Consider the following 109190-nt stretch of genomic DNA (forward strand, 5'->3'; position numbering starts at 1 on the left):
CTCTGCTGCAGCGGCTGGGTCAGATCGACCTGGTGATTTCGCTCTCCTATGTCGGGTTTCTGGGCTCGATCGGTGCGCTGATGTTCATCGAGAGCGTCAATGCGATCCGCGTCCGCCGCAAGCTGGCGCGCGGCGGCCAGATGCCCCGCCGCGGCCGGCGCAAGCGCAACTGGATCGATACCCTGCCGCTCAAGACCCGCTTTCCGGTCTCGGGGCTGTATATGAGCGTCATCCCGCCGATCGTGATCGGTCTCCTGGTCGGCATACTGGTTGCCGTCATGGGCGTGGGCGGAGGCTTCGTGATGGTCCCGGCAATGATCTACATGCTGCGCATGCCGACCAATGTCGTGGTGGGAACGTCGCTGTTCCAGATTCTCTTCGTCACCGCCCTGACGACCTTCCTGCAGGCGGCACAGAACCAGACCGTGGACATCGTGCTGGCCTTTCTGCTGATCGTCGGCGGAGTCGTAGGCGCGCAGCTCGGCGCGCGTGCGGGCGCGAAGGTCAAGGCAGAGGAATTGCGCGCCGCGCTGGCCATCATCGTTCTGGCCGTGTGCCTGGCCCTGGCGTGGGGCCTGGTCGCGACCCCGAACGAATTCTACGAGATCATTGAAGCCGGGGGGCAGGCCACATGACCCGGTATCTGCGTCATCTGTTTGCGGCTGTGGTGCTGGCGGCGTGGGCCACATTTGCAGCGCACGGCGCGCCGCCTGAGGGAGATCCGCCCCCGGCCGATATCCTGGCGGCCCTGACCGAGGAAACGGTGCAGATCCGATCGAACTTCGCTGGCGCCGAGATCACGCTCTATGGCGCCGTGCGCGGCTTTGAGGAAGGCGACGACATCGCCATCGCCGTACGCGGGCCCGCGCGCGACGTTCGCGTGATGCAGAAAGTGCGCACGCTGGGCATATGGATTAACCGGGCACCGATCCGGTTCGAGAGCGTGCCTGGATATTACGCGGTCGCCGCGACGGCGCCGCTTTCTGAGTTCGCGAGCTTCTCTGCCCTGCGGCGCAACTCGCTCGGCACCGGTCACGTCTATCTGTCCGCGCCGGAAACCGAGAGCCTGGAAACCCGCTTCGGTGTCAGTGATGTGCGCGTATCGACGCTGGGAGCCGAGATCGTCGACTATCGCGAGGCCCTGGTGCGCATCAAGAACCGCGACGGGCTATACTACGAAGCGTCAGACGGGGTGGAGCTGATCGAGGGAGGCTTGTTCTCTGCCGAAGTCCGCCTCCCGCCGCGAACGCCTGTCGGGATATACCAGGCCGATGTCTACCTGTTCCGCGACGGAGAGCCGATTGCCTCGCGCCGTGTGGCGCTGCGGGTTGAGAAGGCCGGCATCGAACGTCTCATCTACGAGATGGCTCATAACTCCCCGCTCGCCTATGGTCTGGTGGCTGTCATCCTGGCCGTCGTCAGCGGATGGGGCGCAGCCGAGATTTTCCGACGCCGCTAGACAGGGGACGCTCATCATGTCCACGCTCAAAGACGCTCCCGCCTCCGCCATCATTCTCGGGTTTGGTGGACTTATCCCGTTCGTGGGCGGCGCCATCGCTCTGGCGCTCGGCGGACCGCTCGCCCTGCAGGCGGCCGTCGGGTTGCCGGTCTACGCGGCGGTCATCCTGTCCTTCCTGGCCGGGTCCCGTTGGGGCGGAGAGCTGGTCCTGCACGGCGACGACCCGCGTCCCGGTATCCTCATCCTTGCCATTGCATTGTCGCTTTCCGGCTGGCTGGCCGTGATCATCCAGGTCTGGAACGGTCCGAACCTGCCGTTCAATGGAGAGCTGGCTGGGTGGGTTCTCCTGATGGCGGGCTTTCTGGTTCAGTATCTCTGGGACCGAAGCGCGATCCGCGGTGCCACCTTCCCGGGATGGTATGATCCCCTGCGCCTTATCCTCACCGTGGGCGCGGTGCTCAGCCTGTTCGCGGCGGCGTGGATCCGGACCGGGTTCGCTTTCTAGGTCGAGTCTTCTTGCAGTATTTCTCGTGACAGGTGAATAATGTCCTCGGTTGCTACCGGGGGATATTCGATGAGCCTGCGTGCCGCTTGGGCCTGCGTTGGCCTGCTCGCTACGGCCTGCACGACGCCGCACTACGATTACCGGCCGGCGCAGGAGGCGTTCAGCCATCCCCCGCTGGGCGAGAGGGTGACGGTGGCTGTCGGCGAGCCCATGCTGGCCCAGGGCAATATCGTCCAGCTTGCGGGCATCGACTTGCCGGGGCGTGTCAGCATTTCCGGCTATACGCTGCATGGCGGCTTCTACCCGCAAACCGGTAGCGATGAGGAAGGGCGCACCTTCCACCGGTTTGGCGATGAGCCAGGCGACGGCGCGGCTGCAATCGGGGCGCTCACGAAGAATTTCATCGTCGACCCGGCCGCCTCCATCCGCGCTTCGCAAGACGGTCAGCTGTGTGTCGTCACGATCTTGAACGTGTCGGCCTGCCAGTATCCGCAGTTCAGCTATACCAGCCGGGCAATCGCCCATGAACGAGCCTTCCAGCAGACGCTGATCTATTCCGGGCGCAGCGGATCCGACATCCACATGGCCTATCGCGAGTTTGACGGCGACATCGCCCGGCCCGCGTTCGCCAATGCCGCCCGCTACGATCTGACCGCGTCGCGCGAGATCGGCTATCGCGGTGCGCTGATCGAGGTCATCGAGGCGGACAATCTCCAGATCACTTACAGAGTGATCCGCAATTTCAACACGCGCGAGGCCAGCCCGGGCATGCCGATCCGAACCGCGTCGGCCGATCGGCCCGGCTAGTCTGGCAGGCAGCGGCGGGCGGATACGCGCACCACCTTGCTTCGGCCCAGCACCCAGGCGTCGGGCGGTGTCGTGAAGCACGGCGCGTAAGCTGCATCGCGCAGGTTCAGCCCGCCCGTATAGGCGCCGAAGGCCGGCAGGATGAGCCGCGACCCGTCGCTGAGAAAGCAGCGCGCGCGCACTGATCCGGCACGGCCGCGCACCTTGGCACACGGATGGAGATGGCCCGCGACCTCGCCCGGCCGCTCGCCCGGCAACGGGTCATGGCGCAGGGTGAGAGCCCCGAGTGTCATCTGCCTCGTGACCTGCCCGCCGAAGCGCGGCGGCGGGGCCGGATCGTGATTGCCCTCGATCCAGACCCACGCGTCGACGCTGGCGACCAGGGCCGTCAGCACCTCCGCGTCCGAGGCGTGGATGCGTTGGCCGGCCTGGCTGTCATGGAAGCTGTCGCCCAGCGCGATCACCTGGCGGGGCCGGTAGCGGGCGATGGCGGCCGCGAGCCGGGACAGCGTGGCCCGTGTGTCATAGGGCGGCAGGAACACGCCCTTCGAGGCGAGCGCGGAGCCCTTCTCAAAATGCAGATCGGCTACCAGCAGGCTGGCGCTCTCCGGCTCGAACGCCACGCCGGAGAGGTCGGCGACGAGTTCCACGCCGTTCACGCTGATCCTTCCGGCCTGCGAGGCGCTCATGGCAAGCTCGTCCTCGCGGGAGGGATGAGCCGGTCTGGCGGGGCGGGCGGGGAAGAGCGCGAACGGGGACATGAGTGGAACAAAACGGGATTTCCTCCTCCCGGGCAAGGCCGGTCTTCAGGCCGGCGGCACGACGCGGTTCCGCCATTCAGCAGGCACGAGCGTTTCGGCGCTTCACCTCGGGGGCCTTGCGTGTCAGGACGACGCACATCGACGCCGGGACAAGTCCGGGGGCAACTGGCTAGAGTGCCCTCCGGTCCTTTGATGATTCGCCCTGCCAAGAAGAGGAGACGCCCATGTCCGGCGACCAGTCCCATTCCGGCCCGCCGCTCGGGTCGAAAGCCAATCCCTCCAAGTATGACTGCCTGCCCGACCTCGCCGGGGACGAGCCCTATTTCGTCATTCGCGCCCACGATCCGCTCAGCGATTCCCTGGTCGAACTGCACGCCTATATCGGCGCAGGTCAGTCGGGCGCGGCGCACAACAAGCTCGCCGAGATCATGGCGCTGACCAGTGCCCGGCCTCCGCGCCCCTCGGACAGCCCCAAATACCGGGAAACCTTCGCCATTTCCCAGTCCATGGAGCGCTGGCGCGAATCCAAGAACGGACTCTGATCCGGTCCGGAAAATTGCCCCGGGTGAGAATTTTCTCACCTAGGAGCGCCGCAACCGCCTCCTACTACCACGACTATCACGTCTGTGAGGCGCGCCCGGGTGTGAGCGATGAGTCGTGCAGGCAGCAATGTAAGTGTGAGGACGCCACCCGGTGAAAGATTTCACGGGGCCGATGTCCGTCCGGAAAGGTCGAGTCGGTCTGGAAAGAGCGGGCGGCCGGCCGGGCCTGTTTGAACTGACGCGCGCGGCGCCCGGGGAGGGGAGGCGGGTGCGTCTTTGCGGGCCCGGCCGGGCCCAGTCCGTATCGGTGCGGCGCAGGGGAACACCGCGTGCCACGCCGTTGGGGGGTGCGCCAGATTGGGGGGACGGCGCCGGTGTGACACCAGAGAAACGTACAACCCCCGGCTTCAGGTTCCCAGAAAAATCGTCGCCGCCAAAAAAATTTTAACTGGCGCAAAGAAGACAGCAGACAGCCCCTGGCCGCTCCGAAAGCGGCAACCAAGGACGAGCGCATGGCCTCATCCGGTCGTCAGTGCGGCCTGGCTCCAGTATTTCGGCAACTGCAACCTTGATGGACGGTGCGCGGTTGGCTGCTTGAAGTCCACGTCAAACCGGGCAGGCTGGCGCTTATGGAGGCCGGCCGGCCCAAGCCAAGAGAAAGTCCCTGTCCATGAGCGACGCTGTCCGCCTGAGCGATATCGCGGCCGATTACGACGCCATTCTCTGCGATGTCTGGGGTGTAATCCGGGACGGACGCAGCCTGGTCGATCCGGCCCTGGAGGCCCTGGCCCGGTTCAAGGCGGCAGGCGGACAGGTGGTGCTGGTCTCCAATTCCCCGCGCCGGTCGGGCTCGCTTTTGAATTTTCTGGATGAAATGGGCGGCTTCGGGCCGCAGCGTCCGCGCCCGTTCGACGATGCGGTGACGAGCGGGGATGCGACCCACGCCCTGCTGGCCGCACGCGCTCCCGGCCCCGCCTTCAAGCTGGGTCCCGACTGGGACGATGCGCTGTATGAGGGCACGGGCCTGGAATTTGCACCTCTGGAGGAGGCCGCCTTCATCTCGTGTACCGGCCTGTTCGACTACGAAACCGAGACGGTGGACGATTACACCGATCTGTTGCGCGAGGCGCAGCTTCGCCGCCTGCCCATGGTGTGCGCCAACCCGGACATTGTGGTTCAGGTGGGCGACCGCCTTCTGCCCTGCGCCGGCGCGCTTGCCGAGGCCTATGAGGCCATGGGCGGGGAAACCCATTTTGCCGGCAAGCCTCACCCGCCTATCTACGATCTCGCCTATCAGCGCCTGGCCGAGCTGAATGGCGGCCAGCCGGTCGACAAGACCCGGCTTCTGGCGATCGGCGACGGGCCGCAAACCGATATCTCCGGCGCGCAGCAGGAAGGCATCGACGCCTTCTTCATCGCCGGAGGGATACTCGGCGAGCGATTTTCAGGTGCGTTCGATCCGGCCGCAGCCGATAGCGTCCTGGCCGAGGACCAGGTCGCCGCGCGCTACAGTGCAGCGGCGCTGGTCTGGTAGCCAGGTCTGCGCGAAGCGAACCGCTAGACCAGCGCGCCCCGGGCGCGTGCAGCCGCCAGGCCGAGCGCATGGCGCGCGAGCGAGAAGCCGCCAGCCAGGGTGACCACGAGGCAGACCGCCTCCAGGCTGAAGAGCGTGGCGGCGGGCAGGCGGGCCATGGAGGCCAGCGACCAGATCAGGGCCGCGGCAACCGATTCCAGGGTGATGGCCACGAAGCCGGCACCGAAGACGGCGCAGGCGATGGCGTGAAGGCCGAGGCGCGAAGGGGAAGGCGCCGGGGCGGCCGCCGGGGAAGTTCCGGCGGCGATCGGGTCGATCATGTGTGTAACGTCCAGAAAATGAACACGCGCGCCCTCACGTCCCGGACCCGAGGCGTGCCGCACTGATATAGAATTGGCGCGTCTTTCACCCCTTGAAAAGAGGGGGTGTGTGCAAATTCTTCCGGCCGTCAAAAAACCCCGCGAAGCGTCAATCTTCGCGGGGCTTATCGGGTCTGATCGCGCTGTGAGGACGTAACGAGCCTAGTCGAACAGCGCGTCGATATCGTCCTGGCCGAGATCCATGATGTTATCGACTTCGTTCTGCTTCTTCTCCGGGCCGCCAATGGCCGGACCGTTCAGGTGAAGCTCGCGCTTGCGCTCGGCCTCGGTCTTTTCATCCTCGTCCGCGTCGGCGTCGTGCACGCCCATCGACTGGGCAAAGCGGGTAACGCGCTTTTCGACGTGCTTGAGCGAGGTGACGACCTTCGAGACCCGCTGACCGGCGAGATCCTGGAAGGAGCAGGCCTCGATGATGGTCATCATCGCGGCGTCGACGCGCTCCTTGTAGGCGGCCGGATCGGCCTCGGCATCCAGACCGAGGATGGTTTCAGCCTCGCTCATGATGGTTTCGGTCGCCTTTTCGGTATCGGTGACCACCGCTTCCAGCTCGGCCCCGGCGACAGGAATACGTTGTTCCTTGATGTCGTTCGGGCGCAGCTTGGAGATCTCCTCGCGGGTGCGGGAGATGTAGGTGGCGATATAGCTGAATTCCTGATGGATCGATCGGTCGAGCGATCCGAAGAATAGCTGCATCGTGCTGGTGAGCTGCTGGGCCAGTTCCAGGACATCCATGACCTGGGCGTCCTTGAAGTCACTGGCCTTTATCGACTGCAGCGACTCGCGCACTCGCGCGGCGACTTCTGCGGCGGGCATGAGACCCTCCTTATGAATTGCGGTCCGTCGAGGGATCGCTGGGCTTTAGAAGTCACCCAGTACGGCGGCCATCTTGGCCTTCAACGTGCCGGCATTGAACGGTTTCACGATGTAGTTGTTCACACCGGCCTTCTTCGCAGCGACCACGTTCTCCGTCTTGGATTCTGCGGTCACCATGATGAACGGCGTGTTCTTCGTGGAATCGTCACTGCGCACGCGCTGGAGAAGCTCGTAACCGGTCATCGGCTCCATGTTCCAGTCAGAGATGACCAGACCATATTTCTGCTTCTTCATTTTCTCGAACGCCTCGGTGCCGTCGGCAGCCTCGTCCACGTTCTCAAACCCGATCTGTTTCAGAAGATTCCGGATGATCCGGATCATCGTCTTGTAGTCATCAACTACCAGGATCGGCATCGACATTTCGACAGCCATACCCCAACCTCCGTCCTGTTTCACCAAGGTCCCGAGCCGTGGCCGATCCGGCGTTGCCCGTTCTCTGGGTGTGAAAGCTAGACAAGTGCGGTCAAAATTCGGTTAAACACGCTGCACGTGAAGAAAGGCAGGCGAATGAGCGAGAATCAGGGCTTCGGAATCAATGAGCTGGAGGTAGGCCAGTCCGCCGAGATCGAGCGGCAGGTCGACGATAACCTCATTGCAAAATTCGCCGAAGTGTCTGGCGACTTCAATCCGTTGCACATGGACGAGGCCTTCGCCGCGAAGACTCCGTTCCGTGGCCGGATCGCCCATGGTGCGCTGGTGGCGTCCTTCGTTTCGTGCGTGCTGGGCAATGAATTGCCCGGACCGGGCGCGATCTTCCAGAGCATGAAGATCCGATTCCAGAAGCCGGTCCGCCCTGGCGACACGGTCTATACCCGCGCCACGGTGGCCGGGATCGATATCCGCTCGCGTCTTGTGAAGATGGTTTGCGAATGCAGGGTCAATGGCGAAGTCGTGATGGAGGCCGATGCCGAAGTCATGGTGCGCAAGCGCCGCAAGTCCAGCGACGCGGACGCGTAAGCGTGACCGCCGCTCCCCTCTGCACACGACGTCTGCCATGACCCGCGCCGTTGAGGGCTATCGCGCGCTTGCGTCCTCCGACAAGGGCGGTGTCGCGGCGCTGGGCAATTTCGACGGTGTGCACCGCGGGCACCTCTCGGTGCTCGAGACGGCCGCGGACCTGGCCCGGTCGCTCGGCTGCGAGGTGGTGGCCGCAGTCTTCAAGCCCCATCCGCGGCGCTATTTCAAGCCGGATACCGACCCTTTCCGCCTGATGAGCGACGGCCAGCGTGTGCGTGCGCTGGGCAAGCACGGCGCGGTACGTGTTCATCACATTCCGTTCGGACCGGAGCTGGCGGCCATGACTCCGGACATGTTCGCACGCGACGTTCTGGCCGAGGGCCTCGGCCTGAAGGGCGTGGTCACCGGGGCTGATTTCCGGTTCGGCCATGACCGTGCCGGCGATGCGGCGATGCTGGGCGAGCTTGGCGAGCGCTACGGCTTCACGGCACGCACGGCAGACGAGATCGACGATGGCGGCGAGAAGATTTCCTCGACCGCCGTGCGCGAGGCCATCCAGGCCGGCGACGTGACGCGCGCCCGCTTGCTGATGGACCGGCCCTTCATCGTGGAGGGTGTGGTCCGCCGCGGCGATCAGCGCGGCCGTGTGCTGGGCTTTCCCACGGCCAATATCGCCTTCGAGGATTACGTGCGTCCGCTGCCCGGCGTCTATGCCGTGCGCGCGCGATTGCCCGGCGAGACGCAATGGCGCGCCGGTGTCGCCAATGCGGGTAAACGCCCGACGGTGGGGGGCACGGACGAGCGCCTGGAGGTCAATATCTTCGACTTCGAGGGCGATCTCTACGGGCTCGAGCTCGAAGTCGCGCTGGAAGCGTTCATCCGCGCGGAGAAGCGCTTTGACGGGCTCGATGCGCTGAAGGCGCAGATCGGCGCGGATTGCGAAACGGCTCGGCAGATATTGAACGGCTAGACCGCTGGCGCGGGATTGTGTTTTTGAAGAAGGGATGGCCATGAGCAAGATGTTTGGACGCCGCCGGGGCCGTGCGCGCCTGGCCGCAGCCGGGTTTTTCGTCGCCGGCCTGGTGCTGGCGCTCGACCAGTTCACCAAGCACATCATTCTGCGCGTCGTCGACCTGGATGCCGGAGGGCCGGGCAGTCAGATCCGCGTGCTCGATCCGGTGTTCAATCTGACCATGGTGTGGAATCGCGGGGTCAGCTTCGGCCTGCTGGCTGCCGACAGCCTGTGGCAGCGCCTTCTGCTCGCCGGGTTCTCGCTGCTGATCGCCGGTGTGCTGACGGCGTGGCTGACCAAGGCCGAGCGCTGGCTTCAGGCGGTCGCTTTCGGCCTGGTCATCGGCGGGGCGATCGGCAATGTGATCGACCGGCTCGTCTATGGGGCCGTGGCCGATTTCCTGGACTTTTCCGGCCTGTATTTTCCCTATGTCTTCAACGTGGCCGACGCCGGCATCTCGATCGGGGTCGCGCTTATCGTGCTGGACCTGCTGCTCGATAACGGACGGCCACAATCGCGCCCGCTCTGAAAAGCGCGGCAGAATGTCGTGAAGGCTGGTCTTCGAGGGCCCGGCTCTGTTAAACAGTCCCTATCGTTTTGACATTGACCCATGAGCGAGCCCGATTTCATGCGCACACGCCTCATCCTGACTGCTGTTGCAGCCCTTCTGGCGACCAGCGCCTGTTCCTCCGGCGTGCGTCAGGCGCTTGGTGCGGAAAAGGCGACCCCGGACGAGTTCCGCGTGGTCACGATCGCGCCGCTCTCGGTTCCGCCCGAGTATAATCTGCGTCCGCCGGAGCCGGGCGGCCTGCGTCCCGAAGACATTTATACCGACCAGCAGGCGCGCCGCGCCCTGTTCGGCGACATGGATGCCACCAACGCGTCGGACGCGGAAATCCTGCTGGCCGCCCGCGCCGGTGCGGGTAACGCGAACCCGAATGTGCGTGCGCTGATCGATGGCGAGACCGCGCAGGTGGTCCGCAAGGAAACCAGCTTTGCCGACCGGATCCTGTTCTGGCGCGACGGAGACGGGCAGGTCGTGGGCAACCAGGCGCGGCCCGAACCCATCGATCCGCAGGCCGAGCAGGAGCGCATCCTGAGCGCGACCGGTGGCGGCGATGTGGTCATCGGCCGGCCCGAAACGGTGCGCAGCAAGCTGCCCGGTCTCTAGGCGAGGCCTCACGGCGCTGAGCTTTTTGAACCCCGGCCGGCTGCGGCCGGGGTTTTCTATTCCGGTTTTACGGTGAGCGGGCATCTTGACCGACTCAGGCGCGCCCGCGACGCTTGCGCCATGCCCGCCATTCGCCGCCTCAGTCCGGAAACCATCAATCGCATTGCCGCCGGCGAGGTGGTGGAACGCCCTGCGTCCGCCATCAAGGAGCTGGTCGAGAACGCGATTGATGCCGGCGCGCGCCGCATCGATGTCAGCGTGGAAAGCGGGGGACTGACCCGGCTGATCGTGGAAGATGACGGGTCGGGCATGGATGCCGACATGCTGGCACTCGCGGTAGAGCGTCATGCCACGTCCAAGCTACCGGTGTCGGAGGCGGGCGACGATCTGCTGAATATCGAGACGATGGGATTTCGCGGCGAAGCGCTGCCCTCGATCGGTTCGGTCGCCCGGATGGAGATCTGCACCCAGAGCGCGGAAATCGGCGAGGCGTGGTCGCTGAGCGTGGAGGGCGGCCGGACAGGAGAGCCGCGTCCGGCCCCGCCGCTGGGACGGCGCGGAACACGGGTGGAGGTGCGCGATCTGTTCTACGCCACGCCGGCGCGGCTGAAATTTCTCAAATCGGAGCGCGCCGAGACGACGGCGATCAACGACATTCTCAAGCGCCTTGCCCTGTCGCGGGCCGATATCGGCTTCTTCCTGAACTCGGACGGACGCTCGAGGCTCTCGCTTCCGGCCGAGACCGCGTCCGATCCGGCGGCGGCGCGCCGCGCCCGCCTGTCGGGCCTGCTGGGCCGGGATTTCGGCGAGAACGCGCTGGCCATCGATCAGGAACGCGAGGGCGTGAGCGTATCGGGGTGGGCGAGCCTGCCCACCTATAATCGCGGCTCGAACCAGTTCCAGTTCCTGTTCGTCAATGGCCGCCCGGTGCGCGACAAGCTGCTGGTCGGGGCCGTGCGCGGCGCCTACCAGGATTTTCTGGCGCGCGACCGGCACCCGGTCGTGGCGCTTTATGTCGACCTGCCCACCGACGAAGTGGACGTCAATGTCCATCCGGCCAAGGCAGAGGTGCGGTTTCGCGATGCCGGCCTGGTGCGCGGTCTGATCGTCGGCGCTCTGCGCCATGCGCTGGCCGGGGCGGGCCATCGCGCCTCAACCACGGTGGCCGGCTATGCGCTGGGCAAGGTGCAGCCGCAATCTTCTCCATCCGCCGGACTGTGGAGCGGGTCGCGCAGCTGGGCGGGAGCGTCCGTCTCGCCGGGATACGAGCGCAGCCTGCAGCCGGATGGCGCAGGCGATGTGGCCTACCCGGTTCGTGAGGACCAGGCCTCCGGATTCGGCGTCTCGGCGCGGGTCGAACCCGATTATCTCGCCGAGCCTGCCGGCCCGTCCGCCACACCGGGTGAAGAGTTCGGTGGCGAGACCGGCCAGCCGGGAGCCGACTGGCCGCTCGGCGTGGCGCGCGCGCAGCTTCACGCGACCTATGTCGTGGCCCAGACCGCGGACGGGATCGTCATCGTCGATCAGCACGCCGCGCATGAGCGGCTGGTTTATGAGCGCATGAAAGCCCAGTTGCGCGCGAGCGGCGTGGCACGCCAGTCGCTTCTGGTTCCCGAGATCGTCGAACTGGACGAGACCGAGGCGCGCCGCGTGCTGGACCGGGCTGAGGAGCTGGCCGAGCTGGGCCTGGTGATCGAACCTTTCGGGGCGGGCGCCATTGCCGTGCGCGAAACGCCCGCCTTGCTCAAGCGTCTCGACGTGCAGGGCCTGATCCGCGATCTGGCCGACGAGCTGGCCGAATACGACGAAGCCCTCTCGCTGAAGGAGAAGCTGGAAGAGGTCGTCGGCACGATGGCCTGCCATGGCTCTGTGCGCGCGGGACGCCGCCTGTCGGGCGAGGAGATGAATGCGCTGCTGCGCGAGATGGAAGCGACGCCCCATTCCGGACAATGCAATCACGGACGGCCCACCTACGTAGAGTTGAAACTGGCCGATATCGAACGGCTCTTCGGGCGCAGATAGCAGTCAAGGGCCGTGAATCGCAGCGATAATCGGAAAGCTTCATGCTCGTTTAACAAGATTTCTGTTGAATGCCTTCAACCATTCGCTGCACGGGTTGGGGGATATATATGGCAGCCTCGTCAGACAGTGACTTGCCGCACAAGCTGATCCTGGCGATCGGCCTGTTTCTGGTGCTGGTGGCCGTCGCGGTCACGGCACAGCGCGTGTCATCCCTCGACGCCCGGGTCGCGCAGGCGGACAAATCACTGGAACACTTCGCCTATGCGAACGTGATGCTCGACGATCTGGGCCGCGAGCGTACCGAAGCGATCTACCTTACCGCGCTGAAGGACAGCGCGCCGGATGAATACGAGAGCCGGGTCGAATCGACCAACTCGATCATGTCGGTTCTCAGCACTGCGGTTGCCGATGAAGAGTGGCGGCGCTCGCTGAGCGACGTCGGCCGGGAAAGTCTCAACAGGACGCGTCCGGCCGTGCTTGCGCTCGGGCCGCTTCGCGAGGATGTGCGCCGCGGAACCGCGTCTCCCGAGGCTGTCGCCACACGCTATACCGCTGTGATCGATTCCATGATTGCCGAGATGGGCGTTCTGATCCACGACCGGCTTGGCGAGACCACGTTCGGTGAAGCGTTTGTTGCGCTCGCCACGCTGGATGATCGCATCGGTCTGGAAAACGCGCTGGGTCAGGTCGCATTTGCTCAAGGCTGGCTACCCGAGCCGCTGCGCGCGGAATTCGAACGGGCGATCGAGACGCAACAGGTTCAGCGCACGCAGTATCACGCGAACACGGATGCGGCGGCGGCGAGCGCGCTCAATCTCGCCTTTCATCGAACGGGCACGGCCTCGCTCACCGCCATGCGCGACGCCGTCTGGGGATCCGGTGAAGAAGGTGCAGTCCTGGAGCGCTCCGAGATGATTGCCTGGTCGGAGTCGATGAGAGCGCGCCACAACGACCTATCGATGCTGCGCAGCCTGCGCTTGCGCGAGGAGACCGAGCTGTTCGAGGCTGCCACACGGGCTCGGATGCGATCGGCTCTTCTGCAGGGTGTCATTGCCAGCGTTCTGGTTCTGGTCCTGATGTCCGGTGCGCTCCTGGTGCTCAGACGCCAGACGCGTGCTGGCACTGCCAGCGAATCCGGTGCGGATGGCGGCCCCGCCGCCCTGGTCTAGAGATCAGCAAGCCGCGCCGGACGCGCCTCAGGCCACGACTGCGCTGGGCCTGAGAAAGATCACTCGCGCGGCGCCGTACTCGCCTTCGTCCAGCCGGTCCCAGCCTTCGACCTGGGGATCTTCCTTCTCACCGACCTCGAAAACCGCCAGCGCGTCCGGCCCGACCCAGCGCCCGGCTGTCAGCTCGATCAGCGCCGCTTCGCCCAGTCCCTTGCCATAGGGCGGATCGAGGAAGACCAGGTCGAAGACCGGCCCGACGCCCGCCGGCTTCGTGCCCAGCGAGGTCGCATCGCGCCGGTGGATGCGCGTATTGCCGAACATGGACAGCGCTTCGGCATTTTCCCGGATGGCGCCGCGGGCTGCGGCGTCGGTTTCCACGAAGAGGCAGAACTCCGCGCCTCGGCTCATCGCCTCGAAGCCGAGCGCGCCGGACCCTGCAAACAGGTCGATGACACGGCGTCCCTCCAGGCCGGCTGACCAGGGGGCGTGAGCCAGCTTGTTGAAGATCGCCTCACGGGCCCGGTCGGAGGTCGGCCGCGTAGTCCGCCCCTTCGGCGCGGCGATCTGGCGTCCCTTATGGGCGCCGGCGACGATTCGCATTCGCCTTGCCTCCTGCCGGTTTTCCAGAGGATGAGTCCGGGCCGCGCTCCGGCGCACCCGGGCGCTTTCCACCCGGTTTGCGGCCGGGCCCGCTTCCACCACCCGGGCGCTGCGGGCGCGGTTTGGCCTTGGCGGTCCCGGTCTTGACCGGTCCGGTGACGTGGCCGGAGCCGGCCGGATAGCCGTCCGTGTCCAGCGGGTAGAGCTTGCCCAGCTGGTCGCGCAGAACCGAGAGTTTGACCTCCTCGGTCTCGCCCTTTGCCAGCGCGCCGAGCTGGAACGGTCCGTAGGCCACGCGCATCAGCCGGTTGACCTGCAGGCCCAGCGCGTTGAGCACCTTGCGCACCTCGCGGTTCTTGCCCTCGCGCAGGCCCACCGTGAGCCAGATATTCGCGCCCGTGCGCCGGTCCACGCTGGCCTCGATCGGACCATAGGTGACGCCCTCGACGGTGATGCCGTCTTTGAGCTTCTCAAGCTGGCTGTCCTTCACATCGCCATAGGCCCGCACCCGGTAGCGGCGGCTCCAGGCCGTTGCGGGCAGCTCCAGTATCCGCGCCAGCTCGCCATCGTTGGTGAGCAGCAGGAGGCCTTCCGAGTTCAGATCGAGACGCCCGATCGAGATCACCCGGCCCATCGATTTGGGCAGGTGTTCGAAGACCGTCTCGCGCCCTTCCGGATCCTTGTGCGTGGTCAACCGGCCTTCCGGCTTGTGGTGACGCCAGAGCCGTGTCTCCGGTTTCGCCCCGACCGGTTCGCCGTCCAGCGTGATGTCGTCGGCGGCGGTGACCTTGAAGGCCGGGGTGGTCAGCACCTTGCCGTTGACCGCGATGCGGCCCGCCTCGATCAGCTTTTCTGCCTCGCGTCTCGAGGCGATCCCGGCGTGAGCGAGATATTTGGCAATGCGTTCGCCGGTGGCTTTGGCGCCATCGTCTTGATCGGTCATGCTTGAGGTATTTCCGGTTCGCGGCTAAGCGCTCGGATCATGACCGAACGCGATGAGAGATATATGCGCCGGGCGCTGCAGCTGGCGCAAGCGGCAGGCGAAGCGGGCGAGGCGCCGATCGGCGCTTTGATCGTCGATCCTGCCAGCGGGCAGGTCGTGGCCGAGGGGGGTAATGCGCCGATTGCCGGTCACGACCCGACGGCCCATGCCGAGATCGTCGCCCTGCGCCGGGCCGGCCTGGCGCTCGGCAATTACCGCCTGACAGGGCTCGAACTCTACGTGACGCTTGAGCCATGCGCCATGTGTGCCGGTGCGATCAGTCATGCCCGCATCGGCCGGCTCGTCTATGGCGCCAGCGACAAGAAAGGCGGCGCGGTCGATCACGGCCCGCGCTTCTTTGACCAGCCCACCTGCCATTGGCGCCCCGACGTGTCGGGCGGCGTGCTGGCAGAGGACAGTGCGCACCTGCTCCGGGCCTTCTTCCGCGCGCGCCGCGCCAAACCCAATCCCAATCCCTGACACCCAGCCGAAGGCCGAGCCGGGGCCTGCGCCCGAAGTAACGCTAGGCCCAGCCGAGCCACATGAGGAAGCCACGCAGGGCGCCGAGCGGCGGCAGCAGGAGATCGAAGATCAGCCACAGCCACTTGACCATCATCGCGTCGCGCACGACGGCGGTGATCCAGCCAGCCAGTGCCACGATGCCGACGCATCCTCCGCCGAAACAGCCGCCCCTGTCGCGTATCTCGATTACCGCCATGCTGGCTCGTCCCTTGTTCTGATTGACCGGCCCTTTCCAATGTCAGGGATGGGGGAGGCCGGATCAAGGCGCGCCTGCGGGTTAATCGTCCCGCGACTGGCCGTCGAAGGCTTCGACCGACATGTAGACCTGGTCGAGCGCATCGAAGCGCATCGGGTCCGCGCCGTCACAGCTCCAGGACGGGGCGAAGGTGTCGGCCACCAGCCGCGCGGCTTCGTTGGCTTCGCTCATCGCGCTGGCATCCAGGAAGGCGATCTGGCAGGCCACGGCGTCGCTGCCGGGCGCCAGCGCGGTCACCACCAGCGTCTCCTGCTGCTCGGCCTCGCTCCCCTCCAGGCCGCCGGGGGTGAAGGCGATGGACCTGTGGATGGTCGCGACGGCCGTGCCCGCATGCAGGCGCCATTCCACCACGTCATGGAAATTGGAATAGGGCGCATTGGCCGGCACCCGCATGAAGTCCGAGCGCGGCCCGCCATCGAACGCATAGGCAATCGCCGAGCTGTGCTCGCTGCTCATGAGATAGAGCGAATACGTGTCATGGCCGGCGCAGGCGGTTTCCCAGACCGGCTCGTCGGGGTATTGATAGCTGGGGCAGTTCTCGATGCGCGTGTAGACGCTTTCAGCCTCCTGGGCGGCCGCCACCGGTGAGGCCAGGGCGAGACCGGCCAGGATTGCGCCCATGCACGGGCGTGCGTGAAAAATGCGTGCGGTCACTATGGATCCCCCCGGAAACTGTGCCGCGGGTCAGAGCGCGCGCGACATGCAATAGCTGAACGACTTGCCGCAGTAAGCGCCGAAAGGCTCGCACGGGTCAAATCCCAGCTTGGCATAAAGCGCGCGCGACGCGGCAAACCCCTCCGACCGGCCGGTCTCCAGACCGAGCCAGCTGACCCCGCGCCCGCGCGCCTCCTCGATCAGCGCCTCGATGAGCTTGCGTGCGATGCCCTTGCCGCGATGGGCGGCCAGCACATGCATCGACTTGATCTCCGCGCGGTCCGGGCTGAGCATCTTGAGCGCGATGCAGCCCAGCACCGCACCGTCCTCCTGCGCCGTCCAGAAGGTGATGTCGGGATGGGTGAGGCCGGAGGCATCGAGATAGTGGCAGGTATTGGCCGGAGACACATCGGACGTGTAGCGGCCATGGGCCTCGATCACGGCGGCGGCCTCGGGACGGGTGGGGTCGTCGATGGCGATACGCATCAGGGCTTCATGGCCGTCAGGCGCCGGTCGAGCCCGGCCCTGACATCCGGCCATTCCTCTTTGAGAACCGAATAATACACCGTGTCGCGCCGCTCTCCGGTCCAGGTTTTCATCTGCGAGCGCAGGACACCTTCGCGCACCGCGCCGAGTTTCTCCATCGCGCGCTGACTGCGTTCGTTGCGCCCGTGCGTCTTCAGCTCGACGCGCTCGGCACCCGCTTCGAAGGCGCGCTCCAGCATCAGGCGCTTGGCGGCGGGGTTGACGTGGGTGCCGCGAAACTCCGCGCCGTACCAGGTCCAGCCAATCTCGACGCGCTGGTGTTCGGGCACGATGGACAGGAAGGCGCTATGCCCGCCATAGCGCCCGGACAGCTTGTCGAACACGGCATAGGAGATCTGCCGGTCCAGCCGGGTCTCTGCGTGCATGGTGTAGAACCAGGGATCGAAATGAACGCCGTCCGCGCGCACGCTGGTCAGCGCCCAGAGCTCGGCCTCGTCGGCGAGCGGACGCAACGCTCCCCGGTGGCGGTCGCGCAACGGCTCCAGCCGGACGAAGTCGTTCTCCAGCAGTTTCTGCTCGCTCAAGTCCATCGCTTACCCTGCCAGCAATATCAGTCCGCGTATCACGTAAACCGCGCCGATAGCGGTCACCAGACGCTTCGTCCAGCGCCGGAAGTGCGTATCGCTCATCACGTCCAGCACCCTCGCGCCGGCCATCGTCCCCGCGACCGAGAGCGGGATGGCGGCCGCAAGGACCCAGACCGGAAGCCCCAGGCCCTGATCAAGAACCAGCGGCAGATAGTAGACGATCTTGACCAGATGGGCGGCCAGTTGCGTCGCGGCCTTGGTGGCGACGACGGCCCGCCGGTCGGCGTCGACATTCTGCGCGAAGACGTCCAGCAGCGGCCCCGCGACCCCGGCGATCACGTTGAGGCCGGTGACCAGAAACCCGCACAGGACCGCATGGACCGGGCACGTGAAATCGAGGTGCAGATGACGCCGGGGCAGCCAGACCAGCAGGGGCACCAGTCCCAGCACGATGAACAGCAGCGGGCGGGACAGGACGACCGACACACCCGCCAGCACCAGAGCCGCGGCGATCGCGCCGGCCGCGTACCAGACGATCGTGCGCCAGAGCAGATAGTCGCGCAGCAGAAAGGCGCGCCACCCGTTGGACACGCCCTGCAGGATGCCGTGCACGAACATGGCGCTCGCCACCGGCAGCAGGGCGGCCAGCACGCCCATCAGGATCAGCCCGCCGGCCATGCCGAACACGGCCGACAATGCTGCGGTCGCTAATACACTTACGAGAATCAGAAATGCGGTCATATGGCAGGTGGAATCAGCTTTCTCCCGTGCCATGATAGGCCAAACTCGAAAACGCCGCGTGTTGCGGTACGGCAAAAGCCACACGGGAGGAGATCGTTTCAATGAATTTTGAGTATTCCGATACCTGCAAGGATTATCTGAAGCGCCTTCGGGCCTTCATGGACGCCTATGTCTATCCGAACGAGAAGACCTATTCCGAGCAGCTGGCCGGGTTCGGCACCGACCGCTGGCAGGTCATCCCGATCATCGAGGAGCTCAAGGAACAGGCGAAGAAGGACGGTCTGTGGAACCTCTTCCTGCCTGAGTCGGAGAAGGGCGCGGGCCTGTCCAATGCCGACTATGCGCCGCTTGCCGAAGAGATGGGCCGGGTGCCCTGGGCGTCGGAAGTTTTCAACTGCTCCGCGCCGGACACCGGCAATATGGAAGTGCTGGCCCGCTACGGCACCAAGGCGCAGCAGGACGAGTGGATGACGCCGCTGCTGGAAGGCAAGATCCGCTCCGCCTTTCTGATGACCGAGCCGGCCGTGGCCTCGTCGGATGCCACCAATATCGAATGCTCGATCACGCGCGACGGCGACGAATATATCGTCAACGGCCGCAAATGGTGGAGCTCGGGCGCGGGCGATCCGCGCTGCAAGATCTACATCGTGATGGGTAAATCCGATCCCGATGCGCCGACGCACAGCCAGCAATCCATGATCCTGGTCCCCGCCGACGCCAAGGGCGTGACCATCGAACGTCACCTGCCGGTCTTTGGCTATGACGACGCCCCGCACGGCCACATGGAGGTCAAGCTGGACAATGTCCGCGTGCCGGCTGCCAACATCCTGCTGGGCGAGGGGCGCGGCTTCGAGATCGCGCAAGGCCGCCTCGGGCCGGGCCGGATCCACCACTGCATGCGTACGATCGGCGCGGCCGAACGCGCGCTGGAGCTGATGGTCAAGCGCCTGATGAGCCGGGAAGCCTTCGGCAAGCCGGTCATCAAGCACTCGGTCTGGGACCAGCGTATCGCGAGCGCCCGCATCGACATCGAGCAGTCGCGTCTTCTGACCCTGAAGGCGGCCTGGATGATGGACACGGTGGGCAACAAGCATGCCCGCGGCGAGATCGCCATGATCAAGGTGGCCGCGCCGAACATGGCGTTGCGCGTGATCGACGATGCGATCCAGGCCCATGGCGGCGGCGGCGTCAGTGCCGACTTCCCGCTGGCCTACTCCTATGCCGGCATCCGCACGCTGCGCCTGGCCGACGGGCCGGACGAGGTGCACGAGCGCACCATCGCCCGCCTTGAAGCCAAACGCTGGTTGAACGAGGGCTGATGGCCTGAGCGGCCTCTCTGGTGTCCTCCCCTGCTTTACGGGGGAGGTGCCCTCGAAGGGGGCGGAGGGGGCGAGATCGAGGGGCGCCCGCCCCCTCAGTCAGCTTCGCTGACAGCTCCCCCGCAAGCAGGGGAGCACACCAGCGTCTCGCTTCGGCGATTACTCAATACCCTCTGCGATGTCCTCCCCCGTTTACGGGGGAGGTGCCCCTCGAAGAGGGCGGAGGGGGCGAGATCGAAGAGCGCTGACAGCTCACGGACAAGCAGGCGAGTTCAGCCGGGTTTGATCCAGCCTTGCAGACAGTGCGTATAAGGTGAATGCCCCGCGAGGAAGGATGATCTCATGGCCGACTGGCCCATCACCTGGTCTATCGCCGCACTTGCCGCGCTTCTTGGCGGGGCAATGGGCTTGCTCAGCCTGATCCGGCCCCGTTGGGGCGCCGGCGTCGTTCGCCTGACCCCCGAAACCGAACGCCCCGGCGGCTGGGCGGAGTTTCGCGCCAGCTATGGCGGGGCGCTCTTCCTGCTGCACGGTGCGGTTCTGCTGACCCTGGCCATGAGCGGTCAGGCGGGCGAAGGATCGGTGATCGGGGCCAGCTTTGCCGCAGCCTGCTACTGGATCGGCATGGGCCTCGGACGCATCGTCTCGCTCGTGGCCGACGCCTCGAAGGGCACACGCACCGGCTACAACGTGTTCGGCACCGCCTTCGAACTCGCGGTCGGCATCGCCCTGCTGGCGCCCTTCCTCGGCCATCTCGGCCGCTGAAACCCGGGGCGGGGTTGCAGCCCTGTGATGTTCTCACCCTGTCCACTCTGGATTCCGGGTCTCGCCTTGCTCGCCCGGAATGACGAATACTCGATATATTTCAAACAAATCCAGCTTTCGTCATCCCGGACTTGATCCGGGATCCAGAGAGCGTGGAGCGGTGTTACTGGATGACGCGGCCACCTCCGCTCCCGGGTCCTGAATTTGGATAGGAACGCGTCATCCGACCCTTCGAGGCTCGCTGCGCTCGCACCTCAGGGTGAGGGGGATGATGACACCAGGGCATTGTTTTAAAGGATATATCCAGCCCCCTCCCTCATGCTGAGGTGCCCGGCTTTGCCGGGCCTCGAAGCATCGGATGGCGGGCTCGCACCGCTCGCACAGACCCGGGAGTTCGCGACAATCAAACCTTCTGCGCGATCTCCCACGCATACTCGGCCATCGGCTCGACCAGCGCCCCCAGATCCTTGGCGCGTTCGTTCGATGCATTGCCTTGCAGCGAGCGCGCATACACGCCCTGCGCAATGCCCGCGAGGCGGAAGATGTTGTAGGAAATATAGAAATCGAGCTTGGGGATCCCGTCGCGCCCGGTGCGTTCACAATAGGCTTTGACGTATTCGTCTTCTGTCGGAATCCCGTGGGATTTCAGATCGACGCCGAGGAAGCCGTTGCGGATATCCTTCGGGGTGCGCCACTGCATCAGCTGGTAGGTGAAATCGGCCAGCGGATCGCCGAGGGTCGAAAGCTCCCAGTCGAGCACCGCGATGACCTTCGGCTCGGTCGGGTGGAACATCATGTTGTCCAGACGGTAATCGCCGTGGACGATTGAGGTGCGCTCCTGCTCGGGCGCATGCTCGGGCAGCCACTCGATCAGCTTGTCCATTGCCGGGATGGGTCGCGTTTCAGCGGCCTTGTACTGCTTGGTCCAGCGCCCGATCTGGCGGTCGAAATAATTTCCCGGCTTGCCGTAATCGCCCAGGCCGATCGCCTCGTAGTCGATATTGTGCAACTGGGCGAGCGTCGCGTTCGACGCGTCGTAGAGCGCGGCGCGTTCGTCGGGCTCCATGCCGGGCAGGTACGGGTCCCAGAAGATCCGGCCCTTGACGAAGTCCATGACGTAGAAGGGCGTCCCGATGACGCTCTCGTCCTCGCACAGCCCGTGCATTTTCGGCACCGGGAAGCCAGTCTTTCCCAGAGCGCTCATCACGGTGAATTCGCGGTCCACCGCATGCGCGCTGGGCAGGAGCTTGCCGGGCGGCTTGCGTCGCAGGACATAGGACGCGGACGGTGTATCCAGCTTGTAGGTCGGGTTTGACTGACCGCCCTTGAACTGTGTGACGGTGAGCGGGCCGGCATAGTCGCCAACATGGGCCGTCATCCACGCGTCCAGTGCGGACTCGTCGAACTTCAGCGCGTCGGTAACGGTCTTCGTGCCGGAAAACTGTTCGTTCAGGTCAGTCATTCGTCCGTCTTCTCACCTTCATGAAATCCCGGCCAGGCGCGTAGCGCGCAGGGCCGGGACCTCATCGCTGTTTTCGTGCAGGACCCCGGCTCTTCGCCCGGATGATATCCGGGCCCGGCCGGCGTTTCGGCACGTCGAATTACTCGCTCACATACACCACGCCGTCCTTCATGACGAAGTCGACATCGGTCAGTTCGGAGATGTTCTCCGTCGGATCGCCGTCGACGGCCACGATGTCGGCGAGCTTGCCCGCTTCCAGCGTGCCGATCTGATCGTCCATCTGGATATGGCGCGAGGCGTTGACGGTGGCGGTCGTCAGCGCCTCCATCGGCGTCATGCCGGCGTTCACGTACAGCTCGAATTCGCGCGCATTGTCGCCGTGGGCAGAGACGCCGCTATCGGTGCCGAACGCGATCTGCACGCCGTTTTCATGGGCGCGGCGCGCCATTTCCAGCATTTGCGGCCCCACCTCGCGCGACTTGGCGCGCTGATTGTCCGTCATCCAGTCCGCGGTTTCGGCCTGATCGGCGACGAACTCGCCCGCCATCACGGTCGGGACCAGGTAGGCGTCGTTGTCCCGGAACAGGCGGATGGAATCCCGGTCGAGATAGGTGCCGTGCTCGATGGAATCCCCGCCCGCTTCCAGGAAGGCATTGATGCCGGTCACGCCGTGGGCATGCGCGGTGACGCGGCGGCCCATCAGGTGCGCGGCTTCCACGATGGCGTCCAGCTCGTCATTGAAGAATTGACGCTCCACGCCCGCGGCCGTGTCGGACAGCACGCCGCCGGTCGCGGTGATCTTGATCACGTCCGCGCCGCCGCGCACCAGTTCGCGCACCGCGCGCCGGCAATCGGACGGGCCGTTGCAGGCGGTTTCGGAGCTGAACATGTGCATTACGTCAAACGCGAAGCCGTTGATGTCGCCATGTCCGCCGGTCGGCGTGACGGAGGGGCCGGACACGCGCAGGCGCGGGCCGGGCACGTCGCCATCCTCGATCGCGTCGCGCAGGGCTGTGATCGCTTCGAAATTACCGCCGACATCCTGCGCCGTCGTGAAGCCGGCAAGGAGGGTCGTATGCGCGTTGGCCGCGCCGTTGAACGCCATGTCGGCGGGGTTCAGGATGAAGCCTTCGAACCGGCGCAGCGGGCCTTGCTGGGACAGCAGGTGAACGTGGCTGTCGATGAAGCCGGGCATCACCCAGTCGTCGGAAAGATCGATGATCTCCGCCCCGTCCGGGGTGACGAAACCGTCTTGGATGGACTCGATCCGGTTGCCGCGCACCAGGATGGAGGCGTTCTCGCGGACGCGTTCACCGGGCACGGCGATAAGGTGTCCGGCATGGATCACGGTGAGCGTGTCCCCGGCGGAGTCCTGGGCGAAGCTGCTCGCAGACAGCGCAAGACCGGCCGCGATCGCGGCACTGACGATTTTCATGGATGATCTCCCCTTAGAGTCCTGATTTTCAGGTTGGCGCTACTGTCGAACGCCCGGGGAGGAGATGTCAAACCGGCCGCTGCGTCAGGCGCTCTGGTTGAGCGCCATGGAGCCGATGCGCCCGCTTTGCTGGGCACCGGGCCCGTAGCCGGCTTCCTCGCGCTTCTGGCGCGCGGCCGCGTCGGCAATGGCCTTGACCACGCCTTCGGTGAGAACCTTCATCGCCTCGACCGCGGCGCCGTTGCGGCGCACCGCCGCCTCGAAGGTTTCCGTGGCACTGCGAAGTTCGTTCTTCAGCGCATCGCCGACGCCGGCCAGCCGGCTGTTATCCTTGGCCGCGAGCATCGTCTCGCGCCGGTAGATATTGGCCAGCTGCAGCTTTTCGGTCTGCATCGGGATGGCGTCCTGCGGCTTCTTCGCGTCGAAGCAGGCCGTTTCGGCATCGAGCAATTCGGTCAGACGCCGGGTCAGGCGCAGCAGCGCCTCGGCGCGTTCCAGCGGTGTGTTGGCAGCCAGTTCACTCATTGGTCTTCTCCAATATCCTGATAGCGCATCACTTCGCGGGCCAGATCGTCGGCAAGTCCGATGCCGCCGGCCTTGGCCATCACCTTGGCGTACTCCTCGTTGAGCATGCCTTTCCAGGCGCCCTGGCCGGCGCCGGAGAACATCGAGTCCTCCGTGCTCTCGCCCATCATGTGCTCGAGCATCTGGGCCAGGAAGACCGCTTCGAATTCCTCGCCGACCTGGCGGGCCTGTTCGGCCGTCTCGACCCGGTTGACGCGCGGTCCTTCCTGAGCCTGGCTCTGGAGAAGGGCGGCGTTGACCTGTCCGTTCAGCAAACCGTCCATGTTACAGCACCTCGATCTCGGCCTGCAGCGCGCCGGCCGCCTTGATGGTCTGAAGGATGGTGATCATGTCGCGCGGGCTGACGCCCAGCGCGTTGAGGCCGTCGACCAGCTCGCGCAGGGAGACTGTTTCCTCGATCAGGCCCAGCTGGCTCATGCCTTCGTCCACGGTGACTTCCGTGCGCGGCACGACGACGGCTTCGCCTTCGGGTGCGAAGGCGCCCGGCTGCACGACCTGCGGGGTCTCGGAGACGGTGATGGTCAGATTGCCCTGCGCGATGGCCACGGTGGACACCCGCACATTCTCGCCCATGACGATCGTGCCGGTGGCCTCGTCGATGACGACCCGGGCGCGCATGTCGGCCTGGACGCGCAGCTGTTCGATGTCGGAGATCATGCCGACGATGCCGGAGCCGTATTGCGCGGGCAGGGAGACCGTCACGATGGAGGGGTTCACGGCCTCGGCGACCCGGCCACCCAGAAAGGCATTGATGGCCTCGGCCATGCGCCGCGCCGTGGTGAAGTCGGGGTTGCGCAGCGCCAGGCGAATCGCCTGCGCCCCGCTCATGTCGAAACTCAGCTCGCGCTCGATCAGCGCGCCGTTGGCGATGCGTCCGGTAGTGGGCACGCCGCGCGTGATGGAGGCCGCGTCGCCTTCGGCGGCGAACCCGCCCACCGCGATCGAGCCTTGCGACACGGCGTAGACATTGCCGGCTGCGTCCATCAGCGGCGTGGCGACCAGCACCCCGCCCTGCAGGCTGTCGGAATCGCCAAGCGCGGAGACGGTCACGTCGATGCGCGTGCCCTGCATCGAGAAGGGCGGCAGCTCGGCGGTCACGATCACGGCGGCCACGTTGCCGGTCCGCAGATCGGCTTCGCGCACATTGACGTTGAAGCGTTCCAGCATGGAGTTGAGCGACTGGCGCGTGAAGGCGGTGTTGCGCAGCGTGTCGCCCGTGCCGTCGAGACCGACGACCAGGCCGTAACCGACCAGCTGGTTGTCCCGGACGCCCTCCACATCCGCGATATCCTTGATACGCGGGTTGGCGTGAGCTGCAGCCGTGGTGAGGACAGCAGCGACAAGAAGGGCGATAATCCGGATCATGGCAGGCGGTTCTCCGCGCGTGTTAATCAGCACATCGAACCGGATGCGAAAACCGTGCCAAGGTTAATGGAAGAAATGCTGATGGAAATCAATTGGATAGGTTTTCAGCGCCGGGGGCGAATCCTGCCGGGGCGGGTTTTGCCCGGAAAGAATTGCCGGGTCAGGCCGGGTGTTTAAATTCTTCTTAAGACTGATTAAGCAGGCTGCAGCACAATTAGCGGTGAGAGTGTCCACGCCATGAAAATCAACGGACCACGCCATCTTCAGGGCCCTGCGGGGGCCAAGCGCAAGTCGTCTTCGGGCGGCGACGGCTCCGGCTTTGCGCCGCAATCGGCCGGCGCCTCGTCGGGGGCAGGCTCGGCCGGCGCCCTGTCTGGAGCCAGCGCGATCAACTCGGTCGACGCCCTGCTGACGCTGCAGGCGGCCGGCGATTACCGCGAGGCGCGCAAGCGCGCGACCGAGCGGGCCTTCTCCCTGCTCGACGTTCTCGACGATCTGAAAATGGCGCTGCTGGACGGCGGGATCCCCCGTGCCAAGCTCTCCGCCCTCATGGAATTGCTCAAGAGCGAACGCGACGGCGTGGACGATCCCCGGCTGGAAGCGGCCCTGGATGAAGTCGAGCTTCGCGCCGCGGTCGAGCTCGCGAAATATCACGCTTAGGTGACAAAACGGTAAGGTGTGGAAAACACGGTATTTTCACACCAGTGTCATAGTGTAGTGCGCGCGGCTTGTGCCGATTGACTATCCAGGAACCGCTGATATTTTTCGCCCGCTCCAGACAGGGAGTGCCAAGGGAGGAGTATCCCAGGGATGAGCGTCACTGTCTCGCAAATCGAACTTCCCAAGAATTATCGTCCGAGCGAGGACGAGGAGTTCATGAACGAGCGCCAGAAGGAATATTTCCGGCGCAAGTTGATGGCCTGGCGCGACGAGATCATTCGCGAGAGCCGGTCCACCCTGTCCAATCTGCAAGAGGATATGGGCTCGCTGCCCGATCTTGCCGACCGGGCCTCCACTGAAAGCGACCGCGCGCTGGAACTGCGCGCCCGCGACCGCCAGCGCAAGCTGATCTCGAAGATCGAATCCGCACTGCGCCGGATCGAGACCGACGAGTACGGCTATTGCGAGGAAACCGGTGAGCCGATAGCGCTGGCCCGCCTGGAAGCGCGTCCGGTGGCAACCTTGTCCATCGAGGCGCAGGAGCGTCACGAGCGCTCCGAGCGTGTGCACCGCGACGACTAGTCAAAGCCATCTGCACAGACTGTCAAAAGCCCGGCCCGCGCCGGGCTTTTTTAATGCTCCGCCCCAACTCAGGCGCTGCGCGCCAGCGCAATGTCGGTGGTGTCGCGCAGGGTCAGCACGCGCCGCGTCCAGGTGATGGCATCGCGCCGGTTTGCAAATGCCCCGACCAGCAGGCCGCTCGCCTGCAGGGCCCGCGTCAGCATGATCGCATGGGGCTTGGAGGCGGACGAGTAGACGACGGCCGTGACCAGATTTCGGGGGAGGAGGTGGGCCAGGCGCCCGGTGACGTGATCGAACTGGACCTCGTTGTGAAGGAAATTGACCCGGCTGTAGTCGAGCACCAGCGCCCGCAATCCCCGGCGGACGAGGGCTTCGCGAACGCGCGGCACGCTGCGCCGGGTCGTGGCCGGTGACATTCGGCCCTTCAAACCCAGATACAGGATATCGCCGGGTGGCAGCACCCGGCCACTATAGCTGAAATCACTGTTCCCCACCGACGCGGCCTCTTTTTGTATCTGGAGACACCCTAGGCCGGCGCAGTTGGCATTTCGTTGAGAGACGCGGTTAAGAAAGTCTTTCTTCCAGAAATTCTTCGGCCTTCTCGAAGACCGGAAAGGCCCCGGCCGTGAAACCGGCCTGGTGGAGGCGTTTGGTCATCAGCAGGGCGTGCATCATGTTTTCGGGCGCAAAGACATAGGCGATCACGCAGCTCTTGGGCACGCGCGCGGAAAACAGGGTGACGATTTCGGCAAACTGCTCGGTCGTGTGATCGAGCGTGCATTGCGTGTAGTCCATGAGCAGGCCTGCGCGGTTCTCCCGCACCAGCCGGTCGCAGAGCTTCTCCGCATTCGCCCGGCTTTCCTTGTACCGATTGGTCCCGATCAGCTTCACGCAAAAGACGTTCAGCTCACCGAGTTCGGAGCGTTTCAGAACAAGATCGTCCAACTTGCTTATCTCCAGGACCCGCCATCGGCGCTACCGGCCCGTGCCGGGAGGGCAGAGCCGATGCGGCCGACTTTCGCCACGGATCAGAATGGCCAGAGAAGATTATAGAGTTCTTGACCGATCGGCGGACGCTGCATGTCGGAGATGTGGCCACGGCCGCCATAGGACACGCGCGCTTCGGCGATCTTGGTGTGGTCGATCGTGTTGTCCGGCTCGATGTCCTGGGGACGCACGATGCCGGAGATCAGCAATTCGCGCACCTCGTTGTTGATCCGCACTTCCTGGCGGCCCTGGACGATCATGTTTCCGTTCCACAAGACTTCGACGACGATGGCCGCCGCGGTCAACGAAATGGATTCAGACCGGTTCACGCTGCCCGACCCTTGCGTGGCGGTCGACGAACCGAAGCTGGCCAGGGAGGCGGGATCCACCGCGTCGTTGAAGAACTGGCCGAGCGCCGCCTCCCCGCCGAAGAAGCTCGTCAGGTTGGAATCGGTATCGTTGGTGCGCGACTGGTTGGTCTGGTTGGAGACCTGGGCGCGGTCGGAAATGTCGATGTTCACCGTCAGGATGTCGCCGACATTGGCCGCCCGCGGGTCGCCGAAGAAGCTGCGCGCATTGCCCCGCCACAGCGAGCCCGGATTGGCGTCCAGGCCGCGCGTCGCGGCGATGGAGCGAAGCTGGGCGACGTGTCGCGTCTGGGGATCCTGGGAGCCGTAGATCGCCGGATTGGGTGCGCCCATATTCATCGAGCCGATATTTTCCATCGGGCTCATCGGCGGGGCCTGGCCGACATAGGACAGGCGTTCGCCCGCGGCGCAGGCGGTCAGGGTGCTGGCGCTGAGCAGAAGCAGGGCCATCCGGGTAAGAGTGGGTCGCATCAGATGGGTCTCCTTAGGACGCGGCGCCGTAGCCGCCGACGCGGGCCAGGCCGGGGCCATGGGCGCGCGCCTCGACGGTGCGGTTCGATTGAAGATTGACAAAGCGGGCCATCTCGCCCTCGGCCGCTGACTCCATCGCCCGTGCGCGTGCGGTCAGGGTCAGCGTCCCGACCTGGTAGATGAGGTCGACGGTCTCGCCGCGTTCGATCGTGACGGGCGCGGACAGGTCGTAGGCGCGCAGCGCTTCGCCCGGGCGCAGACCACGGCGCGCTTCCTGGCCGACCAGCGTGTCGGCATCCAGGATCGCGTCGTTGCGCACGCGGTCGGCGGGCAGACGCAGCCACTCCACATCGCTGGCGGTGATGACCTCGCCGCGGGCAACCGGGCGAATGAGGACCGGTACATCGACCACGCTTTGCGCGCGGCCGGTCACCAGAACCGGCTCGCCGCCGGGGTAGGGCGCGATCTGGGCACGGAACAGGCCGGCGGCTGCATCGGTCTCGAAAGAGACCAGCTCCGGCGTGCCTTCGCTGTCGAGCGGGGCGTGCAGGGTGAGCTGGCGGTTCGACAGGCTGATCTGGTGGCTGCGGCCGGTATCGAAATACAGCGCCTCTTCCAGCATTTGCGTAATGGTGCTCGCCGGGACGCTGCGCGACTCGCGCAAGACGCTGACACGCTGCAGGTCGCCGGCATTGGCCCAGTCATAGCCCGCGCGCCAGGCTTCCCGGCGCAGATAGTCCGGATCCAGCGACACCGACTGGCCGGGCGCGCCGGCGCGCGCGACCTGCGTCTCGTCGTCCAGACCCTCGAACAGATCGCCGAGCGTGATGATGTGATCGTCGCTGGCCGGGTGTTCGCGCAGGATGACCGTTTGCGCGTCCGAGCCCAGTGCGGGCATCGCGCAGGCGGTCGAGATGAGCAGGGCGGCAAGAGTGCAACGTAGCATCGTTTCGATCCTCAGCGCAGGTTGGAGGAAGTGGCGAGCATCTCGTCGGCGGCCGAAATCACGCGCGCATTCATCTCGTAGGCGCGCTGGGCCTGGATCAGGGCGGTCACCTCGCCGACGGCGTCGACATTGGAGCTCTCGACAAAACCCTGGCGGATCAGACCGAAGCCCGGCTGGGTCGGGATGCCGATATTTGCCGCTCCGGAGGCGCCGGTTTCGATGTAGAGATTGTCGCCCGTGGCTTCGAGACCGGCCTCGTTGGGGAAGGTTGCCAGTTCGACCTGGCCGATGATCTGCGGCTGGGGATCGCCATCCAGCATGATGGAGATCTGGCCCTGGGCATTGATGTCGATCGAGCGGGCCTCGTCGGGAATGTTGATGCCCGGGGCGACCTGATAGCCCTCGGATGTCACCAGCAGGCCCTGGTCGTTCTTGGAAAAATTGCCCGCTCGCGTATAGGCGTCGCCGCCATTGGGCAACTGGACGCGAAAATAGCCATTTCCGTTGATCGCCATGTCCAGCGGGTTCTGTGTCTGGGTCAGGCTGCCCTGGTCGGTGATCCGGTAGACCGATCCGGTCTGGACGCCGAGGCCGACCTGAACGCCGGTCGGGACAATCGTGCCGGCGTCGGAGGACTGGGTGCCGACTTGTTGCAGGTTCTGATAGAGCAGGTCCTGGAACTCGGCCCGCTGACGTTTGAACGCCGTCGTGTTCATGTTCGCCAGATTGTGGGCGATCACCTCGACATTGAGCTGCTGGGCTTCCATGCCGGTGGCGGCTGTTGACAGAGCGCGCATGGGATTATCCTTCTAGCGAATTACGGACGGCCGAGACGCTCGACCGCTTTGCGGCTGAGTTCGTCGGTCTGATTGATCATGCGGGTCACGGACGAGTAGGTGCGCGAGACTTCCATCATCCGCGTGATCTCCATGATCGGGCGGACATTGGAGCTCTCGATGAAGCCCTGGCGGACCACGGCATCGAGCATGAGTTCGCGTTCGGAGTCTTCCGGCGCGGCGTAGCGATTGTCGCCGACCTTCTCCAGCTCGCCGATATTTTCGAAGCGGGTGACGCCAACCACGCCAAGCGCAACACCGCCCTGCGTGATTTCGCCATTGGCATGAATTTCAACCTCGCCGCCGTCCGGCAGGACGCGGACGGGCTGGCCGCCGGCATCGAGCAGGCGCGCGCCGTCGGAGGCGACGATCTCGCTGTCGCCGTTCAGGGTGAAGCGGCCTTCGCGGGTGAAGCGTTCGCCGGCGTCGGTCTCCAGCGTGAAGAAGCCATCGCCTTCGATGGCCATGTCCAGAGGGCGGCCCGTGCCTTCCAGCGCGCCTTGCGAGAAGTCGCGCCCGACGCCCCAGTCGTCGACGAAGTTGAGCCGGTTGGGCCCGTCGATGGAGCGTGCACGCGTCGTGTTCTCGGTTTCCAGAAGAACGCGTTCGGCCTTGAAGCCGGTGGTGGAGGCGTTGGCGATATTGTTCGCTGAAATGTCCATTGCCCGGCGCAAGGTTTGCTGGCGGGCAAGGCCGATCATCATCGCGTTATCCATGGCGCCTTCGTCCTTTCTGGCCGCTGTCGACACCGGAACCGCCATTTAAGCGGGTCACGGTTCACAGCTATCGCAAGCTGCGTGCCATGGTTAATTGTATGAAAAAACAATAACTTAAAAGTATGGCCGGAAATTTCCCCCGGCAGAAAGGCGCCCGGCACTGCACGGAGTGGGAAAAAACTGCCGACTTGGGCAACAGTCCAAACGGATCGTTAACCGGGTTTTGGCTTAATCCTTAACCAAAGGGCGCACAGCCCGGGCTTGCTGGAAGACGATCATGGCAGACGAAAACGAAGTCGAAGAGGTCGATGGCGAAGGCGCCGAGGGCGAAGAGGGCGGCAAGAAGAAGCCGGGCCTCATCAAGCTGGTCCTGTTCATCGGCCTGCCTGCGCTGATCCTTATCCTGGGCGGCGTTGCCGGCGCGCTCTTCTTCCTGGGCGGCGGCGAGGACGAGGCCCAGGTGGCCGAGGGCGAGCATGGGGAAGCCGGCGAGGGCGGCGCCCATGCCAGCGATGCCGAGCAGGCTCTGGCCGAGGCGCATGCCGAATACAAGACGACCTATCCCGATCCGATGGTGGTTTCCATCAATCACGGGACGGGATCGAGCAACCAGATGGTGATCGGTTTCACCTTCGTCTACGCCGAGGAGGCGACCGCCCAGCTTCTGGAGGCACGCCACGAGGAGATCGTGAGCAGCTACCAGGGCTTCCTGCGCGAGCTGCGCACCGAGGACCTTGTGGGATCGGGCGCGTTCTACCGGCTGCGGCTGGAGTTGCTGCGCCGGGTGAATCTCGAGATTGCTCCGGCACGCGTCGATGACGTGCTGATCGAGCAGCTCGTCGTGAACTAACGCTTGAACGCCACGCAGCAGGATACGCAGACCCATGAGTGACGATATCGATCAGGACGCGCTGGCCGCGGAATGGGAAGCGGCCGCCGCCGCCGACCAGCCTGACTTCGACGCCATGGGCGGCGATGAAGGCGACGATCTGGCCTCCGAATGGGAAGCCATGGTCGGCGGCGGTGACGAGCCCGGCCTCCCGCAAGGCGGTGGGGGCGGCGGCACCGAGCGCATCCTGAACCAGGAAGAAATCGACTCCCTTCTCGGCTTCTCGGTCTCAGATGACGACGAGGACCAGCGCTCGGGCATCCGCGCGATCATCAACTCCGCGCTGGTCTCCTACGAACGCCTGCCGATGCTGGAAATCGTCTTCGACCGCCTGGTGCGGCTGATGACGACGAGCCTGCGCAACTTCACGTCCGACAACGTGGAAGTGAGCCTGGACAACATCTCCTCGATCCGGTTCGGCGACTATCTCAACTCGATCCCGCTGCCGGCCATTCTGGCGGTGTTCCGCGCCAAGCAGCTGGACAATTACGGCCTGCTGACGGTCGACTCCAACCTGATCTACTCCATCGTGGACGTGCTTCTGGGCGGACGCCGGGGCACCTCGGCCATGCGCATCGAGGGCCGGCCCTACACCACGATCGAACGCACGCTCGTCCAGCGCATGATCGAAGTCATCCTGGCCGACGCCAAGCAGGCCTTCGCGCCGCTGACCGAGGTCGAGTTCGATCTCGACCGGATCGAGACCAATCCGCGTTTTGCCGCCATTGCGCGCCCGGCCAACGCCGCCATCCTGGTCAAGCTGCGCATCGACATGGAAGACCGCGGCGGCCGCATCGAGCTGATGCTGCCCTACGCGACGCTCGAACCGATCCGCAAGATGCTGCTCCAGCAATTCATGGGCGAGAAGTTCGGCCGCGACAATATCTGGGAAAGCCACCTGGCGACCGAGCTGTGGTCGACCAAGATGGAAGTCTCCGCCGTGCTCGACGAGCTGGAAAAGCCGCTCGGCGACGTGATGAACCTCAAGGTCGGCGACACTCTGCTGCTCGATACCCCGCCCGATGGCACGGTTGAATTGCGTTGCGGCGCGATTCCGCTCACCCACGGGCGCATGGGCCGGCTCAACCATAATGTCGGCATTCGTCTGGATTCCCCGCTCACCCCGGCCGCGCGCCGCCACCTGATGAGGTTCCAATGAGCCCGCTCGTCCTGATCTTTGAAGGTCTTGTCGCTGTCCTGATGCTCGGCGCGGGGGTCATGTGCTGGCGTGTCGACCAGCGCCTGAAATCGCTGCGCAACGGCCAGGACGGGCTGAAAGCCACGATCGGCGCGCTCAACGATGCGGTCGACCGCGCGCGTGCCAGCCTGGCCGCGCTCGACCGCGCCTCGCGCGAGCAGGGCGCCGACCTCAAGCAGCGTGTCGAGGAAGCCCGCCGCATGGCCGACGAGCTCTCCATCCTGACCAGCGCCGGGGAGTCCCGCGCCGAGCGCCTCGCCCAGGCCCCGCGCCGCCGCGAGATGAATGTGGAGCCCGGCCGGCCGGTGCGCCCGCGCGAGCCGCGCCAGGACGACAGGCCGGCCAGCGCCGAGCCGGCCTCCGGACGTCTGCTCGAAGCCCTGAAAACCCTGCGCTAGGAAATTCTGGTCATGTCGGCAATCCGCCCCCTCGCGCTGATCACCCTCCTGGTGGGGGCGCTGTTCGTTCTGAAAGCGCTGACCTTCGCCGATGGCGCGTCGGTCTTCTTTGAATCGCGTGCCGAAGCGCGTGAGGCGGCGCAGAACGAACCGGCCCAGCCCGCCGACCAACCCGCAGCCGAAGACGAGCCTGGCGAGCAGCACGATGAGGCGGCAGGCGCCGAAACGCCCGAGGCGGCCCCGTCCGGTCCGTCCCGTCCCATGCCGTCGGAAATCAGCGAGTACAGCTCGGCCAGCCGCGACCAGCTTCTCACCGCGCTGGCCGAACGCCGCCGCACCCTGGATGCGCGCGAGACGGAGCTGGATACGCGCGAAGGCCTGATCGAAGTGGCCGAACAGCGCGTGCAGTCGCGCATTGCCCGGATGGAAGAGTTGCAGGTCGAGTTGCAGACCCTGCTAGGTCAGCTCGACGAGGAGCGCCAGTCCGAGGTCAACGATCTGGTCGCCACCTACGCCAATCTCGAGCCCGACGCGGCGGCCATCATCCTGCGCCAGATGGACCAGACCGATCCCGATACCGTGCTGCTCGTGGCGCGCGAGCTGCAGACCAGCAATGCCCGCAAATTCGCCGCCATCGTCGGTGAGCTGGCCGACATGGATCCGGTGTTCGCCGCCAGCATGACGTCCCGCCTGCGTGCCCGCTCCATGCCGCCCGAGACGGTGGCTCAGCTGGAGGCCGAACTTGAAGCGGTCCAGAACTGATCTGCACACTCGCCTGGCGAGTGCCCTTCTTGCAGGGGTAGGCCTGACCGCGCTGGCCGCGGCCAGCGCCTTCGCGCAGGTGCCGGTCGGTTTCGAGGTGGAGACCGGGACGGGCGTCACGCGTCTGGAGCTGGCCTATCCCGAAAGCGAAGGCGGAGACCTCTCCGCCGAGGTCGAGATCGTGGCGGGCTCGGTCCTGATCGCGCGCCTGTCCGAACCGGCCAGCGGCGACGCGGAGAGCCTGGTCAATGCCGCGCCCGGCCTGATCGCGCGCGCGCGCCTCGACCCGGATGGGCAGGTCCTGCGGGTCGCCTTGAACCGCTCGGTGACACCGCGCGTCTCGGTCTCCCACAATCTTATCGCCATCGATCTGATGGAGCCCGGCGCCACGCCCCTGGCCGATATCGTCTCGTCCTACGAAGCCGAGCGCCGGCGCGCCGAGGCCGAGCGCGCGCGCCAGGCCGCCGCCGCTGCCGCGGCCGCCGCGGCGCCGCCGCCACCGACCCCGCTGACGATCGAATGGGGCCAGGCCAGCGAATATACCCGCATCGAATTTGTCTGGGAGGACGAGGTCTCCTACACGCTGGAGACCGAGGGAGGCCGCGCGCAACTGAGCTTCTCGAGGCCTGGCGAGACCGATCTGGGCGGACTGCTCGGCACGCCGCCGCGCCTGGTCGAGGCGGTCAGCGACGAGAGCGACGCGCGCCGGTTCGCGCTGGAGTTCCGGCTGGAGCCGGGCGTGCGCGCCCAGGCCTGGCAGGAGGAGCCGAACCGGGTCGTGCTCGACCTGCTTGACCCCGTGTCCGCCAGCCCGATGGAAATGCTCGGCGCGCTGACCGAATACGCCGACGCGCAGGCCGCAGCCGCCACCGAGGCGGAGGCCCGTGAGAACGCGCCGGACGTCCCCGATGACGCGCCCGAGGTTTACACCGAAGAGGCCCGGCCCGATCCGGTGCCCGAAAGCGGCATCGTGCCGGTCACTGTGCGATCGGCCAGCGATGCGCTCTCGCTCAGCTTCAACTGGGCTCATCTGCCCGGCGCCGCAGTCTTCCGCCGCGCGGATGCGATCTGGCTGGTTTTCGATGCCGCCGCCGACATCGATCTTGGCGAACTCAGTGCCGCTAACCGGTCCCTGATCTCCGGCTATGAAAGCTGGACCGGTCCCGACTACACGGCCGTGCGCTTCGTGGCGCCGGCCTCGACCCTGGCCGATGTCAGCGCGGCCGGCAGTACCTGGATGGTGAGCTTTGTCGAAGCGCTCGCCGAGCCGCCGCGGGCCGTGCGCCTGACGCGCGAGACAAGGTTCGACGCGCCGGCGCGTATCGCCGTGGCGCTGGAGGGCGCGCGCTCGGTGCGCGAGATTCGCGATCCGGTCGTCGGCGATACGCTGCACGTGATCACGGCGGCCGGCGAAAACCGCGGCGTGCTCACCGGGCGGCGCCTGGTCGAGGCGGTCTTCCTGCCCTCTGCGCACGGCGTTGCGATCGAACCTCTGGCCGACGATCTGGAGATTGCCCGCGTGCCGGGCGGCGCGGTGATCGGCCGTCCCGGCGGACTGGCCCTGTCGCGCGGAATAGACCCGTCCACCGGCCGCGTGTCGGCGCGGCCGGTCTCGCCGGCCTTTCTCGACCTTGCCGGCTGGCGGGCGGGGGACGATTACCGCGAGGCGCGCCGCCGTCTGGAGCGGCAGGCCTCCCAGTTCGAACCCGATGCGCTCCTGGCGCTGGCCCGCTTCTTCCTCTCCTGGCAACTGGCGTCCGAAGCGATGGGTGTCGCCGACCTGGCCGAGGAGGCGCGTCCGCAGCTGGCCGATACGCCGGAAATGCTGGCGCTTCGTGGCGCCGCAAGCTTCATGATGGGCCGCTATCAACAGGCTCAGGACTATTTCACCAATCCCGTGCTCGCCAATGAGGCGTCGGTCCAGCCCTGGCTGGGCCTGATCGCGGCGGAGCAGGGCCGGTGGACGGATGCACGCCGCCACTTCGAGGCGGGGCAGGACGTCCTGTTCTTCTTTACCCCGACCTGGCGCGGCCGGGTGCATGCCGCCCAGGCCCGCGCGGCGGTGGAAACCAACGATATCGGCGCGGCCCGTGCCCTGCTCGATGTCGCCGACAGCGACGGGGCGGACCTGCGCCAGCGCGCGGAGGTCGAATTCGCCCGCGCCCGGCTGGCCGCGGCGACCGGCGATCACGCCCGTGCCATTGCGCGTTTCGAAGAGCTGGGCGCGTCGCAATACGAACCGATCCAGGTTCCCGCGCTTCTGGAGAAGGTACGCCTGGAAATCGCCAACGACCGCATCAGTCCGGCCGAGGGCGCCGAAGTGCTCGAAAGTCTGCGCTATCGCTGGCGCGGCGACCGGACCGAAGTCGAAACCGCCCGGCTGCTGGGCGAACTCTACGGTCGGGCGGGGCGTTATGGCGAAGCCTTCAGAATCTGGGAAACCGCCCGCCAACGCCACCCGGACGGCCCGATCGCCCGTACGATCAGTGCCGATATGGACGACCTCTTCCGCCGGCTCTTCCTGGACAATGAGGCAGACGCGCTCGCTCCGCTCGATGCGCTCTCCTTGTGGTATGAGTATGATTACCTGACGCCGCAGGGCGAAGAGGGCGACCGGCTCGTCCGGCGGATCGCCGCGCGCCTTGAAGCGGTCGATCTGCTCGACCAGGCCGCCAGCCTCCTGGCGCACCAGATCGAGGAGCGCGATGCCATCACCGGCTACGCCAAGGCGCAGATCGCGGTGGATCTCGCCCGGCTCTATCTGATCGCCAACCGCCCGGAAGACGCGCTGCGGACCATCCAGAGCACGCGGATTGCGCGCCTGCCCGACGGCGTGGTCGAGGCCCGCCGTCTGCTCGAGGCGCGGGCTCTGGCCGATCTTGGACGCCACGAGCACGCCCTGGAGCTGATCGGCGGCGAACGCTCGGCGGAAGCTGAAATCCTGCGCGCCGGCATTGCCTGGGACATGCGCGACTGGTCCGGGGCCGGACGCCGGTTCGAAGCGGTCCATAGCGAGCGCTGGCGCGAGCCCGAGCCGCTTGAGCCGGGTGAAGCCCATGACATTCTGCGGGCCGCGATCGCCTATGCCCTGGCCGATGACACGAGCTCTGTGGAGCGTCTGGAGGCACGCTATGCCCGCCAGATGGGCGAGACGGCATTCGGCTCGGCCTTTTCCCTGATCACCAGCGAAGTCGGCAGCGCCGGCGACGCGCGCCTCGTCGACCTGGTGTCCGAACTGGGGTCGATGGATGGGGTGGACAGCTTCCTGGCCGGCTTCACCCGCCGCTTTCGCGATGACGAGCTGATCGAGACCGCAGAAGCGAGCTAGTCAGCGCCGTTCGCCCGGTAGGGACGCGCTGGCGGCAAGGCGGAGATTTCAGAAAAGAACTGGTCTGCGCGGTCACCCGCCCGGCGGGAGGCCGGTTTCGAAGCTCTGTACCAGCGAGCCCGTGACCAGGCGCCAGCCATCGACCAGCACGAAGAAAATCAGCTTGAACGGCAGCGAGATGACGACTGGCGGCAGCATCATCATGCCCATGCTCATCAGGATGGAGGCCACCACCAGGTCGATGATCAGGAAGGGGATGAAGAGCAGGAAGCCGATCTCGAAGGCGCGGCGCAGCTCGGAAATCATGAAGGCGGGCGCCACGACATAGACCGGGGTCGCTTCCGGGCTTTCCGGTTCGACATTGGCGATACCGAAGAACAGGCCCAGATCGTCCTCGCGCGTATGGGCCAGCATGAACATCTTCACCGGCTGGGCGCTGCGCTGGAAGGCTTCCTCGGTCTCGATCTGACCGCTGAGGAGCGGCTCGATCCCCTCATTGTAGGACTGGGTGAAGACCGGCGCCATGATGAAGGCGGTCAGGAACAGGGCCAGCGAAATCATCACCGCATTGGGCGGGCTTTGCTGCAGGCCGATGGCCGTACGCAGCAGCGACAGCACGACGATGATCCGCACGAAGCTGGTCGTCATGATCAGGATAGACGGGGCGAGGCTGAGGATGGTGACCAGCGCGATAAGCTGGAGCACCCGCTCGGTCAGCGTGCCTTCACTGCCCAGATCCAGGCTCAGCTCCTGCGCGCTGGCCGGCGCACCGATCGACACCAGGACCGCGATGGCCAGGGCGAACAGGGCGAGGATTGAAAGACGGCGGGTCATCAATACACCCCTTCGCCGTCGGAGCTGGCCGGGTCTGAGTCCGGCATGTCGGGCTCGAACTCGGGTGCCTTGGGCGGGCTCGCACGCGAGTCCAGAAGGGTCTCGCCTGCCACGCCGAGCAGGACCACATGCTCGGTCTCGTCGACCTCGACGATGACGACACGGCGGCGCGGATCGATCATCAGGCTTTCGACCAGACGCATGCGCCGCACGGAGCCCTGGCCGGGAAAGCCGGGCAGCAGGCCCTGCGCGTAGCCGCGCCGGAGGATGTAGGCAAAGCCTGCCAGCAATCCCAGCACCAGGATGAGACCGGCCACGTAGCGGGCGAAATCGAGCATGTCCACGGGCGTTCTGCCTTGTGTTAAGGATAAACCGGACCTTGTGGCGTCAGCGTTAATGAATTCCTTATCGAGAGTCGCGCCAATCGTTAAGGACGCCGCTCCGCTTGCCCGCCAGCCTGAGGCCTTCGACGCGCGCGGGTGCGGTAATCTCCGTTAATCCGCTCTTAACGCGAAGCAGCCAGTTTGAGGGGCAAGCTAGCGTTAAGAGGCTCAGAATGCGCGCGGATGATGTCAGCGTACTCGGCGTACTCAAACAGGCGCTCGGCTATCACTCCGAGCGCCAGCGGGTCATTGCGAACAATGTGGCCAATGCCAACACGCCCGGATTCGTACCCGAAGACGTGTCGCGTTCCGATTTCGAACAGGCGGTGGAAGACGTGCAGCGCGGGCGCTCGCGCACGATGAGCACGTCGGCGCCGGTCGGTACGGCCGTGACCAACGAGGCGCACATCGAAGGCACGCCGATCACCACGCCGCGCCGCTTCCGTACCGAGTCCGCGCCCGACAGCGAAACGACGATCAACGGCAATGCCGTCGTGCTTGAAGAACAGATGGTCAGCGCCAACGAGAACCGCATGCGGTTCGAGACCGCGATGGGGCTTTACAACAAGTCGCTGTCGCTGATCCGCATGGCCGTGCGCCCGCCCCAATAGATCAGGAGATCTGACCGATGGATAAATCCAGCGAAACGATGCAGATCGCAGCCGCGGGCCTTCGCGCCCAGTCGGCGCGCATGCGGGTCATCGCGGAGAACCTGGCCAACGCCCAGTCGACCGGGCGCACGCCGGAGGAAGACCCGTACCGCCGCCAGGTCCCCGTCTTTGAAGCCGAGGTCGACCGGCTGACCGGCCTGGAAGTGGTGCGCATGACCGATGCGGCCGATGATAATTCCGAATTCCGCCTGGTGCACGAGCCCGGTCACCCGGCCGCCAATGCCGAAGGCTATGTGCGCTATCCCAACGTCTCCAGCCTGGTTGAGCTGATGGACATGAAGGAAGCGCAGCGGTCCTACGAAGCCAACATGAACATGGTCGAGAACACGCGCCGCATGATGGAACGCACGCTGGAACTTCTGCGCCGCTAAACGTCTGACGACGCACACTGAGACAAAGCGCTCTCGCTGATCAGAAGATCGGACCCGGCGCTCTAAAACGGAGCTACCCATGGATCTCGCAGCCATCCGCGCCTACGCCGCCGCCGCGCAGAACGCGACGGGTGCAGGCTCTTCCAATCCGCTGCAGGGCGGCGAGCCTTCCGATCGTATCGATTTCGGCTCGATGGTGATGGATGCGGTCGGCGAGACCGAAGCCGCCATCTCCACGGCTGAAAATCTCACCGGCCAGGCCGCCACCGGCCAGGCCGAGCTGGTCGATGTCGTGACCGCCGTCGCTGCCGCCGAGGTCCAGCTGGAAACCGTCGTCGCCGTGCGCGACCAGGTCATCAAGGCCTACCAGGAAATCCTGCGCATGCCGATCTAGGCCATCGCCGATCCCTGAACCCCTGGTGACGCCCACAAACCTCTCTCTTTCCTGACGAAAGTCAGGACCCAGGAGAGGACGGGGCGTCGTCATCAGATGACGGCACGCAACGATCTCTGGGTCCCAGCTTTCGCTGAGAAAGAGCATGTTTGACCGGTTTCAAAAACCCCAAGCTCTCGTCATTCCGGGCGAGCGAAGCGAGACCCGGAACCCGGACAGGACATGGTGCCGTCATCGAATGGAAACGCCTCGCAAGGACGATGCGAGCCCGGCGTCCATACGGCGCGTTATCTTGCATCCAGCTGCAGGAAATCATCGTTTGAGAGAGTCGCGACCGAGAATTGGGTGGGAAACCGGTGTGTGTCCCCGTTTCTCCCATTTCGCTCTCCTATAGCCCACGTAGCCAAAGGCACTCACTACCCTGGCAATTGCGCATGTCTTTCGCGCGCACATCCACGATCCCGTGATAAGACGTGCAGGTGGACCGGCGGCTTGGATTTCTGTCCGACCAACCCTCACGGTAACTCATACTGCTCCATACGGACCGCAATACAGCGCAGTATTCACTGGATCCGATTCTAATATCCGTCAAAACAACCACGCCCCCCCCGGACGTTAGCACGGACACGACGTCACTTTGCTGAACCGCCTCCTGCATGAGCCTTTGCCCATGCGCCTGGCGATCTTCTGGCGACATGTAGCTGTGCGAGAAACTGGAGCAGGCGGCGAACAGAAGCCCTAGCCCCAGCGCGCCGATTTTAAACAGCGTCGAAAACACAAGCTTCATTGATGCTTCGCCTCTTCATTTTCAGGGGTGTCCCGTTATTCCCCTAGTAGCTCATGTCACTCACTCAACAGAATTAGCATCAAAAAAAGCGCGGCAACGTTTAAAAATGCCGCCAGGCGATACGTCCAAAGAAGCTTCTTTGGCAGCCATGGCCAACGCTTAGAAGTCGAAAAACTGAACAAGATCCGGTCTCGACCAACGATTGGCACACCTTTATCGTCAGCGATCGAAACCACTTGACGAAGTGCTATCAGGTGGAGAGCCGACGCAACACCAAATAGAATTATGGCCAGGATGCTCATCGGATTACGATATCCCGTGGCTCTCGTATGTGACTGCAGTCGGGACGGGAAAATCCGGACGCGGGAAGGGCTGCACGCGTGAGGCCGACAGGGTTAAAGCTCCCAGCGCCATGATCGCCCCCTTCACCCCATAGACGACCCACCCGAAACAGACCGGTTCGTCTTTTGGGCTGTGCGCCGCGCGCGAACAAATTCCCGCGTGCGGCGAGTTTGCGCGGGAGGGCGTGCGCTGGCAAGGGGCGTTGGAGACATAGAAAGACAAGCAATACGCCTCCTCTTTCCCAGCGGACGCTGGGACCCAGAAGATCGTAGGGGGCCGCGCGTTCTCCCTGGGTCCTGACCTTCGTCAGGAAAGAGAGAGAGAGACCGTCTTGGCGTGAACCATCTCCTCCCGGCTCCTGAAACCCAGGCCACGCTGAGAACTCGCTCTCTCTCTCTTGAACCCCCGGCCAAGCGCGAAGCGCGCAGAGCCGGGGCCACGTCAGAGAGGTTCGAGCCCGCCGCCCGATGCTTCGAGGCTCGCCTTTGGCGAGCGCCTCAGCATGAGGGAGTGAGTGGGGTATAAAATTTTGATATATTTACGATATTCATCCGATGTCACCCATTCCCTCACCCTGAGGTGCTCGCGCAGCGAGCCTCGAAGGGTCGGACGACGGCCTCACGCCGATGACCAGACCCCGCCCCTCGTAAACACAGTGCCGGCTCTCCCTTCCGGTCGGCCAGGATTTCAAGAGAGGCAAGCCGGGCCCTACCCCTTGCCATACCCCCCGCCGCCGGGCGTCTCGATCTCGATCATGTCGCCGGGTCCGACATCGACGCGGAACAGGCCGGGTTGTTCCTCCACGCGCCCGTCCGCGCGGATGACGCGCGCCTTGCCCGGCGCTCCGTCGCCGCCGCCCGCCAGTCCCGGCGGGCTTTCCACGCGCCGGCCCGACAGCAGGGCGGCCTCCATCTCCTCGAGAAACTCGACCCGGCGCACCGAGCCGTTGCCGCCCGCAAACTTGCCCGCCCCGCCCGAGCCCTCGCGGATCGCATGGGCGCGGATTCGCACCGGGTAGCGGCGCTCCATCACCTCCGGATCGGTCAGGCGCGAATTGGTCATGTGGGTATGCACTGCGCTGGCGCCGGCAAAGCCTTCGCCGTCCTCGAAGATGCCGGCGCCCGCTCCCCCGCATATCGTCTCGTAATACTGGTGGCGGGCATTGCCGAAGGTGAAGTTGTTCATCGTGCCCTGGGCGGCCGCCATGCGTCCGGTCGCCAGGAAGAGCGCGTCGACCACGAGCTGGCTGGTTTCCACATTCCCGGCGACGACCGCGGCGGGCGGGTTCGGATCGAGGAGGGAGCCGTCCGGAACGATGAGCTCGATCGGTTTGAGGCACCCCTCGTTCAGCGGAATCTCGTCGTCGACCAGGCAGCGGAGCACATAAAGCACCGCGGCACGCGTAACAGCCTTCGGTGCGTTGAAGTTAGTGCCGAGTTGGCAGGAAGTACCGGTAAAATCCATGACAGCCGTGCCGGCTTGACCGTCGACCGTGACGGCCACCTTGATGACCGACCCGTCGTCCAGGCGCACCTCCGCCTTGCCATCTCTCAACGCGCCTATCACCCGTCTCACGGCGCGTTCGGCATTGTCCTGGACGTGCGTCATGTAGGCGGAGACCACCTCCAGCCCGTGCTCCTCGATCAGACGGTGCAGCTCTTCGGCGCCCTTCGCGCACGCGGCGAGCTGGGCCTTGAGGTCGGCCAGATTCTGGTCCGGATTGCGCGCAGGGTGGGGTCCCGCCTCCAGCGGAGCGCGCGCGGCCTTTGTGTCGAAGCGACCGTTGGAGAGGATTTTGACCGCGTCGAAAACCGCGCCTTCCTCCTCGATCCGGGTCGAGAAGGGCGGCATGGAGCCCGGCGCTATCCCCCCTATATCGGCATGATGTCCCCGCGACGCGACGAAAAACAGCCGTTTTCCCTCATCATCGCAGACCGGCTCGATTACCGTCACGTCCGGCAGGTGGGTTCCGCCATTATACGGCGCATTCAATGCGATAGCTTCGCCTGCGCCGAGGTCGGGATGGGCCTCGATCGCCGCGCGCACGCTCGCCGACATGGAGCCCAGATGCACCGGCATGTGCGGCGCATTGGCGACCAGCCCGCCGTCTGCATCGAAGACCGCGCAGGAAAAGTCCAGCCTTTCCTTGATGTTGACAGAGTGCGCGGTGCGTTCGAGCACCACGCCCATCTGCTCGGCAATCGACATGAACCGGCGGTTGAACAGGGCGAGGGTGACCGGGTCGAGCTCGGTTCCCGCCTCGTCGGCGGACGCTTCCGCTTCGCGCGTCAGCACAAGCATTCCGGTTTCCTGGCGCGTCGCCGTCCAGCCCGGATCGAGCACGATGGTCTGATTGGCATCCATGATGAGGGCCGGCCCCTCGATGTGAACGCCCGCGCCCAGCGTATCGAGTTGAAAAACCGGGGCTTTCAGCCAGGTTCCTGACTGGTAGATCTGTGCGTTTCCGGCCGGTTCGGGATGGCCCTCTTGGGCAGGCAGGCTGGGCGTGGAGAGCCGGGCCCCGGCCGGGTCTGCCTCGGCTTCGACGCTGACCGAATCCAGGACCAGCGGCGCTTCTTCGGCGCCAAAGCCGAACAGGCGCTCGTGCGCGGTGGAGAAGGCCTCGCGCATGTCCTCCTCGCTGCCCCATTGAACCGGGAGGGCGGTATCGGAGCCCTGCGCGCGCAGCCGCGCCTCGGCGAGCACGCGCACGCCTTGGGCGCCGCGGCCTTCCAGCGCGCCTCGGACCGTGCTTTCCAGCCCGTCGATCGCCTCCTGCGCCGTCTTCAGCGCGGCATCGTCCATCGCGATATCGAGGCCCGCCTCGCGCGTCTCGCGCAGCTTGGCAAGGCCGATTCCGTACGCTGACAAGAGACCGGCCTGGGGATGGATGAGGGCGGTGGTCATGCCCAGCGCCTCGGCGACCTTGCACGCGTGCTGGCCTCCGGCGCCGCCAAAGGCGTTCAGCGCATAGCCGCGCGGATCGACCCCTTGCCCGATGGAGATTTGCTTGATGGCTTCGGCCATGGCTTCCACGGCCACGGCCAGAAAGCCCTCGGCCGCGGCCTCGGTGCTCTCGGCGCCCATCGCCTTGGCGAGTTCGGATAGCGCCGCACGCGCGGCCTCCACATCCAGCGGGCCGTCATTGTCCGGTCCGAAGACCTTGGGAAACCAGTCCTTCTGGATCCGGCCGAGGACCACATTGGCATCGGTGACCGCTGGCGGGCCGCCGCGCCCGTAGCAGGCCGGACCCGGGTCCGCCCCGGCGCTGCGCGGTCCGACCCGGACGCGCTCGCCGTCGAACGCCAGGATCGATCCGCCGCCGGCCGCCACGGTGTGGACCGACAGCATGGGCGCGCGAAGAAGCCGCCCGCCCAGCTCCGCCTGGCCCGAGCGGGCATAGGCATCGCCGTCAAAGCGCGACACATCGGTCGAGGTGCCGCCCATGTCGAAGCCGATCACCTTGTCATGCCCGGCCTCGCGCGCGGTCATCGCCATGCCGACGACGCCGCCGGCCGGGCCGGACAGGACCGCATTGCGGGCATGGAAAGCGTCGGCATTGGCCAGCCCGCCTGACGATTGCATGAAATAGAGCGGGGTCTTGCCCAGCCCGTCACGCACGCGCTTGACGTAGCGGCGCAGGACCGGGGTCAGATATGCGTCAATCACGGCGGTCGAGGCGCGCGGCACCAGCTTGATCAGGGGACTGGCATCGGCCGAGCAGATGATGTGCTCAAACCCGGCTTCCTTCGCCAGCGCTTCCACCGCGCGCTCGTGACGATCGTTGCGATAGCTGTGCAGGAGCGCAATGGCGACGGCCTCGAAGCCGTCTTCTCGTGCGCGGCTCAACGCCGTGCGCAGGGGCCCGGCATCGAGCGGTTCGATTTCTTCGCCCTCGCTGTCCAGCCGGCCGCTCACCTCGACGATCCGGCCGGGCAGGGGCGCCGGCTTCTCGATCTTCAGCGCGAACAGGTCCGCCCGGGTCTGGTCGCCGATATGCAGGATGTCGCCGCACCCTTGCGAAACCAGAAAAAGCGTCTTCGCGCCGTCCAGCTCCAGCAGGGCGTTGGTGGCGACGGTCGTTCCCATTTTAACGGCGGCCAGCGCAGCGTCCGGGATGGGCTCGTCGTCGGCCAGCGACAATATGCGGCGGACGCCTTGTGTGGCTGCGTCTTCATAAGCGGGGCTTTCAGAGAGTAGTTTGAGCGCCTCGATCCGGCCGTCCGGTTTGCGCCCGATCACATCTGTGAAGGTGCCGCCACGGTCGATCCAGACTTCGAACGGGTCGCTCATGAAAAACTCCGGTTTGCTGAAAGGGCGCTATGGGTCAAAACACAAAACCCGTGTCGCGGGCCATGAGATAAACGCGAATGAACTTCTGGCGCAAACTGGCTGACCGTATCACTGGTTCACCCGACCCGTTCGAGTGTCCTGATGGCGACTGTCTGCCCGGTCACCCGGTCGACGATGCCGAATTTGCCATGGCCCTGATCGGACTGGGCGCAAAGATGGCCAAGGCGGACGGAGAGGTAACACGTTCGGAGGTCAAAGCGTTCTCCACGGTGTTTCGCGCTCCGGCCGGCTTCGAGGCGCAGCTTCAGCGTGCCTTCAACCTGGCCAAGCAGACGACGTTGGGCTTCGAGGGCTATGCGCGCCGGCTGGCGCGCCGCTTCCGCGCCAATCCGGCTGTTCTGGAAGACGTGCTGGATGCGCTCTTCTTCATCGCGCAGGCCGATGGCCGGGTCACGCCAGGAGAAGAAGCCTACCTGGCGAGCGTCGCAGACCTGTTCGGATTTTCCGAACGCGAGTTTGCGCGCATCAAGCGGACCCATCTCGGCGCCGGCACGGACGACCCCTACACCGTGCTCGGCATCGACCCGGATATCTCGGATGTCGACCTGAAGCGGGCGTATCGGCGAATCGCCTCTCAGAACCACCCGGACCGCCTGATCGCGCGCGGCGCGCCGCCGGCGCTTCAGAAAGTCGCAGATGCCAAGATGGCCGCGATCAACGCCGCCTATGCTGCGATCTTAAAGCAACGCGCGGTGAGTGTTGGAACCTGATCGCCGCGCGCGGCATTGACCTGACGGGTGCCATACCCAAATCTATTGGCATGGGTGGGCACGATACTGACGGCCAGGGAAAAAGATGATGGGCGCACAACACACGATGACCAGCTTGAGTGCGATGAGCCTGCTGCGCGGGGTCCTCGCTGCGGTAATTGCCGCCGCCTTTATCGGCCTCGTCGTTCTGCTCGCGGCCGTACTGACCGCGACTGCCCTCGTGATCGCCGGTCTCGGTGCGCTCGGCGCCAGCGCCTACTGGCTCTACCGCAAGGTGCGTGGCCGCAAGGGCGCCAGCGAAGGCCCGGTGACCCTCATTGCCCGGCCCGGTCCGCGCGGCTGGACGGTTGACGGCGCCAGCGAGGGCTAGTTTCCCGACGCATCCGTCCGGCCAACGGCCTCAATCAGTGATTCAGAGCGTCGAACGGCAGGGCGAAGTGGGCCCCGCCGAATTCCTCTATGAGCTTGGCGTGTTCGGTTGCGCTGATGCGCTGGATTTCGCACAGGCACCAGATGTCGCCATCCCAAGTGAAATGGGGCGTATCCAGTGTCTTGATGAAGGCCGGTCCCTCCGGTCCATCGATACGGTTCAACGAAACCGTCATGGCAAGCTCTCCCTGGAAGATGCCGGCACTCTCCCAGCGCTCGGTGACGCAATCGACGTCCGGGCCGAAAAGCCCGTAAATGCTGCGCCCGCGCAAGTCGTCCACCTGAATGCCGATTTCCGCCAGAGCGCGAGCGTTGAACTCGATAAAGACCGCGCCTGGGCCGACCAGGGAGGCCGGCCAGAGTGCGTTGCGGACTCGCGCCCGCGCCACCAGATCCTGCTTGCCCGCGGCGCGTTGCCGGTAGAGATCGCGAATCTTCTGGCGAAGCCGCAGCGCCGGCGCGTCCTGGCCTCTCTCCCAACGCGAGACAGCCGTCTGGTCCACGCCGAGGCGTGAGCCCAGGTCGGCCTGGGTCAGGTGCTCACGTGAACGCAAGCTCTTGATCAGGCGTGGCCAGTAGTCATCGCGGTCGAGCATTCAAACCTCCTGACCGTCCATTCTCATATATCGCGGTGACACCTCTGTGACGGAGCCATTTGGACGTCAGCAAACGGCCGGCAGGTGGTTTTAGGCGCTCGCGTTACCGAAACGTTTCCGCAGCTTGGCTCAGGCGTCACACAAGTGATGCAAACCGGAGCGGCCATTTGGCATGGAGGGGATCATGACCAGCATCAAACCGGCCGCCCGTTTCGTCAGTTGCCTGCTTGCCGCGAGCGCGCTGGTTCCAGCTGCCGTCGCAACCGACGGCACGCTTCAGACCGCGGCAGACCAGAACGCTGCCGCAGTGCGGCCTTCCTCGCGCGCCAGCGACGACATCATCACCGTCTATAGCCGCGTGCCTCAGCGCATTGATCAGGTGGGCTCGGCGGCGAGCCTGTTCACGGCCGAGGATATTGAGCTCGCCGACCTGCAGGTCCTGGACGACGTGCTCCAGCGTCTGCCCGGGGTGGCGGTCACCCGATCTGGCGGCTTTGGCCAGAACACCCAGGTACGCATGCGCGGTTTTACCACCAAGCATACGCTGATCCTGGTGGACGGGGTGCGCATGAATAACCCGTCGGAATTCTCGAACCAGTTCGGCATCCAGCACGTCATGCTGGATATGATTGACCGCGTTGAGGTGCTGCGTGGGCCGCAGTCGGGCGTGTACGGCGCCGATGCAGTGGCGGGCGTGATCTCCATCACTACCAAACGGGGGAGCGGAGAGCCGGATTTCCGCCTCACGGGGGGATATGGCACTCACGACACCGTTCAGGCCGGGATCGGCTCGCAAGGCGAGATCGGGCAGTTCGGCTATGCAGCCTCGGTCTCGCACATTGAGACCGACGGCATCTCGATCGCCAGCCGTGCCCCGGGCAATGTCGAGCATGACGGCTATCGCAACACAACCGCCTCCTTCAATCTGGACTACCGTCCGCGCGACGGGCTGGAGCTGCGCAGCGGGCTGCGCTTTTCTGAATCGACCAACGAGACAGACAGCGGCTACCTCTTCGGTGACCCGGTCCTGGCCGATTACCTGTTCCAGGACTCCCCGGGCCATGTCGACAGCGAACAGCTGGTCGCCCATGCCGGCTTCACCGCGGACTCGCTTGGAGGGCGCTTGATCCACAATGGTCAGGTCGCCTACACGCGCCTTGACAGTCTGGATGAGACGCCTTCTAGCGTGTCGGAAAGCCTGGGAGAGCGTCGGGAATTTCAGTATTTTGCGACCTATCGGTTCGATGGATCGAGCCGGTATCTGGGATCGGAGTCCTTCTTCCTGGCCGGTGTCGATCAGAGCCGCGAGAGCGCGGAATTTCGCAGCCTGAGCGGCGCCCCATTCGCGGCGATCGACGAAAGCATCGACAATCTCGGCTTCTACGCCAATTTCAACTGGCAGCTGGCCGAAGACCTGTTCGTCTCCCTGTCCGGCCGGCATGACGACAACGAACTCTTTGGCGGTGTGCAGACCGGACGCGCGGCCGTCTCGTGGGGGCTGCCCCAGACATGGACGGGCGACACCGGCGTGCGTTTGCGCGCGTCGTACGGAACCGGCCGAGAGGCTCCGAGCCTGCGCCAGCTTCTGGGACAATCGGCAACCTTCCAGGGCAATCCGGACCTGGAGCCGGAGGAAACCTGGATGCTCGATGCCGGGATCGACCTGATCTCGGCGGGCGGCGGATACCGTCTGTCGGTGACCGGCTATATCGGTGAGGCGGATAACGGGATCTTCTCGGTGTTCAACCCGGCTCTGGGCGTCAGTCAGCCGCAGAATATTTCCAGCGTGGTGGAGATGGACGGCGTCGAAGTGGAGGCCGCAGCACGTCTTGCGGACTGGCTCGACATGACGATCGCCTACACCAATGCCCGTTCGGTGCAGGTCAGCAACGGCCAGCAGCTCTTCGGCCGGCCCGAGCACGAGTTCAGCGTGGCCCTCACCGCGCGCCCGACCGAGCAGCTAAGCCTCACGATCGACGGATATGCCCGGAGCGATTTCCTCTCGGACTATCCCTCCACCTTCGAAATGTCGGGCTTTGAGGTGTTCAACACTTCCGCGCGCTATCAGCTCACCGAAAGCGTCACCTTTCAGGGCTCCGTGAAGAATATTCTCGACACGGACTATGAGTACAAACTCGGCGACGGCACCTACGGCCGCACTTTTGATGTTCGTGTCTCGGTGCAGTTCTGATGATGCGGCCAAACAACGGGAAATCTGCCCCGATGAAACCGAATGCACTCTTGGTCGCGGTATGCGCAGGGTTCTGGCTCGCCGCCTGCTCGGCAACGGGGGGCGGTGCTGCCGACCCTTCTGCGACCGGCAGTGCCTGGGCGGCCCTGCCTGAACCGCTGGTCCCGGCTGTCGCTCCGGAGGGGCAGATCATCCCGGACGTGCTGCGCTGCCTGCGCGATCAGGAGGCAGCCTTCGTGAGCGCCCATCGCGGCGGGGTGGAGCCGGGCTATCCGGAAAATGCGATCGAGACCTTCGCCAACACGCTGGCGCGCGGGCCGATGATACTGGAGGTGGACATCCAGCGGACGGCGGACGGGATCATCATTGCGTTGCATGACGATACGCTTGAGCGGACCACAACCGGAGAAGGCCAGGTAGACGCGATGGCGTTTGCCGATCTTGTGGAGGTGCGCCTTGTCGACGAAGCCGGCCAGGTCACCGATTTCGCGATTCCGACGCTTGCCGACGTACTGGACTGGGCGCGCGGGCGAGCCTTTGTTCAACTGGACGTCAAGTCGGGCCTCCCGGTTGAGGAGGTGGTCGCTGGAATCGTGGAAGCGAACGCCATCTCGTATGCGGCGGTGGTTGTCTACACGGCGGAGGAGGCGATCCGGGTAGCGCGCGCCGATCCGCGCGTGGCCATCTCGGTGGAGATCCAGGATCAGGAACGGCTCGACGCCCTGCTGGACGCCGGTATTGCGCCGGAGCGCCTGATGGCCTGGACCGGAGTGCACGCCGCGCCTGTGCCGGACACTTGGGACATGCTGCATGGGGTCGATATCCCGGCCGCGTTCGGGGCGCTCTGGTACATCGACAACGAGGTCCGCGAGAGCGGCGATGCCTCCATCTACCGGGACATCGCCGATGGCGGTGTGGTTGTCATCGCAACCGATATCCACTGGACCGCGTATGATGCGCTGGCCGAACGCCAGGACACGCTGGGCGCATTCAGACGGTGCACAGGCGAATAACTGAAGCCACCGGTGCGGGCCGACCCGGTGCGAACTGGGCCTGCCGTGTCCTGCGCCTGTCCCCGTCCGCCGGACCGCGCCATAGACTGCCTCGCTTCCACAGGTTTCGCTTCGCTCTGAGCGACCAACGAATGGGGGGATATTGCGTCCGAACGGCCCACCGCACCCGGGGTATCTCTTGCGATTCTCATCGCCCTGTCCTGCTGTCGTCTGAAAAATCAGAAGCTTGGCCGCGATAGTAGTCGTAGTAGGAGGCGAGATCTGAGATTTGAGTCCTGGGGACAAAATTGCGGCACGGCGCAAGCCTGCTACCCATTTTTGCCGCTTGCACCCCTCCCGAGGCGGCGTTAACCCGGCACCATGAACGCACGTCACTTCGGTCTCCTGTTCCTGGTTTGCCTCGTCTGGGGGCTGAACTTCGTCGTCGCGAAATGGTCGCTGTCCGGCACGCCGCAAATCGTGCCCGGGTTCGAGGGGGCGCCGCCGCTCTTCTTTGCTTTCATGCGGTTTGCGCTGCTCTATGCCTTCCTCGGTCCCTGGCTCCTGCCGTTTCCCAAAAAAATGGGACCGGTCATCGCCGCTTCTCTGACCATGGGCGCGGCACAGTTCGCCTTCCTGTTTCTGGGGCTGAATTACGCTAGCCCGTCGGCCATCGCGATCGTCGTCCAGCTCGCCGTGCCCTTCACCACGATCCTGTCCATCCTGTTCTTGAAGGAGCGGGTGCGCTGGATCCGGGGCGGAGGCATGGCGCTCGCCTTTGCCGGAGCGAGTCTGGTCGTCATGAAGCCGGCCGAATTCAGCTTCACCGCCGGGCTTCTATTCGGTGTGTGTGCTGCCTTCATGGCCGCGGCTGGTTCGATCTTCGTCAAGCAGGTCGATCTCAAGCCCATTCCGCTGCAAGCCTGGATGGGTCTGATCTCTGCCCCGCCGCTTCTGATCGCGAGCCTGCTGTTCGAGCACGATCAGCTCGCCTCGACGGTATCGGGCGGCTGGGTGTTCATCGCGGCGCTCTTCTTTACGGTGTTGCTGGTCAATGTGTTCGGCCACGGCACCTTCTACTGGCTGCTGCGCCGTTATGATGCGTCCCTGATCGCGCCGCTGACGTTGATGGGGCCGCTCATCGGTGTCGTGTCCGGTGTCGTACTGCTAGGCGATCCGGTGACCTGGCAGCTGGTCCTGGGCGGCTCGCTCGCCATTGCCGGCGTGGCGACGGTCGCCGCGCGGCGCGCCAAAACCGTCCAGCCGGAAACCGTATTGCAGAAACCAAGATGACGTTCGAAGACGCGCCCTCTCCAAATCACGACGACCGCAACGACCAGATCTCGATGCTCGTGCTGCACTACACCGGCATGGAAACAGGAGCAGCCGCGCTCGAGCGTCTGCGCGATCCCGCCTCCAAGGTCAGCGCGCATTATCTGGTGTTCGAGGATGGTCGGGTGGTGAGGCTGGTGGAGGAAGAGCGCCGTGCCTGGCATGCAGGAGCCGGATCCTGGCGAGGAATTGACGACGTGAACTCCGCCTCCATCGGCATCGAGATCGTCAATGGCGGTCACGAATTTGGACTACCGGAGTTCCCGGCCGTCCAGATCGAGGCGGTCGTCCGGCTCTCACGCGACATCGTGGGACGTTATGGGATCGCTCCGCGCGATGTTGTGGGGCACAGCGATGTGGCTCCCGGCCGCAAGCAGGATCCCGGCGAGCGCTTCCCCTGGGCGCATCTCGCCGAACACGGTGTGGGCCTGTGGCCGGGCGAGGTCTCGCAGTCCCGCTCGGAGCATTTTCGCGTCGGCGCCTCGGGCGAACCCGTCGGGGACGTCCAGCGCACGCTCTCCGCGATTGGCTATGGGCTGGAGGTCGATAGCCATTTCGGTCTTGAAATGGAGGCTGTCGTCGTCGCGTTTCAGCGCCGTTTCCGGCCTGCCTCGATAGACGGGACCGTCGATGCCCAGACCGCGGCCCTGATCACGCATGTCGCTGAACTCTGCCGGTCTGCAGGGTGAGACGCTTGCCTCCAGCGGGGTGAAGCGCCTATCTACCGCGCGTCAGACGGCCGGGCGGCCGCTTCGGTCCAGTGGCGAAAGCCGGGCCGGAGAGGAAAGTCCGGGCTCCACGGAAGGAGGGCGCCGGGGAAAGCCCGGCGGGCCGGTTTGCCGGTCTAGGGATAGCGCCGCAGAAAACAAACCGCCGCGCCTGGCGCGGCAAGGGTGAAACGGTGCGGTAAGAGCGCACCGCCCCGACCGCAAGGAAGGGGGCACGGCAAGCCCCGCCCGGAGCAAGACCGAATAGGGATGGAAGTCCGGTTCGTCCGGACACGCGCCTTCCGAGCGCCATCCGGGTAGGTCGCTTCAGTCAGTGAGCAATCACTGGCGCAGATGAATGGTCGCCACCGGTTTTTCCCATGTGGAAAAACCGGCACAGAACCCGGCTTACAGGCCGTCTGACCCCACTATCGTTAGCGAAAAAGTTAATGCGAGCATTTGGACGCCTCAAATGTTCACATTATGTTCTTTTACGTTGCGCTGCAGCATCGGCCGTCTGTACTTATCCACATGCTCAAGAATGGGTATTAAGACCTGCTTTACAGATTGTTTCCCACGGCATCCCATGGTATCCCATAGTTAACCAGCCAGAGGGGGCTGCGTATCGATACGCTGGGAGCGGGGATGTTTCTCTACACGACCGAGAACGGGATTGACGCGAAGGGACGGGTTTCCGTTCCGGCGTCTTTCCGTGCGGCCGTGGCGCCCGACCCGCTCAACGGAATCTATGTATGGCGTTCATTTAACGGACCGTTTCTGGAAGGTTGCGGTCAGCGCCTGATGGACGAGTACGCCGATGCGCTGGACGAGATGGATCCGTACGACGACCGTCGCGTCGCGATCGAGCGAGTGATTTTCGGCGGGGCACGCGCGCTGACGTTTGATTCGACTGGCCGCATCTCACTGCCCAAGGAATTCGCGGATTATGCCGGGCTTGATGTGCGGGCCACTTTTGTCGGTTTGGGCAAGCGCTTCGAGATATGGAGTCCCGAAGCGATCGCTGAGCAGCACGGTCAGGATCTCGAGACCGCGCGTGAGAACAAGCATGCCCTGAAGCCCAGGCGCCGTGCAGCCGGGGAGGGTGCCTGATGGCGCACCGACCCGTCATGCTGGAGGAGGTCCTGCACGCGCTGGAACCGCGTGACGGTGGCCTGTATGTCGACGCGACCTTCGGAGCGGGCGGATACACGCGGGCCATCCTGGGATTTCATGGGACGCGGGTTCTCGGCATCGATCGCGACCCGACTGCGCGCCGCGCGGTCGAAGCTGTCAAAGGTGCCTACCCGAAGCGATTTGCGTTCGCCGAGGGGCCGTTCTCCCTGATGGAGGATGTGATCGAGCGAGCCGAGAGCTCGGGGGTCGACGGCGTCGTCCTCGACCTCGGTGTGTCATCCATGCAGATCGACGAAGCAGATCGCGGCTTTTCCTTCCAGCGAGAGGGGCCGCTGGACATGCGCATGTCGCGGTCAGGTCCCAGTGCGGCGGACGCGGTCAACAAGCTGGAGCTCGACGAGCTTACCGCAATCTTCCGGGTCTACGGCGAGGAGAAGAAGGCGCGCCGCGCGGCGCAGTTCATCGTGCGCGAGCGGGAAGCCGAGCCCATCACCACGACCTTGCGCCTCGCCGATATCGTCTCGCGCGCAGTGGGCGGCAAACCCGGCCGCATCCACCCGGCAACGCGGGTCTTTCAGGCGCTGCGCATCTTCGTCAATGACGAGTTGGGCGAACTGATGGCGGGCCTGGTGGCAGCCGAACAGATTCTCAAGCCGGCTGGCCGGCTCGTTATTGTTACCTTCCATTCACTGGAAGATCGCATGGTTAAGACGTTCTTTCGTGAACGTGCAGGTCTTCTGGGTCGCGGCTCGCGTCATGAGCCGGAAGCGCTGCCCGAGCACGAACCGAGCTTTACTCTGCTCACACGCAAGGCGGTTGAGCCGAGCGAGACCGAAGTCTCTGAAAACCCGCGCGCGCGCTCCGCCAAGTTGCGCGCGGGTGTTCGTAACGAAGCATCCGCCTGGCCGCGCGCCGAAAGCGCCTTTCGCGGCGTGCCGGCCTATAGCCGTCTCCTGGAGCTGGTCTGATGATGAAAGCACTCAATATTCTGATGCTAACCGTCGCAGCCGCGCTTCTGCTCGCGCTTTACATCGCCAAGACCGAGGCGGGCGAAGCTCAGGACCGGTTGGCGCATCTGCAGGCGGAACTGGCCGAGGAGCGGGGGCGGATCAATACACTCTCCGTCAACGTCGCCCACCTGGAAGATCCGGAACAGCTGCGGGCCCTGGCGCGTGCGTATCTAGGCTTTGAGCCGGTACGGCCCAATCAGGAAATCGAGCTTTCCGATCTTCCTCAGATCCAGACAGAAGAGGCAGCTCCGCAACTGACTGGCGCGCCGCGCGCATATCCCTCAATGGGGCTCCGCAGGACGGGCGGAGGCGGTTGATGGCACGCGGGCTCGGGCGCTTCTGGGGCAAGGTCAAGGTTCGAGAAACTCGCGAGGGGCGCACGCCGCCGCCTGTCTGTGAAGCCGCGCCTGCCGACGTTGCTCAGCTCTTGCGTCTCGAGGATGAAGCAGGGGCAGCGCTGTCCCTGTCGCGGACGCGCCTCATGGTCATGGGCCTGGGCGTCGGATTGTTCTTCGCCGTTCTGAGTGTCCGCGCGACCGGACTTGCCCTGTTTCCCGCGGACCCGGCCAGTGTGCCGCACAGCTATGCCGAAGCGCCGGTTCGCCGCGGAGAGATTACCGACCGCGACGGCGAGGTGCTTGCGACCAATCTCGATTTTCATTCCTTGTGGGCCGACCCGGCCATGGTTTGGGATGCGCAGGAAACCGCCGAGCAGCTGGCCACGGTCCTCACCGACCTTGATGTCGCTCGCACGGCGCGCATGCTCTCCTCCAACCGTCGGTTCGTGTGGGTGGCCCGTCAACTCACGCCGCGCCAGCGCCAGGCGATCCACCTTCTCGGTTTGCCTGGGCTCGATTTCAGGATCGAGGCCGGGCGCATCTATCCCAAAAAGCGCGCCGCCGCCCATGTCGTCGGCTATACCGATACCGATCTCAATGGCGTCTCAGGTGCGGAACTTGCCTTTGAATCAGAGCTGTCGTCCGGCGATGGCAGACCGGTCAGCCTGTCGATCGACCTGACTGCACAAAATGCGATCGAACGTGTCTTGCGGGCCAGGATGGCGGAGTTCAGTGCCGAGGGCGCGAGCGCCGTCCTCATGCGCGTCGGAACCGGCGAAATTCTGTCTCTCGTATCGTTGCCTGACTTCGATCCGAACCGTGCTTCGGATTCTGCGGGTGTGGACCGGTTCAACCGCGCGCTGACCGGAGTCTACGAATTGGGATCGGTGATGAAACCGCTGACCCTTGCCGCCGCTCTCGAAACCGGAGAGGTGCGCGTCGGAGACGTTTTCGATGCGACCCATCCGTTGCGCGTCGGGGGCTTCACGATCCATGACTTCCACCCCGAGCGCCGTCCGCTCACAGCCCGTGAAGCTATCGTGCACTCATCCAACATTGCGACCGCGCGAATGGCCGATACGATCGGAAGCGAGGAGATGCAGCGCTTCTTCAGCGATCTACGTCTGTTCGAGCGCGCGCCGGTGGAGCTTGCAGAAAGCGCAGAGCCGCTAATGCCCGCGAGGTGGGGGCGCACGGAGAACATGACGGCGTCGTTCGGCCACGGCTTCAATATTTCCCCAGTGACGCTCACGGCTGCCTACGCAGCGCTTGCGAATGGTGGCGTCTACGTACCACCGACCTTCCGGCCGGTCGCGCCCGGCGAAACGGTTGTCGGCGAACCGGTGATGAGTGCATCGACCGCAGCTCAGGTTCTGGGCGTGATGCGTCAGGTGGTTACCGAGGGTTCGGGCGGAGCGGCCAATGTTGAAGGGCTGGCGGTGGCAGGAAAGACCGGCACCGCCGAGCAGATCGTGGACGGGCGCTATAATCGCCGGGCGGTCTATAATTCCTTCATTTCCATCTTCCCGTTCGATGATCCGCAATACGTGCTGCTCGTCACGCTCTACCTGCCGCAGCCCACCGAGAATACGCACGGCTACCGGACCGCCGGCTGGAACGCGGCGCCGACCGCGGGCGAGGTGATCGGCCAGCTGGCGTCGATTCTGGGCGTCGCGCCGCGCGAGGCCGATCCCTCCGCGCAAGCAGACCTTGTCTCGGCCATGTTCCCGCCACGTGTGCGTGTCAGGCAGGGACCGGAAGAACCTCTCGATCTTGTATCCTTGTCAGAAGCGGAGCCTCAGCCATGAACGCGGCCCGGCCCTTGCGCGACATCTTGCCGGACGGCGTGACGCTGGACGCCACGCTACTGGATCTGCCTGTCGCCGGACTGGCGCTGGATAGCCGGTCGGTTCAGCCTGGCTTCGTGTTCGCCGCACTGCCGGGAGTGAAGGCTCATGGCCGTCAGTTCATTCCGATGGCCGAAGATAAAGGGGCGGCCGCCATTCTGGGGACGCCGGATACCGCGACGCGCAAGCCGCTGATCGCCGTTGAGGATCCGCGCGAGGCGCTCGCGCAGATGGCGTCGAAATTCTATCCGGGTCAGCCGGATACGGTCGCAGCAGTGACCGGGACCAACGGCAAGAGTTCCACGGTGGAGTTTCTGCGGCAGATCTGGAGTCGCGCCGGGTTTGAGGCCGCTGCACTGGGCACGTTGGGCGTGACCCTAGCCTCCGGACGCACCGAGTTTGGATACACGACTCCCGACGCCATCCGTCTGCATCAGGCGATCAGCGAGCTGAGGGTCAAGGGTGTCACGCATCTCGCGATGGAGGCCTCCAGTCACGGGCTGAAACAGCGCCGCATGGACGGAGTAACGGTGAGCCTGGCTGGCTTCACCAACCTCACGCAGGACCATCTCGATTATCACTCTGATTTTGAGGACTACTTCGCCTCCAAGATGCGGTTGTTCGACACGCTACTGCCCAAGGGTGGATCGGCGGTCGTGGACGTGGATACCCAGTGGGGGGCGCGGGTCGCAGCCCGGGCCGAAGAGTTGGGCCTTGAAGTGTTTACCGTGGGCTGGGCCGGACGCGACCTGCAGCTGAAAGAGATCACGCCTCATCCCGCCAGCCAGGATATCGAACTGGTCTATCAGGGCGAAGCCCACTCGATCACGCTACCGTTGATTGGTGAATTCCAGGCGGCAAACGCATTGATGGCGACCGGCCTGGCGATCCGCAGTGGTGTGGCTCCGGGCGCAGCGCTGGAGAGCCTGAAACACCTGACCGGAGTCCCCGGTCGGCTTGAGCAAGCAGGCAAGACCCGCCAGGGTTCGCCCGTTCTTATCGACTACGCCCACACGCCCGACGGCCTTGAGAAGCTCTTGCGTGCGGCGCGGCCGCACACCCAGGGGCGTATTGTTCTGGTTTTCGGAGCGGGCGGTGACCGCGATCCGACGAAGCGCGCGAAAATGGGCGAGGTGGCCCGGAAGCTGGCCGATCTTTCCATCGTGACCGACGACAACCCGCGTAGCGAAGATCCGGCGAAGATCCGCAAGGCGATCCTGGAAGCCTGCCCCGGCGCACGCGAGATTGGTGACCGGGGCGAGGCCATCTACACAGCAGTGTCCTTGCTGGACGCTGGGGACACGCTGTTGATTGCGGGCAAAGGTCATGAAACCGGTCAGACCGTCGGCGATGAGGTGATTGCGTTTGACGATGGCGAGACGGCGCGACAGGCACTGGCGCGCCGGGAGGGGGGCTCATGAGTGCACCGCTATGGACCGCAGAAGTTGCCGCAAATGTCACGGGCGGACACTTGGAAGGCGGCGAGTGGACAGCAACCGGCGTCTCCATAGACAGCCGGTCGCTGGACGCCGGAGATCTTTTCGTGGCGCTGACGGCGGAACGGGACGGACATCAGTTTGCCCCTGCTGCCATGAAGGCTGGCGCGGCGGCCGCTCTGGTATCCAGGGCCGATGCCTGCGAAGGCCCGCGCCTGGTCGTCGACGATGTGATGGAGGCGTTGAGCAAGCTGGCAATCGCAAGCCGGGACCGGTCGGACGCACGTCGCATCGCGGTGACCGGCTCGGTCGGCAAGACCAGCGTGAAGGAGTGGATCGCGGCCAGCCTGCGCGAGGCGGGCCAGGCCCATTGGAGCGTGAAGAGCTTCAATAATCACTGGGGCGTACCCCTGACGCTCGCACGCATGGCGCAGACTACAGAACACGCCGTGTTCGAGATGGGGATGAACCACGCCGGCGAGATACGCCCCCTGTCCCGCCTGGTTCAGCCCCATGTCGCGCTCATTACCAGGATCGCACCAGCCCACCTGGAGAATCTCGGGTCCATGGAGGCGATCGCCGACGCGAAGTCGGAGATATTCGAGGGGATGGCGCCAGACGCGGTCGCGGTCATTCCTTCCGACGACGCCTATTATGACCGGCTGGCCAGCAAGGTGATGAAGTCGCGCGCCGCCTTCCTGTTCGGGTTTGGTGCTGCGAGGGATGCTGCTGTCCGCCTTGAACGGTTCGACGATGCGCCCGACGGCGGGCGCGGCCGGTTGAACGTGCTTGGGCGGCTCGTGGATTTCAAGCTGGCAGCCAGCGGGGCGCATCAAGGCCTTAATGCTGCTGCGGTGATGGCCGCCTGTGTGGCAGCAGGCCTGGAAGCAGAACAGGTCGTGGCCGCCCTTGAGCGGCAGACCGCGGCAGCGGGGCGGGGCGCCAGCTTCACCCTGAGCCTTCCAGAAGGCGGCGAGGCTGTGATCGTGGATGACAGCTACAACGCCAACCCCGTCTCGATGACTGCCGCCCTGGCTTCGCTCTCCAAGCGCCAGCCTCGCGGGCAGGGGCGCCGTATTGCAGTTCTGGGCGAGATGCTGGAGCTTGGCCTGGACAGTGCGGCCATGCATGGCGCGCTCGCCGAGCCGGTGGTCCAGGCGGGCGTCTCGCGCGTGATCGCGGTGGGGCGGCTGATGCAGTCCCTGCTCGACGCACTGCCCAAATCGGTGACGGGGCAATCTGCACGATCGGCCGATTCAGCATTAGAGATCCTGATTGACGAACTCCACGACGGCGACGTGGTGCTGATCAAGGGCTCGAATGCATCGGGCGTCCACAAAATCGTCTCAAGCCTGCGTGAAGGTCGTCTGGCCGCGCGGTCGAACGCCTGAGGGTTGCCATGCTTTATCTGATTTTCTCGCAGCTTGCTGACCAGTTCCAGATCTTCAACGTTGTAAACTATCTGACTTTTCGAACCGGGGCGGCCTGGATCACGGCCTTTGTCGTGGCTCTTCTCATCGGCCCCGGTTTCATCCGCTGGTTGCGCTCCAAGGGCTCTCAGCCAATCCGCACCGACGGTCCGGAAAGCCATATCGTGGCCAAAGCGGGCACCCCGACGATGGGCGGCTTCATCATCCTCATCGGGATTCTTGTCGGGACTCTTTTGTGGGGCGACCTGACCAATCAATACCTCTGGGTCGTGATCTTCGTGACTGCCGGATTTGGCGCAATCGGCTTCATCGATGACTGGCGCAAGGTGACCAAAAAGACGAGCGAAGGTCTGCGAGGCAGCGGAAAGCTGGCGCTACAGGGGGTTATCGCGCTCGTCGCCGTATTCTGGATGACATCGTTGTTGAGCGAAGCGCCCGGCGTGCCGGAGGATTTTGCGACTTCTGTTGCCGTGCCCTTCTTCAAGGATCTTCTGATCCCGCTGGGGTACGGCTTCTTTATCTTCGGTCTGCTCGTGATCGTTGGCGCTTCGAATGCCGTCAATATCACGGACGGGTTGGACGGTCTGGCGATCGTTCCGGTGATGATTGCCGCCGGCTCTTTCGGCTTTATCGCCTATTTCGTCGGATCGGCGATCTACGCAGATTACCTGTTCTTGAACTTTACGCCGGGCACGGCGGAGCTGGCCGTCATCTGCGGCGCCATTCTCGGCGCAGGGCTGGGCTTTCTCTGGTTCAACGCACCACCGGCCATGGTCTTCATGGGCGACACCGGATCGCTGTCACTGGGGGGCGCCCTTGGAACCATCGCGGTTGCCGTCAAACACGAGATCGTGCTCGCGATCATCGGTGGCCTGTTCGTGCTCGAGGCCGTGTCAGTGATGGTCCAGATTGCGAGCTTCAAGCTGACCGGCAAACGCATTTTCAAGATGGCGCCAATTCACCACCATTTCGAGAAAATGGGCTGGGCCGAGCCCACAATCGTGATCCGCTTCTGGATCATCGCAGTGGTGCTGGCCCTGATCGGGCTGTCGACGCTGAAACTGAGGTAGCTGTATGATCCCCGTCACCGCGTACAAGGGCCGGAGCGTTGCCGTCTTCGGGCTGGGGCGCACCGGCATTGCCACCGCCAAGGCCCTGGCCGCGGGCGGGGCGAAGGTCGTGGCGTGGGACGACAACGAGGCCGCCCGCCAGGCGGCGCAGAAGGCCGGGCTCACGCTGGAAGACCTGAATCGCCGCGACTGGGGCGATATTGCTGCACTGGTCCTGTCGCCGGGCATACCGTTTCACTACCCCAAGCCGCATCGGATGGTTGAGCTTGCACAGGCTGTTGGTGCGCCGGTCATCGGGGATATTGAACTGTTTGCCGGTGAGATCGCGAACACTGAAGGTGTGCGCGTCGTGGGGATCACCGGCACGAACGGGAAATCGACGACCACGGCTCTGATCGGACATATGCTCAAGACGGCTGGGATGGACGTGCGTGTCGGCGGAAATATCGGCGAGGCCGTTCTCTCGCTGGCGCCCCCGAGGCCCGGAGCGATCTATGTGCTGGAGCTCTCGTCCTATCAGCTCGACCTGGTTGAACGGCTTCACTGCGATGTGGCGGTGTTTCTCAACCTCACCCCAGACCATATCGACCGGCACGGCACGATCGAGAACTATCTTGCGGCAAAGCGCCGGATTTTCGCCACGCAGGCAGACGGCGACAGCGCGATCATCGGCGTTGACGATGAAACAACCTCGCGAGTTTTCACCCAGATGCGCAGTGCCAACGAAGACTCGGTCATCCCGGTTTCCTCGCGGAAGGTCTTGTCCCAAGGTGTCTATGCCTTGGGCGGCACGGTGTATGACGCGCTCGACGGAAAGCCTCACGCGGCGGCCGATCTGAGGCGCGCTCTCGCTCTGCCAGGCCGGCACAACGCGCAGAACGCAGCCGCCGCCTACGCCGCTGTGCGCCGTCTCGGGCTCAGCCAGGAAGATGCGGCTGCCGGGCTGGAGAACTTCGCTGGACTGGCCCACCGCCAGGAGCGGGTCGGTCAGGTCGGACCAGTTGTCTTCGTCAACGATTCCAAGGCAACCAATGCCGACGCGGCAGCCCAGGCCCTCGGGTGTTACGAGAACATTTTCTGGATTGCGGGCGGCCAGGCCAAGGAAGGCGGCGTCAAAGGTCTTGCATCTTATTTCGACCGTCTGCGTAAAGCTTACCTGATCGGTCAGGATGCCGATCTGATCGCTCGCCAGCTTAAAGGCAAGGTCGAGACCGTAGCGTGTCCCTCACTGCATGCGGCAACGGCCCGCGCGGCCAAGGATGCGGTTGAAAGCGGGCTACCGGACCCGGTCGTGCTGCTCTCGCCTGCCTGTGCTTCTTTCGACCAGTTCCGCAGCTATGAACATCGCGGGGACACGTTCCGCATGGCGGTCACGGACCTGATCGCCAAAGCGCGTGCAGGAGATGCCGCATGATCGCCGCAAGCCGTTTACGTGCCGCTGCTTTGTGGCGGGGTCTCGACCGAACCTTGATCTTTATTGTGCTGTCATTGATCGGTGTCGGGCTGACGTTGTCGCTCGCGGCAGGACCGGCGGCGGCCGAGCGGCTGGCTCTGGACGACCCGTTCTACTTTCTGACGCGCCACGCGGCTTTTGCTGTCGCAGGCATCGTGCTTCTGATCGGGACGTCGGCCCTCTCGATTACCGGTGTTCGCCGGATTGCGGGGCTCGCCCTGATCGGCTCCCTCGGCCTGATGGCCCTGCTGCCGCTCATCGGCAACGAAATCAACGGCGCCATCCGCTGGATTCGTTTCGGCAGCTTCGGGCTGCAGCCGAGTGAATTCCTGAAACCGGCCTTCATCGTCATCATTGCCTGGCTCTTCGCTGAGGAAAGTCGCGGCGCACCGGTTCCCGGCCGTCTGATCGCCCTGCTGATCTATGCGGTGAGCGTGGGGCTGCTCATCATCCAGCCCGATTTCGGACAGACCATTCTGCTCAGCGTCATCTTCGGCGCCATGCTGTTCGCGGCCGGCTTGCCGTGGATATATACCGCCGGGCTAGGCGTGGCGGGCGGCGGCCTATTGACGATCGCGTACTTTAGCCTCGATCACGTTCAGGCGCGGATCGCCGCGTTCCTAGGACCCCAGGCGGAGTGGGCACAGACCGAGCGTGCCCGCCAGGCCTTTGCCGAAGGTGGCCTGTTCGGGGTCGGTCCGGGCGAAGGAGAGATCAAGCGTCTCCTGCCCGAAGCCAATACCGACTTCGTCTTCTCGGTCGCCGCAGAGGAATTCGGACTTCTCGCCTCGCTCGCCATCATTGGCCTGTTCGCGATCCTGTTCGCCCAAGCCTGGACGCGTGCCCTGAGACTGACCGATCATTTCGCGCAGCTGGCCACGGCCGGCCTTGCCCTGCTGTTCGGCTTTCAGGCGCTGATCAATATCGCGGTAAACCTGAATTTGATTCCACCCAAAGGCATGACCCTGCCCTTCATTTCCTATGGCGGGTCATCCATGCTGGCCCTGTGCTTTTCGGCCGGGCTGATGCTGGCGCTGACCCGTCACCGCCCCGGCGCTTACGAACATCGGAGCTGACATGACGAAGCGCTGCCTTATCGCCGCAGGCGGCACGGGCGGACACATGTTTCCCGCTCGTGCGTGTGCCGAAACCCTGATCGAGCGTGGATGGGAGGTGGCGCTGATCACCGATGCGCGCGGGCACGCGCATGCCGGTGATTTCCCGGGGGGGCGCATACACCAGATCTCGGCCTCCAGCCCGTTTGTCAAAAACCCGGTGAAGCTTGCCAAGGCATTGATCAAGCTCTGGTCGGGTGTCGGACAGGCCAGCCGGCTGATGGCGGACTTCGAGCCGGACGTGATTGCCGGTTTCGGCGGTTATCCGGCCTTTCCCGCCCTGGCAGCGGCGCGTCTGAGGGGTGTTCCCTACATCATCCACGAACAGAACGCCGTACTCGGGCGGGTCAACCGGTTGTTTGCCGGGGGCGCCGAGGCGGTCGCATCCGGTTTCGAACGCCTCGACCGGATCAACCGGCGCGTCACCCATGTGGTGACCGGCAACCCGGTGCGGACACCGATCCGGGCCGCGCGCAATCAGGCCTACCAGGCGCCCGGAGCGGACGGTCCTGTCCGGGTTCTTGTGATCGGGGGGAGTCTGGGTGCCCGAGTGTTGTCGGAAACGGTGCCCGCAGCGATCGCCCGTCTTCCAGACTCGCTGCGCGAGCGTCTGGAAATCGTCCAGCAGACGCGCGCGGAATCCATCGAGACCGCGCGCGCCGCATACAGGGCGGCCGGCGTGGACGCGGTTTGCGAAGCCTTCTTTGACAATATGCACGAGCAGTACCGCCGGGCACACCTCGTAATCGCGCGGGCTGGAGCCTCCTCCGTGGCCGAGATTGCGGTCGTGGGGCGTCCGGCCCTGTTCGTGCCGCTGGCCATCGCGATGGATGATCACCAGAGCGCGAACGCAGAGGCCCTGGTGGACGCCGGTGCAGCGGAAGTCGTGCGCGAGCGCGACCTGACTGTCGAGGCGCTGTCGACGCGCCTTGAAAGCCTGCTGGGCGACGGGGAAGCTCTTGGCCGGATGGCCGCGAAAGCCCATAGCCTGGGCAAGCCCGACGCCCATTCTACGCTCGCCGACCTTATTCAAACTGCCTCCAGGACGTAATTTCATGGCCCCTGTCGATCTTGCCGCCTCCGTCGGTCCGGTTCACTTCGTCGGTATTGGCGGGATCGGGATGAGCGGGATTGCCGAAGTGATGCTCAATCTGGGCTACGAGGTCACGGGATCGGACATCAAGGACAGTGCCAATGTCGAGCGCCTCCGCGCGAAGGGCGCAACCGTGCACATCGGCCATGTGGCCGAGAACGTGGACGGAGCCGGCGCACTGGTCGTGTCGAGCGCAGTCAAGCGCGACAATCCCGAGCTCGCCGCGGCGCGCGCCCGCAGAATTCCGGTCGTGCGCCGGGCCGAAATGCTGGCGGAGCTGATGCGTTTGAAATACGCCGTCGCGGTGGGTGGAACGCACGGCAAGACCACGACGACATCGCTGATCGCCGCGCTCATGGACGGGGCGGGTTTCGATCCGACCGTGATCAACGGTGGTATAATTTCGGCTTATGGTTCGAACGCCAAGATGGGCGAAGGCGACTGGATGGTCGTTGAGGCCGATGAAAGTGACGGGTCCTTCCTCAAGCTTCGCGGCTCAGTTGCCCTGATCACCAATATCGATCCCGAACATATGGAGCACTATGGGAGCTTCGACGTGTTGCGTGCCGCGTTCGCACAATTTGTCGAGAACCTGCCGTTCTACGGGTTTGCCGCGCTGTGCACTGACCATCCAGAAGTCCAGGCGCTGGCGGCGCGCATCGAGGACCGGCGCGTCATCACTTACGGGTTCAATCCCCAGGCCGAGGTCCGCGCGGTCAACCTGCGCACCAGCCCGGCCGGTTCGACCTTCGATCTCGTCTTTCAGCCGGTTGGCGGTGAGCGCGAGGTCTGGTCAGATTTCACCCTGCCCATGATGGGTGAGCACAATGTCCAGAACGCAGCGGGCGCGCTCGCCGTTGTTGCCTCCCTAGGAGGGAGCGAACCGGCGCTCAAGTCGGCTCTGGCAAAATTTGGCGGCGTGAAACGGCGCTTCACAGTGACCGGTGAGGCCAAGGGCGTCGTGATCGTCGACGATTACGGGCATCACCCGGTGGAGATCAGCGCGGTCCTAAAGGCTGCGCGTCAACGTGCCGCCGAGGGACGTGTGATCGCCGTCTGCCAGCCCCATCGCTACTCACGCCTGAAAGACCTGTTTGAGGATTTCTGTACCTGCTTCAACGATGCAGATTCCGTTCTGGTTACTCCAGTCTACGCCGCCGGAGAGGATCCGATCGAAGGTGCAGACCGCGAGGCCCTGGTCGCCGGCCTGCACGCGCACGGGCATCGCGATGCCGCGCCTACCGATCGCGATCGCTTGCCCGAGGATCTGGTAACCCGGGTGCGAGAAGGCGATCTCATTGTCTGCCTCGGGGCGGGAGACATCACCGCGTGGGCAGCCGAATTGCCATCGCGTCTGGAGGCGGTTCTGTGAGCGAAACCGGCCTGATCGACCGTCTGCCTCGCGTTCGCGGCAAGCTGATCGAGAATGCGGCGCTGAAGGATATTACCTGGTTGAGAGTGGGCGGACCGGCGCGCGTCCTGTTCATTCCTGCCGACGAAGCCGATCTGGCGCGATTTCTGGCCGAGACGCCGCGTGACATCGAGGTCAACGTGCTGGGCGCGGGGTCCAACACGCTCGCGCGCGATGGCGGAGTGGATGGTGTCGTGGTTCGTCTGGGGCCCGCCTTTGCCCGAACAGAGCCGCTTGAGGGCGCGCGCTTGCGTGCCGGCGCCGGCGCCCTCGACAAGACGGTAGCCAAGGCGGCGGCGAAGGCCGGGATAGGCGGCCTAGAATTCTACGTGGGTGTACCGGGTACGATTGGCGGCGCGCTGCGAATGAATGCGGGTTGCTACGGGACCGAGACCCAGGACCGCCTGATCGAGGCGGTCGCGCTGGATCGTCGGGGACGACGCATCGTCGCCTCGCGTGAAGAGCTGGGCTACGGCTACCGTCACAGCGACGCCCCGCAGGACTGGATTTTCGTCGAAGCGCTCTATCAGGGCGAGGTGGATGATTCCGACGCCGTCACGAGGCGCATGAACGATATTACCGCACGGCGCGAGGAGACCCAGCCCATCCGCGAGAAGACATCCGGGTCGACGTTCAAGAACCCCGATCCGGCTCTGTCGGAGGGGCGTTCCGCCTGGCAACTCGTCGATCTCGTGGGCGGGCGCGGCCGGCGCGTGGGCGGAGCGCGGTTCTCGGAGCTGCATGCCAACTTCCTGATCAATGACGGGAGTGCCACGGCGGAAGACCTCGAAACACTGGTCGAAGGTGTGCGCGCGGATATCAAGGCACTGACGGGCGTGGACATGGAATGGGAAGTCAAGCGCCTCGGAGAAAGGGCGGGTCGATGACCAAGCGCATCGCAGTTCTAAAGGGCGGTTTGTCGGCCGAGCGGGATGTCTCGCTGGTTTCCGGTGCCAAGTGCGCGGAGGCCCTGCGCATAAAGGGCTATGACGTGGTCGAGATCGATGTCGGCCACGATGTCTACGATCAGCTCAAGGCGGCCGATCCCGATGTTGTCTTCAATGCCTTGCACGGCGAATTCGGCGAAGACGGGCGTATTCAGGGACTACTGGATTACTTCGGTAAACCCTACACGCATTCAGGAGTGACCGCGTCGGCGCTGGCGATGGACAAGGAGTTGACCAAGGCAGTGCTTCGAACACACGGTTTGCATTGCCCTGAAGGGGTGATCGCGAACCGGTTTGACGCTGCGAAAACACATTTGCTCAAACCCCCTTACGTCGCCAAGCCGAACGACCGCGGATCTTCGGTAGGCGTGCTTATTGTGCGCGAAGGCGCAAACCGTCCGCCGGCCGAACTGGCGTCCGATACCTGGCCGTATGGCGATGAGGTTCTCATCGAGACCTATGTGCCGGGGCGCGAACTGACCGTTGCGGTCATGGACGGGCGCGCGCTGGGCATTACCGAGATCATCCCGAAGACAGCCTTCTACGATTACGAAGCCAAATACTCGGCGGGTGGCTCCGTCCACGAGATTCCCGCGCAGGTGCCGGAGGCGATTGCCCAGGAGGCGCGCGAGGCCGCGCTCATCGCACATAAAGAGCTTGGGTGCCGGGGCCTCACGCGCAGTGATTTTCGCTGGGATGAAGCTGGAGATGGCCGTCTATGGTTACTCGAAATTAATACCCAACCCGGCATGACTCCGACATCCCTGGCCCCCGAGCAGGCGGCCTGGTCCGGGATCGGCTTCCCCGATCTCGTGGCCTGGATGGCGGAGGATGCGTCGTGCCCAAGGTAGGACGCGCCGGAACGGCTCGATCGGCAAAACCCAGAAAGCCGGCCGCGTCGCGGCGCAAGGCAAAAGCGGTTTCACCACGCGGTGCGAAGCTGTCCAACTGGATGGCGGCGCGGCTGCGTGCAGCGCGTTATCGCGCCGGCTATGCGTTGCGCCTGGCCGTACTGGGCGTGGGCGGTCTCTGCGTCCTGTCTCTGGCTGGTCTGATGGCGCTGGGGCGCATGGACGAGATCGGTGCGGCGCTCAACGAGGGGCTGGATGCGCGTCTGGCCCGATCCGGATTTGCGGTCCGGGCGGTTGATGTCACGGGCGCTTCGCGTCTGGATGGTGCCGCCATCGCAGAGGCGATGGGCGTCGACCCAGGCCACAGCCTTCTGGCCATCGATCCGGCTGCAGCGCGCGCGCGGATCGAGGCGATGAGCTGGGTGGAAGAGGCCCAGGTGGCGCGGCTCTGGCCAGACCGGGTCCACGTAATCTTGAAGGAACGCGAGCCGTTCGCGGTGTGGCAGCACAACGGTGCCCATCATGTGATCGATCGCTCCGGCACGGTCATCGCAGCGGCGGAAGCCACCCAGTATGGCGCGCTGCCCCGCGTGGTCGGCGAAGGCGCCAATGCCGAAGCCGCGCCTCTTCTCGACCTGCTGGCACGTCAGGAGGCCATCGACGCGCTGGTGACGCACGCGGTGCGCGTTGGCGAGAGGCGCTGGAATTTGCGCCTTCTGGCCGGCGGCGACATCCTCCTGCCGGAGGGCGACCCGGCGTCGGCGCTGGCGTTGATTGCGACCCTGCACGACGAACGCGGCGTGCTGAACCTTGATGCCCAGGCGTTTGATTTGAGAACTCAAGGCGAGCTGGTGATCCGGGCCTGGCCGGATCGCGCAGCTGCTGCGCGTGGACGGGGAGCGTGATCGCGATGGGCGTGTTTGATCAGGTGGGGGCTGGCAAGGAGAGCGATGCCGGGGGCGCGCCCAAGCCTGGCTTTTTTGCCGCGCTTGAAGTCGGAACGTCGAAGACAGTCTGTTTCATCGTGAAGAGCGAAGCCACGCTTGCCGGTTCGCGTCTGCGCGTGGTTGGCGTCGGCCACCATTCCAGCCGCGGCGTGCGAGGCGGCACGATCGTGGACATGGATGCCGCCGAGCAGTCGATCCGTACGTCGGTCGAGAACGCGGAGCGCATGGCCGGGCACGCCGTGAGCGAGGTCACGCTAGTCACCGCCGCGGGCGGGCTGGGCTCGCGCCGATTTGGCGTCGATGCGCCGCTCTCCGGGCGCGAGGTTGCCGATCGGGACCTGCGCCGCGCACTGCGCGAGGGCTTGCAGACCTATTTCGAGCCGGGCCGTGTGATGCTCCATGCCATCCCGCTGGGCTGGCGGGTCGATAATCATCGCGGAGTACGCGATCCGCGCGGCATGTTCGGCAGGGAGCTCGGCGTCGATCTTCACATCGTCACCGCCGCGGTGGAGCCGCTGCGCAATCTGACCACCTGTGTGGAGCGCTGCCGTCTGTCGATCGCGGGGATTGTCGCCACGCCCTACGCGTCCGGGCTCGCCACACTCGTCGAGGACGAGCTTCTGCTGGGAGCCATGGTGATCGACATGGGTTCGAACACGACCAGTGTCGGCGTTTTCAACGAGGGCTCGCTGATTCACGTCGATGGCGTTCCGATCGGCGGGGCGCATGTCACCAGCGATATCGCGCGTGGCCTGTCCACGCCCATGAGTGCGGCAGAGCGCATCAAGGTGCTTTATGGCTCCGCACTGGACAGCCCGGACGACGATCAGGTGATGATCGAAACGCCGCCAGTGGCCGGAGATGCGGATTCCACGATGGTCCAGCAGCCGCGCGCGCTTCTGAACTCGATTATCCGGCCTCGCCTGGAAGAGGTCTTCGAACTCATTCGCGACAGGCTTGATTCGGCAGGCGTATCGAAGGCCGCCGGACGCCGGCTGGTCCTGACGGGAGGCGCAGCGCAGTTGCCTGGTGCGGCCGAACTGGCGGGGCGAATTCTGTCCAAACAGGTCCGTCTGGGTAAACCCAGCGGCCTTGCAGGGCTAGGCGATGCAGTTTCCGGTCCCGCGTTTTCAGCGTGCGCGGGCGTGATCGTACGCCGCTCGCGTGGCACGGCCGAAGCGATTTCGGGCCCACCCCCGCTCAATGCGGCCGGCGAACGCCGCCTGCGCCATTCGGCGGGCGGGGAGCGCGGCCCAAAAGCGATCCTGCGCTGGTTTGCAGAGAGCTTCTGACCGAAGTGTTACGCTTTTATCAGGATGTTCCTGTAGTGTTCTGGGTTTCGCCACTTCGGCGCCATGTTTGTTTAACTCTCGATTAAACAAGCAGATTCACATTGGTCACGAAACGAGCTGTTAAGCTTGACCGTTGGTCAATGGAGCACCCCCGCAAATGTCGCTCAACCTGTCTGCGCCCGAGCCGACCGAACTGAAACCGCGAATCCTCGTCTTCGGGGTTGGCGGTGCAGGCGGTAACGCCGTCAACAACATGATCGATGCCAATCTGGAAGGGGTCGATTTCGTCGTCGCCAACACAGATGCGCAGGCGCTTTCGCGTTCGCGCACCGACCGGCGCATCCAGATGGGCGGACAGATCACCGAAGGACTGGGTGCGGGGGCACGTCCTGAGGTCGGTGAGCAGTCAGCCGAAGACTCCATCGGTGACATTCTCGAGCACCTGTCAGGCGCTCACATGGTCTTCATCACGGCCGGTATGGGCGGCGGGACGGGCACCGGCGGGGCGCCGGTCATTGCCCGCGCGGCGCGCGAACAAGGCATCCTGACCGTCGGCGTCGTGACCAAGCCCTTCCACTTCGAAGGCACCCGCCGCATGCGTCTGGCCGAAGCCGGCATCGAGCGCCTGCAGCAGCATGTCGACACGCTGATCATCATTCCCAATCAGAACCTGTTCCGGATCGCGACCGAGAAGACGACCTTCGCCGAAGCGTTCTCGATGGCTGACCAGGTTCTGCATTCCGGCGTTCGCGGCATCACCGACCTGATGGTCATGCCCGGCCTGATCAATCTCGACTTCGCCGACGTCCGCACGGTGATGAACGAGATGGGCAAGGCGATGATGGGGACAGGCGAAGCGTCCGGCGAGAAGCGCGCCATTGAGGCCGCGCATGCCGCCATCGCCAACCCGCTACTGGACGATGTGTCGATGAAGGGCGCCAAGGGCGTGCTCATCAACATCACCGGTGGCATGGACATGACGCTGTACGAAGTCGACGAGGCGGCGAACGAGATCCGCGATGAAGTCGACCCGGACGCAAACATCATTGTCGGTTCGACCTTTGACGAGAGCCTGGAAGGCACGATTCGTGTTTCGGTCGTGGCCACCGGCATCGATCAGGAGACGATCGCACAGCCCGATCCGCGCCGCCAGCAGTCGGGCGGCAACGTCGTCAACGCTTGGAAATCACGGGAATCCCGGCCTCAGCGCCAATCCGAGCCGCTGGTTCGGCGCGCTGCCGACGCCGTGGCCGTGAACGAAAGCCCGGTAGAACGCGGCAACGTGGAAGTCGAGCGGACGTCAGCCCGGTCGATCGATCCGGTGGAAGCGGTGGAACAGCGTACCGTGTCCGCAATGGATCATGTGGTCAGCGAGCCCGACAGCTTCACCATGCGCGAAGAGGCCAAGCCTGAAGTCGTGCGTAGCCGCGAGCGCCTGGAGCAGGCCGCGAGCGAGATGCGCCGCCCGGCGGAAACCAACCACTATGAGTCCGCGCCCCAGCACCACCAGGCGCGCGAGTCAGCCCCTACCGCTCCGGCCCAGCCGGCTGAAGAGAAGCCCCGCCTTGGCCTGTCCATTTTCGGACGCCGCGCCAAGCCGAAGCAGACGCCTCCCGCGCCCCAGGCCCGGATCGCGCCCCAGCGGCCCGAGGCTCCGCGCCCGGCTTCTCCCCCGCAGCAATCCTCCCCCTCGCACGGGTATCAGACTGCCCAGCCGCGGTCCCAGAACCGGGACGGAACGGGTGACCTTTTCGGTGCGGAAATCGATGAGAGCGAGCTGGAAATCCCCGCATTCCTGCGCCGCCAGGCGAACTGAGCCGCACCACCACGATTTGAATGAAATCGAGAGCCCCGCGCCGAAAGGCGCGGGGTTTTCGCGTTCAGGCACTGGAGATTCCGCGATCGAAGCCGGATTCGGTAATCGAGTTGACATCGATAGTAAGTTTAAAATACAAACTTGTTGTCGATGAAGCGTCATCGATCTTGAGTCCCGAGCGCTTCGAGCGCCGAGCAAAAGAGGAGAAACGAGATGAAAGCCATTCTGACCGCAACTGCCGCCAGCCTTGCCTTCACTGCGACGGCTTACGGCGCGCCCCTGACCATCGAGGTCAACGGCGTTCAGGGCGATGGCCCGCTCTATGTCTCGGTCCAGACCGAGGAGCAATTCATGCAGGACGAGGGCGTGGAAGGCAGCATTGTCCAGTCCCCGGAGCCGGGGACGCATTCCTTTACCTACGATCTGCCGGAAGGCCAGTACGCCGTTTCTGTCTGGCACGATGACGGCAACGGGACATTCGACCGCGCAGAAAGCGGCTGGCCGCTCGATGGCTGGGCAATGTCCGGCGAACTCGGAGATGGCCCGCCAAGCTTTGAAGACGTCGCGGTGGACCTGAGGGGACAGGGCGCCGACGTCTCACTGGATGTCCACTACCCGCAATAAGCTGTTATGACTGGTGGGCTTCGGCCCACCGGTTGCTTTCACCATCCAGGAGGATGCCCGTGACAGAAGACACCAGAACCCAGGCCCAGGCCGATCTCGCCTTCGTGCGCGCCATGACGGAGCGCGCCTCGCGGGCCCCCTTGCTTGGCGGCCGTTTCCTGCTGCTGTGGGGCGGCTTGCTCACCCTTACCTATCTTGCTCATTTCACGATCCTTTCGGAGCTTGCAGGCGTGCCGGTCTGGGCCATCAGCATCATCTGGCCGGCCTTTGGCGTGCTGGGATTTGCCGGCACGGTGATTCTGTCGCGCGGCATGGAGCGCAAGCCCGGCGTCGCGTCCATCGGCAATGTGGTCGAGCGCGAAATCTGGAAGGGCGCGGGCCTCGGGATTTTCATCTTCGTGGCGGGCGTCGTGGTCGCCGTCACGGCCCTGGGACGCAACATGATCCTGTTCGACCTTATCGCGGCCGTGGCCCTGGCCCTTTACGGGGCGGCCTTTCTGGCAACATCGGCGGCCTCCGGACTGACCTGGATGCGCATTCCTGCCTGGGCATCCTTTGCCTTCGCCGCGTGCGTTCCTTTGCTTGCGGGCACGGCGGTGCTCTACCTCGCCCTCAGCGCCGTGATCCTGCTTGTCGCGGTGCTCCCCGGGCTTCGCCTTCTCCTGAACGAGCCGGAGTATCTCGAGCAAGAGGATCCCAGCTAGTGGAGGGGCTGCGTCCCGATGCGCTGGAGGAGGTGATCCACGGTCGTATCCGTCTGGGGATCATGGCCTATTTGTCCCAGCAATCGTCTGCCAGTTTTGCCGAACTGGCCAAGGCGCTGGAGACCACAAACGGGAATCTCTCCATCCATCTGAAGAAGCTGGAGGCCGCCGGCTACGTGGGAATCGACAAGCAATTCGTCGACTCAAAGCCCCTGACGACGGTCCGGATGACGCCGGAAGGCCGGGAGGCCTGGCAGCGCTATCTCGATGCGCTCGCCATCCTGTTCCAGAACGCTGGCCCGAAACGGTGAACCGGGGGGCGGCCGGCGCCCGTCCCGTTTCGTAACATGGTGCAACATTCCTTTAATTGCGAAGCGTAGCGCGATCATTAGGTTGCGTGATTAAATGAGGGGCAAATACCAGTTCGGATCGCCTAAAAGGGTCCGGATTTCAAAATGATAGAGATTTAAGTTCATGATTGAACGGACCACGCTTGCCTCCGCCGCAGTCTGCGCCGGGATTGGCCTTCACACCGGCGCACGCGTTCGCATGGCGATGCGCCCGGCCAAGCCGGGCACCGGCATCGTCTTCGAGCGGTCCGATCTCGATCTCGACAATACCCTCATCGAAGCGCGATACGACCGTGTCCGTTCGACCGATCTCGGGACCACGCTGGTCAATGATGACGGTGCATCGATTGCGACGGTCGAGCATTTGATGGCGGCCCTGGCCGGCCTCGGCATCGACGATCTTCACATCGAACTGGACGGCCCGGAAGTTCCGGCCATGGACGGTTCGTCGGCCCCGTTCGTGGATCTGGCCCTGCGTGCAGGACTGGCCAATCATCCCCTGCCGCGCCGGGCGATTCAGGTGCTCAAGCCGGTCAGCGTGACCGATGGCGGACGCGAGGCGGCCTTCCTGCCGTCCTTGCAGCAAAGCATTGATGTCGAAATCGATTTTCCCGATCCGGCAATCGGGCGTCAGCGTTTTGCCTTCGAGGTCACGCCCGATGCGTTCGGGACGCTGGTCGCTCCGGCGCGCACATTCGGCTTCCGCCGCGAATACGAGATGCTGCTGAAGGCCGGACTGGCGCGCGGCGGCTCCATGGACAATGCGATCGTGCTCGAGGACGGCAAGGTCGCCAATCCCGGCGGCCTTCGCTTTGCCGACGAGTTCGTGCGCCACAAGGCGCTCGATGCGCTGGGCGACCTGTACCTTGCCGGTGCGCCCATTCTCGGCCTCTACAAGGCGACCCGTCCCGGCCATGGAATCAATGCCTTGGCCGTCCGCACCCTGCTGGCCGACACCACAGCGTGGAAATGGGTGTCGATGCGCGACATTGCCGCGCGTAGCGACCGGATCGCGCAAACCTGACGCGGTGCTTTTGCCGGGCGTCGGGATCGGGTAGAAGACATTTCAGTTGATGCGAAACGCTTGAAAACCGGTAGTGTGCGCCGGTCGTTCGCCTTGCGTGCCCGAAGAGGACTGAATTGATGACGCTCGCCGTCCGCGCCGGATTATTCACCGCCATTCTCATGCTGGCCTCGGCCTGCGGCAGCACGTCCGAACCCGAGCTTGAATATGTCGAGCAACCGGTCGAGATGCTCTACAATGAAGGCTTCGAACATCTCGAGCGGCGCGACTACAACCGCGCGGCGGCCTATTTCGACGAGGTCGAGCGCCAGCACCCCTTCTCCGAGTGGGCGCGCCGCTCCATGCTCATGGCCGCCTTCGCCAATTATCAGGCGAACAAGTATGAAGAAGCGATCTCCGACGCGGAGCGCTTCATCGCCCTGCACCCCGGGAACGCCAGCGCGCCTTATGCCTATTATCTGATCGCGCTATCCCACTACGAGCGTATCTTCGATGTGGGCCGCGACCAGTCGACCACCCGCAATGCGCTCGACTCCCTGCAGCAGGTGGTGCGCCGCTATCCGGACTCTCCCTACGCCATGGATGCGCGCGTCAAGATCGACATGACCCGCGACCACCTCGCCGGTAAAGAAATGAGCGTGGGCCGCTGGTATATGCGAAGCGGGTACTATCTCGCTGCGATAAACCGCTATCAGAACGTGCTTCGCGACTACCCCACGACAAGCCATGTTCCCGAGGCGCTCCACCGCCTGGTGGAGAGCTATGTCGCCCTGGGGGTGGATACCGAAGCGCGCCAGGTCGCCGCTGTCCTCGGGTATAACTATCCCGGTTCGGACTGGTATCAGAACAGCTACGACCTGCTGACCTCGCGCGGCATTGCCATCGAGGGTGAAGGCCTCGAGGAACAGGATCCGAGCCTCATCCGGCGGGCCATGGACCGGATCTTCGGCTAGACGCTTTTTCCAGGAGCTGCCCGTCGGGCGATGCTGATCTCGCTGTCCATTCGCGACATTGTCCTGATCGACAGGCTGGACCTGCAGTTCGACGCGGGGCTGTCCGCGCTGACCGGCGAGACCGGGGCCGGCAAGTCCATCCTGCTGGGGGCGCTGGGTCTCGCCTGCGGTGACCGGGCCGACCGGGCGATGGTCCGCAGCGGCGCCGAGCAGGGCGGGGCGACGGCGGTTTTCGAGATCGCCGCCGACCATCCCGCCCTGGCGCTGCTGGACGAGGCGGGCATCGCGGCGGAACCGGGCGAGCCGGTCATCCTGCGCCGGGTTGTGACCGCCGACGGACGATCTCGTGCGCATGTGAACGATCAGGCGGCCAGCGTCGGCCTTCTTCGCAGCCTGGGCGACGTGCTGGTCGAAATTCACGGCCAGCATGACGGGCGCGGCCTGCTCGACCCCAAGACCCATCGCGGCCTGCTCGACGAGTTTGCCCGCAACGATGCCGAACGGCGCAAGGTCGCCTCCGCCTGGACCGGGCTGGCCGAAGCGCGTGACCGCGTCGACAGCCTGCGCGAGACCCGCGACCGGGCGGCGAGCGAAGAGGACTTCCTGCGCCTGGCGGTGGAAGAGCTGGACGAGCTCGATCCGCGCGAGGGCGAAGAGGTGACGCTCGCAAGCGAACGAAAATTCCTCCAGCAAGCCGAGGCCGCCCTGTCCGAGTTGCAGAGCGCATCGGACATCCTGTCCGGCGGCGAGGGCATGGCCGGGCGGCTGAACGGCGCGCTGCGCGGTCTGGAGCGGGTCCGCGACACGCTGGGCCGAAACGAAGATGAGGCCGCCGCAGACGAGGTGGGCGCAGACGAGGCGGGCGGGCAGGACGATGGCGAGGACCGCGATGGGGCCGGCAATGCCCTGACCGCCTCCGCGACGGCGCGCTCGGCGCTCGACCGGGCCGCATCGGCGCTCGATCGCGCGCTCATCGAATTCAACGAGGCCGAGGATGCGTTGTCCGACGCCGGTGCGGCCTTCCTGGTCGAGCCGGGCCGGCTGGAAAGTGTCGAGGAACGCCTGTTTGCCCTGCGCGCCGCGGCCCGCAAGCATTCGGTCGCGGTCGAGCTCTTGCCGGGCCTGCGCACGCGCCTGGCCGAGCGGCTCGACACGATCGAGCACGCCGACGACCGGCTGAAGGAGGCCGAGGCCGCGCTCAAGGCTGCCGAGGCCGATTACGGCGAGGCCGCGCGCGCGCTCAGCGCCACGCGCATCAAGGCCGGGGCCGCGCTGAGCGAGGCGGTGATGGCCGAGCTCGGCCCGCTGAAACTGGACAAGGCGAAATTCCGCGTCGCGGTCGAGGCGCGCGAGGACCGGCCCGGCGCGAAGGGCTGGGACAGCGTCGCCTTCGAGGTCTCCACCAATCCCGGCGCACCCTTCGGCCCGCTCGACAAGATCGCCTCGGGAGGCGAGCTGTCGCGTTTCGCACTGGCGCTCAAAGTCTGCCTGGCCGGTCAGCAGGACGGTCTGGTCATGGTGTTCGACGAGGTGGACCAGGGCGTGGGCGGCGCGGTCGCCGACGCGGTCGGCACACGCCTGTCGCGCCTGGCCGAACAGGGCCAGGCCCTGGTGGTCACCCACTCGCCGCAGGTCGCCGCGCGCGCGGCCCACCACTGGAAGATCGAGAAGAGCGAAGACGGCGACACGGTGCGCACACGCGTGCGCGCGCTCGAGGCCGGCGAACGGCGCGAGGAAATCGCCCGCATGCTCTCCGGCGCCCAGGTCACCGAAGCGGCCAGAGCCGCCGCCGACCAGCTGATGGCGAGCTGAGGGGTTTAGGCCGGGGAGGCCGTCCTCCGACCCTTCGAGGCCCGGCTTCGCCGGGCACCTCAGGGTGAGGGGGGGGTGACATCGGGTGATTATCTAAATTCTGTCAAGAGCTTAAAACCAATCCACTCCCCTCATGCTGAGGTGCGAGCAGAGCGAGCCTCGAAGCATCGGATGGCAGGTGCGGTTCGTTGCTCATGGGTGCACGTCATCCGACCCTTCGAGGCCCGGCTTTCAGCCGGGCACCTCAGGGTGAGGGGGATGGACGACATCAAGTGTGGGCTCCAGATCGAATGGCTTCAGGCCGAAGCCATATTGCCGAACCCGCCCGCCTCCCTCATGCTGAGGTGGCCGCGCAGCGGCCCTCGAAGCATCGGAGGGCAGGCGCCGCATGGGATGGCGGCCATGACACCGAGCACCGTAATTGCGTGGGTGTATATCCTGAGATGCGCGGACGGGAGCTTCTATGCCGGATCGCATCGCGGTCCCGATCTTGCGCGCCGCATCGTCCAGCATGACGCCGGTGAGGGCGGCGCCTATACACGCCGCCGCTTGCCGGTCGAACTGGTCTGGTCGCATTGGTTCGGGCGCATCGCAGACGCAGTCGCTGCCGAGCGCCAGATCAAGGGCTGGACGCGGGCCAAGAAGGACGCGCTGATCCGCGGCGACGTTGATCTGATACAGGCGCTGTCCCGGCGGCGCGGCGGGCGGGCGTCCTCCGACCCTTCGAGGCCCGGCAAAGAGCCGGGCACCTCAGGGTGAGGGGGATGGGCGACATCAGATCATGGTACTAGAATAAGACGTTCTTCCCAGCCTCTTCCCTCATGCTGAGGTGCGAGCGCAGCGAGCCTCGAAGCATCGGAGGGCGAGTGCCTGCGCTCTCCGGCTCCCCAAGCCTCCGCTTCGCGCCGCCGGGATTTCAGCGCGTGGGGTCCGTCGGCAACTCCCGCTCACGCCTCCGGTGTGTCGTCCTCGTCCAAGAAGTCGACATGGAAGTTGGCGGCGTCCGCGTCGTCCTCGAACAGGTCTTCTTCCAGCGCGGCGATGCGGCCGGGGTCGGGCATGTCGAAATTGGGTGGCAGGCGCGAGGACAGCAGGCCGGCGGCCTTCAGGTCGCTGACGCCCGGCAGATCGCCGAGCGAGGGCAGGCCGAAATATTCCAGGAAGGTGTCGGTCGTGCCGTAGGTGACCGGGCGGCCGGGCGAACGGCGGCGGCCGCGCAGGCGCACCCATTTCTGCTCGAACAGGAGGTCGACCGTCCCCTTGGAGACCGCGACGCCGCGAATGTCCTCGATCTCGGCGCGCGTGACTGGCTGGTGATAGGCGATGATGGACAGCGTCTCGAGCGCGGCCTGGCTCAGCTTTCTCGGTTCCTCGCGCCTGAACTGCAAGAGGTGTTGCAGGTCTTCGGCGGTCTGGAAGCGCCACTTGCCCGCGACCTCGGCCAGATTGACGCCCGCCCCGGCATATTTCGCCTGCAATCCCGTCAGCAGCGCGCCGACATCGAAGCCATCGCCCAGCCGGGTCTGCAGCGTCTCCAGATCGAGCGGCTCCTCGGCGGCGAACAGCAGGGCTTCGAGCCGGCGCTGGCCCTCGATCTCGTTATCGACGGTCAGACGCACGCCGGGCGGGCCGCCATCGCCGCGGGGGCGGTCTTCGGCCTGACGGCGCAGGCCGGCGATTGCCGCGCCGATCGGATCGTTGTCCGGCTTGCTCGCGGGCAGACCCTCGGAGGTCTGGTCCTGTGTCTCGTCCGGCATATCGTCCGGCGTGTCGTCCTCGCTCATGACGCCTCCTCGCCGGGGACCGGTCCGGCCGGATGGCCCGGCCCGGTGCGCATGTAGATCGGGGCGTAGGTCGCCTCCTGGCGCAGCTCCGCCTCCCCGTCCTTGGTGATTTCCAGCGCGGCCAGCAGCGAGGAGGCCATCACCGACTGGGCCGGCGGCGCATTGCGCCCCAGCTGGCCGATATCGGGCAGCAGGGCGTCCAGCCTCTCCCAGCCGCCCAGGCGCGCGGCGATCAGGCTGAGGCGCTGGCGCGCCTGCTCCAGGCTGTACACGCGCGGTTTTTCGGGCCGGTAGGTGGCGAAGGCCTGCTTCTCGCGTTTGAAGGCATAGGCCTTGAGAAGGTCGTAGAGCTCGGCCTCGAAGCGGGGCGCGCGCACCGAGCGTATGCCTTCAGGCTGGCCGCGATCGTAGACGTCGCGATTGAGCAGGGCGCGCTGGTAGAGCGCACCGGCTGCCGCGCGCATGGCGTCCAGGCGCGCCAGGCGGAAGGCGAGGGCAGCGGCGAGTTCTTCAGGCTCGGGCTCATCGTCCAGCGGACGCGGCTTGGGCAGAAGCAGGCGCGATTTGAGATAGGCGAGCCAGGCGGCCATGACGAGATATTCGGCCGCGATGTCGAGACGCCGGTCGCGCGCCTCCTCGATGAAGGTCAGATACTGGTTGGCGAGTTCGAGTATGGAGATCTGGGCGAGGTCGACCTTGTTCTTGCGCGCCAGGTGCAGCAGCAGGTGGAGCGGGCCTTCCCAGCCGGAAATGTCCACGATGAAGGCTTGCGTGGTTTCGCGCGCCTCCTCGCTCGCTTCAAAGCGGACATCTTCCTCGAACAGATCGCTCACGGGGCAGGCGGCTCCAGTCCTGCGTCGCGGAAGCAACCCTCCAGGCGCGCGGTCAGCTCCCGTGTGTCGTGGGCCGCGGGCGGCCCCCGTTCGGCTTCGGCGGCGATGGCACGCTCCTTGGCCTGCCCGTCCAGAGGCGGCGCGGCATGGGCGATCTCGACCATTTCCTTCATGTCGCCATTGCAGTGCATGAGGATCTCGCAGCCCGCTTTCGCCGCCCCCTCTCCGCGCTGGCGCAGCGATCCGTCGAGCGCCTGCATGGACAGGTCGTCGCTCATCAGCAGGCCGTCAAAACCGATCTCGCCGCGAATGATGTCGGCGATGACCGTGCGCGACAGCGTGGCGCAAAGCTCGGCGTCGAACGCGGTGAACACGACATGGGCCGTCATCGCCATGGTCGCGCCGGACACGCCCTTGAAGGCGGCCAGATCGGTCTCGCGCAGCTCGTCGGCCGGCGTGCGCACGACGGGCAGCTTGAAATGGCTGTCCGCATCGGCCCGGCCATGGCCGGGAATGTGCTTGATGACTCCGGCCACGCCCTGGTCGCGCAATCCGTCCAGCGCTGCGGTCGCCAGCGCCGAGACCGGATCGGGGTCGGCATGGAAGGCCCGGTCGCCGATCACTGCGTCGGCGCCCTCGATCTGAAGGTCGCAGCACGGCGCGAAGTCGACATCAATGCCGGCATCCTTCAGCTCGGCGGCCAGCAGGATATGGTTCAGGCGCACCGCCTCGATCGCCAGCTCCGGGTCGCGGTCCCACAGCTCGCCGAAGCGGGCCGCGGGCGGCGCGGCGCGCCAGGTCGGCGCTTTCAGGCGCTGCACCCGTCCGCCTTCCTGGTCGATGAAGATGGGCAGGTCCCGGCCCAGCCCGTCGCGCAGGCTCGCGCACAGGCGGGCAAGCTGCTTGGGCCGGTCCACATTGCGCCCGAACAGGATGATGCCCCACGGGTCGGCGTCGCGGAAGAATGCCTTCTCGCCCGGCAGGAGCTCCGGCCCCTGCAGCCCGTACAGCGCGGCGCTCACACTCATCGTGCGGCCACCAGGCAGTCCTGTCCGCGCGCGGACAGCGTCGTGCAATAGCGCGTGGCCGCATCCCGGCTGTCAAACCCGGCAATGCGCAGGCGGTAATAGATGCCGCGATCGCCGAGATCGGCCTCCACGATGGAGGGCGAGCGCCCCGAGGCCAGCTCGGGAAAGCGCGAGGTGAAAGCGATCCAGCCCTCTTCGGCCTCGGCGCGGGAGCGGAAGGCCGCGATCTGGACGACATGGGTTCCGGCGGCCGGGGCGGGAGCTTCGCGCGCCGGGGCGGGCTCGGGCTCGGCGCGGGCCGGCGCCTCGTCTTCCGGTTCGGGTTCGGGCGCCGGCTCGATCGCGGCGGGTTCGTCCCCGGCATCGATCCGGTCGGCATCGACCGATTCGATGCGCACCTCGGGCAGTTCGCTGGTTTGAGTGCCGGTTTCGGTATCGGTTTCAGTGTCGCGCGCGGCCGGCTCTTCGGGACCCGGGCGCACACCGGCGGCCTCGGATTCGCGCGACTCGCCGGAGCGCAGCTCATAGGCCTCGATGTCCTGACCCGGCGTCTCGTATCCACCCGGATCGGCGGGACGCTGGCGGTAGGGCTCGTCCTCGGCCACGATGACCGGCGCCTCGCCGCGTTCGCGCACGCCGAGCCGGTAGGCGTTCCACACCAGCGCCGCGAACAGGACCAGCACCGCCACCGCGGCGATCAGCAGGATCGGGCCGCGGCGTTCCGGTTCGCCGTCGCGCGCGTCGAACGTTTCATAGTCCTCGGGGGGCGGCGCGTAGGCTCCGAGCTTGGGCTCGTCGTCGGACATGGGCGTGTTCACCTGACAGTTAGGGGCGATGACGCGAATCGCACCGGTCAAGGCGCGACCCCGCACACTCTACTCAATTTGACGCAAGCTGTGCGCCCCGTCAGCCCCAGCCTTCCACATGGAAGAGTTTGCGGTGTTCGGAGACGGCAAACCTGTCGGTCATCCCGGCGATATAGTCGCACACGGTCCGCGCGGTCTGCCGGCCGCGCGCGCCGTCGGTCTCGGGGTGAAACTCGGTCGGCAGGAGGCCGGGGTCGTCCAGAAAGCCGGTAAACAGGTCGCGCACGATCCGCTTGCCCTTCTCCTTGGCCCGTTTCACCTTGTAGTGCAGATACATGTTGGCATAGAGGAAGCGCCGCAGACCCGCGAGGCGCTCGGTCATGTCGTCGGAAAACGCCACGATCGCATCGCCCTGCGCGCGCACGCTGGCCTGGCTGTCGATCCCGCTTTCCTCGATGCGCCGCCGGGTCTCGCTCAGCACGTCGGACACCATCAGACCGATCATCTCGCGCACCGCCTCGTGGATCAGCACGTCGCCGGTCAGGCCGGGATAGCGCGCCTGGCAGGTGCGGAACACATCGCCGACCAGCGGCACGTCCATCAATTGCTCGACGCTCAGAAGCCCGGAGCGCAGCCCGTCGTCAATGTCGTGATTATTATAGGCGATGTCGTCGGACAGCGCCGCGATCTGCGCCTCGATCGAGGTCCAGTGATCGAGCTCCAGCCCCTGCCAGTCCTCATACGCGCGGATCGCCCAGGGCAGCTTGGCCCCGTCCTCGCCCGGCGCGAGCAGCGGACCGTTGTGCTTGACCACGCCCTCCAGCGTCTCCCAGGCGAGATTGAGCCCGTCAAATTGCGGATAGCGCTTTTCCAGCTGCGTCACGACGCGCAGCGTCTGCGCATTGTGATCGAACCCGCCATAGCCTTCCATCAGGCTGGCCAGCGCATCCTCGCCCGAATGGCCGAAGGGCGGATGACCCAGATCGTGGGCCAGGGCGGTGGCCTCGGCCAGGTCCTCGTCCACTTTCAGGGCGCGGGCCAGCGTGCGCGCAATCTGGGCGACTTCCAGCGAATGGGTCAGGCGGGTGCGGTAGTAATCGCCTTCGTGGGCGACGAAGACCTGCGTCTTCTCCTTCAGCCGGCGGAAGGCGCTGCAATGGATGATCCGGTCGCGGTCGCGCTGGAAGGGCGTGCGCATCGCGCTCTCGTCCTGCCGGTAATGGCGTCCCCGGCTGTGAGCCGGATTGCAGGCATAGGGCGCGAGCGTGGCGGTCATGGCAGCCTCTTTCTCGGTCGGGGACTTTCGCCCGGGCGGACAAACGTCCATATATCAGGACATGCGTAAACGGAAACAGGACCAGGACCGATGAGCACCCAGGTCGAGGACGCACCGGCCCAAACCGGTGAAGCGATCACGCTCTCCAGGAGCGCCGCCGCGCAGATCAAGGCGATCATGAAGAGCGAGACCGCCGACTATCTGCGCGTCTCGGTCGTCGGCGGCGGCTGTTCGGGTTTCTCCTACGTGTTCGGCATGGAGACCGAGATCGGCGAGGACGATGTGAAGATCGAACGCGACGGCGCGACCGTGCTGGTCGATTCGCTCAGCGTCGATTTCCTGAAAGGCAGCGAGATCGATTATGTCGACGAGCTAATCGGCGCCTCGTTCAAGATCCACAATCCCAATGCTGTCGCGGCCTGCGGCTGCGGCACGAGCTTCTCCATCTGATGGCGCGCGCCGGCAGCGTCTCCGACGCCCTGAAATCGCGCATCTCCACCCGCGCCTTCCTCGACACGCCGGTGAGCGAGGCCGAGGTACGCGCCCTTCTGGAAACCGCGCGCTGGTCGGCCTCAGGCGGCAATCTCCAGCCGTGGAAAGTCCATGTGGTGGCCGGCGAGACGCGCCAGGCCGTGATCGACGCGGTGAAAGCCAGCCTCGACAAGGACCCGTTCGCCAATGAGAGCGAGTTCAGCGTCTATCCCGAAAAGCTCTGGGAGCCCTATCGCTCGCGCCGTCATCGCCTCGGCGAGGACATGTACGAGCTGCTGGGCATCCCGCGCGACGACAAGATGGCCCGGCTCGGCCAGCTGATGAAGAATTACGAGTTCTTCGGCGCGCCGGTCGGGATTTTCTTCTCCATCGACGAGCGCATGGGCCCCGGCCAGTGGGCGCATCTGGGCATGTTCATGATGAGCCTGGCGCTCGCCTCCGAAGAGGCGGGCCTGGCCACCTGCTTCCAGGAAGCCTGGAGCCCGCGCGCGCGAACGGTCGCCGAGGTGCTCGGGATCGAAGCGCCCTACATCGTCTATTGCGGCATGGCGCTGGGCCATGGCGACCCCGACGCCCCGGTCAACCAGCTGCGTTCGAAACGCGCCGAAGTCGACGAGTTCGCGGCGTTTTCCGGGTTTTAGGCCAGCGCCTGGTTTCATCGTGGCGGCAAGGTGCGCATCCCTCACCGGGTCCCGGGTCTGCGCTCCGCTCCGCCCGGGATTTCAGCGCGTGTGACTGGCTGAAACCCCGGCCGACCGAAGGGAGAGCCGGGGCCTCATCCCGGTAAAGCGCCCCTTACCCGATCAGGTCCAGCCAGTCCTGCTCGCTGAGGACTTCGATGCCCAGCTCCTCGGCCTTCTTCAGCTTGCTACCCGCCCCCGGGCCCGCCACTAGGTAATCGGTTTTCGCCGACACAGAACCGGACACTTTGGCGCCGAGCGACTGGGCGCGCGCTTTCGCTTCGTCGCGGGTGAATTTTTCCAGGCTGCCGGTAAACACCACCGTCTTGCCCGAGACCGGGCTCTCGGCCGCGACCTGCTCGGCGTCTTCCACTGCAACATGCTCCAGCAGGCGGTCGAGCGCGGCCAGGTTGTGGTCTTCGCTGAAGAAGCGGCCGATCGCGTCGACTGCCGTATCGCCGAGCCCGTCGATAGCGATCATGGAGGCGCGCGCCTCCGACCCGATCTCGCGCGCCGCTTCGCCGGCCTCGCGGAAGGCCGTCCAGCTGCCATAGGTGCGCGCCAGCAGGCGCGAGGTTTCCTCGCCGACATGGCGCACGCCCAGCGCATTGATGAATCGGGAAAGCGCGATGGAGCGGCGCGCCTCGATGGACTCAAACAAATTGGCGACCGACTTCTCGCCCCAGCCTTCGCGCGTCTCCAGCGCCGGCTCGATCTCGCCCGCCGCGTTGCGGCGCGCCAGGGTGAAGATGTCGGCGGGCTCCTTGACCATGCCTTCCTCGTAGAAGGCCTCCACCTGCTTCTCGCCCAGCCCCTCGATATCGAACGCCTTGCGCGACACGAAGTGCTTGAGATGCTCCTTTCGCTGATAGGGGCAGGCAAACTCGCCGGTGCAGCGGCGCACGACCGAGACTTCCCCGGTGCGCGGATTGACCTCGCGCTCGGCCGGGGTTTTCAGCGGGCACGGGCAGACCTTGGGAAACTCGAACGGTTTGGCGTCGGCGGGCCGCTTGTCCTCGATCACCTGGACAATTTGAGGGATCACGTCGCCGGCACGCTGGACCACGACCATGTCGCCGATGCGCACATCCTTGCGCGCGATCTCGTCCTCATTGTGCAAGGTTGCGTTGGAGACCACGACCCCGCCCACGGTCACCGGCTCCAGCTTGGCGACCGGGGTCAGCGCGCCGGTGCGCCCGACCTGGATCTCGATATCGTGGAGGCGCGTGGTCGCTTTTTCCGGCGAGAATTTGTGCGCGATCGCCCAGCGCGGCGCGCGGCTGACAAAGCCCAGGCGCTCCTGGTAATCGAGCCGGTCCACCTTGTAGACCACGCCATCGATGTCATAGCCGAGATCGGCGCGCTTCTCCTCGATCTCGCGGTAATGAGCGAGCAGGCCTTGCGCGTCCTCGCAGCGTGTCATCTCCTCGTTGATGACAAAGCCGAGCTCGCGAAGCCTTTCCACCGCGCCCATCTGGGTGTCGGCCAGGGCTTCGGACACTTCGCCCCAGGCATAGGCGAAAAAGCGCAAGGGCCGGCGCGCGGTCACGCGCGGATCGATCTGGCGCAGCGATCCGGCCGCGGCATTCCTGGGATTCTTGTACTCCGCCTTGCCGGCCTCGCGCTGGGCCTCATTGAGCGCGGCAAAGTCGGCATGGCTCATATAGACCTCGCCGCGCACCTCCACGATGTCGGGAAGGGCCTCGCCCGACAGCCGGGCGGGAATATCGCCGAGCGTGCGCAAATTCTCGGTCACGTTCTCGCCCGTGCGCCCGTCCCCGCGCGTCGCGCCCAGCACGAACTCGCCCTTCTCGTAGCGCAGATTGGCGCTCAGCCCGTCAATCTTGGGCTCGGAGGTGAAGGCCAGCGCCTCGTCCTCCTTCACATTGAGGAATTTGCGCACCCGCTTGACGAAATCGGTGACGTCGCTGTCCTCGAACGCATTGCTGAGCGACAGCATGGGCACGGCGTGGCTGGCTTCGGCAAAGCCCGATGACGGCCGGGCGCCGACGCGCTCGCTCGGGCTGTCCTCGCGTTTGAGATCCGGGAAGCGCGCCTCGATCGCCGCATTGCGCTGGCGCAGCCCGTCATAGACCGCATCGGAAATCGCGGGCTGGTCCTTCTGGTAGTAAAGCCGGTCATGCCTGGCGATCTCCTTGGCCAAGCGCTCCAGCTCGGCGCGCGCGTCGTCTTCGCTCAGCGCCGCCACATCTTTCAGGGCCGCAGTCATCGGCGCGCTCCTTCCTCATCCGAACGCCCACAGATACCCCCGCCCGGCCCCTCATCCCAGCCCGGTTTTCAGGAAGCATGCCGCCCGGTGCGTCGAGCTTTGCTTGCGCTCCCCCGCTGAATTCCGGGGCGAAGCGCAGCGAAGACCTAAGGACCTCGTGGAAATGCACGCTTTACCGGCATGAGGCCCCGCTGATTGGATGACGCCACCCTGTCCTCTCTGGGTTCCGGGTCTCGTTTCAGTCGCCCGGAATGACGAGAGTTTTGGGTTTCCGATAGTCTCCAACCAACTTCGTCATCCCGGACTTGATCCGGGATCCAGAAAGCGTGGAGCGCTGTCACCCGATGACGCAGCCCTGTCCTCTCTGGGTCCTGACTTTCGTCAGGAAAGAGAGCGTTTGCCGAAGAAGCGGGGACAGGGTCACGTCCAATCCCCGCCGCCCGGTACAAAACCTCACGCACATACAAAGACTTCGCGCTTTTTCCGGCCGATCAATCCGGCCGGGGCGGGGCCGGGCTATAGTTCGGGCATGGTCGAAAAACTGAATGACGCGGAGCCGAAGCCGCGGGCCCGGCCGGATCACTCGCGTGACTGGCGGCCGCTTCTCTACGAGATGCAATCGGGGATCGCGCCCGGCGAGATCGCCGCGCGTCTGGGCCTGAGCGAACGCTGGGTCATCCAGCGCCTGCGGCGGGAGGCGGAGAGCTTGCCCGCCGATCCCGGACGGCGCCTGGCGCTGAAGCTGGTCCATTTCATGGGGCAGGCGGAAGCCCGGCTGATGGCCGATCCGGCGGGCGCGGAACGCACCGCCAAGGCCATTCTCGCCATGACGAAAGCGGCCCGGGCCGTGGCGGACTTCTCCGCCGCGAGCGCGACAGTGGAGGCAGGCCCGGATGACGAAGAAGACTACCGCGCCGTGGTGGAACGTCACCTCAATCGCATTGCTGCGTCCCGAGGCGAGGGAGCTGATGCTTCGTCAGATGAGTCCGACTCAAACAGCGGCGCTGCTGAATGACTGGCATATATGGGCAGCCGAGCATCAGCTGGCCCCGGCCGGCAACTGGCGCATCTGGCTGTTCCTGGGCGGACGCGGCGCGGGCAAGACGCGCGCCGGGGCCGAATGGGTGCGCGCCGCCATCGAGGCGGGGGCGCGGCGCGTCGCGCTGGTCGGTCCCGACCAGCAGGCGGTGCGCGAGGTTATGATCGAGGGGCCGTCCGGCCTGCTCTCGCTCGGGCCGCTGACCCGGCGCCCGCGCTTCGAAGCCTCGCGCCGGCGGCTGGTCTGGCCGGGCGGGGCGATCGGATACTGTTTCTCCGGCGAGGATCCGGACGGGCTGCGCGGACCGCAATTCGATCTGGCGTGGGCCGATGAATTTGCCGCCTGGCGCCATGCCCGCGCGACGCTGGACATCCTGAAGCTGGGCCTGCGCCTGGGCGAGGCGCCGCGCCTGATGATCACCACCACGCCGCGGCCCATCCCCGCGCTGAAAGCCCTGGTCGATGCGCCGGGCGTGGTGCTGACGCGCGCCGCGACGAAGGACAACAAGGACAATCTCGCGCCCGGCTTTGTCGAAGCGGTGACGTATGAATACGGCGCCAGCCATATCGCGCGCCAGGAGCTGGACGGCGAGCTGATCGAGGATCCCGAGGACGCGCTGTGGACGCGCGCCATGATCGACGCGGCGCTGAACCGCCCGGCCTTCGAGCCGGACCGCATCGTGGTCGCCGTCGATCCGCCCGCCGGTGCAGGCCCGGCGAGCGCGGAATGCGGGATCGTCGTGGCGGGCGCCAGCGGCACCGGGCGCGAGGCGCACATCGTCATCCTGCGCGACCGCTCCGGACCCGGCCGCCCGGAAGCCTGGGCCCGGGCGGTGGCGGAGAGTTTCGAGATTTACGATGCCGACCAGGTGATCGCCGAGGCCAACCAGGGCGGGGACATGGTGCGCGCCGTGCTGCAGGCCGAGCATCCCGGCCTGCCGGTGCGCCTGGTCCATGCGAGCCGCGGCAAGCGGGCGCGCGCCGAACCGGTCGCCGCCCTCTATGCCGCGGGCCGGGTGCGCCACGAGACGCGGATGGAAAGGCTGGAAGACCAGATGTGCAGCTTTGGCAGCGCGGCCCTGAGTGTCAGCCCCGACCGGGTGGACGCGCTGGTCTGGGCCGTCAGCGCGCTCGCCGGTCCGGGCCGCGATCCGCGCGTGCGGGTGGTGTGAGGGGGCGGGGGTCTGTGCTCTGAGGTCCTCAGGTCTGCGCTCCGCCCGGGATTTTCAGAGTGTGTGATGGGCTGAAACGCCGGACGCCGCAGGCGATCCGGGGCCTTGGGGCAGACAGGATTGCCTTTCTCTTTCCTGACGAAAGTCAGGACCCGGGAGAGGACGGGGATGTGTCATCCGATGACACCGCTCCACGATCTCTGGGTCCCAGCTTTCGCTGGGAAAGAGCAGTTCGTATCCGTCCAGATCCCCAACCCGTCGTCATTCCGGGCGAGCGAAGCGAGACCCGGAAACCAGAGATGACAGGGGGCCGACAGACAAGGCCGTCATCCGACCCTTCGAGGCCCGGCTTTGCCGGGCACCTCAGGGTGAGGGGGATGGGTGACATCAAGTGACGCAAATCACTGATATATCAGAGTCTTAAAGCCATCCCGCTTCCCTCATGCCGAGGTGCGAGCGCAGCGAGCCTCGAAGCATCGGACGGCAGGCGGGGCGTTGGCCTCATTTCAACTCAGGAGAGCGTCATGCTCAGAAAACTGCTGCGCATCGAGCGCAAGGCGGCGGGCCGTCTTGTGGCGCTCGATACGATGCCGCATGCGCGCTGGAGCGCGCGCGACTATGCCGGGCTGGCGCGCGAGGGGTATGGGCGCAATGCGGTCGCCTATCGCTGCGTGCGCCTGATCGCGGAGGCCGCGGCCTCGATCCCGTTCGCGGTGCGCGGTGAGGGGGAAGGGGCGGACGCGGCGCGCGCGCTGCTCGCCCGGCCCAACCCGGACGAGGCCGGGCACGAGCTGATGGAGGGGTTTCACGGTCATCTCCAGGTTGCCGGCAATGGCTATCTGGAGCTGACGGGAGAGGCGGGTGGCCCGCATGGCCTGTTCGCGCTGCGCCCGGACCGGATGCGTGTCCTGCCCGGCCCGAAGGGCTGGGCGGACGGGTGGGAATACCGCGCCGGGCATGAGCGCCGGGTGTTCAGCCGCGACCGGGCGAGCGGGCGCAGCGCGATCCTTCACATGCGACTATTCCACCCGGCCGACGATCATTACGGCCAGCCGCCGCTGGAAGCTGCGGCGCGTGCGGTCGATGTGCACAATGCCGGCGGGGCGTGGGCCAAGGCGCTGCTGGACAATGCAGCGCGGCCCTCCGGCGCGCTGGTCGTGACCAGCCGGGACGGGGGCGAGGCGCGCCTGACCGAGAGCCAGTATGAGCGCCTGAAAGGCGAGCTGGAAACGCTGCATGCCGGGCCGGGCAATGCGGGACGCCCGCTGCTGCTGGAAGGCGGGCTGGACTGGAAGCCGATGGGCCACAGCCCGCAGGAGATGGACTTCATCGAGGCGCGCCGCGAGGCCGCACGCGAGATCGCGCTGGCCTTCGGGGTGCCGCCTATGCTGCTCGGCCTGCCCGGCGACAATACCTATTCGAACTATCGCGAGGCCAATCTTGCCTTCTACCGCCAGACCGTGCTGCCGCTGGCGCGCAAGACCGCCGGAGCGATGCAGCGCTGGCTGGAGCCCTGGCTGGGCGAGGGGCTGGGGCTGGAGACCGACGAGGAGGCCCTGCCGGCCCTGTCCGACGAGCGCGCTGCGCGATGGCAACGCGTGGGCGAGGCCGGCTTCCTGACCGATGCCGAGAAACGCGCCTTGCTGGGCCTGGAGGAGACCGCGCGATGAGCCGTGACGAAGAGAGCGCCTGGCGCTTCGAGCGCCAGATCACGCTGGGCGTGGTGGTCGCTATCGCCCTGCAGACCGCGGCGGCGCTGATCTGGGCCGGGGCAACCGGCGAACGCATCCGCCATCTGGAAAGCGGCGTGGAGAATACCGGGCCGGTCTATGAGCGCCTGGCGCGGCTGGAAGAGCAGGCACGCTATGCGCGTGCCTCGCTGGAGCGGATCGAACAGCGCCTGGCCGAGGGCGAAGGCTGAACGCGGCCTGTGCCCGTCTTTGTACTTCACAAACGAAAGGAAGCGGCATGAACGAGCCGTCGGACCCGGGCGCACTGAAGCTGTCGGGCTATGCCAGCGTGTTCGGCGTGACCGATCACTCCGGCGACATCGTCATGGCGGGCGCGTTCGCGCGCAGCCTGGCGGCGGGCGGGGCCGGGCGCATCCGGATGCTGTTCCAGCATGAGGCCGGCGAGCCGGTCGGCGTGTGGGACGAGATGTTCGAGGATGCGCGCGGCCTGTTCGTGCGCGGCCGCATCCTCAGCGCCGGGCCGCGCAGCCGGGCGGCCCGGAGCCTTGTCGCGCAAGGCGCGGTGGACGGGTTGTCCATCGGATTTCGCACGGTGCGCTCCCGGCCGAGGCCGGGCGGGGGACGTGTGCTGACCGAGCTCGATCTGTGGGAGGTCTCCATCGTGACCTTTCCCATGCTGGGCACGGCGCGCCTGACCGTCCACGCCCCGGCGAGGCAGCCCGGACCGCAGGCCGCGCACGCTGCCTAGACCCTATAAGTTCACACACGAAGAAAGGACTCCCCATGACGCGGGAAACCAAGATGGCGCCGCCCTCCGGCGAGGCGCGTGCGGCGATGCACGAGCTTCTGTGCGCGTTCGAGAGCTTCAAGGACGCCAATGACCGGCGCCTGGAGGAGATCGAGGCGAAGTCGGCGGCCGATCCGCTGCTCGATGACAGGATTGCGCGCATCGACGCGGCGCTGACGCGCCAGCAGACGGCGCTCGACCGGCTGTCGGTGGAGGCGGGCCGGCCGGCCCTGTCACTCTCGCCGGGGCGCGAGGGCAAGTCGGCCTTTGCACGATACCTGGCGCGCGGCGATGCCTCGGCGCTGGTGGAGGCCAAGTCCCTTTCCTCCGGCACGCCGGGCGAGGGCGGCTATGTCGCGCCGCCCGAAACCGAGGCGCTGATCGACCGGCTGCTGGGCGAGGCCTCGCCGATGCGCGCGATCGCCAGCGTGAAGCAGACGACCAGCCATACCTGGCGCAAGCCGGTGAGTCTCGGTGGAACCAGCGCGGGCTGGGCGGCGGAAACCGGCGCGCGGGCCGAGACCGATACCGCGACGCTGGACCTTTTAGAGTTTCCCACCGGCGAGCTTTACGCCATGCCCGCTGCGACCGCCTCGCTGCTCGACGATGCGCTGGTCGATATCGACCAGTGGCTGGCCGAAGAGGTGCGCGATGTCTTCGCCGAGCAGGAGGGCCAGGCCTTCGTCAGCGGCAATGGCACGAACAAGCCGAAAGGGTTTCTTTCGTACACGAATAAGCTGGACGGGACGGAAGCCTGGGGCGAGCTCGGATACGTGGCGACCGGGGCGGCCGGCGATTTTCCGGTGAGCGATCCGGGCGATGTCCTGATCGATCTCATCTATGCGCCAAAATCGGGCTACCGGGCCAATGGCCGCTTCGTGATGAACCGCCAGACCGTGTCCCGGGTGCGCAAGTTCAAGGACGCCGACGGCAATTATGTGTGGCAGCCGGCCGGCGCGGCCGGGCAGAGCGCGACGCTGATGGGCTATCCCGTTACCGAAGCGGAAGACATGCCCGATATCGGCGCAGGCAGCTTTGCCATCGCGTTCGGCGATTTCGAGCGCGGCTACACGATTGTCGACCGGCAGGGCGTGCAGGTGCTGCGCGATCCCTATTCGGCCAAGCCCTACGTGCTGTTCTACACGACCAAGCGCGTCGGCGGCGGGGTGAGCGATTTCAACGCGATCAAGCTGCTGAAGTTCGCCGCCTCATAGCCGGGCGCCCGGTTCGCGTTCGCGCAAGCCTCCCCCTTCGCGGACGCGGACCAGGGCGCCGATCCCCAGCGTCGATGTGAGGACGACAAGCCCGGCGGCGATCCAGAAGACGGCCGGTTCCAGCAAGACCAGAAGACCCGCCCGCACCGGCTCGGCCAGCACGACGAGCATGGCCAGCAGGATGCCGGCAAGAACGAGCGCCGCGGTGCGGCTCGCGCGCACGCTGCGGCGCGCCATCGATGCAAACATTAAAAGGCCCCCCCTTCATGTCCTTGCAGATCCTGACGCCGCCCGGCGCAGAGCCGGTCAGCCTGTCCGAAGCCAAGACCTGGTTGCGCCTCTCTCACGACAGTGAGGACGCGCTTATCGGGAATCTCATACACGCGGCACGCGAAACTGTCGAGATCAAGATTGGCCGGAGCCTTGTCACGCGGCGCTACCGCGAGACGCTCGATAGCTGGGCACCGTCGCGCCTTTCCGCATGCGGTACGGCTTTCGCGCTGCGCGCGCCGCCCCTCCTCTCGGTCGAGCAGGTCGAGATTTTCGCACGGGACGGGACGGCCGAGATCTGGGACCCGGCCGAATGGCGGGCCGATACCGCCGCCGATCCGGGACGGTTGATCGCGCGTGCGCCTTTCGGCTTTCCGCAGCCGGGCCGGCGCGCCGGCGGGATCGAGATCGAGTTCACCGCCGGATACGGCCCGCCCGAGGCGGTGCCGGCCGCGCTCAAGGAGGCGATCCTGCGCCTGGCCGCGCTGGCCTATGTCGAGCCCGGCGCGCCGATCGAGCCGGGGCGCGGGCCGACGCCTGCCGCCGCCGCCATCCACGCGCTGTTGAAACCCTATCGGGCGGCCCGGCTATGAGCGCGGAACTTGCCTTCCAGGCCGGGCTGCTCGGCCATCTGTCCGCGAGCCCGTCCGTGCAGGGCGTATTCGGCCATCCCGCGCGCCTGTTCGACCGTGCGCCGGGCGGGATCGCCTATCCGTTTGTCTCGCTGGGCCGGGGCGAGAGCGAAAGCGCCGACGGGGACGGTGTGGACCTGATCGAGCATCGCCTCACGCTTCACGTCTGGGGCCGGCGCGATGACGCGGACAGCGTGAAGACGGGCATCGGCGCCGTGCGCAAGGCGCTGCGCGCCGGAGTGCCGGAGCTGGACGGGCCGTGGCGCTGCGTGACCTGCCATGTCGTCTATGCCGACGTGTTCAGCGCCAGCGACAGCCGCCTTCTGCACGCGCCGGTGCGTGTGCGCGCGCTGATCGAGGCGGGGTGAGTGGGGGCGTTTGGCGCATGGCGCGACAAGTCAGTTGAATACCGGGCCCGACTCTCCTAAATTCAGGCCTCACGAACGGCAAAGAGACGGCATGATTCCGCCGTGTTTCCGGTGCAGTTTTGTGGGGATACCAACGCGTTAGGCACGCGTTTACGCATTGATCGCTATGTTGGGAACGACTCGCGACGCGTCGTTTCGAAGAACGGGCGATAACGCCGCAAGCCGGTGAGAGGGCAAATGACACACTCTGTTGAGACCAAACGTATGCGCGAAGGGACGAACCGCTCCCTGCCGCGCGACCTCGCGTTATCGATCCATGCCGAGGGCACCAATCGGTAGTCTTTCACCATGACGACCTAGAGACAAAAAGCCCGGCCAATGGCCGGGTTTTTTGTTGCCCGCTCCTCGCTGGAATGGATAGATTTGCACAACGGGAGGGGGAAATATGAACACGGCTTGCCAGGCAGCGCGTTCCGAATGCGAGCTATTGCTCGGCGTCTGGCAGGCCCTGCCGAATCTGGCACCCATCATACTGGCGATTTCGGCCATCATTGCCTTCGGGATTTATCGCCAGAACCAGCATCAGGGCCGGCTCAACAACAAGCACGCCAAGGAGCGCGTCCAGATTGCGCGTTCGTTCGATCATATCGTCGAGCAGACCAAGGACCGCGACCTGCTGCTTGCCAATGAACAATTCAAGGCGCTGATCGAGGCGCTGAAGGAGAAGCACTCCGGCCCCTACGGCTACGAGGAAGTGGAGAACACGTTCGTGAATTTCCGCGGCCAGGCGGTCTACGGCTCCGAAATCCTGATCCGCCTGTTCAACTATTACGAGGCGACGGCGATCGGCATCGAACTCGGCGCGCTCAATGAGAGCATCATCAGGGAATGGTGGCGGGGCAGCTATGTTCAGGACTGGATCGATTTTCGCCTGTATGTCCACGAGAAGCGCGAGGCCAGAGGCACACCGGCCCTATATGTGAAGTACGAAACCCAGGTTCGTCATTGGGCCACCGAGGCCGAGCGGCCGCTCATCTGAGCCTGTGCGCTCTCTTCAATCCATAGCCGCCCCCAGGGCGGCTTTTTTATTGCCTGTTCCTCACAGTTTTCTGGAGACAAAGATCATGGCCGCACAAGCGGGCAAGGATATCTTGCTGAAGATCGGCGACGGGGCCGATCCGGAGAGTTTTACCAGTGTCGCGGGCCTGCGGGCCAGGACGATCTCGCTCAATGCGCGCAGCGTGGAGACGACCCATGCGGATAGTCCGGGCCGGTGGCGCGAACTGCTCGGCGGGGCGGGCGTGCGCTCGGCCAGCGTGTCGGGGGCAGGGATTTTCGTGGACAGCGCGGCGGACGAGACGGTGCGCGCCGTGTTCTTCACCCAGGCCAGGCGGCGCTGGCAGCTGGTGATACCGGATTTCGGCGCGCTGACCGGCGATTTCCTGGTGACGGCGCTGGAATATTCCGGGCGCCATGACGGGGAGGCGGCCTATTCGCTCTCGCTCGCATCGGCCGGAGAGATCGGCTTCGCGGCGGTCTGAGTGTTTCTTCGCATTTTCGAACCGCGAAACCGGTACCCACTTTCGCTGAAAATGCTTCAGGACCGACGTTCAGACAATTCGCGTTGGCGGCGGTCGCGTTCGCGGTCCTCGATCGCGTTCAGGCAGGCGCGCTGCTCCTCGATATTGCGCAATTCCTCGCACTCGTCCTCGGCGCGCTCGTCATAGGCGTCCTGAACGATGCCGTGGCATCCCGAGAGAACAACGAGGCCGAAAGCGGCCAGAAATACGCGCAACATGACACCTCCCATGGGTCTGACGTCGCGCACGGTATCGCGGCCCGCCGCGGCCGCCAAATGACAAACACGAAAGAACGAGATCCCCATGACAGGTTCGAAACGCGCGGCGCCGGTCCTGCTGGCGGACGGCGGGCGCTACCCGTTGCGCCTGACGCTGGGGGCGCTGGCCGAGATCGAGACGGCGCTTGCACTGGACGGTTTGAAGGCACTGCCGGCCCGCCTGACCGAGCCGGGCGCCGGCGACCTGATTGTGATCCTGACGGCGCTGATGCGCGCGGGCGGGGCGAGTGAGCCAGACCCGGCGGCGATGGCGCTCGATCCGGGCGAGACGGCGCGCCTGATCGCGGACGCGTTCGAGGCCAGTGCGCGATGAGCGCGCACTGGCAGGCCTGGTTCTTCATCGGCGTGGTGCGGTTCGGGTTGAGGCCGCGCGATTTCTGGGCGCTGTCGCTGTCAGAATGGCAGGCGCTGCTCAGTCAGATGGACCCGCCGGGCGCGCGACCGCCGGCGCGCGCTGAGCTCGACCGGCTGCGCGCCGAATTTCCAGACACATGTCCCGGCACATGCCCTGGCACAATCAAGGAGACGAGCGATGGCCGATGAGGAAAAGCGTGCCGGCGCCGAACGTGCGCGCGAGCAGGCGCAGGCCCTGCAGGAGGCGGCGCGCGAGGGCGAACGCGCGGCAGGCATCCTGTCGGACGCGTTCGAGACGACGGCCGACCGCATCACCGCCTCGCTGGAGCGCGCGGCGCGCAGCGGCCGGCTGGAGATCGACCAGATGGTGGAGAGCATTGCCCAGTCGCTGGCGAGCCTGGCGCTGGACGAGTTCGTGTTCGCGCCCGTCGACCGGCTGGTGGCGAACCTGTCGCAAACGATTGTCGGCGCGCGCGCCGAGGGCGGGCCGGTCATGGCCGGGTCGCCCTACCTGGTCGGTGAGCGCGGACCGGAAGTCTTCGTGCCGAACGGCGCCGGGGCGATTGCGCCCATGTCCGCAGGCCCGACGGTCAACGTCACCATCCTGGCGGCGCCGGGGCGAGAGGCCGATGCGGTGCGCCGGTCCGAACGCCAGATCAGCGCCGCGCTGGCGCGCGCGGTCAGAGCAGGGAGTGCCAGCCTGTGAGCGCCTTTCACGATGTCCAGTTTCCGTTTCCGGTGGGTCTCGGCGCGAGCGGCGGACCGGTGCGCACGACCGAGATCGTGGCGCTGGCCTCCGGCTATGAGGAGCGCAACACGCCTCATGCCCATTCGAAACGCCGCTACGATGCCGGGCCGGGCGTGAAGTCGCTGGACGATCTGGCCGGTCTGATCGCCTTCTTCGAGGCGCGTCGGGGCCAGCTTCACGCCTTCCGCTTCCGCGACCCGGCCGATCACAAATCCTGCCTGCCCTCGCATGAGCCGGGGCCGGGCGATCAGCTGATCGCAGCCGGAGACGGCGAGACGCGCGTCTTCGCGCTCACCAAGCTTTATGGTACCAGGCCGGATGCCTATCGCCGCCCGATCCGCCTGCCCCGGGCGGACAGCGTGCTGGCAGCGGTTGAGGGCGAGATCCGGCTCGTCACGCTGGACGAGCTGGGGCGGATCGAATTTTCAAGCGCGCCGGAGCCGGGTGCCCAGATCACGGCCGGCTTTATCTTTGACGTGCCGGTCCGTTTCGATACCGACCGGATCGATGCGTCCATGGAGGCGTTCGAGGCCGGGCTCGTGCCGCAAATTCCGCTCGCCGAAGTATGGCTGAGCCCGGGGAGCGTGGCGCCATGATTGTCATTCCTGACGCATTGCAGGCCCGACTGGACGCCGGTGCGACGACGCTGGCCTGGTGCTGGCGGATGACACGGCGCGACGGCGCGGTCTTCGCCTTCACCGAGCATGACGAGACGCTGACCCTTGGCGGCGAGGTGTTCGAGGCGGCGGCGGGCGTGTCGCCCGGCGCGATGCGCAGCGAGACGGGGATGAATGCCGCCCGCAGCGCCGTGTTCGGCGCGCTGAGCTCGCAGCGTATTCGCGCCGCAGACCTCGATAACGGGGTTTGGGACGGGGCGAGGGTGGAGATTTTCCGCGCCGACTGGCGCGAGCCGGACCTGTTCTGGCGGGTCGCAACCGGCGAGCTGGGCGAAGTGGTTCGTACGCGAAACGGGTTCGAGGCGGAGCTGGCCGGTCTGAGCGCGCGGCTGAACCGGCGCATCGGGCGCGTCTATTCCAGAGCCTGCGACGCGGAGCTGGGCGATGCACGATGCCGGGCCGATCTGTCCGATCCGCGCTGGACGGGGACGGGCGAGGTGGTTTTCCTCGATGCCAACGGGCGGGTCGAGGTTTCCGGCCTAGACGCGTCTGCGCCGGGCCTGTTTACCGGCGGCGTGCTGAGCTGGACGAGCGGAGAGAACAGACCCGGCCGGGTACGCGTGCGCGAGCACCGGCTGGAAGACGGCAAGGCGGTCCTGATCCTGGCGTCGAGCGCGGCCGCGCCGGTCCGGCCGGGCGATGGTTTCACGGTCCGGGCCGGGTGCGACAAGCAGGCGGAAACCTGCCGGACCCGGTTCGAAAATTTCGCCAATTTCCGCGGTCATCCGCACATGCCCGGCAATGATGTGCTGCAACGCCACCCGGCACGTGAAGCCGACCGCGACGGCGGACGGCGCGGGTGAGCGTGATGTCCGGGCGTGTCGTGGAGGCGGCCCGGCTCTGGATCGGTACACCCTTCTGCCATCAGGCGAGTGCGCGCGGTCAGGGCTGCGACTGTCTGGGCCTGATCCGCGGCGTCTATCGCGATGTCTCCGGGAAGGAGGCGGTGTTGCCGGACGATCCTGCCGACTATCGGCCCGGTCATAGATACGACTATCGGCCAGACTGGGCGCAGCGCGGCGCTGAAGAGCGGCTTCTGACGGGACTGTCCCGCCATCTGGAAACCTTGCCGGCGGGCGGGGCGCAAGCCGGCGACGTACTGGTATTTCGTATACGAACATATGGCCCGGCCAGCCATTGCGCGATCGTGAGCGGACCCGGCGCGATGCTTCATGCCTGGCAGCGCCGCGGTGTCTGCGAGACTGCGCTGTGCGCCGGTTGGCGGCGCCGGACGGTGGCGCGGTTTGGTTTCCCCTCTCCTTCACCTGCGGAGTATTTTTAATGGCGATGCTGGCGCTGTCGACCGGAGCGGCCCTGCTTCAAGGCGCGGTTCAGAGCGGGGTGCGCGGCCTGATCTCCGGCCTGTTTGCCGAGAACGTGACAGGCGCCCGGCTCGACGGGCTGGAGCTGCAGACCTCGACCGAGGGGGCCTTCATTCCCATCGTGTACGGGCGGATGCGCGTGGCCGGCCAGGTCATCTGGGCGTCGCGCTTCACCGAGAACGAGGAGACGCAAGGCGGCGGCAAGTCAGGCCCGAGCGTGACGCAATACCGCTATTCGGTGAGCCTGGCCGTGGGCCTGTGCGAGGGCCCGATTGCGCAGATCGGCCGGATCTGGGCCAATGGCGCGGAACTCGACCGGGCCGGTCTGACCCTGCGCGTGCATGCCGGCAGCGAGGACCAGCAGCCCGACGGCCTGATCGAGGCCATAGAAGGTGCGGGCCAGGCCCCGGCCTATCGCGGGCTGGCCTATGTCGTGCTGGAGGATCTGGCACTGGAGAAGTTCGGCAATTTCATCCCCAACCTGGCGTTCGAAGTCATTCGCGCGGAGACCGATGGCGGGCTGGACCTGGTCGAGGGTGTCTGCCTCATCCCCGGATCGGGCGAGTTTGCCTATGCGACCGAGCCGGTCATGCGCAAAACCGGCGAGGGACGCGAGGCGAGCGAGAACCGGCACACGAACCGGGCGCACAGCGATATCGAGGCGGCGCTCGACGATCTGGAGGCGGCACTGCCGGGCGTGGGATCGGTGGCGCTGGTCACCTCCTGGTTCGGGACCGATCTGCGGTGCGGTCAGTGCGATATCCGGCCCGGCGTGGAGCGCGTGCTGAAGGATACGCGTCCGCTGGTCTGGCGGGCCGCGGGCGAGGACCGGGCGACGGCCTGGCTGGTCAGTGAGAGCGAGGGCGGACCGGCCTATGGCGGCACGCCGTCGGACGAGACCGTGGTGGCCGCGATCCGGGCGCTCAAGGCGCGCGGATTTTCGGTGACGCTCTACCCCTTCATCCTGATGGACATTCCCGCAGGAAACGTGCTGGACGATCCCTATGGAAGCGGGCCTTCTGGAAGCGGAACCGGCCAGCCGGCCTATCCCTGGCGCGGGCGGATCACCTGCGATCCCGCGCCGGGCGTGGCGGGCAGCCCTGAGAATACGCCGGGCGTGACCCCGCAGATCGAGGTTTTCTTCGGCGCGGCGCAGGCCGATCATTTCACGATTGACGGCGAGCGCGTCATCTATGCCGGCCCGGCCGAGTGGGGCTTTGCCCGCTTCATCCTGCATCATTGCGCACTGGCGAAGGCCGCGGGCGGTGTCGACACGATGCTGATCGGATCGGAAATGCGCGCCCTGACGACACTTCGCGCCGGGACGGGTGTCTATCCGGCGGTGGAGAGGCTAAGGGCGCTGGCTGGCGAGGCCCGCGAGATCACGGGAGCGGACACGGCGCTCAGCTATGCGGCCGACTGGTCGGAGTATTTCGGCCACCAGCCCCAGGACGGATCGAACGATGTAATCTTCCATCTCGACCCGCTATGGAGCGACGGGGAGATCGATTTCGTCGGGATCGACTGGTATGCGCCGCTGGCCGACTGGCGCGAGGGCGAACTCCATGCCGACGCGGCGCGTGCGGGCAGCATCCATGACCTCGACTATCTGCGTGCGCAGGTGGAGGGGGGGGAGGGCTATGACTGGTATTATGCCAGCGCGGCCGACCGCGAGGCGCAGCTGCGTACCCCCATCGAAGATGGCGCGCATGGCGAGGACTGGGTGTTCCGCTACAAGGATTTGCGCGGCTGGTGGGTGAACGCGCACCATGACCGGCCCGGCGGCGTGCGCCAGGCCTCGCCTACCGGCTGGGTGCCGCAGGGCAAGCCGATCCGCCTGATCGAGCTTGGATGCCCGGCCGTCGACAAGGGCGCGAACCAGCCCAATGTCTTCATCGATCCCAAGAGTTCGGAGAGTGTCGCGCCCTATCATTCGCGCGGTACGCGCGACGACCTGATCCAGCGCCGCTTCCTGCAGGCGCTGCTCGGATACTGGCGCGATCACAATCCGGTTTCGGCGGTGTATGGCGGACCGATGATCGATCTGTCGCGGTCTCAGGTCTGGACCTGGGATGCGCGGCCCTTTCCCGAATTTCCGGTGCTGGAGACGGTCTGGCGCGATGCGGAGAACTGGCGTCTCGGCCACTGGCTGACAGGCCGGGCCGGGCAATCCTCGCTCGCCGCCATCGTGGCCGATATTGCGCGCCGCTGCGGGCTGGAGGCCCTGGACGTGTCGGGAATTGACAGCCTCGTCGCAGGCTTCGCGATCGACCGGCCGGAACGCGGACGCGATGTGCTGGCCCGGCTGGGGGCCATCTATGGCTTCGATCTGGCGGACGGGGCGGACGGACCGGCGGCATTCGCGGCGCAGAGCCGCAGTAGCGCGCTGGACGCCGGCCAATGTGCCGAGCGGCCCGGCGAGGGGCCGGTGAGCCGGGTGCGCGATCCGGACGCCGCGTCGGTGCGCGCGCTGCGCCTGGGTTATATCCGCGACGATGGCGAGTACCGCCCGGCCAGCGTGAGTGCGCTGGGCCTCGATCTGGTGGAGGGCGCGGTCGACCTGTCGGCCCGCCTGCTGGCCGACGATACGCTGGCAGCCGGGCTTGCGGCGCAATCATTGTCCCGCCTGCAGGAAACCGGCGCGAGCCTGCGCCTGACCCTGCCGCCCTCGCAGGCGCGCCTGGAGGCGGGCGATGTGGTGAGACTGACCGATGAGGACGCAGCCGCAGCGGGGTTGTGGCAGGTGGCGAGCGTGGACGGTCTGGCGCGGCGCGATGCGGTGCTGCAACCGGCCACGACGGCGGGGGTCCTGCCTGCCGGGTCGAGCCCGCAGGGGGCGGGCGATCCGGTCATGCCGCCCGCGCAGCCCATCCTGACGCTGATGGACCTGCCCGCCGAACCGGGCCGGGAGACGGGGCGGGAGACGGGGCGCGGCGGGTTTGTGGCGGCCGCCCATGGCGAGCCCTGGGCCGGAGAGCTGGTGCTGTTTGCCGGGGCCGATGCGGCCAGCCTGACCGAGCGGGCCCGTCTGTCCCGGCGCGCGGTGATGGGCGAGTTGCTGAGCCCGCTGGCGGGCGGGCCGGAAGGGCGCTGGGACCGGGCCAGCACGCTGTCGCTGCGGCTCTATCGCGGACAGGTTTCGAGCGGCGACCGGCTGTCGGTGCTGGGCGGTGCAAACCGGCTGGCGATCGAGGGCCCGGCGGGATGGGAGATCGTCCAGTTCCAGCACGCCCGCCTGGATGAGGATGGCAGCTGGACGCTGACGACCCTGCTGCGCGGTCTTGGCGGGAGCGCGACTGACGGTGGCGCGGCGGGCGCGCGAATCGTGCTGCTGGACGGGGCAAGCGCGGTGTTGCCGGTTCATGCCCACGAGGCGGGCGCCGACCTGCTGGTGCGTGCCGTGCCGGCCGGAGGCGGGCTGGACGATCCGGCCCGCGCGGATCGAAGCGTGCGTTACACACAGGTCGAGTTGAGACCGCTGAACCCGGTCCACCTGCGCGCGTCGATAAAGGCGGGCGCCCTGTCGGCCAGCTGGATCCGGCGAGGCCGGACCGGCGGCGAGGACTGGGGCGCGGGCGAGACGCCGCTGGGTGAGGCGTTCGAGCGCTATCGTGTGCGCCTGCTCGATCCGGCCGCGCAGACGGTCTGGAGCCAGGAGGTGGACGAGGCGCGGCTGACGATCGGGGCGACGCAGCTTGCCGGATTGCTGCCGGGCGGCATCACGGGCTGCGTTCTGGAAGTCGCGCAGGTTTCGGACGTGTACGGTCCGGGGCGCCCGGCGCGGATCGCTCTTTAATCCTGCGCGCTTGCAGGGCGTGGCTTTACGCGCCATCTGAACAGCAGACCCGAATTTACCAGCGCATCGCGAGAAATCGCCATGCGCGCAGGCAGATGCTATCAGATCGACATGCAAGACCCTTACGCGATTCTTGGAGTGCCCCGGACCGCCTCCGCCGATGAAATCCGGCGTGCGTACCGCAAGCTGGCCAAAGAGCTTCACCCCGATGCGCGTCCTGACGACAAGGCGTCGGAGGAGCGGTTCAAGCAGGTCACGCAGGCTTTCAAGCTGTTGTCCGATCCTGAAAAACGCGCCCAGTTCGACCGCGGCGAGATCGATGCGGACGGACGGGAGTCCGCCGCCTACCACTTCCGCTCGCGCCCGGGCGCCGGGGCGAGCCAGCGCGGGCCGCGCGGTCAGTTCGAGGACATTGGCGATATTTTCTCCGAACTGTTCACCGATATGGGCAGTCAGGGCCGGACGCGGGCGCGCCGCCCGCAGGCGAGCCGGGGCGAGGATGTGCGGCGCCCGGTCGATGTGACCTTCGAGGAAGCCATGACCGGGACGCGCAAGCGCCTCGCCTTCGCGTCTGGCAAGCCGGTCGAGGTGACGATCCCGCCCGGCGTCGAGGACGGACAGGTGCTGCGCCTGAAAGGGCTCGGCCATCCCGGACAGGCCGGAGGTCCGGCCGGGGCGGGCCTGGTGGAAGTGAATGTACGCGCCCACCCCTTCTTCCGCCGCGAGGGCGACGACATCCGCGTCGACCTGCCGATCTCCCTGAAGGAAGCGCTGGAAGGCGGCAAGGTGCGCGCGCCGACGGTGGAAGGCCTCGTCGAGGTGCGCGTGCCCGAGGGCACGACGTCGGGCGCGCTGCTGCGGCTTCGCGGCAAGGGTGCGCCCAAGAGCGACGGCACGCGCGGCGACCAGATCATCCGCCTAATGATCGACATTCCCATGAACGATCCCGAGCTTGAAAGATTTATAGAAGGATGGACGCCGCCGACAGGTTACGATCCGAGGGCGCGTTTCAGACGCTAGCGGCCCGGATCGGCTCCGATATCCGGTGAACGCTAGCCTGAACACATGTTCACGAGGGGTTCAGCCGGCTCCGGCCATAAGGTCAGTCATGATCCGATCGCTTGTCATATCGATACTGCTTCTGGCCTCCGGCGGGGTTTGCGCCCCGGCGCTGGCCCAGCAATCGTCCTTCTCGGCGGACCAGGCCCGCGATGCGCGCCAGGCCGGCGAGATCATGTCGGGCACCGAGATCTACCGGTTGATGCAGCGCCGCTACCCGTCGGCCTACTCGATCGAGATTGCCGATCTCATCGGCGGGCAGCGCCCGGTCTATGTGGTGCGCGTGTTTCCCACGCCCGACCGGCGCGAAGACGTCTATGTCGATGCGCGCACCGGCGCACCGGTCCCGCAAAGCCAGGTTCACGGCTCGCCGAACCGCTACTGAAAAAGGCTGAAAACTCATGCGTGTTTTGATCGTGGAAGACGACAAGGACCTGAACCGGCAACTGACCGAGATTCTCGATCATGCCGGCTATGCCGTCGATCAGTCCGGGGACGGCGAGGATGGCTGGTTCCTGGGCGATACAGAGCCCTATGACGCCGTCGTGCTCGATCTGGGCCTGCCGACGCTGGACGGCGTTTCGGTGCTGGAACGCTGGCGCGAGGCGGGTCGCGATTTTCCCGTGCTGATCCTGACCGCGCGCGACCGCTGGAGCGAAAAGGTCGCCGGCTTCGACGCCGGCGCCGACGACTATCTGACCAAGCCGTTCCACCCGGAAGAGCTGCTGGCCCGTCTGCGCGCGCTGACGCGGCGCGCGGCCGGTCACGCCTCGTCCATGCTGGAGCTCGGCGATCTGGCGATCGATACGCGCGGGGCGCGGGTGTTCATCGCCGAGCGTCTGGTCAAGCTGACCAGCCACGAGTTCCGGCTTCTGAGCTACATGATGCATCACCGTGACCGCGTGCTGTCGCGCACCGAGCTGGTGGAGCACATCTACGACCAGGACTTTGACCGCGATTCCAACACGATCGAGGTGTTCATCGGCCGCCTTCGCAAGAAAATCGGATCGAACCGCATCGAAACGGTTCGTGGGCTGGGCTACCGTCTGGTCGATCCAGAAGCGGGCCGGGCGAGCGCGCAAGCCGGGTGAACGAACAGCCAAGCGAAACCCTGACCCGAAAAGGGTCTCTGGTCCGGCGGGTCACGCTGACCGCGATCAGCTGGTCTGCGGCCCTGCTGCTGGTCGGCGCGCTCGCGCTCACCTTGCTGTTTCGCCAGACCATCCTGAGCGATCTGGATAACCGCCTGTCCGATGTCGGCGAGTTCCTGGTCGTCTCCGCCGAGGTGGAAACCGACGGCTCGCTGGGGCTCGTGCGTCCGCCCGCCGACACTCGCTACGGGCAGATATTTTCCGGCCGATACTGGCAGATCGCCCCCGCAGAGGCAGCGGATCCTGAGCGGACGTTGCGCTCGCGCTCGCTCTGGGACGAGAGCCTGGCCATCCCGGACTCGCTGCGGGACCGGGCCCTGGCGCGCCGCGGGCAGGGTATTACCGGGTCGGCCAAGGGTCCCAATGAGGAGCCCTTGCGCCTGTTCCTGCGCGCCATCGAGATCAGCGGGCTGGACCAGCCCATTCTGGTCGCCGTCGGCGAGGACAGGCGGGCCGCGGACCGCCGGGTCTTCGAGTTCGCCCTTCTGTCACTCGGCCTGTTTACCGCGTTCGCCCTGGCGCTCGTGGCGGGCATCCTGATCCAGGTCCGCGTCAGCCTGGCGCCGGTTTTCCGCATGGGCCGGGCCGTCGGGGCGGTGCGCGACGGCCAGAGCGAGCGGATTACCGGCGCTTACCCGGCCGAGCTGATGCCCCTGGCCGGAGAGCTGAACGCGCTGGTGGATCATTCGCGCGAAGTGGTCGAGCGCGCCCGGACCCATGTCGGCAACCTGGCCCATGCGCTCAAAACCCCGATCACAGTCCTGTCCAACGAGGCCCGGAACGCGGACGGGCCGCTTGCCGAGCTCGTGCGGCGCCAGTCCGATGCGATGGCTGCCCAGGTCGAACACCATTTGCGCCGCGCCCGCGCTGCAGCGAATGCACGGGCCATCGGCGCACGTACACCCGTGACGCCGGTCGTCGAGGATCTGAGCCGGACGCTGGAAAAGATTCATCGGCGCAAGGGTATCGAGATCGAGGTGGAACTGACCGAGACTCTGCTGTTCCGGGGCGAGCGCCAGGACCTCGAGGAACTGGTGGGCAATCTTCTGGAAAACGCGTGCAAATGGGCCGAGCGGCGCGTACGCATCCGCGCCGGGCAAGGTGAAGCCGGCCAGATCGAGATCCGCATCGAGGATGACGGGCCCGGACTGTCCGAGGCCGAGCGTCAGGCCGTGCTGGGCCGCGGGGTACGTCTCGATGAGCAGGCGCCGGGGACCGGGCTGGGGCTGGCGATCGTGACCGACCTGGCCAAGGCCTATGGCGGCACGCTGGTGCTGGAGACCGGCACGCTGGGCGGGCTGTGCGCGCGGCTGACCCTGCCGCAGGCGCGCCAGGTACGGGAAACGCCGCGTTAACGCTAATCAGGCGATACTTATAGGGTTCTTTGCAATGTTGGTGAGGCGACCTGCGCTGTGACGCCAGCGAAACTTGAAAAGCTCCGGGCCATGCTGGCCGCCTTTCCTGGCGATGCCTCGAACCGGTTGGCGGAGACGGCACGTCATGCCGACCCGGCACTTGCCCGGCTGATCGAGTATTGCTCGACCGACCCGGAAGTCTCCGCGCGCAAACGCTTTTTTGCGCCGCTTGCCCCTTTGAGCCACGATCCGGAAACCACGCGGCCCTCGCTCGCCTATGCGCCTCCGGCCATTCTCGAGGCGCTCTGGCACTGGATCGACGAAACGCTCGACCCCGAGGCGGCTGAACAGTCGCGGGCTGTGGCCGCCGACGTCTTCAAGGATGAGGCCGGACGGCTGGACGAGGCCCGCGTGCGGGTTGCGGGACGCATCCTGGATGGGGTCGCGGCGGTGAAGGATGAGCCGCGCGAGGCCAAGCGGCTGAAGGCCCGGCTCGGCGTGCGCGATTTTGACTCCGTTCGCGATATTGCGGTCATCCTGCGCGCGGCCCCGGCCTTACGTACGGCGCTGGAGGGGCTGCCCGAGCAGATCGGGGAAATCTCCGACACGCTGTCGGCCGATCTGCGCGACCGCTACGAAACGGCAGCGGAAGCCGATCCCGATGCCGGCGCCTGGTTTCTCTACTTCGTGATGGCGCGCCTGACGCGGCCCTGGCGAATTCTTCGCGCCTTCGAACGTATCGGCAAGCGCGGCGACGACTTCCTGTTGTCGCGCACCGACATGAGCGGAATTGGCGAGGCGCTGCTGCTGGATGCCGGGCACTTCCTGGCCGGGTTCGCGCAAAGTCCGAAAACGGAAGCAGAGGCGGATGCGGCCACGCAGGCGCTGAGCAATTTCGCCGCCATCACGGTGGGGATGACCCGCGAGATCGGGATCCGCAAGGATGGTCCCTGGGGCCAGAAGCTGGTTGAGTTGCGCAATCGCGCGTCCAGCCAGATGGAGCGCCATCACGAGCGCACGCGCAAGGCGTTCGAGCCGCTGATCGCCGCACCCAAGTCGGAACGCGCGGCGCGGATGACGCAGGTGCCGCAGCCGGGCAGCGAGGCGTTTACCGAGGCACAGTCGCTGGCCCGCTTCCTTCTGGCGACGAAGGACGATGCGGCCCGGGCGGCGGCCGGCGGCGCGCACCAGCAATTACTCACGGGGCTGCAGGGACGCCTCGAAGAGCTGGGCGGTCACCTGCTCAACCAGCTGCGCGTCAAGGACGAAGACCTGCAAGACAAGGCGCAGACGCGTCTTGAGGCGGTGGCCTTGCTGATGACCTCGCTAGGCGAGGGCAAGGCGGCGGCCGTCCTCCTGCGCCGCGGTGCCGCAGCCAAAGCCGCGTAATTTCCTTCAAACCGGGCGCTTTGGCGACTATCTATCGCGCCATGACCGATCAGCCTGCCAAACCGATTGCTCTGGAAGATCGCGACGTCGCCGGGGCGCGCCTGTCCTCGCCCAGCGCGGCCCGCAACCGCGAAGCGATCGCCGAATGTCTGGCCGAGCGCCTGCTGCACGGTGCGCGCGTTCTGGAAATCGCCAGCGGAACGGGTGAGCACGCGCTGGCCTGCGTGTCGCGGCGCCCTGACCTGAGCTGGATCCCAAGCGATCCCGATGCCGTCTCGCGGGCAAGCACCGACGACTGGGCGCGCGAGGCCGGCGGCCGGATGAATCCGGCTCTGGCGCTGGATGTGAGCACTGCGGACTGGATCGAGCCTGTCGGACCCGTCGATGCGGTGTTTTGCGCCAACATGATCCATATCGCGCCCTGGCTGGCGGCGGAGGGATTGTTTTCCGGCGCGGCGCGCCTGCTCGACGCTGGCCAGCGGCTGCATCTCTACGGCCCGTTCCTGGAGGGTGCACGCAGCGCGCCGTCCAATATCGAGTTCGACCAGAGCCTGAGAGGGCGCGATCCGGCCTGGGGCGTGCGCGCGATCGACGCCGTGGACGCGCTGGCCGCCCGGTCCGGCTTCGACCGGACCGAACGCGTGCAAATGCCGGCCAACAACCTGCTCCTCAGCTTTGAACGCAGGGCCGGGCAATGATCGTCTTTGCCAGTCTTGCCGCGCTGATCGCCGTGATCGCCGCCCTGTTCATCGCCCGCCCGCTGGCGCGCGAAAAGCACGGCGCCCCGATCGCCCTCGTGACCACGGGCGCGATCGCGCTTGCCGCTTTCATGATCTACTTCCCCGGCGCCGAGCCGGGTGAGCCCGGACAGCCGCACAGCGCGACGGTCGCCCGGCTGATCGAGGCCGATCCGGCGACCCTTACCCTGGAAGAACAGGAAGAGCGCCTGCGCGCGCTGGTCCGGCGAGAACCGGACAACACACAGGCGCTGGCCATGCTCGGCCGTCTGCTGGCCGCGACCGAACGCGAGCTGGAAGCGGTCTCGGTGCTGGAGCGCGCCCTGCGTATCGAGGAAAGCGCGCGCACGCTGTCCGATCTGGGCCAGACGCTGGTCACGCTGAACGAAGGCGAGGTCACGCCGGCAGCATCGCGCGCGTTCGAGCGGGCCTACGAACTCGATCCGGCATTGCCCGAGCCGGCCTTCTTTCTCGGTCTGGGCGCCTATCAGGAGGGCGACCGGGAGATGGCGGCGCGCTATTGGGGCGCGATCATCGCCCAGCTTGAACCCGGCGACCCCTTCCGCGGCGCAATCGCCGCGCGCGCAGCCGACCTTCTGTCGCGTCCCAGCGCCGGCCCGGCGCTCGGCGCTGAGGGCGAAGCCGCGGGCGAGGCTCCCTTTGCCGACCTGGACCCCGCCGAAGCCGAGGCGATGGTCGCGGCCATGGTGGATCGTCTCCAGGCCCGGCTGGACGAGAATCCCGACGATTTTTCCGGCTGGATGACTCTGGTCCGCGCCCGCGCCACGTCCGGTCAGCGCGAGGCGGCCCTGGCGAGCCTGGCGCAAGCCCAGTCAAACTTCGACAGCGAGCCGCGCCGGGTCATGCTGTCCGCGCTCGCGCGTGCGCTGGGCCTGGTGCCGGTGTCCGGCGCGCAGCAAGACGAGGAGACGCGCTGATGCGCAAATCGAAACGCCGCCTCTGGATTATCGGCGCGGCCGCCGTGGTGCTGACCGGAGCGGCCGGGCTGGCCAGCCTGGCCCTGCGCGACACGATGGTCTTCTTCTATGCGCCCAGCGACATCGCGGAGAGCCCGCCGGCGCCCGGCCAGCATATCCGTGTGGGCGGCCTGGTGGTGGAAGGGTCGGTCGACCGCCCGGCGGAAGGCGGCGCGAATTTTTCGGTGACCGATGGCGGGGCAGATCTGCGCGTGATCTATCGCGGCTCGCTGCCCGACCTGTTCCGCGAGGGGCAGGGCATAGTCGCCGAGGGCAGCTTTGACGGGGAGGGTGTGTTTCACGCCTCTACCGTGCTGGCCAAGCACGACGAGACCTACATGCCGCCCGAGGTCGCCGATGCGCTGAGGGAAAACGGGATGTGGGAAGAGCCCGGCGCGGCGCGCTCCAGCGGCTATGAATACCGCCCGCCCCAGCCTGAAACGAGCGGTGAGGGATCATGATTGCCGAACTGGGCCGTTTCCTGATCGCGCTGGCGCTGGCGGCGTCTTTCGCCCAGCTCGTCTTTGCCTGGAAGGGCGCGTCCCGGGGTGGGAGCGGGGGCTTTGCCGAAGCCGGACGCCTTGCGGTCGTTGCGGTGGTCGTGTCTGCCGGTACCGCCTTTGCG

The 109190-nt window shown here is 65.9% G+C and carries 117 protein-coding genes and 1 other RNA gene (2 of these 118 only partly in view); 83 read left to right on the forward strand and 35 right to left on the reverse strand.

Going from position 1 to position 109190, the window contains the following annotated elements:
- From PGP17_RS09540 to PGP17_RS09555, 4 genes are all read left to right on the forward strand, one after another.
- Window positions 1-635 carry the 3' portion of a sulfite exporter TauE/SafE family protein gene (locus tag PGP17_RS09540; protein WP_135944300.1) on the forward strand. Its footprint begins 304 nt before the window's first position, so the window shows 635 of its 939 coding nt (coding positions 305-939); its start codon lies beyond the left edge, outside the window; it ends in the stop codon at window positions 633-635.
- Window positions 632-1459, forward strand: a complete 828-nt coding sequence (locus PGP17_RS09545) for a TIGR02186 family protein (protein WP_270375159.1) — start codon at window positions 632-634, stop codon at window positions 1457-1459. The genes PGP17_RS09540 and PGP17_RS09545 overlap by 4 nt, the downstream gene beginning before the upstream one ends.
- 16 nt (window positions 1460-1475) lie before the next feature.
- On the forward strand, window positions 1476-1964 hold the full coding sequence (locus PGP17_RS09550; RefSeq protein WP_158291225.1) for a DUF3429 domain-containing protein: 489 nt from the start codon (window positions 1476-1478) through the stop codon (window positions 1962-1964).
- Window positions 1965-2033: 69 nt separating this feature from the next.
- Complete coding sequence (locus PGP17_RS09555; protein ID WP_270375160.1) at window positions 2034-2771, forward strand: hypothetical protein; 738 nt, start codon at window positions 2034-2036, stop codon at window positions 2769-2771.
- Here PGP17_RS09555 and pdeM read toward each other — a convergent pair.
- Complete coding sequence (pdeM, locus tag PGP17_RS09560; protein ID WP_270375161.1) at window positions 2768-3460, reverse strand: ligase-associated DNA damage response endonuclease PdeM; 693 nt, start codon at window positions 3458-3460, stop codon at window positions 2768-2770. The genes PGP17_RS09555 and pdeM overlap by 4 nt on opposite strands.
- A gap of 296 nt (window positions 3461-3756) precedes the next feature.
- Here pdeM and PGP17_RS09565 point away from each other — a divergent pair, with 296 nt between their 5' ends.
- Together PGP17_RS09565 and PGP17_RS09570 are read left to right on the forward strand one after the other, a co-directional pair.
- Window positions 3757-4074 (forward strand): aspartate decarboxylase, encoded by a 318-nt coding sequence (locus PGP17_RS09565; RefSeq protein ID WP_270375162.1) that lies wholly within the window; start codon window positions 3757-3759, stop codon window positions 4072-4074.
- A gap of 670 nt (window positions 4075-4744) precedes the next feature.
- Window positions 4745-5608, forward strand: a complete 864-nt coding sequence (locus PGP17_RS09570; protein WP_270375163.1) for a TIGR01459 family HAD-type hydrolase — start codon at window positions 4745-4747, stop codon at window positions 5606-5608.
- A gap of 23 nt (window positions 5609-5631) precedes the next feature.
- On the opposite strand, the gene PGP17_RS09575 is transcribed toward PGP17_RS09570, so the two are convergent.
- The 3 genes from PGP17_RS09575 to PGP17_RS09585 form a co-directional block, all read right to left on the reverse strand.
- The gene (locus tag PGP17_RS09575; RefSeq protein WP_270375164.1) at window positions 5632-5928 is read right to left on the reverse strand and encodes a hypothetical protein; all 297 of its coding nucleotides are present in this window, start codon (window positions 5926-5928) and stop codon (window positions 5632-5634) included.
- Between the two features lie 201 nt (window positions 5929-6129).
- Complete coding sequence (locus PGP17_RS09580; RefSeq protein ID WP_270375165.1) at window positions 6130-6801, reverse strand: protein phosphatase CheZ; 672 nt, start codon at window positions 6799-6801, stop codon at window positions 6130-6132.
- 45 nt (window positions 6802-6846) lie between these two features.
- A complete protein-coding gene (locus tag PGP17_RS09585) occupies window positions 6847-7233 on the reverse strand; it encodes a response regulator (protein WP_135944285.1) in 387 nt (128 codons plus the stop codon).
- 135 nt (window positions 7234-7368) lie between these two features.
- Here PGP17_RS09585 and PGP17_RS09590 point away from each other — a divergent pair, with 135 nt between their 5' ends.
- From PGP17_RS09590 to PGP17_RS09615, 6 genes are all read left to right on the forward strand, one after another.
- Window positions 7369-7818 carry a MaoC family dehydratase gene (locus tag PGP17_RS09590; RefSeq protein WP_135944283.1) on the forward strand — a complete coding sequence of 150 codons (450 nt, stop codon included), beginning with the start codon at window positions 7369-7371 and terminating at the stop codon, window positions 7816-7818.
- Between the two features lie 37 nt (window positions 7819-7855).
- Complete coding sequence (locus PGP17_RS09595) at window positions 7856-8788, forward strand: bifunctional riboflavin kinase/FAD synthetase (RefSeq protein ID WP_270375166.1); 933 nt, start codon at window positions 7856-7858, stop codon at window positions 8786-8788.
- A gap of 40 nt (window positions 8789-8828) precedes the next feature.
- Window positions 8829-9359: a signal peptidase II gene (gene lspA, locus PGP17_RS09600; RefSeq protein WP_270375167.1), complete on the forward strand. Its 531-nt coding sequence runs from the start codon at window positions 8829-8831 to the stop codon at window positions 9357-9359.
- A gap of 81 nt (window positions 9360-9440) precedes the next feature.
- Window positions 9441-10001 (forward strand): DUF3035 domain-containing protein, encoded by a 561-nt coding sequence (locus PGP17_RS09605; RefSeq protein ID WP_233342054.1) that lies wholly within the window; start codon window positions 9441-9443, stop codon window positions 9999-10001.
- Between the two features lie 120 nt (window positions 10002-10121).
- Complete coding sequence (mutL, locus tag PGP17_RS09610) at window positions 10122-12023, forward strand: DNA mismatch repair endonuclease MutL (protein WP_270375168.1); 1902 nt, start codon at window positions 10122-10124, stop codon at window positions 12021-12023.
- A 107-nt stretch (window positions 12024-12130) separates the two neighbouring features.
- On the forward strand, window positions 12131-13192 hold the full coding sequence (locus PGP17_RS09615; protein ID WP_270375169.1) for a nitrate- and nitrite sensing domain-containing protein: 1062 nt from the start codon (window positions 12131-12133) through the stop codon (window positions 13190-13192).
- A 27-nt stretch (window positions 13193-13219) separates the two neighbouring features.
- On the opposite strand, the gene rsmD is transcribed toward PGP17_RS09615, so the two are convergent.
- Both rsmD and PGP17_RS09625 read right to left on the reverse strand, forming a co-directional pair.
- Entirely contained in the window at window positions 13220-13792 is a 573-nt protein-coding gene (rsmD, locus tag PGP17_RS09620) for a 16S rRNA (guanine(966)-N(2))-methyltransferase RsmD (RefSeq protein ID WP_270375170.1), read from the reverse strand.
- Entirely contained in the window at window positions 13767-14735 is a 969-nt protein-coding gene (locus PGP17_RS09625) for a pseudouridine synthase (protein ID WP_270375171.1), read from the reverse strand. Before PGP17_RS09625 ends, rsmD begins: the two co-directional genes overlap by 26 nt.
- 39 nt (window positions 14736-14774) lie before the next feature.
- On the opposite strand from PGP17_RS09625, the gene tadA reads away from it, so the two are divergent.
- Window positions 14775-15254, forward strand: a complete 480-nt coding sequence (gene tadA / locus PGP17_RS09630; RefSeq protein ID WP_270375172.1) for a tRNA adenosine(34) deaminase TadA — start codon at window positions 14775-14777, stop codon at window positions 15252-15254.
- 43 nt (window positions 15255-15297) lie between these two features.
- Here the strand turns inward: tadA and PGP17_RS09635 are convergent, their stop codons facing one another.
- The 5 genes from PGP17_RS09635 to PGP17_RS09655 all read right to left on the reverse strand — a co-directional run bounded on the left by PGP17_RS09635 (window position 15298) and on the right by PGP17_RS09655 (window position 18020).
- Window positions 15298-15492 carry a hypothetical protein gene (locus tag PGP17_RS09635; protein ID WP_135944271.1) on the reverse strand — a complete coding sequence of 65 codons (195 nt, stop codon included), beginning with the start codon at window positions 15490-15492 and terminating at the stop codon, window positions 15298-15300.
- An 81-nt stretch (window positions 15493-15573) separates the two neighbouring features.
- The gene (locus tag PGP17_RS09640; protein ID WP_270375173.1) at window positions 15574-16206 is read right to left on the reverse strand and encodes a hypothetical protein; all 633 of its coding nucleotides are present in this window, start codon (window positions 16204-16206) and stop codon (window positions 15574-15576) included.
- A gap of 30 nt (window positions 16207-16236) precedes the next feature.
- Window positions 16237-16692: a GNAT family N-acetyltransferase gene (locus PGP17_RS09645; protein ID WP_270375174.1), complete on the reverse strand. Its 456-nt coding sequence runs from the start codon at window positions 16690-16692 to the stop codon at window positions 16237-16239.
- Window positions 16692-17276: a GNAT family N-acetyltransferase gene (locus PGP17_RS09650; RefSeq protein WP_442915145.1), complete on the reverse strand. Its 585-nt coding sequence runs from the start codon at window positions 17274-17276 to the stop codon at window positions 16692-16694. The genes PGP17_RS09645 and PGP17_RS09650 overlap by 1 nt, the downstream gene beginning before the upstream one ends.
- A gap of 9 nt (window positions 17277-17285) precedes the next feature.
- On the reverse strand, window positions 17286-18020 hold the full coding sequence (locus PGP17_RS09655) for a TSUP family transporter (protein WP_270375176.1): 735 nt from the start codon (window positions 18018-18020) through the stop codon (window positions 17286-17288).
- Window positions 18021-18121: 101 nt separating this feature from the next.
- Between PGP17_RS09655 and PGP17_RS09660 the strand changes: the two genes are divergently transcribed.
- Window positions 18122-19339, forward strand: coding sequence for an acyl-CoA dehydrogenase family protein (locus tag PGP17_RS09660; RefSeq protein ID WP_135944262.1), 1218 nt, complete (start codon window positions 18122-18124; stop codon window positions 19337-19339).
- 342 nt (window positions 19340-19681) lie between these two features.
- Entirely contained in the window at window positions 19682-20104 is a 423-nt protein-coding gene (locus PGP17_RS09665) for a hypothetical protein (RefSeq protein ID WP_270375177.1), read from the forward strand.
- A gap of 403 nt (window positions 20105-20507) precedes the next feature.
- Here PGP17_RS09665 and PGP17_RS09670 read toward each other — a convergent pair whose 3' ends face one another.
- The 5 genes from PGP17_RS09670 to PGP17_RS09690 form a co-directional block, all read right to left on the reverse strand.
- Window positions 20508-21566 (reverse strand): phosphotransferase family protein, encoded by a 1059-nt coding sequence (locus PGP17_RS09670; RefSeq protein ID WP_135944258.1) that lies wholly within the window; start codon window positions 21564-21566, stop codon window positions 20508-20510.
- Between the two features lie 139 nt (window positions 21567-21705).
- Entirely contained in the window at window positions 21706-23001 is a 1296-nt protein-coding gene (locus tag PGP17_RS09675; protein WP_270375178.1) for an amidohydrolase family protein, read from the reverse strand.
- Between the two features lie 84 nt (window positions 23002-23085).
- Window positions 23086-23526 (reverse strand): flagellar basal-body protein FlbY, encoded by a 441-nt coding sequence (locus tag PGP17_RS09680; protein WP_135944254.1) that lies wholly within the window; start codon window positions 23524-23526, stop codon window positions 23086-23088.
- Window positions 23523-23849, reverse strand: coding sequence for a rod-binding protein (locus tag PGP17_RS09685; RefSeq protein ID WP_135944252.1), 327 nt, complete (start codon window positions 23847-23849; stop codon window positions 23523-23525). Before PGP17_RS09685 ends, PGP17_RS09680 begins: the two co-directional genes overlap by 4 nt.
- A 1-nt stretch (window position 23850) precedes the next feature.
- Complete coding sequence (locus PGP17_RS09690; protein WP_270375179.1) at window positions 23851-24951, reverse strand: flagellar basal body P-ring protein FlgI; 1101 nt, start codon at window positions 24949-24951, stop codon at window positions 23851-23853.
- 237 nt (window positions 24952-25188) lie between these two features.
- Between PGP17_RS09690 and PGP17_RS09695 the strand changes: the two genes are divergently transcribed.
- A complete protein-coding gene (locus tag PGP17_RS09695) occupies window positions 25189-25611 on the forward strand; it encodes a flagellar assembly protein FliX (protein WP_135944248.1) in 423 nt (140 codons plus the stop codon).
- A 150-nt stretch (window positions 25612-25761) separates the two neighbouring features.
- Window positions 25762-26193: an RNA polymerase-binding protein DksA gene (dksA, locus tag PGP17_RS09700; RefSeq protein ID WP_135944246.1), complete on the forward strand. Its 432-nt coding sequence runs from the start codon at window positions 25762-25764 to the stop codon at window positions 26191-26193.
- 68 nt (window positions 26194-26261) lie between these two features.
- Here dksA and PGP17_RS09705 read toward each other — a convergent pair whose 3' ends face one another.
- The 6 genes from PGP17_RS09705 to PGP17_RS09730 form a co-directional block, all read right to left on the reverse strand.
- Window positions 26262-26609 carry a hypothetical protein gene (locus PGP17_RS09705; protein WP_270375180.1) on the reverse strand — a complete coding sequence of 116 codons (348 nt, stop codon included), beginning with the start codon at window positions 26607-26609 and terminating at the stop codon, window positions 26262-26264.
- Window positions 26610-26757: 148 nt separating this feature from the next.
- Entirely contained in the window at window positions 26758-27138 is a 381-nt protein-coding gene (locus tag PGP17_RS09710) for a hypothetical protein (RefSeq protein ID WP_270375181.1), read from the reverse strand.
- An 83-nt stretch (window positions 27139-27221) separates the two neighbouring features.
- The gene (gene flgH, locus PGP17_RS09715) at window positions 27222-28019 is read right to left on the reverse strand and encodes a flagellar basal body L-ring protein FlgH (RefSeq protein ID WP_135944239.1); all 798 of its coding nucleotides are present in this window, start codon (window positions 28017-28019) and stop codon (window positions 27222-27224) included.
- Window positions 28020-28032: 13 nt separating this feature from the next.
- Window positions 28033-28965: a flagellar basal body P-ring formation chaperone FlgA gene (gene flgA, locus PGP17_RS09720; RefSeq protein WP_135944237.1), complete on the reverse strand. Its 933-nt coding sequence runs from the start codon at window positions 28963-28965 to the stop codon at window positions 28033-28035.
- An 11-nt stretch (window positions 28966-28976) separates the two neighbouring features.
- Window positions 28977-29762, reverse strand: a complete 786-nt coding sequence (gene flgG, locus PGP17_RS09725; RefSeq protein WP_135944236.1) for a flagellar basal-body rod protein FlgG — start codon at window positions 29760-29762, stop codon at window positions 28977-28979.
- Between the two features lie 20 nt (window positions 29763-29782).
- Window positions 29783-30517 (reverse strand): flagellar hook-basal body complex protein, encoded by a 735-nt coding sequence (locus PGP17_RS09730; RefSeq protein ID WP_270375182.1) that lies wholly within the window; start codon window positions 30515-30517, stop codon window positions 29783-29785.
- A gap of 277 nt (window positions 30518-30794) precedes the next feature.
- Here PGP17_RS09730 and PGP17_RS09735 point away from each other — a divergent pair, with 277 nt between their 5' ends.
- Genes PGP17_RS09735 through PGP17_RS09755 form a run of 5 tightly spaced genes read left to right on the forward strand, consistent with a single transcriptional unit; the run spans window position 30795 to window position 37092 of the window.
- Window positions 30795-31367: a flagellar basal body-associated FliL family protein gene (locus PGP17_RS09735; RefSeq protein WP_135944232.1), complete on the forward strand. Its 573-nt coding sequence runs from the start codon at window positions 30795-30797 to the stop codon at window positions 31365-31367.
- Between the two features lie 34 nt (window positions 31368-31401).
- Window positions 31402-32565 (forward strand): flagellar motor switch protein FliM, encoded by a 1164-nt coding sequence (gene fliM / locus PGP17_RS09740; protein WP_270375183.1) that lies wholly within the window; start codon window positions 31402-31404, stop codon window positions 32563-32565.
- Window positions 32562-33002, forward strand: a complete 441-nt coding sequence (locus PGP17_RS09745; RefSeq protein WP_270375184.1) for a DUF6468 domain-containing protein — start codon at window positions 32562-32564, stop codon at window positions 33000-33002. The genes fliM and PGP17_RS09745 overlap by 4 nt, the downstream gene beginning before the upstream one ends.
- Before the next feature lie 12 nt (window positions 33003-33014).
- On the forward strand, window positions 33015-33764 hold the full coding sequence (locus PGP17_RS09750) for a MotE family protein (RefSeq protein ID WP_270375185.1): 750 nt from the start codon (window positions 33015-33017) through the stop codon (window positions 33762-33764).
- Window positions 33745-37092, forward strand: coding sequence for a tetratricopeptide repeat protein (locus PGP17_RS09755; RefSeq protein WP_270375186.1), 3348 nt, complete (start codon window positions 33745-33747; stop codon window positions 37090-37092). Before PGP17_RS09750 ends, PGP17_RS09755 begins: the two co-directional genes overlap by 20 nt.
- A gap of 72 nt (window positions 37093-37164) precedes the next feature.
- Here the strand turns inward: PGP17_RS09755 and fliP are convergent, their stop codons facing one another.
- Together fliP and PGP17_RS09765 are read right to left on the reverse strand one after the other, a co-directional pair.
- Entirely contained in the window at window positions 37165-37926 is a 762-nt protein-coding gene (gene fliP / locus PGP17_RS09760; protein WP_135944224.1) for a flagellar type III secretion system pore protein FliP, read from the reverse strand.
- On the reverse strand, window positions 37926-38264 hold the full coding sequence (locus PGP17_RS09765; protein WP_135944222.1) for a FliO/MopB family protein: 339 nt from the start codon (window positions 38262-38264) through the stop codon (window positions 37926-37928). The genes fliP and PGP17_RS09765 overlap by 1 nt, the downstream gene beginning before the upstream one ends.
- Before the next feature lie 218 nt (window positions 38265-38482).
- Here PGP17_RS09765 and flgB point away from each other — a divergent pair, with 218 nt between their 5' ends.
- The 3 genes from flgB to PGP17_RS09780 all read left to right on the forward strand — a co-directional run bounded on the left by flgB (window position 38483) and on the right by PGP17_RS09780 (window position 39745).
- Complete coding sequence (flgB, locus tag PGP17_RS09770) at window positions 38483-38920, forward strand: flagellar basal body rod protein FlgB (RefSeq protein ID WP_135944220.1); 438 nt, start codon at window positions 38483-38485, stop codon at window positions 38918-38920.
- Between the two features lie 17 nt (window positions 38921-38937).
- Window positions 38938-39351 carry a flagellar basal body rod protein FlgC gene (gene flgC / locus PGP17_RS09775; RefSeq protein WP_135944218.1) on the forward strand — a complete coding sequence of 138 codons (414 nt, stop codon included), beginning with the start codon at window positions 38938-38940 and terminating at the stop codon, window positions 39349-39351.
- A gap of 79 nt (window positions 39352-39430) precedes the next feature.
- Window positions 39431-39745, forward strand: a complete 315-nt coding sequence (locus PGP17_RS09780; RefSeq protein WP_135944216.1) for a flagellar hook-basal body complex protein FliE — start codon at window positions 39431-39433, stop codon at window positions 39743-39745.
- Window positions 39746-40588: 843 nt separating this feature from the next.
- Here the strand turns inward: PGP17_RS09780 and PGP17_RS09785 are convergent.
- The gene (locus PGP17_RS09785) at window positions 40589-40834 is read right to left on the reverse strand and encodes a hypothetical protein (protein ID WP_270375187.1); all 246 of its coding nucleotides are present in this window, start codon (window positions 40832-40834) and stop codon (window positions 40589-40591) included.
- Window positions 40835-41582: 748 nt separating this feature from the next.
- Entirely contained in the window at window positions 41583-45167 is a 3585-nt protein-coding gene (locus PGP17_RS09790; protein WP_270375188.1) for a hydantoinase B/oxoprolinase family protein, read from the reverse strand.
- A 77-nt stretch (window positions 45168-45244) separates the two neighbouring features.
- On the opposite strand from PGP17_RS09790, the gene PGP17_RS09795 reads away from it, so the two are divergent.
- Window positions 45245-45937 (forward strand): molecular chaperone DjiA, encoded by a 693-nt coding sequence (locus PGP17_RS09795; protein WP_135944208.1) that lies wholly within the window; start codon window positions 45245-45247, stop codon window positions 45935-45937.
- Window positions 45938-46043: 106 nt separating this feature from the next.
- A complete protein-coding gene (locus tag PGP17_RS09800; RefSeq protein WP_241973575.1) occupies window positions 46044-46307 on the forward strand; it encodes a hypothetical protein in 264 nt (87 codons plus the stop codon).
- A 34-nt stretch (window positions 46308-46341) separates the two neighbouring features.
- Here the strand turns inward: PGP17_RS09800 and PGP17_RS09805 are convergent, their stop codons facing one another.
- The gene (locus PGP17_RS09805) at window positions 46342-46962 is read right to left on the reverse strand and encodes a helix-turn-helix transcriptional regulator (RefSeq protein WP_270375189.1); all 621 of its coding nucleotides are present in this window, start codon (window positions 46960-46962) and stop codon (window positions 46342-46344) included.
- Between the two features lie 184 nt (window positions 46963-47146).
- On the opposite strand from PGP17_RS09805, the gene PGP17_RS09810 reads away from it, so the two are divergent.
- The 28 genes from PGP17_RS09810 (at window position 47147) to PGP17_RS09945 (ending at window position 77600) form a co-directional block, all read left to right on the forward strand.
- Window positions 47147-49153, forward strand: coding sequence for a TonB-dependent receptor plug domain-containing protein (locus PGP17_RS09810; RefSeq protein ID WP_270375190.1), 2007 nt, complete (start codon window positions 47147-47149; stop codon window positions 49151-49153).
- Window positions 49154-49185: 32 nt separating this feature from the next.
- On the forward strand, window positions 49186-50166 hold the full coding sequence (locus tag PGP17_RS09815; protein WP_270375191.1) for a glycerophosphodiester phosphodiesterase family protein: 981 nt from the start codon (window positions 49186-49188) through the stop codon (window positions 50164-50166).
- Window positions 50167-50526: 360 nt separating this feature from the next.
- Entirely contained in the window at window positions 50527-51438 is a 912-nt protein-coding gene (locus PGP17_RS09820) for a DMT family transporter (protein ID WP_135944199.1), read from the forward strand.
- The gene (locus PGP17_RS09825; protein WP_270375192.1) at window positions 51435-52166 is read left to right on the forward strand and encodes an N-acetylmuramoyl-L-alanine amidase; all 732 of its coding nucleotides are present in this window, start codon (window positions 51435-51437) and stop codon (window positions 52164-52166) included. Before PGP17_RS09820 ends, PGP17_RS09825 begins: the two co-directional genes overlap by 4 nt.
- 42 nt (window positions 52167-52208) lie before the next feature.
- Window positions 52209-52611: RNase P RNA component class A (rnpB, locus tag PGP17_RS09830), an RNA gene on the forward strand.
- Window positions 52612-52829: 218 nt separating this feature from the next.
- Window positions 52830-53294, forward strand: a complete 465-nt coding sequence (locus PGP17_RS09835) for a division/cell wall cluster transcriptional repressor MraZ (RefSeq protein WP_135944197.1) — start codon at window positions 52830-52832, stop codon at window positions 53292-53294.
- Window positions 53294-54286, forward strand: coding sequence for a 16S rRNA (cytosine(1402)-N(4))-methyltransferase RsmH (gene rsmH / locus PGP17_RS09840; RefSeq protein ID WP_270375193.1), 993 nt, complete (start codon window positions 53294-53296; stop codon window positions 54284-54286). Before PGP17_RS09835 ends, rsmH begins: the two co-directional genes overlap by 1 nt.
- Window positions 54286-54645 (forward strand): cell division protein FtsL, encoded by a 360-nt coding sequence (gene ftsL / locus PGP17_RS09845; RefSeq protein ID WP_135944193.1) that lies wholly within the window; start codon window positions 54286-54288, stop codon window positions 54643-54645. Before rsmH ends, ftsL begins: the two co-directional genes overlap by 1 nt.
- Window positions 54645-56474 carry a peptidoglycan D,D-transpeptidase FtsI family protein gene (locus PGP17_RS09850; RefSeq protein WP_270375194.1) on the forward strand — a complete coding sequence of 610 codons (1830 nt, stop codon included), beginning with the start codon at window positions 54645-54647 and terminating at the stop codon, window positions 56472-56474. The genes ftsL and PGP17_RS09850 overlap by 1 nt, the downstream gene beginning before the upstream one ends.
- Window positions 56471-57934: a UDP-N-acetylmuramoyl-L-alanyl-D-glutamate--2,6-diaminopimelate ligase gene (locus tag PGP17_RS09855; protein WP_270375195.1), complete on the forward strand. Its 1464-nt coding sequence runs from the start codon at window positions 56471-56473 to the stop codon at window positions 57932-57934. Before PGP17_RS09850 ends, PGP17_RS09855 begins: the two co-directional genes overlap by 4 nt.
- Complete coding sequence (locus PGP17_RS09860) at window positions 57931-59340, forward strand: UDP-N-acetylmuramoyl-tripeptide--D-alanyl-D-alanine ligase (RefSeq protein WP_270375196.1); 1410 nt, start codon at window positions 57931-57933, stop codon at window positions 59338-59340. Before PGP17_RS09855 ends, PGP17_RS09860 begins: the two co-directional genes overlap by 4 nt.
- Before the next feature lie 8 nt (window positions 59341-59348).
- Window positions 59349-60449 carry a phospho-N-acetylmuramoyl-pentapeptide-transferase gene (gene mraY / locus PGP17_RS09865; protein ID WP_135944185.1) on the forward strand — a complete coding sequence of 367 codons (1101 nt, stop codon included), beginning with the start codon at window positions 59349-59351 and terminating at the stop codon, window positions 60447-60449.
- Between the two features lie 4 nt (window positions 60450-60453).
- Entirely contained in the window at window positions 60454-61863 is a 1410-nt protein-coding gene (murD, locus tag PGP17_RS09870; RefSeq protein ID WP_270375197.1) for a UDP-N-acetylmuramoyl-L-alanine--D-glutamate ligase, read from the forward strand.
- On the forward strand, window positions 61860-62978 hold the full coding sequence (locus tag PGP17_RS09875; protein ID WP_270375198.1) for an FtsW/RodA/SpoVE family cell cycle protein: 1119 nt from the start codon (window positions 61860-61862) through the stop codon (window positions 62976-62978). The genes murD and PGP17_RS09875 overlap by 4 nt, the downstream gene beginning before the upstream one ends.
- Window position 62979: 1 nt before the next feature.
- Window positions 62980-64068, forward strand: coding sequence for an undecaprenyldiphospho-muramoylpentapeptide beta-N-acetylglucosaminyltransferase (murG, locus tag PGP17_RS09880; RefSeq protein ID WP_270375199.1), 1089 nt, complete (start codon window positions 62980-62982; stop codon window positions 64066-64068).
- A gap of 4 nt (window positions 64069-64072) precedes the next feature.
- Window positions 64073-65482: a UDP-N-acetylmuramate--L-alanine ligase gene (gene murC, locus PGP17_RS09885; RefSeq protein ID WP_135944181.1), complete on the forward strand. Its 1410-nt coding sequence runs from the start codon at window positions 64073-64075 to the stop codon at window positions 65480-65482.
- Entirely contained in the window at window positions 65479-66408 is a 930-nt protein-coding gene (gene murB / locus PGP17_RS09890; protein ID WP_135944180.1) for a UDP-N-acetylmuramate dehydrogenase, read from the forward strand. The genes murC and murB overlap by 4 nt, the downstream gene beginning before the upstream one ends.
- A complete protein-coding gene (locus tag PGP17_RS09895; RefSeq protein WP_135944179.1) occupies window positions 66405-67319 on the forward strand; it encodes a D-alanine--D-alanine ligase in 915 nt (304 codons plus the stop codon). The genes murB and PGP17_RS09895 overlap by 4 nt, the downstream gene beginning before the upstream one ends.
- The gene (locus PGP17_RS09900) at window positions 67307-68224 is read left to right on the forward strand and encodes a cell division protein FtsQ/DivIB (protein WP_270375200.1); all 918 of its coding nucleotides are present in this window, start codon (window positions 67307-67309) and stop codon (window positions 68222-68224) included. Before PGP17_RS09895 ends, PGP17_RS09900 begins: the two co-directional genes overlap by 13 nt.
- A gap of 5 nt (window positions 68225-68229) precedes the next feature.
- A complete protein-coding gene (ftsA, locus tag PGP17_RS09905) occupies window positions 68230-69558 on the forward strand; it encodes a cell division protein FtsA (protein ID WP_135944177.1) in 1329 nt (442 codons plus the stop codon).
- A gap of 157 nt (window positions 69559-69715) precedes the next feature.
- Complete coding sequence (gene ftsZ, locus PGP17_RS09910; RefSeq protein ID WP_270375201.1) at window positions 69716-71374, forward strand: cell division protein FtsZ; 1659 nt, start codon at window positions 69716-69718, stop codon at window positions 71372-71374.
- Window positions 71375-71587: 213 nt separating this feature from the next.
- Entirely contained in the window at window positions 71588-71998 is a 411-nt protein-coding gene (locus tag PGP17_RS09915; RefSeq protein WP_270375202.1) for a DUF2141 domain-containing protein, read from the forward strand.
- A 59-nt stretch (window positions 71999-72057) separates the two neighbouring features.
- A complete protein-coding gene (locus PGP17_RS09920) occupies window positions 72058-72702 on the forward strand; it encodes a hypothetical protein (protein ID WP_270375203.1) in 645 nt (214 codons plus the stop codon).
- Window positions 72702-73013: a winged helix-turn-helix domain-containing protein gene (locus PGP17_RS09925; RefSeq protein ID WP_233342051.1), complete on the forward strand. Its 312-nt coding sequence runs from the start codon at window positions 72702-72704 to the stop codon at window positions 73011-73013. The genes PGP17_RS09920 and PGP17_RS09925 overlap by 1 nt, the downstream gene beginning before the upstream one ends.
- A gap of 163 nt (window positions 73014-73176) precedes the next feature.
- A complete protein-coding gene (gene lpxC / locus PGP17_RS09930) occupies window positions 73177-74076 on the forward strand; it encodes a UDP-3-O-acyl-N-acetylglucosamine deacetylase (protein ID WP_135944173.1) in 900 nt (299 codons plus the stop codon).
- Window positions 74077-74195: 119 nt separating this feature from the next.
- On the forward strand, window positions 74196-75029 hold the full coding sequence (locus PGP17_RS09935) for an outer membrane protein assembly factor BamD (RefSeq protein WP_135944172.1): 834 nt from the start codon (window positions 74196-74198) through the stop codon (window positions 75027-75029).
- Between the two features lie 30 nt (window positions 75030-75059).
- Entirely contained in the window at window positions 75060-76841 is a 1782-nt protein-coding gene (locus PGP17_RS09940) for a DNA repair protein RecN (RefSeq protein ID WP_270375204.1), read from the forward strand.
- A gap of 402 nt (window positions 76842-77243) precedes the next feature.
- On the forward strand, window positions 77244-77600 hold the full coding sequence (locus PGP17_RS09945) for a GIY-YIG nuclease family protein (RefSeq protein ID WP_270375205.1): 357 nt from the start codon (window positions 77244-77246) through the stop codon (window positions 77598-77600).
- Between the two features lie 188 nt (window positions 77601-77788).
- On the opposite strand, the gene scpB is transcribed toward PGP17_RS09945, so the two are convergent.
- The 5 genes from scpB to PGP17_RS09970 form a co-directional block, all read right to left on the reverse strand.
- Entirely contained in the window at window positions 77789-78625 is an 837-nt protein-coding gene (scpB, locus tag PGP17_RS09950) for an SMC-Scp complex subunit ScpB (protein ID WP_270375206.1), read from the reverse strand.
- A complete protein-coding gene (locus tag PGP17_RS09955; protein WP_270375207.1) occupies window positions 78622-79458 on the reverse strand; it encodes a segregation and condensation protein A in 837 nt (278 codons plus the stop codon). Before PGP17_RS09955 ends, scpB begins: the two co-directional genes overlap by 4 nt.
- Window positions 79455-80486, reverse strand: coding sequence for a beta-N-acetylhexosaminidase (nagZ, locus tag PGP17_RS09960; protein ID WP_270375208.1), 1032 nt, complete (start codon window positions 80484-80486; stop codon window positions 79455-79457). The genes PGP17_RS09955 and nagZ overlap by 4 nt, the downstream gene beginning before the upstream one ends.
- Window positions 80483-81292 carry an SPOR domain-containing protein gene (locus tag PGP17_RS09965; protein ID WP_270375209.1) on the reverse strand — a complete coding sequence of 270 codons (810 nt, stop codon included), beginning with the start codon at window positions 81290-81292 and terminating at the stop codon, window positions 80483-80485. Before PGP17_RS09965 ends, nagZ begins: the two co-directional genes overlap by 4 nt.
- 100 nt (window positions 81293-81392) lie before the next feature.
- On the reverse strand, window positions 81393-82568 hold the full coding sequence (locus PGP17_RS09970; protein ID WP_270375210.1) for a deoxyguanosinetriphosphate triphosphohydrolase: 1176 nt from the start codon (window positions 82566-82568) through the stop codon (window positions 81393-81395).
- Between the two features lie 90 nt (window positions 82569-82658).
- Here PGP17_RS09970 and erpA point away from each other — a divergent pair, with 90 nt between their 5' ends.
- Together erpA and PGP17_RS09980 are read left to right on the forward strand one after the other, a co-directional pair.
- Entirely contained in the window at window positions 82659-83018 is a 360-nt protein-coding gene (erpA, locus tag PGP17_RS09975; RefSeq protein WP_270375211.1) for an iron-sulfur cluster insertion protein ErpA, read from the forward strand.
- Window positions 83018-83701, forward strand: coding sequence for a nitroreductase (locus tag PGP17_RS09980; protein ID WP_270375212.1), 684 nt, complete (start codon window positions 83018-83020; stop codon window positions 83699-83701). The genes erpA and PGP17_RS09980 overlap by 1 nt, the downstream gene beginning before the upstream one ends.
- A gap of 154 nt (window positions 83702-83855) precedes the next feature.
- On the opposite strand, the gene ligA is transcribed toward PGP17_RS09980, so the two are convergent.
- Window positions 83856-85970: an NAD-dependent DNA ligase LigA gene (gene ligA / locus PGP17_RS09985; protein WP_270375213.1), complete on the reverse strand. Its 2115-nt coding sequence runs from the start codon at window positions 85968-85970 to the stop codon at window positions 83856-83858.
- A gap of 529 nt (window positions 85971-86499) precedes the next feature.
- On the opposite strand from ligA, the gene PGP17_RS09990 reads away from it, so the two are divergent.
- The 6 genes from PGP17_RS09990 to PGP17_RS10015 all read left to right on the forward strand — a co-directional run bounded on the left by PGP17_RS09990 (window position 86500) and on the right by PGP17_RS10015 (window position 91872).
- A complete protein-coding gene (locus PGP17_RS09990; RefSeq protein ID WP_270375214.1) occupies window positions 86500-86985 on the forward strand; it encodes a hypothetical protein in 486 nt (161 codons plus the stop codon).
- A complete protein-coding gene (locus PGP17_RS09995; protein WP_270375215.1) occupies window positions 86951-88180 on the forward strand; it encodes a DNA-packaging protein in 1230 nt (409 codons plus the stop codon). The genes PGP17_RS09990 and PGP17_RS09995 overlap by 35 nt, the downstream gene beginning before the upstream one ends.
- A 524-nt stretch (window positions 88181-88704) precedes the next feature.
- On the forward strand, window positions 88705-89850 hold the full coding sequence (locus PGP17_RS10000; RefSeq protein WP_270375216.1) for a phage portal protein: 1146 nt from the start codon (window positions 88705-88707) through the stop codon (window positions 89848-89850).
- Window positions 89847-90101, forward strand: coding sequence for a hypothetical protein (locus PGP17_RS10005; RefSeq protein WP_135945926.1), 255 nt, complete (start codon window positions 89847-89849; stop codon window positions 90099-90101). Before PGP17_RS10000 ends, PGP17_RS10005 begins: the two co-directional genes overlap by 4 nt.
- 47 nt (window positions 90102-90148) lie before the next feature.
- Window positions 90149-90619 (forward strand): HK97 family phage prohead protease, encoded by a 471-nt coding sequence (locus PGP17_RS10010; RefSeq protein WP_270375217.1) that lies wholly within the window; start codon window positions 90149-90151, stop codon window positions 90617-90619.
- Between the two features lie 35 nt (window positions 90620-90654).
- Window positions 90655-91872: a phage major capsid protein gene (locus PGP17_RS10015; protein ID WP_135945924.1), complete on the forward strand. Its 1218-nt coding sequence runs from the start codon at window positions 90655-90657 to the stop codon at window positions 91870-91872.
- Here PGP17_RS10015 and PGP17_RS10020 read toward each other — a convergent pair.
- On the reverse strand, window positions 91867-92121 hold the full coding sequence (locus tag PGP17_RS10020) for a hypothetical protein (protein WP_270375218.1): 255 nt from the start codon (window positions 92119-92121) through the stop codon (window positions 91867-91869). The genes PGP17_RS10015 and PGP17_RS10020 overlap by 6 nt on opposite strands.
- 17 nt (window positions 92122-92138) lie before the next feature.
- On the opposite strand from PGP17_RS10020, the gene PGP17_RS10025 reads away from it, so the two are divergent.
- From PGP17_RS10025 to PGP17_RS10040, 4 genes are all read left to right on the forward strand, one after another.
- Complete coding sequence (locus tag PGP17_RS10025; protein ID WP_270375219.1) at window positions 92139-92735, forward strand: head-tail connector protein; 597 nt, start codon at window positions 92139-92141, stop codon at window positions 92733-92735.
- The gene (locus PGP17_RS10030; protein WP_270375220.1) at window positions 92732-93142 is read left to right on the forward strand and encodes a DUF3168 domain-containing protein; all 411 of its coding nucleotides are present in this window, start codon (window positions 92732-92734) and stop codon (window positions 93140-93142) included. Before PGP17_RS10025 ends, PGP17_RS10030 begins: the two co-directional genes overlap by 4 nt.
- A 445-nt stretch (window positions 93143-93587) precedes the next feature.
- A complete protein-coding gene (locus PGP17_RS10035; protein WP_270375221.1) occupies window positions 93588-94181 on the forward strand; it encodes a DUF4760 domain-containing protein in 594 nt (197 codons plus the stop codon).
- Window positions 94182-94266: 85 nt separating this feature from the next.
- Window positions 94267-94683 carry a phage major tail protein, TP901-1 family gene (locus tag PGP17_RS10040; RefSeq protein ID WP_270375222.1) on the forward strand — a complete coding sequence of 139 codons (417 nt, stop codon included), beginning with the start codon at window positions 94267-94269 and terminating at the stop codon, window positions 94681-94683.
- 56 nt (window positions 94684-94739) lie between these two features.
- On the opposite strand, the gene PGP17_RS10045 is transcribed toward PGP17_RS10040, so the two are convergent.
- Entirely contained in the window at window positions 94740-94940 is a 201-nt protein-coding gene (locus PGP17_RS10045) for a hypothetical protein (RefSeq protein WP_270375223.1), read from the reverse strand.
- An 85-nt stretch (window positions 94941-95025) separates the two neighbouring features.
- Here PGP17_RS10045 and PGP17_RS10050 point away from each other — a divergent pair, with 85 nt between their 5' ends.
- From PGP17_RS10050 to PGP17_RS10125, 16 genes are all read left to right on the forward strand, one after another.
- Window positions 95026-95313: a GTA-gp10 family protein gene (locus tag PGP17_RS10050; protein WP_270375224.1), complete on the forward strand. Its 288-nt coding sequence runs from the start codon at window positions 95026-95028 to the stop codon at window positions 95311-95313.
- A complete protein-coding gene (locus PGP17_RS10055) occupies window positions 95310-95543 on the forward strand; it encodes a phage tail assembly chaperone (RefSeq protein WP_270375225.1) in 234 nt (77 codons plus the stop codon). Before PGP17_RS10050 ends, PGP17_RS10055 begins: the two co-directional genes overlap by 4 nt.
- Window positions 95533-96060 carry a phage tail tape measure C-terminal domain-containing protein gene (locus tag PGP17_RS10060; protein ID WP_270375226.1) on the forward strand — a complete coding sequence of 176 codons (528 nt, stop codon included), beginning with the start codon at window positions 95533-95535 and terminating at the stop codon, window positions 96058-96060. Before PGP17_RS10055 ends, PGP17_RS10060 begins: the two co-directional genes overlap by 11 nt.
- Window positions 96057-96698, forward strand: a complete 642-nt coding sequence (locus PGP17_RS10065) for a DUF2460 domain-containing protein (RefSeq protein ID WP_270375227.1) — start codon at window positions 96057-96059, stop codon at window positions 96696-96698. The genes PGP17_RS10060 and PGP17_RS10065 overlap by 4 nt, the downstream gene beginning before the upstream one ends.
- Window positions 96695-97582, forward strand: a complete 888-nt coding sequence (locus PGP17_RS10070; RefSeq protein WP_270375228.1) for a DUF2163 domain-containing protein — start codon at window positions 96695-96697, stop codon at window positions 97580-97582. The genes PGP17_RS10065 and PGP17_RS10070 overlap by 4 nt, the downstream gene beginning before the upstream one ends.
- 5 nt (window positions 97583-97587) lie before the next feature.
- Window positions 97588-98061, forward strand: a complete 474-nt coding sequence (locus tag PGP17_RS10075) for an NlpC/P60 family protein (RefSeq protein WP_270375605.1) — start codon at window positions 97588-97590, stop codon at window positions 98059-98061.
- Window positions 98061-101897: a baseplate multidomain protein megatron gene (locus PGP17_RS10080; RefSeq protein WP_270375229.1), complete on the forward strand. Its 3837-nt coding sequence runs from the start codon at window positions 98061-98063 to the stop codon at window positions 101895-101897. Before PGP17_RS10075 ends, PGP17_RS10080 begins: the two co-directional genes overlap by 1 nt.
- A 111-nt stretch (window positions 101898-102008) precedes the next feature.
- Complete coding sequence (locus PGP17_RS10085; RefSeq protein ID WP_135945911.1) at window positions 102009-102917, forward strand: DnaJ C-terminal domain-containing protein; 909 nt, start codon at window positions 102009-102011, stop codon at window positions 102915-102917.
- Window positions 102918-103005: 88 nt separating this feature from the next.
- A complete protein-coding gene (locus PGP17_RS10090; RefSeq protein WP_135945910.1) occupies window positions 103006-103341 on the forward strand; it encodes a PepSY domain-containing protein in 336 nt (111 codons plus the stop codon).
- Between the two features lie 16 nt (window positions 103342-103357).
- Window positions 103358-104047, forward strand: coding sequence for a response regulator transcription factor (locus PGP17_RS10095; protein ID WP_135945909.1), 690 nt, complete (start codon window positions 103358-103360; stop codon window positions 104045-104047).
- Complete coding sequence (locus PGP17_RS10100; RefSeq protein ID WP_270375230.1) at window positions 104044-105462, forward strand: ATP-binding protein; 1419 nt, start codon at window positions 104044-104046, stop codon at window positions 105460-105462. The genes PGP17_RS10095 and PGP17_RS10100 overlap by 4 nt, the downstream gene beginning before the upstream one ends.
- Window positions 105463-105519: 57 nt before the next feature.
- A complete protein-coding gene (locus PGP17_RS10105; RefSeq protein ID WP_270375231.1) occupies window positions 105520-106851 on the forward strand; it encodes a hypothetical protein in 1332 nt (443 codons plus the stop codon).
- Window positions 106852-106892: 41 nt separating this feature from the next.
- The gene (locus PGP17_RS10110) at window positions 106893-107549 is read left to right on the forward strand and encodes a DUF938 domain-containing protein (RefSeq protein WP_270375232.1); all 657 of its coding nucleotides are present in this window, start codon (window positions 106893-106895) and stop codon (window positions 107547-107549) included.
- Entirely contained in the window at window positions 107546-108526 is a 981-nt protein-coding gene (locus tag PGP17_RS10115) for a tetratricopeptide repeat protein (protein WP_270375233.1), read from the forward strand. Before PGP17_RS10110 ends, PGP17_RS10115 begins: the two co-directional genes overlap by 4 nt.
- Entirely contained in the window at window positions 108526-109026 is a 501-nt protein-coding gene (gene ccmE, locus PGP17_RS10120; RefSeq protein ID WP_270375234.1) for a cytochrome c maturation protein CcmE, read from the forward strand. Before PGP17_RS10115 ends, ccmE begins: the two co-directional genes overlap by 1 nt.
- Window positions 109023-109190 carry the 5' portion of a heme lyase CcmF/NrfE family subunit gene (locus PGP17_RS10125; protein ID WP_270375235.1) on the forward strand. 1794 nt of this gene lie beyond the right edge of the window, so only the first 168 of its 1962 coding nucleotides appear in the window; the start codon lies at window positions 109023-109025; its stop codon lies beyond the right edge, outside the window. The genes ccmE and PGP17_RS10125 overlap by 4 nt, the downstream gene beginning before the upstream one ends.

Origin of the sequence: Marinicauda sp. Alg238-R41, assembly GCF_947331485.1 — a bacterium.
Lineage (GTDB): Bacteria > Pseudomonadota > Alphaproteobacteria > Caulobacterales > Maricaulaceae > Marinicauda > Marinicauda pacifica.

What these genes read in the sequence shown, in the direction of transcription:
- mutL (WP_270375168.1), top strand. Translation starts at nt 10,122, where the DNA reads ATGCCCGCCATTCGCCGCCTCAGTCCGGAAACCATCAATCGCATTGCC.
- PGP17_RS09545 (WP_270375159.1), top strand. Translation starts at nt 632, where the DNA reads ATGACCCGGTATCTGCGTCATCTGTTTGCGGCTGTGGTGCTGGCGGCG.
- PGP17_RS10000 (WP_270375216.1), top strand. Translation starts at nt 88,705, where the DNA reads ATGCTCAGAAAACTGCTGCGCATCGAGCGCAAGGCGGCGGGCCGTCTT.
- PGP17_RS09805 (WP_270375189.1), bottom strand. Translation starts at nt 46,962, where the DNA reads ATGCTCGACCGCGATGACTACTGGCCACGCCTGATCAAGAGCTTGCGT.
- ftsA (WP_135944177.1), top strand. Translation starts at nt 68,230, where the DNA reads ATGGGCGTGTTTGATCAGGTGGGGGCTGGCAAGGAGAGCGATGCCGGG.
- PGP17_RS09790 (WP_270375188.1), bottom strand. Translation starts at nt 45,167, where the DNA reads ATGAGCGACCCGTTCGAAGTCTGGATCGACCGTGGCGGCACCTTCACA.
- PGP17_RS09680 (WP_135944254.1), bottom strand. Translation starts at nt 23,526, where the DNA reads ATGAGTGAACTGGCTGCCAACACACCGCTGGAACGCGCCGAGGCGCTG.
- PGP17_RS09815 (WP_270375191.1), top strand. Translation starts at nt 49,186, where the DNA reads ATGAAACCGAATGCACTCTTGGTCGCGGTATGCGCAGGGTTCTGGCTC.
- PGP17_RS10080 (WP_270375229.1), top strand. Translation starts at nt 98,061, where the DNA reads ATGGCGATGCTGGCGCTGTCGACCGGAGCGGCCCTGCTTCAAGGCGCG.
- PGP17_RS09860 (WP_270375196.1), top strand. Translation starts at nt 57,931, where the DNA reads ATGAGTGCACCGCTATGGACCGCAGAAGTTGCCGCAAATGTCACGGGC.
- PGP17_RS09555 (WP_270375160.1), top strand. Translation starts at nt 2,034, where the DNA reads ATGAGCCTGCGTGCCGCTTGGGCCTGCGTTGGCCTGCTCGCTACGGCC.
- PGP17_RS09580 (WP_270375165.1), bottom strand. Translation starts at nt 6,801, where the DNA reads ATGCCCGCCGCAGAAGTCGCCGCGCGAGTGCGCGAGTCGCTGCAGTCG.
- PGP17_RS09690 (WP_270375179.1), bottom strand. Translation starts at nt 24,951, where the DNA reads ATGATCCGGATTATCGCCCTTCTTGTCGCTGCTGTCCTCACCACGGCT.
- murD (WP_270375197.1), top strand. Translation starts at nt 60,454, where the DNA reads ATGATCCCCGTCACCGCGTACAAGGGCCGGAGCGTTGCCGTCTTCGGG.
- PGP17_RS09965 (WP_270375209.1), bottom strand. Translation starts at nt 81,292, where the DNA reads ATGTCCGACGACGAGCCCAAGCTCGGAGCCTACGCGCCGCCCCCCGAG.
- PGP17_RS09835 (WP_135944197.1), top strand. Translation starts at nt 52,830, where the DNA reads ATGTTTCTCTACACGACCGAGAACGGGATTGACGCGAAGGGACGGGTT.
- PGP17_RS10085 (WP_135945911.1), top strand. Translation starts at nt 102,009, where the DNA reads ATGCAAGACCCTTACGCGATTCTTGGAGTGCCCCGGACCGCCTCCGCC.
- PGP17_RS09855 (WP_270375195.1), top strand. Translation starts at nt 56,471, where the DNA reads ATGAACGCGGCCCGGCCCTTGCGCGACATCTTGCCGGACGGCGTGACG.
- PGP17_RS09585 (WP_135944285.1), bottom strand. Translation starts at nt 7,233, where the DNA reads ATGGCTGTCGAAATGTCGATGCCGATCCTGGTAGTTGATGACTACAAG.
- erpA (WP_270375211.1), top strand. Translation starts at nt 82,659, where the DNA reads ATGAGCACCCAGGTCGAGGACGCACCGGCCCAAACCGGTGAAGCGATC.
- PGP17_RS09675 (WP_270375178.1), bottom strand. Translation starts at nt 23,001, where the DNA reads ATGAAAATCGTCAGTGCCGCGATCGCGGCCGGTCTTGCGCTGTCTGCG.
- PGP17_RS09735 (WP_135944232.1), top strand. Translation starts at nt 30,795, where the DNA reads ATGGCAGACGAAAACGAAGTCGAAGAGGTCGATGGCGAAGGCGCCGAG.
- PGP17_RS09800 (WP_241973575.1), top strand. Translation starts at nt 46,044, where the DNA reads ATGACCAGCTTGAGTGCGATGAGCCTGCTGCGCGGGGTCCTCGCTGCG.
- flgB (WP_135944220.1), top strand. Translation starts at nt 38,483, where the DNA reads ATGCGCGCGGATGATGTCAGCGTACTCGGCGTACTCAAACAGGCGCTC.
- rsmH (WP_270375193.1), top strand. Translation starts at nt 53,294, where the DNA reads ATGGCGCACCGACCCGTCATGCTGGAGGAGGTCCTGCACGCGCTGGAA.
- flgH (WP_135944239.1), bottom strand. Translation starts at nt 28,019, where the DNA reads ATGCGACCCACTCTTACCCGGATGGCCCTGCTTCTGCTCAGCGCCAGC.
- PGP17_RS10095 (WP_135945909.1), top strand. Translation starts at nt 103,358, where the DNA reads ATGCGTGTTTTGATCGTGGAAGACGACAAGGACCTGAACCGGCAACTG.
- PGP17_RS09940 (WP_270375204.1), top strand. Translation starts at nt 75,060, where the DNA reads ATGCTGATCTCGCTGTCCATTCGCGACATTGTCCTGATCGACAGGCTG.
- PGP17_RS09935 (WP_135944172.1), top strand. Translation starts at nt 74,196, where the DNA reads ATGACGCTCGCCGTCCGCGCCGGATTATTCACCGCCATTCTCATGCTG.
- PGP17_RS09565 (WP_270375162.1), top strand. Translation starts at nt 3,757, where the DNA reads ATGTCCGGCGACCAGTCCCATTCCGGCCCGCCGCTCGGGTCGAAAGCC.
- PGP17_RS10025 (WP_270375219.1), top strand. Translation starts at nt 92,139, where the DNA reads ATGTCCTTGCAGATCCTGACGCCGCCCGGCGCAGAGCCGGTCAGCCTG.
- PGP17_RS09550 (WP_158291225.1), top strand. Translation starts at nt 1,476, where the DNA reads ATGTCCACGCTCAAAGACGCTCCCGCCTCCGCCATCATTCTCGGGTTT.
- ftsZ (WP_270375201.1), top strand. Translation starts at nt 69,716, where the DNA reads ATGTCGCTCAACCTGTCTGCGCCCGAGCCGACCGAACTGAAACCGCGA.
- PGP17_RS09660 (WP_135944262.1), top strand. Translation starts at nt 18,122, where the DNA reads ATGAATTTTGAGTATTCCGATACCTGCAAGGATTATCTGAAGCGCCTT.
- PGP17_RS10035 (WP_270375221.1), top strand. Translation starts at nt 93,588, where the DNA reads ATGAACACGGCTTGCCAGGCAGCGCGTTCCGAATGCGAGCTATTGCTC.
- PGP17_RS09785 (WP_270375187.1), bottom strand. Translation starts at nt 40,834, where the DNA reads ATGAGCATCCTGGCCATAATTCTATTTGGTGTTGCGTCGGCTCTCCAC.
- PGP17_RS09990 (WP_270375214.1), top strand. Translation starts at nt 86,500, where the DNA reads ATGGTCGAAAAACTGAATGACGCGGAGCCGAAGCCGCGGGCCCGGCCG.
- rsmD (WP_270375170.1), bottom strand. Translation starts at nt 13,792, where the DNA reads ATGCGAATCGTCGCCGGCGCCCATAAGGGACGCCAGATCGCCGCGCCG.
- PGP17_RS10010 (WP_270375217.1), top strand. Translation starts at nt 90,149, where the DNA reads ATGAACGAGCCGTCGGACCCGGGCGCACTGAAGCTGTCGGGCTATGCC.
- PGP17_RS10045 (WP_270375223.1), bottom strand. Translation starts at nt 94,940, where the DNA reads ATGTTGCGCGTATTTCTGGCCGCTTTCGGCCTCGTTGTTCTCTCGGGA.
- PGP17_RS09850 (WP_270375194.1), top strand. Translation starts at nt 54,645, where the DNA reads ATGGCACGCGGGCTCGGGCGCTTCTGGGGCAAGGTCAAGGTTCGAGAA.
- PGP17_RS09810 (WP_270375190.1), top strand. Translation starts at nt 47,147, where the DNA reads ATGACCAGCATCAAACCGGCCGCCCGTTTCGTCAGTTGCCTGCTTGCC.
- PGP17_RS09765 (WP_135944222.1), bottom strand. Translation starts at nt 38,264, where the DNA reads ATGCTCGATTTCGCCCGCTACGTGGCCGGTCTCATCCTGGTGCTGGGA.
- PGP17_RS09995 (WP_270375215.1), top strand. Translation starts at nt 86,951, where the DNA reads ATGAGTCCGACTCAAACAGCGGCGCTGCTGAATGACTGGCATATATGG.
- PGP17_RS09635 (WP_135944271.1), bottom strand. Translation starts at nt 15,492, where the DNA reads ATGGCGGTAATCGAGATACGCGACAGGGGCGGCTGTTTCGGCGGAGGA.
- PGP17_RS09820 (WP_135944199.1), top strand. Translation starts at nt 50,527, where the DNA reads ATGAACGCACGTCACTTCGGTCTCCTGTTCCTGGTTTGCCTCGTCTGG.
- nagZ (WP_270375208.1), bottom strand. Translation starts at nt 80,486, where the DNA reads ATGAGTGTGAGCGCCGCGCTGTACGGGCTGCAGGGGCCGGAGCTCCTG.
- flgA (WP_135944237.1), bottom strand. Translation starts at nt 28,965, where the DNA reads ATGCTACGTTGCACTCTTGCCGCCCTGCTCATCTCGACCGCCTGCGCG.
- PGP17_RS09970 (WP_270375210.1), bottom strand. Translation starts at nt 82,568, where the DNA reads ATGACCGCCACGCTCGCGCCCTATGCCTGCAATCCGGCTCACAGCCGG.
- PGP17_RS09655 (WP_270375176.1), bottom strand. Translation starts at nt 18,020, where the DNA reads ATGACCGCATTTCTGATTCTCGTAAGTGTATTAGCGACCGCAGCATTG.
- PGP17_RS10075 (WP_270375605.1), top strand. Translation starts at nt 97,588, where the DNA reads ATGTCCGGGCGTGTCGTGGAGGCGGCCCGGCTCTGGATCGGTACACCC.
- PGP17_RS09780 (WP_135944216.1), top strand. Translation starts at nt 39,431, where the DNA reads ATGGATCTCGCAGCCATCCGCGCCTACGCCGCCGCCGCGCAGAACGCG.
- PGP17_RS09695 (WP_135944248.1), top strand. Translation starts at nt 25,189, where the DNA reads ATGAAAATCAACGGACCACGCCATCTTCAGGGCCCTGCGGGGGCCAAG.
- scpB (WP_270375206.1), bottom strand. Translation starts at nt 78,625, where the DNA reads ATGAGCGAGGACGACACGCCGGACGATATGCCGGACGAGACACAGGAC.
- lpxC (WP_135944173.1), top strand. Translation starts at nt 73,177, where the DNA reads ATGATTGAACGGACCACGCTTGCCTCCGCCGCAGTCTGCGCCGGGATT.
- PGP17_RS10015 (WP_135945924.1), top strand. Translation starts at nt 90,655, where the DNA reads ATGACGCGGGAAACCAAGATGGCGCCGCCCTCCGGCGAGGCGCGTGCG.
- tadA (WP_270375172.1), top strand. Translation starts at nt 14,775, where the DNA reads ATGACCGAACGCGATGAGAGATATATGCGCCGGGCGCTGCAGCTGGCG.
- PGP17_RS10115 (WP_270375233.1), top strand. Translation starts at nt 107,546, where the DNA reads ATGATCGTCTTTGCCAGTCTTGCCGCGCTGATCGCCGTGATCGCCGCC.
- murG (WP_270375199.1), top strand. Translation starts at nt 62,980, where the DNA reads ATGACGAAGCGCTGCCTTATCGCCGCAGGCGGCACGGGCGGACACATG.
- PGP17_RS09685 (WP_135944252.1), bottom strand. Translation starts at nt 23,849, where the DNA reads ATGGACGGTTTGCTGAACGGACAGGTCAACGCCGCCCTTCTCCAGAGC.
- PGP17_RS10020 (WP_270375218.1), bottom strand. Translation starts at nt 92,121, where the DNA reads ATGTTTGCATCGATGGCGCGCCGCAGCGTGCGCGCGAGCCGCACCGCG.
- PGP17_RS09645 (WP_270375174.1), bottom strand. Translation starts at nt 16,692, where the DNA reads ATGCGTATCGCCATCGACGACCCCACCCGTCCCGAGGCCGCCGCCGTG.
- PGP17_RS09745 (WP_270375184.1), top strand. Translation starts at nt 32,562, where the DNA reads ATGAGCCCGCTCGTCCTGATCTTTGAAGGTCTTGTCGCTGTCCTGATG.
- PGP17_RS10090 (WP_135945910.1), top strand. Translation starts at nt 103,006, where the DNA reads ATGATCCGATCGCTTGTCATATCGATACTGCTTCTGGCCTCCGGCGGG.
- dksA (WP_135944246.1), top strand. Translation starts at nt 25,762, where the DNA reads ATGAGCGTCACTGTCTCGCAAATCGAACTTCCCAAGAATTATCGTCCG.
- PGP17_RS09980 (WP_270375212.1), top strand. Translation starts at nt 83,018, where the DNA reads ATGGCGCGCGCCGGCAGCGTCTCCGACGCCCTGAAATCGCGCATCTCC.
- PGP17_RS09945 (WP_270375205.1), top strand. Translation starts at nt 77,244, where the DNA reads ATGACACCGAGCACCGTAATTGCGTGGGTGTATATCCTGAGATGCGCG.
- flgG (WP_135944236.1), bottom strand. Translation starts at nt 29,762, where the DNA reads ATGCGCGCTCTGTCAACAGCCGCCACCGGCATGGAAGCCCAGCAGCTC.
- PGP17_RS09795 (WP_135944208.1), top strand. Translation starts at nt 45,245, where the DNA reads ATGAACTTCTGGCGCAAACTGGCTGACCGTATCACTGGTTCACCCGAC.
- fliM (WP_270375183.1), top strand. Translation starts at nt 31,402, where the DNA reads ATGAGTGACGATATCGATCAGGACGCGCTGGCCGCGGAATGGGAAGCG.
- PGP17_RS09625 (WP_270375171.1), bottom strand. Translation starts at nt 14,735, where the DNA reads ATGACCGATCAAGACGATGGCGCCAAAGCCACCGGCGAACGCATTGCC.
- PGP17_RS10070 (WP_270375228.1), top strand. Translation starts at nt 96,695, where the DNA reads ATGATTGTCATTCCTGACGCATTGCAGGCCCGACTGGACGCCGGTGCG.
- lspA (WP_270375167.1), top strand. Translation starts at nt 8,829, where the DNA reads ATGAGCAAGATGTTTGGACGCCGCCGGGGCCGTGCGCGCCTGGCCGCA.
- PGP17_RS09750 (WP_270375185.1), top strand. Translation starts at nt 33,015, where the DNA reads ATGTCGGCAATCCGCCCCCTCGCGCTGATCACCCTCCTGGTGGGGGCG.
- PGP17_RS09575 (WP_270375164.1), bottom strand. Translation starts at nt 5,928, where the DNA reads ATGATCGACCCGATCGCCGCCGGAACTTCCCCGGCGGCCGCCCCGGCG.
- murC (WP_135944181.1), top strand. Translation starts at nt 64,073, where the DNA reads ATGGCCCCTGTCGATCTTGCCGCCTCCGTCGGTCCGGTTCACTTCGTC.
- PGP17_RS10060 (WP_270375226.1), top strand. Translation starts at nt 95,533, where the DNA reads ATGGCCGATGAGGAAAAGCGTGCCGGCGCCGAACGTGCGCGCGAGCAG.
- fliP (WP_135944224.1), bottom strand. Translation starts at nt 37,926, where the DNA reads ATGACCCGCCGTCTTTCAATCCTCGCCCTGTTCGCCCTGGCCATCGCG.
- PGP17_RS10055 (WP_270375225.1), top strand. Translation starts at nt 95,310, where the DNA reads ATGAGCGCGCACTGGCAGGCCTGGTTCTTCATCGGCGTGGTGCGGTTC.
- PGP17_RS10005 (WP_135945926.1), top strand. Translation starts at nt 89,847, where the DNA reads ATGAGCCGTGACGAAGAGAGCGCCTGGCGCTTCGAGCGCCAGATCACG.
- ftsL (WP_135944193.1), top strand. Translation starts at nt 54,286, where the DNA reads ATGATGAAAGCACTCAATATTCTGATGCTAACCGTCGCAGCCGCGCTT.
- PGP17_RS09705 (WP_270375180.1), bottom strand. Translation starts at nt 26,609, where the DNA reads ATGTCACCGGCCACGACCCGGCGCAGCGTGCCGCGCGTTCGCGAAGCC.
- PGP17_RS10030 (WP_270375220.1), top strand. Translation starts at nt 92,732, where the DNA reads ATGAGCGCGGAACTTGCCTTCCAGGCCGGGCTGCTCGGCCATCTGTCC.
- PGP17_RS09915 (WP_270375202.1), top strand. Translation starts at nt 71,588, where the DNA reads ATGAAAGCCATTCTGACCGCAACTGCCGCCAGCCTTGCCTTCACTGCG.
- PGP17_RS09825 (WP_270375192.1), top strand. Translation starts at nt 51,435, where the DNA reads ATGACGTTCGAAGACGCGCCCTCTCCAAATCACGACGACCGCAACGAC.
- ligA (WP_270375213.1), bottom strand. Translation starts at nt 85,970, where the DNA reads ATGACTGCGGCCCTGAAAGATGTGGCGGCGCTGAGCGAAGACGACGCG.
- PGP17_RS09605 (WP_233342054.1), top strand. Translation starts at nt 9,441, where the DNA reads ATGAGCGAGCCCGATTTCATGCGCACACGCCTCATCCTGACTGCTGTT.
- PGP17_RS10050 (WP_270375224.1), top strand. Translation starts at nt 95,026, where the DNA reads ATGACAGGTTCGAAACGCGCGGCGCCGGTCCTGCTGGCGGACGGCGGG.
- PGP17_RS09730 (WP_270375182.1), bottom strand. Translation starts at nt 30,517, where the DNA reads ATGGATAACGCGATGATGATCGGCCTTGCCCGCCAGCAAACCTTGCGC.
- PGP17_RS10110 (WP_270375232.1), top strand. Translation starts at nt 106,893, where the DNA reads ATGACCGATCAGCCTGCCAAACCGATTGCTCTGGAAGATCGCGACGTC.
- PGP17_RS09615 (WP_270375169.1), top strand. Translation starts at nt 12,131, where the DNA reads ATGGCAGCCTCGTCAGACAGTGACTTGCCGCACAAGCTGATCCTGGCG.
- PGP17_RS09895 (WP_135944179.1), top strand. Translation starts at nt 66,405, where the DNA reads ATGACCAAGCGCATCGCAGTTCTAAAGGGCGGTTTGTCGGCCGAGCGG.
- PGP17_RS09665 (WP_270375177.1), top strand. Translation starts at nt 19,682, where the DNA reads ATGGCCGACTGGCCCATCACCTGGTCTATCGCCGCACTTGCCGCGCTT.
- PGP17_RS09670 (WP_135944258.1), bottom strand. Translation starts at nt 21,566, where the DNA reads ATGACTGACCTGAACGAACAGTTTTCCGGCACGAAGACCGTTACCGAC.
- mraY (WP_135944185.1), top strand. Translation starts at nt 59,349, where the DNA reads ATGCTTTATCTGATTTTCTCGCAGCTTGCTGACCAGTTCCAGATCTTC.
- PGP17_RS09590 (WP_135944283.1), top strand. Translation starts at nt 7,369, where the DNA reads ATGAGCGAGAATCAGGGCTTCGGAATCAATGAGCTGGAGGTAGGCCAG.
- PGP17_RS09570 (WP_270375163.1), top strand. Translation starts at nt 4,745, where the DNA reads ATGAGCGACGCTGTCCGCCTGAGCGATATCGCGGCCGATTACGACGCC.
- flgC (WP_135944218.1), top strand. Translation starts at nt 38,938, where the DNA reads ATGGATAAATCCAGCGAAACGATGCAGATCGCAGCCGCGGGCCTTCGC.
- PGP17_RS10040 (WP_270375222.1), top strand. Translation starts at nt 94,267, where the DNA reads ATGGCCGCACAAGCGGGCAAGGATATCTTGCTGAAGATCGGCGACGGG.
- PGP17_RS09595 (WP_270375166.1), top strand. Translation starts at nt 7,856, where the DNA reads ATGACCCGCGCCGTTGAGGGCTATCGCGCGCTTGCGTCCTCCGACAAG.
- PGP17_RS09875 (WP_270375198.1), top strand. Translation starts at nt 61,860, where the DNA reads ATGATCGCCGCAAGCCGTTTACGTGCCGCTGCTTTGTGGCGGGGTCTC.
- pdeM (WP_270375161.1), bottom strand. Translation starts at nt 3,460, where the DNA reads ATGAGCGCCTCGCAGGCCGGAAGGATCAGCGTGAACGGCGTGGAACTC.
- ccmE (WP_270375234.1), top strand. Translation starts at nt 108,526, where the DNA reads ATGCGCAAATCGAAACGCCGCCTCTGGATTATCGGCGCGGCCGCCGTG.